The organism is Bacillus sp. FSL R5-0416, assembly GCF_037975425.1.
In the GTDB taxonomy this organism is placed as follows: Bacteria; Bacillota; Bacilli; order Bacillales; family Bacillaceae; genus Bacillus; species Bacillus subtilis.
In genome coordinates, this window is sequence record NZ_CP150252.1 from 177,501 (window position 1) to 292,843 (window position 115,343).

General features: G+C 43.7%; 114 protein-coding genes, 5 tRNA genes, 2 pseudogenes and 1 other annotated feature (2 of these 122 cut by a window edge). Of the genes and pseudogenes, 77 read left to right on the top strand and 44 right to left on the bottom strand.

The annotated features are described in order from the left end of the window. Positions 1–426 carry the end of a SulP family inorganic anion transporter gene (locus tag NYE20_RS01020; RefSeq protein WP_161621304.1) on the top strand. It extends 1,011 nt beyond the left edge of the window, so only the last 426 of its 1,437 coding nucleotides appear in the window; its start codon lies off the left edge, out of view; the stop codon is at positions 424–426. 145 nt (positions 427–571) lie between these two features. Then, a complete protein-coding gene (locus NYE20_RS01025) occupies positions 572–1,492 on the top strand; it encodes a bile acid:sodium symporter family protein (protein ID WP_080286173.1) in 921 nt (306 codons plus the stop codon). A 9-nt stretch (positions 1,493–1,501) separates the two neighbouring features. Here NYE20_RS01025 and NYE20_RS01030 read toward each other — a convergent pair. Further along, a pseudogene (locus NYE20_RS01030) lies at positions 1,502–1,951 on the bottom strand (alpha/beta hydrolase-fold protein); the annotation flags it as partial. Between the two features lie 157 nt (positions 1,952–2,108). On the opposite strand from NYE20_RS01030, the gene NYE20_RS01035 reads away from it, so the two are divergent. Continuing rightward, entirely contained in the window at positions 2,109–2,927 is an 819-nt protein-coding gene (locus NYE20_RS01035) for an AAC(3) family N-acetyltransferase (RefSeq protein ID WP_021481946.1), read from the top strand. A 201-nt stretch (positions 2,928–3,128) separates the two neighbouring features. Here NYE20_RS01035 and NYE20_RS01040 read toward each other — a convergent pair whose 3' ends face one another. From NYE20_RS01040 to NYE20_RS01120, 17 genes are all read right to left on the bottom strand, one after another. Beyond that, on the bottom strand, positions 3,129–4,643 hold the full coding sequence (locus NYE20_RS01040; protein WP_021481945.1) for a peptide ABC transporter substrate-binding protein: 1,515 nt from the start codon (positions 4,641–4,643) through the stop codon (positions 3,129–3,131). Further along, positions 4,644–5,669, bottom strand: coding sequence for a ThiF family adenylyltransferase (locus NYE20_RS01045; protein ID WP_021481944.1), 1,026 nt, complete (start codon positions 5,667–5,669; stop codon positions 4,644–4,646). Between the two features lie 307 nt (positions 5,670–5,976). Continuing rightward, the gene (locus NYE20_RS01050; protein ID WP_161621305.1) at positions 5,977–7,371 is read right to left on the bottom strand and encodes a hypothetical protein; all 1,395 of its coding nucleotides are present in this window, start codon (positions 7,369–7,371) and stop codon (positions 5,977–5,979) included. A 35-nt stretch (positions 7,372–7,406) separates the two neighbouring features. Beyond that, positions 7,407–8,621: an MFS transporter gene (locus NYE20_RS01055; protein ID WP_070548392.1), complete on the bottom strand. Its 1,215-nt coding sequence runs from the start codon at positions 8,619–8,621 to the stop codon at positions 7,407–7,409. 109 nt (positions 8,622–8,730) lie between these two features. Further along, on the bottom strand, positions 8,731–9,540 hold the full coding sequence (locus NYE20_RS01060; protein WP_021481941.1) for a cupin-like domain-containing protein: 810 nt from the start codon (positions 9,538–9,540) through the stop codon (positions 8,731–8,733). A gap of 251 nt (positions 9,541–9,791) precedes the next feature. Continuing rightward, positions 9,792–10,802 carry an iron ABC transporter permease FeuC gene (gene feuC / locus NYE20_RS01065; protein ID WP_085187791.1) on the bottom strand — a complete coding sequence of 337 codons (1,011 nt, stop codon included), beginning with the start codon at positions 10,800–10,802 and terminating at the stop codon, positions 9,792–9,794. Continuing rightward, positions 10,795–11,799, bottom strand: coding sequence for an iron ABC transporter permease (locus tag NYE20_RS01070; RefSeq protein ID WP_021481939.1), 1,005 nt, complete (start codon positions 11,797–11,799; stop codon positions 10,795–10,797). Before NYE20_RS01070 ends, feuC begins: the two co-directional genes overlap by 8 nt. An 18-nt stretch (positions 11,800–11,817) precedes the next feature. Continuing rightward, entirely contained in the window at positions 11,818–12,771 is a 954-nt protein-coding gene (gene feuA, locus NYE20_RS01075; protein WP_101501794.1) for an iron ABC transporter substrate-binding protein FeuA, read from the bottom strand. Positions 12,772–12,861: 90 nt separating this feature from the next. Further along, positions 12,862–14,451, bottom strand: a complete 1,590-nt coding sequence (btr, locus tag NYE20_RS01080; RefSeq protein ID WP_101501795.1) for a bacillibactin transport transcriptional regulator Btr — start codon at positions 14,449–14,451, stop codon at positions 12,862–12,864. Between the two features lie 190 nt (positions 14,452–14,641). Next, on the bottom strand, positions 14,642–15,886 hold the full coding sequence (locus NYE20_RS01085) for an exo-beta-N-acetylmuramidase NamZ domain-containing protein (protein WP_069963950.1): 1,245 nt from the start codon (positions 15,884–15,886) through the stop codon (positions 14,642–14,644). A gap of 13 nt (positions 15,887–15,899) precedes the next feature. Beyond that, on the bottom strand, positions 15,900–17,828 hold the full coding sequence (nagZ, locus tag NYE20_RS01090; RefSeq protein WP_161621306.1) for a beta-N-acetylhexosaminidase: 1,929 nt from the start codon (positions 17,826–17,828) through the stop codon (positions 15,900–15,902). A gap of 27 nt (positions 17,829–17,855) precedes the next feature. Beyond that, entirely contained in the window at positions 17,856–19,181 is a 1,326-nt protein-coding gene (gene amiE / locus NYE20_RS01095) for an N-acetylmuramoyl-L-alanine amidase (protein ID WP_153257192.1), read from the bottom strand. A gap of 56 nt (positions 19,182–19,237) precedes the next feature. Beyond that, entirely contained in the window at positions 19,238–20,605 is a 1,368-nt protein-coding gene (locus tag NYE20_RS01100) for a PTS transporter subunit EIIC (RefSeq protein WP_161621307.1), read from the bottom strand. Between the two features lie 25 nt (positions 20,606–20,630). Next, positions 20,631–21,482, bottom strand: a complete 852-nt coding sequence (locus NYE20_RS01105; RefSeq protein WP_015252968.1) for a MurR/RpiR family transcriptional regulator — start codon at positions 21,480–21,482, stop codon at positions 20,631–20,633. Positions 21,483–21,498: 16 nt separating this feature from the next. Further along, positions 21,499–22,413: an N-acetylmuramic acid 6-phosphate etherase gene (murQ, locus tag NYE20_RS01110; RefSeq protein ID WP_021481934.1), complete on the bottom strand. Its 915-nt coding sequence runs from the start codon at positions 22,411–22,413 to the stop codon at positions 21,499–21,501. Positions 22,414–22,522: 109 nt separating this feature from the next. Beyond that, on the bottom strand, positions 22,523–23,005 hold the full coding sequence (locus NYE20_RS01115; RefSeq protein WP_339184222.1) for a GNAT family protein: 483 nt from the start codon (positions 23,003–23,005) through the stop codon (positions 22,523–22,525). 12 nt (positions 23,006–23,017) lie between these two features. Continuing rightward, the gene (locus NYE20_RS01120; RefSeq protein ID WP_003234960.1) at positions 23,018–23,473 is read right to left on the bottom strand and encodes a DUF523 domain-containing protein; all 456 of its coding nucleotides are present in this window, start codon (positions 23,471–23,473) and stop codon (positions 23,018–23,020) included. Between the two features lie 179 nt (positions 23,474–23,652). Between NYE20_RS01120 and NYE20_RS01125 the strand changes: the two genes are divergently transcribed. From NYE20_RS01125 to NYE20_RS01180, 12 genes are all read left to right on the top strand, one after another. After that, a tRNA-Glu gene (locus tag NYE20_RS01125) sits at positions 23,653–23,727 on the top strand. A gap of 3 nt (positions 23,728–23,730) precedes the next feature. Further along, a tRNA-Val gene (locus NYE20_RS01130) sits at positions 23,731–23,806 on the top strand. A 4-nt stretch (positions 23,807–23,810) separates the two neighbouring features. Further along, positions 23,811–23,883: transfer RNA gene (locus NYE20_RS01135), tRNA-Thr, on the top strand. Positions 23,884–23,905: 22 nt separating this feature from the next. Further along, positions 23,906–23,990 (top strand) — tRNA-Tyr (locus NYE20_RS01140). Positions 23,991–23,994: 4 nt separating this feature from the next. After that, positions 23,995–24,066, top strand: a tRNA-Gln gene (locus NYE20_RS01145). A 230-nt stretch (positions 24,067–24,296) separates the two neighbouring features. Further along, positions 24,297–24,860, top strand: coding sequence for an RNA polymerase sigma factor SigW (sigW, locus tag NYE20_RS01150; RefSeq protein ID WP_003223646.1), 564 nt, complete (start codon positions 24,297–24,299; stop codon positions 24,858–24,860). Between the two features lie 13 nt (positions 24,861–24,873). Then, positions 24,874–25,500 (top strand): anti-sigma-W factor RsiW, encoded by a 627-nt coding sequence (rsiW, locus tag NYE20_RS01155; RefSeq protein WP_029317269.1) that lies wholly within the window; start codon positions 24,874–24,876, stop codon positions 25,498–25,500. Between the two features lie 160 nt (positions 25,501–25,660). After that, a complete protein-coding gene (gene cdaA / locus NYE20_RS01160; RefSeq protein WP_003223651.1) occupies positions 25,661–26,482 on the top strand; it encodes a diadenylate cyclase CdaA in 822 nt (273 codons plus the stop codon). Further along, positions 26,475–27,929: a CdaA regulatory protein CdaR gene (gene cdaR, locus NYE20_RS01165; protein WP_032724771.1), complete on the top strand. Its 1,455-nt coding sequence runs from the start codon at positions 26,475–26,477 to the stop codon at positions 27,927–27,929. The genes cdaA and cdaR overlap by 8 nt, the downstream gene beginning before the upstream one ends. An 18-nt stretch (positions 27,930–27,947) precedes the next feature. Beyond that, positions 27,948–29,294 carry a phosphoglucosamine mutase gene (glmM, locus tag NYE20_RS01170; RefSeq protein WP_015382618.1) on the top strand — a complete coding sequence of 449 codons (1,347 nt, stop codon included), beginning with the start codon at positions 27,948–27,950 and terminating at the stop codon, positions 29,292–29,294. A gap of 433 nt (positions 29,295–29,727) precedes the next feature. Next, on the top strand, positions 29,728–31,530 hold the full coding sequence (gene glmS, locus NYE20_RS01175) for a glutamine--fructose-6-phosphate transaminase (isomerizing) (RefSeq protein WP_015252962.1): 1,803 nt from the start codon (positions 29,728–29,730) through the stop codon (positions 31,528–31,530). Positions 31,531–31,576: 46 nt separating this feature from the next. Further along, positions 31,577–31,717, top strand: coding sequence for a hypothetical protein (locus NYE20_RS01180; RefSeq protein ID WP_120027725.1), 141 nt, complete (start codon positions 31,577–31,579; stop codon positions 31,715–31,717). Positions 31,718–31,982: 265 nt separating this feature from the next. On the opposite strand, the gene alkA is transcribed toward NYE20_RS01180, so the two are convergent. Then, positions 31,983–32,894, bottom strand: coding sequence for a DNA-3-methyladenine glycosidase II (gene alkA, locus NYE20_RS01185; RefSeq protein ID WP_339184230.1), 912 nt, complete (start codon positions 32,892–32,894; stop codon positions 31,983–31,985). Between the two features lie 272 nt (positions 32,895–33,166). Between alkA and adaA the strand changes: the two genes are divergently transcribed. From adaA to NYE20_RS01240, 11 genes are all read left to right on the top strand, one after another. After that, positions 33,167–33,802, top strand: a complete 636-nt coding sequence (gene adaA, locus NYE20_RS01190) for a bifunctional transcriptional activator/DNA repair enzyme AdaA (protein WP_339184233.1) — start codon at positions 33,167–33,169, stop codon at positions 33,800–33,802. Beyond that, entirely contained in the window at positions 33,789–34,328 is a 540-nt protein-coding gene (adaB, locus tag NYE20_RS01195) for a methylated-DNA--[protein]-cysteine S-methyltransferase (protein WP_339184236.1), read from the top strand. Before adaA ends, adaB begins: the two co-directional genes overlap by 14 nt. A gap of 518 nt (positions 34,329–34,846) precedes the next feature. After that, the gene (locus tag NYE20_RS01200; protein ID WP_161621309.1) at positions 34,847–36,364 is read left to right on the top strand and encodes an NADH dehydrogenase subunit 5; all 1,518 of its coding nucleotides are present in this window, start codon (positions 34,847–34,849) and stop codon (positions 36,362–36,364) included. A gap of 14 nt (positions 36,365–36,378) precedes the next feature. Further along, a complete protein-coding gene (locus NYE20_RS01205; protein ID WP_095315127.1) occupies positions 36,379–38,994 on the top strand; it encodes a YbcC family protein in 2,616 nt (871 codons plus the stop codon). Positions 38,995–39,070: 76 nt separating this feature from the next. Continuing rightward, positions 39,071–39,598 (top strand): carbonic anhydrase, encoded by a 528-nt coding sequence (locus tag NYE20_RS01210; protein WP_339184241.1) that lies wholly within the window; start codon positions 39,071–39,073, stop codon positions 39,596–39,598. Positions 39,599–39,661: 63 nt separating this feature from the next. After that, positions 39,662–39,952 (top strand): DUF6407 family protein, encoded by a 291-nt coding sequence (locus tag NYE20_RS01215; RefSeq protein ID WP_014475635.1) that lies wholly within the window; start codon positions 39,662–39,664, stop codon positions 39,950–39,952. Positions 39,953–40,009: 57 nt separating this feature from the next. Then, positions 40,010–40,384, top strand: coding sequence for a DUF2294 domain-containing protein (locus NYE20_RS01220; protein ID WP_003246482.1), 375 nt, complete (start codon positions 40,010–40,012; stop codon positions 40,382–40,384). Positions 40,385–40,821: 437 nt separating this feature from the next. Then, positions 40,822–41,124 (top strand): metalloregulator ArsR/SmtB family transcription factor, encoded by a 303-nt coding sequence (locus NYE20_RS01225; protein ID WP_085187820.1) that lies wholly within the window; start codon positions 40,822–40,824, stop codon positions 41,122–41,124. A gap of 126 nt (positions 41,125–41,250) precedes the next feature. Beyond that, a complete protein-coding gene (locus tag NYE20_RS01230) occupies positions 41,251–42,423 on the top strand; it encodes an MFS transporter (protein WP_161621311.1) in 1,173 nt (390 codons plus the stop codon). A 208-nt stretch (positions 42,424–42,631) separates the two neighbouring features. Further along, entirely contained in the window at positions 42,632–42,973 is a 342-nt protein-coding gene (locus tag NYE20_RS01235; protein ID WP_038827944.1) for a hypothetical protein, read from the top strand. Positions 42,974–43,112: 139 nt separating this feature from the next. Further along, positions 43,113–43,376: a hypothetical protein gene (locus NYE20_RS01240; protein WP_032724788.1), complete on the top strand. Its 264-nt coding sequence runs from the start codon at positions 43,113–43,115 to the stop codon at positions 43,374–43,376. On the opposite strand, the gene NYE20_RS01245 is transcribed toward NYE20_RS01240, so the two are convergent. Next, complete coding sequence (locus NYE20_RS01245; protein ID WP_032724790.1) at positions 43,361–44,131, bottom strand: protein kinase; 771 nt, start codon at positions 44,129–44,131, stop codon at positions 43,361–43,363. The genes NYE20_RS01240 and NYE20_RS01245 overlap by 16 nt on opposite strands. A gap of 85 nt (positions 44,132–44,216) precedes the next feature. Further along, positions 44,217–45,074, bottom strand: coding sequence for a hypothetical protein (locus NYE20_RS01250; RefSeq protein WP_049140318.1), 858 nt, complete (start codon positions 45,072–45,074; stop codon positions 44,217–44,219). Positions 45,075–45,205: 131 nt separating this feature from the next. Between NYE20_RS01250 and NYE20_RS01255 the strand changes: the two genes are divergently transcribed. The 4 genes from NYE20_RS01255 (at position 45,206) to NYE20_RS01270 (ending at position 48,655) form a co-directional block, all read left to right on the top strand. Then, positions 45,206–46,390, top strand: coding sequence for a DUF4885 domain-containing protein (locus NYE20_RS01255; RefSeq protein ID WP_161621312.1), 1,185 nt, complete (start codon positions 45,206–45,208; stop codon positions 46,388–46,390). Positions 46,391–46,698: 308 nt separating this feature from the next. Further along, on the top strand, positions 46,699–48,087 hold the full coding sequence (locus NYE20_RS01260; protein WP_015252942.1) for an amino acid permease: 1,389 nt from the start codon (positions 46,699–46,701) through the stop codon (positions 48,085–48,087). Positions 48,088–48,198: 111 nt separating this feature from the next. Further along, positions 48,199–48,447, top strand: coding sequence for a sigma-G-dependent sporulation-specific acid-soluble spore protein CsgA (gene csgA / locus NYE20_RS01265; protein WP_003234887.1), 249 nt, complete (start codon positions 48,199–48,201; stop codon positions 48,445–48,447). A 16-nt stretch (positions 48,448–48,463) separates the two neighbouring features. Beyond that, positions 48,464–48,655, top strand: coding sequence for a DUF5370 family protein (locus NYE20_RS01270; RefSeq protein ID WP_003234886.1), 192 nt, complete (start codon positions 48,464–48,466; stop codon positions 48,653–48,655). Positions 48,656–48,681: 26 nt separating this feature from the next. Here the strand turns inward: NYE20_RS01270 and blaOXA are convergent, their stop codons facing one another. Further along, on the bottom strand, positions 48,682–49,485 hold the full coding sequence (gene blaOXA / locus NYE20_RS01275; protein WP_038827933.1) for a class D beta-lactamase: 804 nt from the start codon (positions 49,483–49,485) through the stop codon (positions 48,682–48,684). A gap of 172 nt (positions 49,486–49,657) precedes the next feature. Between blaOXA and cypC the strand changes: the two genes are divergently transcribed. Continuing rightward, a complete protein-coding gene (cypC, locus tag NYE20_RS01280) occupies positions 49,658–50,911 on the top strand; it encodes a fatty-acid peroxygenase (RefSeq protein WP_064672069.1) in 1,254 nt (417 codons plus the stop codon). 40 nt (positions 50,912–50,951) lie between these two features. On the opposite strand, the gene NYE20_RS01285 is transcribed toward cypC, so the two are convergent. Continuing rightward, complete coding sequence (locus NYE20_RS01285) at positions 50,952–51,212, bottom strand: hypothetical protein (RefSeq protein WP_003234883.1); 261 nt, start codon at positions 51,210–51,212, stop codon at positions 50,952–50,954. Between the two features lie 267 nt (positions 51,213–51,479). Here NYE20_RS01285 and NYE20_RS01290 point away from each other — a divergent pair, with 267 nt between their 5' ends. Continuing rightward, a complete protein-coding gene (locus tag NYE20_RS01290; protein ID WP_003246447.1) occupies positions 51,480–53,099 on the top strand; it encodes an APC family permease in 1,620 nt (539 codons plus the stop codon). Positions 53,100–53,144: 45 nt separating this feature from the next. Here NYE20_RS01290 and NYE20_RS01295 read toward each other — a convergent pair whose 3' ends face one another. Both NYE20_RS01295 and glpT read right to left on the bottom strand, forming a co-directional pair. After that, entirely contained in the window at positions 53,145–54,026 is an 882-nt protein-coding gene (locus NYE20_RS01295) for a glycerophosphodiester phosphodiesterase (RefSeq protein ID WP_072173706.1), read from the bottom strand. A gap of 98 nt (positions 54,027–54,124) precedes the next feature. Next, positions 54,125–55,459: a glycerol-3-phosphate transporter gene (gene glpT / locus NYE20_RS01300; RefSeq protein WP_003246460.1), complete on the bottom strand. Its 1,335-nt coding sequence runs from the start codon at positions 55,457–55,459 to the stop codon at positions 54,125–54,127. A gap of 296 nt (positions 55,460–55,755) precedes the next feature. Between glpT and NYE20_RS01305 the strand changes: the two genes are divergently transcribed. The 3 genes from NYE20_RS01305 (at position 55,756) to NYE20_RS01315 (ending at position 58,260) form a co-directional block, all read left to right on the top strand. Next, entirely contained in the window at positions 55,756–56,004 is a 249-nt protein-coding gene (locus NYE20_RS01305) for a YbeF family protein (RefSeq protein WP_015715167.1), read from the top strand. Between the two features lie 91 nt (positions 56,005–56,095). Next, the gene (locus NYE20_RS01310; RefSeq protein ID WP_070548436.1) at positions 56,096–57,013 is read left to right on the top strand and encodes a helix-turn-helix domain-containing GNAT family N-acetyltransferase; all 918 of its coding nucleotides are present in this window, start codon (positions 56,096–56,098) and stop codon (positions 57,011–57,013) included. Beyond that, positions 57,010–58,260, top strand: a complete 1,251-nt coding sequence (locus tag NYE20_RS01315) for an MFS transporter (protein WP_161621782.1) — start codon at positions 57,010–57,012, stop codon at positions 58,258–58,260. Before NYE20_RS01310 ends, NYE20_RS01315 begins: the two co-directional genes overlap by 4 nt. 259 nt (positions 58,261–58,519) lie before the next feature. On the opposite strand, the gene NYE20_RS01320 is transcribed toward NYE20_RS01315, so the two are convergent. Next, positions 58,520–59,440, bottom strand: a complete 921-nt coding sequence (locus NYE20_RS01320) for a DMT family transporter (protein WP_159376623.1) — start codon at positions 59,438–59,440, stop codon at positions 58,520–58,522. Further along, entirely contained in the window at positions 59,437–60,264 is an 828-nt protein-coding gene (locus NYE20_RS01325) for an AraC family transcriptional regulator (protein WP_161621313.1), read from the bottom strand. The genes NYE20_RS01320 and NYE20_RS01325 overlap by 4 nt, the downstream gene beginning before the upstream one ends. Before the next feature lie 215 nt (positions 60,265–60,479). Between NYE20_RS01325 and purT the strand changes: the two genes are divergently transcribed. From purT to NYE20_RS01375, 10 genes and pseudogenes are all read left to right on the top strand, one after another. Further along, positions 60,480–61,649 carry a phosphoribosylglycinamide formyltransferase 2 gene (gene purT / locus NYE20_RS01330; RefSeq protein WP_257475332.1) on the top strand — a complete coding sequence of 390 codons (1,170 nt, stop codon included), beginning with the start codon at positions 60,480–60,482 and terminating at the stop codon, positions 61,647–61,649. A gap of 143 nt (positions 61,650–61,792) precedes the next feature. Next, positions 61,793–62,734 (top strand): extracellular metalloprotease Mpr, encoded by a 942-nt coding sequence (gene mpr / locus NYE20_RS01335; protein ID WP_085186666.1) that lies wholly within the window; start codon positions 61,793–61,795, stop codon positions 62,732–62,734. Further along, the gene (locus NYE20_RS01340) at positions 62,697–63,095 is read left to right on the top strand and encodes a YbfJ family protein (protein ID WP_085186668.1); all 399 of its coding nucleotides are present in this window, start codon (positions 62,697–62,699) and stop codon (positions 63,093–63,095) included. Before mpr ends, NYE20_RS01340 begins: the two co-directional genes overlap by 38 nt. Positions 63,096–63,265: 170 nt before the next feature. Further along, positions 63,266–64,156 carry an enantioselective carboxylesterase CesB gene (gene cesB, locus NYE20_RS01345; protein ID WP_339184266.1) on the top strand — a complete coding sequence of 297 codons (891 nt, stop codon included), beginning with the start codon at positions 63,266–63,268 and terminating at the stop codon, positions 64,154–64,156. Positions 64,157–64,350: 194 nt separating this feature from the next. Further along, the gene (gene pssA / locus NYE20_RS01350; RefSeq protein WP_038827915.1) at positions 64,351–64,884 is read left to right on the top strand and encodes a CDP-diacylglycerol--serine O-phosphatidyltransferase; all 534 of its coding nucleotides are present in this window, start codon (positions 64,351–64,353) and stop codon (positions 64,882–64,884) included. Beyond that, positions 64,875–65,363, top strand: a complete 489-nt coding sequence (locus NYE20_RS01355; RefSeq protein ID WP_003234861.1) for a DedA family protein — start codon at positions 64,875–64,877, stop codon at positions 65,361–65,363. Before pssA ends, NYE20_RS01355 begins: the two co-directional genes overlap by 10 nt. Beyond that, positions 65,356–66,147, top strand: a complete 792-nt coding sequence (locus NYE20_RS01360) for a phosphatidylserine decarboxylase (protein ID WP_003234858.1) — start codon at positions 65,356–65,358, stop codon at positions 66,145–66,147. The genes NYE20_RS01355 and NYE20_RS01360 overlap by 8 nt, the downstream gene beginning before the upstream one ends. 54 nt (positions 66,148–66,201) lie before the next feature. Next, complete coding sequence (locus NYE20_RS01365) at positions 66,202–66,480, top strand: hypothetical protein (RefSeq protein WP_021481898.1); 279 nt, start codon at positions 66,202–66,204, stop codon at positions 66,478–66,480. Positions 66,481–66,566: 86 nt separating this feature from the next. After that, positions 66,567–66,659: pseudogene (locus NYE20_RS01370) on the top strand (hypothetical protein); the annotation flags it as partial. A 248-nt stretch (positions 66,660–66,907) separates the two neighbouring features. Continuing rightward, a complete protein-coding gene (locus tag NYE20_RS01375; protein WP_032724818.1) occupies positions 66,908–67,876 on the top strand; it encodes a rhodanese-related sulfurtransferase in 969 nt (322 codons plus the stop codon). Between the two features lie 35 nt (positions 67,877–67,911). On the opposite strand, the gene gltP is transcribed toward NYE20_RS01375, so the two are convergent. From gltP to nagB, 3 genes are all read right to left on the bottom strand, one after another. Further along, positions 67,912–69,156, bottom strand: a complete 1,245-nt coding sequence (gene gltP / locus NYE20_RS01380; RefSeq protein ID WP_014478694.1) for a glutamate-aspartate/proton symporter GltP — start codon at positions 69,154–69,156, stop codon at positions 67,912–67,914. Positions 69,157–69,300: 144 nt separating this feature from the next. Then, positions 69,301–71,196 (bottom strand): glucose-specific PTS transporter subunit IIBC, encoded by a 1,896-nt coding sequence (gene ptsG / locus NYE20_RS01385; protein ID WP_161621315.1) that lies wholly within the window; start codon positions 71,194–71,196, stop codon positions 69,301–69,303. Positions 71,197–71,216: 20 nt separating this feature from the next. Next, on the bottom strand, positions 71,217–71,966 hold the full coding sequence (gene nagB / locus NYE20_RS01390) for a glucosamine-6-phosphate deaminase (RefSeq protein ID WP_046380750.1): 750 nt from the start codon (positions 71,964–71,966) through the stop codon (positions 71,217–71,219). 218 nt (positions 71,967–72,184) lie between these two features. On the opposite strand from nagB, the gene gamR reads away from it, so the two are divergent. The 3 genes from gamR to NYE20_RS01405 all read left to right on the top strand — a co-directional run bounded on the left by gamR (position 72,185) and on the right by NYE20_RS01405 (position 74,481). Then, positions 72,185–72,892 carry a transcriptional regulator GamR gene (gene gamR / locus NYE20_RS01395; RefSeq protein ID WP_072173716.1) on the top strand — a complete coding sequence of 236 codons (708 nt, stop codon included), beginning with the start codon at positions 72,185–72,187 and terminating at the stop codon, positions 72,890–72,892. Between the two features lie 33 nt (positions 72,893–72,925). After that, complete coding sequence (locus NYE20_RS01400) at positions 72,926–73,201, top strand: DUF1648 domain-containing protein (protein WP_032724827.1); 276 nt, start codon at positions 72,926–72,928, stop codon at positions 73,199–73,201. 209 nt (positions 73,202–73,410) lie between these two features. Next, a complete protein-coding gene (locus NYE20_RS01405) occupies positions 73,411–74,481 on the top strand; it encodes a branched-chain amino acid aminotransferase (protein WP_161621316.1) in 1,071 nt (356 codons plus the stop codon). Between the two features lie 36 nt (positions 74,482–74,517). Here the strand turns inward: NYE20_RS01405 and mmuP are convergent, their stop codons facing one another. The 4 genes from mmuP to NYE20_RS01425 form a co-directional block, all read right to left on the bottom strand. Next, the gene (gene mmuP / locus NYE20_RS01410; RefSeq protein WP_161621317.1) at positions 74,518–75,930 is read right to left on the bottom strand and encodes an S-methylmethionine permease; all 1,413 of its coding nucleotides are present in this window, start codon (positions 75,928–75,930) and stop codon (positions 74,518–74,520) included. A gap of 119 nt (positions 75,931–76,049) precedes the next feature. Further along, on the bottom strand, positions 76,050–76,997 hold the full coding sequence (mmuM, locus tag NYE20_RS01415) for a homocysteine S-methyltransferase (RefSeq protein ID WP_095252703.1): 948 nt from the start codon (positions 76,995–76,997) through the stop codon (positions 76,050–76,052). A 128-nt stretch (positions 76,998–77,125) separates the two neighbouring features. After that, positions 77,126–78,562: an alanine/glycine:cation symporter family protein gene (locus NYE20_RS01420; protein ID WP_161621318.1), complete on the bottom strand. Its 1,437-nt coding sequence runs from the start codon at positions 78,560–78,562 to the stop codon at positions 77,126–77,128. 22 nt (positions 78,563–78,584) lie between these two features. Beyond that, positions 78,585–79,568 (bottom strand): glutaminase, encoded by a 984-nt coding sequence (locus tag NYE20_RS01425; RefSeq protein ID WP_021481886.1) that lies wholly within the window; start codon positions 79,566–79,568, stop codon positions 78,585–78,587. A 301-nt stretch (positions 79,569–79,869) separates the two neighbouring features. Here NYE20_RS01425 and glnK point away from each other — a divergent pair, with 301 nt between their 5' ends. The 15 genes from glnK to NYE20_RS01500 all read left to right on the top strand — a co-directional run bounded on the left by glnK (position 79,870) and on the right by NYE20_RS01500 (position 96,110). Beyond that, on the top strand, positions 79,870–81,102 hold the full coding sequence (glnK, locus tag NYE20_RS01430; RefSeq protein WP_124073485.1) for a two-component system sensor histidine kinase GlnK: 1,233 nt from the start codon (positions 79,870–79,872) through the stop codon (positions 81,100–81,102). 10 nt (positions 81,103–81,112) lie between these two features. Next, positions 81,113–82,057 (top strand): glutamine utilization two-component system response regulator GlnL, encoded by a 945-nt coding sequence (gene glnL / locus NYE20_RS01435; RefSeq protein ID WP_003234824.1) that lies wholly within the window; start codon positions 81,113–81,115, stop codon positions 82,055–82,057. Between the two features lie 227 nt (positions 82,058–82,284). Then, a complete protein-coding gene (gene kdgD / locus NYE20_RS01440; RefSeq protein WP_003246372.1) occupies positions 82,285–83,211 on the top strand; it encodes a 5-dehydro-4-deoxyglucarate dehydratase in 927 nt (308 codons plus the stop codon). Between the two features lie 29 nt (positions 83,212–83,240). Continuing rightward, positions 83,241–84,707, top strand: a complete 1,467-nt coding sequence (gene gucD, locus NYE20_RS01445) for an alpha-ketoglutaric semialdehyde dehydrogenase GucD (RefSeq protein WP_072173721.1) — start codon at positions 83,241–83,243, stop codon at positions 84,705–84,707. Positions 84,708–84,791: 84 nt separating this feature from the next. After that, positions 84,792–86,159, top strand: coding sequence for a glucarate transporter GudP (gene gudP, locus NYE20_RS01450; RefSeq protein ID WP_003234818.1), 1,368 nt, complete (start codon positions 84,792–84,794; stop codon positions 86,157–86,159). A 36-nt stretch (positions 86,160–86,195) separates the two neighbouring features. Continuing rightward, positions 86,196–87,563, top strand: coding sequence for a glucarate dehydratase (gene gudD / locus NYE20_RS01455; RefSeq protein ID WP_161621319.1), 1,368 nt, complete (start codon positions 86,196–86,198; stop codon positions 87,561–87,563). Positions 87,564–87,632: 69 nt separating this feature from the next. Further along, on the top strand, positions 87,633–88,334 hold the full coding sequence (locus NYE20_RS01460) for a FadR/GntR family transcriptional regulator (protein ID WP_003234813.1): 702 nt from the start codon (positions 87,633–87,635) through the stop codon (positions 88,332–88,334). A gap of 90 nt (positions 88,335–88,424) precedes the next feature. Beyond that, positions 88,425–89,957, top strand: a complete 1,533-nt coding sequence (gene garD, locus NYE20_RS01465; protein ID WP_021481880.1) for a galactarate dehydratase — start codon at positions 88,425–88,427, stop codon at positions 89,955–89,957. Between the two features lie 276 nt (positions 89,958–90,233). Further along, positions 90,234–91,154 (top strand): macrolide 2'-phosphotransferase MphK, encoded by a 921-nt coding sequence (gene mphK / locus NYE20_RS01470; protein ID WP_129092908.1) that lies wholly within the window; start codon positions 90,234–90,236, stop codon positions 91,152–91,154. 56 nt (positions 91,155–91,210) lie between these two features. Then, positions 91,211–91,458 (top strand) — a binding site (T-box leader). Between the two features lie 97 nt (positions 91,459–91,555). Further along, positions 91,556–91,717: an anti-TRAP regulator gene (gene rtpA / locus NYE20_RS01475; protein WP_003234807.1), complete on the top strand. Its 162-nt coding sequence runs from the start codon at positions 91,556–91,558 to the stop codon at positions 91,715–91,717. Positions 91,718–91,737: 20 nt separating this feature from the next. Continuing rightward, positions 91,738–92,676 (top strand): DMT family transporter, encoded by a 939-nt coding sequence (locus tag NYE20_RS01480; RefSeq protein ID WP_131227080.1) that lies wholly within the window; start codon positions 91,738–91,740, stop codon positions 92,674–92,676. Between the two features lie 96 nt (positions 92,677–92,772). Beyond that, entirely contained in the window at positions 92,773–93,453 is a 681-nt protein-coding gene (ycbL, locus tag NYE20_RS01485) for a two-component system response regulator YcbL (protein WP_009966453.1), read from the top strand. Position 93,454: 1 nt separating this feature from the next. Then, entirely contained in the window at positions 93,455–94,390 is a 936-nt protein-coding gene (ycbM, locus tag NYE20_RS01490) for a two-component system sensor histidine kinase YcbM (RefSeq protein ID WP_339184296.1), read from the top strand. A 91-nt stretch (positions 94,391–94,481) separates the two neighbouring features. Continuing rightward, entirely contained in the window at positions 94,482–95,405 is a 924-nt protein-coding gene (locus NYE20_RS01495; RefSeq protein ID WP_038827618.1) for an ABC transporter ATP-binding protein, read from the top strand. 18 nt (positions 95,406–95,423) lie between these two features. Next, a complete protein-coding gene (locus NYE20_RS01500) occupies positions 95,424–96,110 on the top strand; it encodes an ABC transporter permease (RefSeq protein ID WP_080121049.1) in 687 nt (228 codons plus the stop codon). Here the strand turns inward: NYE20_RS01500 and NYE20_RS01505 are convergent. Next, positions 96,071–96,205, bottom strand: coding sequence for a hypothetical protein (locus tag NYE20_RS01505; RefSeq protein ID WP_119122840.1), 135 nt, complete (start codon positions 96,203–96,205; stop codon positions 96,071–96,073). The genes NYE20_RS01500 and NYE20_RS01505 overlap by 40 nt on opposite strands. Beyond that, positions 96,165–96,551 carry a YndM family protein gene (locus tag NYE20_RS01510; protein ID WP_003246313.1) on the bottom strand — a complete coding sequence of 129 codons (387 nt, stop codon included), beginning with the start codon at positions 96,549–96,551 and terminating at the stop codon, positions 96,165–96,167. The genes NYE20_RS01505 and NYE20_RS01510 overlap by 41 nt, the downstream gene beginning before the upstream one ends. A gap of 313 nt (positions 96,552–96,864) precedes the next feature. On the opposite strand from NYE20_RS01510, the gene cwlJ reads away from it, so the two are divergent. From cwlJ to tatC, 6 genes are all read left to right on the top strand, one after another. Then, complete coding sequence (gene cwlJ / locus NYE20_RS01515; RefSeq protein WP_015715185.1) at positions 96,865–97,293, top strand: cell wall hydrolase CwlJ; 429 nt, start codon at positions 96,865–96,867, stop codon at positions 97,291–97,293. Positions 97,294–97,398: 105 nt separating this feature from the next. After that, the gene (locus NYE20_RS01520) at positions 97,399–98,130 is read left to right on the top strand and encodes a VWA domain-containing protein (RefSeq protein ID WP_031315684.1); all 732 of its coding nucleotides are present in this window, start codon (positions 97,399–97,401) and stop codon (positions 98,128–98,130) included. 79 nt (positions 98,131–98,209) lie between these two features. Then, entirely contained in the window at positions 98,210–98,386 is a 177-nt protein-coding gene (locus NYE20_RS01525) for a hypothetical protein (protein WP_065423452.1), read from the top strand. 18 nt (positions 98,387–98,404) lie between these two features. Then, on the top strand, positions 98,405–100,156 hold the full coding sequence (gene phoD, locus NYE20_RS01530) for an alkaline phosphatase PhoD (RefSeq protein ID WP_161621322.1): 1,752 nt from the start codon (positions 98,405–98,407) through the stop codon (positions 100,154–100,156). A 13-nt stretch (positions 100,157–100,169) separates the two neighbouring features. Continuing rightward, the gene (tatAD, locus tag NYE20_RS01535) at positions 100,170–100,382 is read left to right on the top strand and encodes a sec-independent protein translocase protein TatAD (protein ID WP_003223835.1); all 213 of its coding nucleotides are present in this window, start codon (positions 100,170–100,172) and stop codon (positions 100,380–100,382) included. A 60-nt stretch (positions 100,383–100,442) separates the two neighbouring features. After that, on the top strand, positions 100,443–101,171 hold the full coding sequence (gene tatC / locus NYE20_RS01540; protein WP_014475692.1) for a twin-arginine translocase subunit TatC: 729 nt from the start codon (positions 100,443–100,445) through the stop codon (positions 101,169–101,171). Here the strand turns inward: tatC and pcp are convergent. Next, the gene (gene pcp, locus NYE20_RS01545) at positions 101,168–101,815 is read right to left on the bottom strand and encodes a pyroglutamyl-peptidase I (protein WP_070548470.1); all 648 of its coding nucleotides are present in this window, start codon (positions 101,813–101,815) and stop codon (positions 101,168–101,170) included. The genes tatC and pcp overlap by 4 nt on opposite strands. 78 nt (positions 101,816–101,893) lie before the next feature. Between pcp and NYE20_RS01550 the strand changes: the two genes are divergently transcribed. Continuing rightward, positions 101,894–103,006, top strand: a complete 1,113-nt coding sequence (locus tag NYE20_RS01550) for an aminotransferase class V-fold PLP-dependent enzyme (protein WP_161621323.1) — start codon at positions 101,894–101,896, stop codon at positions 103,004–103,006. 41 nt (positions 103,007–103,047) lie between these two features. Here the strand turns inward: NYE20_RS01550 and lmr(B) are convergent, their stop codons facing one another. Further along, positions 103,048–104,487, bottom strand: a complete 1,440-nt coding sequence (gene lmr(B), locus NYE20_RS01555; protein ID WP_010886396.1) for a lincomycin efflux MFS transporter Lmr(B) — start codon at positions 104,485–104,487, stop codon at positions 103,048–103,050. 38 nt (positions 104,488–104,525) lie between these two features. Further along, entirely contained in the window at positions 104,526–105,092 is a 567-nt protein-coding gene (gene lmrA, locus NYE20_RS01560) for a transcriptional regulator LmrA (RefSeq protein WP_003246449.1), read from the bottom strand. 216 nt (positions 105,093–105,308) lie between these two features. Here lmrA and ansZ point away from each other — a divergent pair, with 216 nt between their 5' ends. Continuing rightward, positions 105,309–106,436, top strand: a complete 1,128-nt coding sequence (gene ansZ, locus NYE20_RS01565; protein ID WP_029726973.1) for an asparaginase AnsZ — start codon at positions 105,309–105,311, stop codon at positions 106,434–106,436. 162 nt (positions 106,437–106,598) lie between these two features. Continuing rightward, a complete protein-coding gene (gene lipA, locus NYE20_RS01570; protein ID WP_015715191.1) occupies positions 106,599–107,237 on the top strand; it encodes a lipase LipA in 639 nt (212 codons plus the stop codon). Between the two features lie 37 nt (positions 107,238–107,274). Here the strand turns inward: lipA and NYE20_RS01575 are convergent, their stop codons facing one another. Then, positions 107,275–107,658: an RDD family protein gene (locus NYE20_RS01575; protein ID WP_161621324.1), complete on the bottom strand. Its 384-nt coding sequence runs from the start codon at positions 107,656–107,658 to the stop codon at positions 107,275–107,277. A gap of 234 nt (positions 107,659–107,892) precedes the next feature. Here NYE20_RS01575 and NYE20_RS01580 point away from each other — a divergent pair, with 234 nt between their 5' ends. After that, the gene (locus NYE20_RS01580; protein WP_021481869.1) at positions 107,893–108,969 is read left to right on the top strand and encodes a helix-turn-helix domain-containing protein; all 1,077 of its coding nucleotides are present in this window, start codon (positions 107,893–107,895) and stop codon (positions 108,967–108,969) included. Positions 108,970–109,008: 39 nt separating this feature from the next. On the opposite strand, the gene natK is transcribed toward NYE20_RS01580, so the two are convergent. Together natK and natR are read right to left on the bottom strand one after the other, a co-directional pair. Further along, a complete protein-coding gene (natK, locus tag NYE20_RS01585; protein ID WP_161621325.1) occupies positions 109,009–109,965 on the bottom strand; it encodes a two-component system sensor histidine kinase NatK in 957 nt (318 codons plus the stop codon). A 12-nt stretch (positions 109,966–109,977) separates the two neighbouring features. Further along, complete coding sequence (gene natR, locus NYE20_RS01590; protein ID WP_003234759.1) at positions 109,978–110,679, bottom strand: two-component system response regulator NatR; 702 nt, start codon at positions 110,677–110,679, stop codon at positions 109,978–109,980. A gap of 143 nt (positions 110,680–110,822) precedes the next feature. Between natR and natA the strand changes: the two genes are divergently transcribed. From natA to NYE20_RS01605, 3 genes are all read left to right on the top strand, one after another. After that, a complete protein-coding gene (gene natA / locus NYE20_RS01595; RefSeq protein WP_015252894.1) occupies positions 110,823–111,563 on the top strand; it encodes a sodium ABC transporter ATP-binding protein NatA in 741 nt (246 codons plus the stop codon). Then, positions 111,564–112,724: a sodium ABC transporter permease NatB gene (natB, locus tag NYE20_RS01600; protein ID WP_072173729.1), complete on the top strand. Its 1,161-nt coding sequence runs from the start codon at positions 111,564–111,566 to the stop codon at positions 112,722–112,724. It begins immediately after the preceding gene. A gap of 135 nt (positions 112,725–112,859) precedes the next feature. Further along, positions 112,860–113,792, top strand: a complete 933-nt coding sequence (locus tag NYE20_RS01605) for an aldo/keto reductase (protein WP_086343413.1) — start codon at positions 112,860–112,862, stop codon at positions 113,790–113,792. 39 nt (positions 113,793–113,831) lie between these two features. On the opposite strand, the gene NYE20_RS01610 is transcribed toward NYE20_RS01605, so the two are convergent. After that, positions 113,832–114,896, bottom strand: coding sequence for a DUF4352 domain-containing protein (locus tag NYE20_RS01610; protein WP_003234750.1), 1,065 nt, complete (start codon positions 114,894–114,896; stop codon positions 113,832–113,834). After that, entirely contained in the window at positions 114,897–115,049 is a 153-nt protein-coding gene (locus NYE20_RS01615) for a hypothetical protein (protein ID WP_021481864.1), read from the bottom strand. A gap of 173 nt (positions 115,050–115,222) precedes the next feature. On the opposite strand from NYE20_RS01615, the gene NYE20_RS01620 reads away from it, so the two are divergent. Beyond that, positions 115,223–115,343 carry the 5' portion of a YcdB/YcdC domain-containing protein gene (locus NYE20_RS01620; RefSeq protein ID WP_064672040.1) on the top strand. 1,301 nt of this gene lie beyond the right edge of the window, so the window shows 121 of its 1,422 coding nt (coding positions 1–121); it begins with the start codon at positions 115,223–115,225; the stop codon falls past the right edge of the window.

Here is a 115,343-nt window from a genome sequence, read left to right on the forward strand (position 1 = left end):
TCCTTAAAAGGTCTCAAAAAAGCGCCGCTCACGGACTCGATTGTCATGGTTGTGACTGTGGTTACGGTTGTTGTGACGGATGACTTATCTAAGGGTGTATTTGTCGGTGTTCTTTTAAGTGCCGTGTTCTTTGTAGCAAAAATCTCGAAGCTGAAAATCGTTTCTCATGCAGAGGATCAAAAGCTTAGAACGTATCAAGTGAAGGGGCAAATCTTTTTTGCGTCAGTGACGGATCTTGCAAATGCGTTTATTTATCAAGAGGATATTGAGCGGGTCGTGATTGACTTAACTGAAGCTCACGTATGGGACGATTCTGGAGCGGCCGCACTTGATAAGATTGTTGCGAAGTTTAAGGAACTAGGCATTGAAGCTGAGTTAAAAGGTTTGAATAAAGCGAGTAAATCTCTAATGAAACAGATGGCATAAAATAGAGAAGCCCAGATGAATGAGATCTGGGCTTTTTTATATAACATACACTTAAGCAGCATTGATATAATAGAGAGAAGAGAAATTTTAAATAGGGGACTTGCATATGATGCTTCAGAAGCTGAACCGTGTATTGGGGAGAGTGATGCCGCTGTTGACGCCGACTAGTGTGGTGCTGGGCGTGCTGCTGTCTCAGTTTTTAAATGGGTATGAATGGGCTGTGCCTTGGATCTTTGCTTTTATTACGTTTGCAGGCAGTTTAAGCGCTAACTTTCAATCTTTGAGACATGCATTGTCTCACCCTCTCCCTATGATTCTTGCACTATTCGTTCTTCATATTTTCATGCCGCTTTTTGCTTGGGGCAGCGGCCATCTTATATTTAAAGGTGATCCTTTGACGATTACCGGTTTAACATTGGCTGTTGTGATTCCTACGGGGATTACAAGCTTGATTTGGGCAGCGATGTACAAAGGGAATGTCGGTTTGACACTTTCGATTATTTTAATTGATACTGTGCTGTCACCGCTAATCGTACCGCTGAGTCTTTCATTGCTGGCCGGCGCTCAGGTTCATATGGATGTGTGGGGAATGATGAAAGGTCTGATTGTAATGGTCGTGATTCCTTCTTTTCTGGGCATGCTGTTTAATCAGATGTCATCTCCAGAAAGAACTGCGTCTTTAAGCAGTGCGCTGTCGCCTTTTTCAAAGCTTTGCTTGATGGCAGTGATTGCGATTAACAGTTCAGCGATTGCTCCTTATTTCAAATCCATTGATTTGAGATTTGCAGGAATAGCTGTAACGGTATTCTTTATCGCGTTAACAGGTTATGCCGCTGCTTGGCTGATCGGAAAAATGATGAAAAGGCGGCAAGAGGAAATAGTCTCTCTTATATTTACGGGAGGCATGAGGAATATTAGTGCCGGCGCAGTTCTTGCCGTTACGTTCTTCCCGTCTCAGGTTGCCGTTCCTGTTGTGATTGGCATGCTGTTTCAGCAGATATTGGCTGCTTTGTTTGGCTATATGCTGAATCGTTTTGAATTAAAACCAATGTTGCAGAAAGCATAAAAAAACCGCTCATAGGGTTGAGCGGTTTTTTCCGTATAGCCATTCGAGCGCGTTGATGAACTGTTTGCAGAAATACTTGCGGTGGTGCACCGCTCCTTTTTCAATTGAAAGATACAACCGGTCTTCAGTGAAGCCTTTTTCTTTTAGACTTTGATGAACTTGCTTTGTTTTTTTCAGCATATGTCGCTGAATGGATTGTTTTTCACGGCCTTCTTCATTCCCGACAGACATGAAAACACGTACAGTGCCTGGCTTTAAAGAAGATATATGAATGGTTTCCGCTGCGTTCTCGTACCAGTATGAACCTGATATAGAGCCGATTTTCCCGAACAGTGACGGATATTTTAATAAGGCGAACATTGAGATGAGTCCGCCTAATGAGGCACCGATCATTCCTCTTGACTGCGGTTCCCTGGTGACGTTCCAGTTTTCTTCGATTAGCGGAATGAACTGGTTCGTTTGTCAAACGCATTCTTTGATGGAACTTGCTTTCTATTATTTGCGTGATCGTATCCCTTAATAATAGTTCAATGTTTAACTTGGAAAAATATATTATTTATTATAAAATAAAGCTATTTAAACTAGAATAGTTTCTTGATAGGGGATGGAAAGGAAAATGAAAAAATTAATTGAAAATACAGAGAATCCAAGAACTACTCAATCTATAAAAAAGGATTTGGAAGGTTTAGGATTGAATAAAGGAATGACCGTGCTAGTACATTCGTCGTTATCATCTATTGGATGGGTAAACGGTGGAGCAATTGCTGTTATACAAGCATTAATGGACATTGTTACTGAAGAGGGGAACATTGTAATGCCTTCTCAATCTGTAGATTTATCTGATCCGTCAGAATGGCACTACCCTTCGGTACCAGAGAAGTGGTGGGATACAATAAGAGAAAGTATGCCAGCTTATAATGCTCAGTATACGCCTACTACTGGAATGGGAAAAATAGTAGAGGTATTCCGTTCTTACCCAGAGGTTAAAAGAAGTTGTCATCCAAATTACTCCTTTATTGCTTGGGGAAAAGATAAAAATAAAATTCTTAATAAACAGTCCTTAAATTTTGGACTCGGTGAACAATCCCCTTTAGGGAATTTATATATGGACAATTCATATGTATTACTTTTAGGCACCGACTTTGATAGCAATACGTGTTTTCATCTTGCAGAATATAGGATTCCTTTTCAAAAGGTTGTAATTAAAGGTGCGCCTGTGCTAATAAATGGTAAAACGGTCTGGAAGAAATATAAAGATCTTGAATTTAGAGAAGATCTTTTTGAAGAAATTGGGAAGTCATTTGAGATAGAAAGTGATATGAAATCTGGTAAAGTTGGTTCTGCTAATTGTAGACTTTTTTCACTTAAGGAAGCAGTTGATTTTGCTGAAAAATGGTTTATTGAATATGATTGTAAAATGAATAGTAGGGGTTAGTACAATAAAAGTCTGTTTTTCGCTATTCTGAAGTATAGTATTTTGTTTACCTTTTTATTAGAAGATATGTAGCCATTTAAAAAAAGAAATGTTATAAAAAAGGATAGGATTTTTATTAATCCTATCCTTTAATTATACTAGGTTTAGAAACATATTTTATTTTGTTTATGTATAAACTTCAATCATGATATAAAGTAATTTTTAGAGTTTAGGCTTTTCTTCTGTTCCCCATGAAAGATTTTGAATAGAAATGCTTCCATCTTTGAATATTTTATACCCTTTTAAAAAAGGATTTTTAAGAAAAATACTTTGTCCGTTAAAAAGAGGAATTGATGGTAATTTTTCTAAAAGGTAATCGTTGGCTTTTTTGTAATATGTGCAGTGATTTTCTTTTTCATCTCCCAAAGCTTTTTGTAGAATGTCTATAAATTCGTCTTCATCTTCCTCTGACAGTTCGGATAAGAAATATTGAAAATAATTAAATGGATCATTATACAGAGGGCTAAGCAGTGCCAAACATAAATCATACTCTCTTTGTTCATGTCTAATTACAAAATCCTCAAACGAACAACCTTCGAGAGTTAACGTAATACCAAGATGTTTTTCCATTTCTGACTTAATTGAGTGGCATATTTCACCGTTAGGAAAAAAATCGGCGTATAGTATGGAGAGGGCTTGGTTTTCTCTCTCTTCTTGCTTCCATAGTTTAACTGCTTTTTCAGGGTGATAACAGTAATTGGATTGATCATCGAATAATTTTTCTGAGACACCTATACTTGCAAAATGATCCCAAGGTATTATTCCTCCATGTAAAGTTTGAGCGATTTGTGACTTATTAACTATATAATAGAGGGCTTGTCTAGCCTGTTTCTTTTTAAAAAGATCGTTTCGATTTCCAAATTGTAAAAAAAACAGTATTCCGGAGGGAAACATATAAAAATCATCTCTTTGTTTGAACCTTTTTATTTCTTCAAATGGAAAGTATGTATTACAAGTAACATCAATATTACCTTTCTCATAGTTTTGAAGTGAATAATCCAATTCACGATTAATTACAAATAAAACATCTTTAACATGATTTGATGAACTATTTGGGTAGAAAGGATTTCTCTCTAATCTTACAAATTGACCTGACTTATACTCTTTTAGCACGTATGCTCCATTTGTAATGTTTAATCTTTCATCTGTCCATGAAACCTGCTCTGTCCTATAGGGAAATGGGCTAGTATTGGGGCTTCCCAAAATAGATGGAAGAAAGGGCAGACATTCTGTCAAAGATATTTTTAATTTCCTAGGACCTAGAGCTTCAACACCCAATTCTGTAACAGGCAAAACCCCATTTAAAATTTCTTCTCCATTCTTAATAAAACTAAGGATTTGCCCAATTGGACTATTGATTTTTGGGTGAAATAAACGTTGGAACGCGAATACAAAGTCTTGTGCTACTACTGATATCCCATCAGACCAAAATCTATCTTTTCGTAAATTGAAAATATAGGTAAGCCCATCAGAAGAAACTTCAAAATTCTCGGCTGCTCCACACACCCATTGTTCGGTTTCTATGTCTCGAATAAATAAAGGTTCAAACATGGCTTGAGAAATTATTTGACCTATATAATCATCACATTTAGCTGGATCTAAAGATATCGGATCTGTATCTATTTCAAAGACTGCTACGTCTTTACCCTTTAGAATGTAATCTCTATAGTTCGACATCTATTCTCCTCCACAATTACACAATTTTGGTTCATCAATTGTAAAACGATTTAGTTTGAGAGTTGTAAAGTCTATTTGACATCTTGTTAGATAACTATGTATTTGATTTATTTGAGCAAGAAAATGAATTACATCCATTGCTAAGAATGCTGAAACAATTGTGTTAGTAGGAGCAAAAGATGCCTGTATGATGGAATTACTTCTCTCTCTAATTATTTTTTCTATTTCTTTCATCTCTTTTTCTTCTTCAGCTATAAAACAGTTTAGACAGCATGTCTTTCCTGGCACAAACAACGGTCCCCAAAATCCTTGGTGTCTACCGACCCCAGACCCCACCCAAGGTATTTTTCTTTCAAAGCAATATTCATCTACAATTTTATCCAAATGTTTGGGATAGTCGGCTGCATTAATAAAAATATCGATTGAATGAGAAGCTAGAAAATCAAGAGACTTTATGGAATCAATCGTAGTTTGATAGGAAGTGACCTTTACAGAAGGATTTACTTTACGCATGAAATTTTCGGCTGCTTTTACTTTTGGTTTTCCGAAGTCCTCTTGTGTGTACAAAAACTGGCGATTCAGATTGTGAATGTTTACTACATCATTATCTATAAGGATAAAGTTTTCGATTCCTGCACCTATTAAGTGTTGAATCAAGACACTACCTACGCCGCCAACTCCTAAGATAACAACTTTGGCGCTTTTCAGGTTAGACTGAAGTTGATTAGAATCAATAGAAAAATCATCAAGATAATATAGTTGTTTCTCAACAATGGTATCTAAATACTCATTTTCCCAATTTTCGCGAAGTAATTCTTCCTCTTTTAAAAATTCTAATAATTTTTGTGTATCCTCTAATGGCATTATTCGGTTCAACTCTTCTTCCATACACCCTTTTTCTAATAATTTTAAGGCCTTTTCAGTATGTTGAGGTGAACCTTCTAATTCAGTAATCTCGTCATCAATGAGAAATATTCTTCCATTATGTAATGAAACAATTTGTATACGATCTGCTAATTTATACATATATTTTTCCTCCATAGTTTAAAATAGGTATGATAATAAAATAAAATAAACCGTCTAACCCATGGAAGGATTGACGGTCTGTTAATGCTCCATTAGAAAATTAAAACTAGCAGCGTTTTACCAGGCCACGAGCTGTAGATCCACGTAATTTTTTTAATTTCATATTTCTCACCTCCCTTAATGTATTACTATTAACTAGCAACGTTTTACTAAGCCACGAGCTGTAGATCTACGTAACTTTTTTAATTTCATATTTCTCACCTCCTTAAAAATTTAATCCAATTATGAGTAATCACCTTTTATTTTTTTACTGCTTGTGTTGAACAACAAATCCTTGCATTTTGAAAAGACTTGTTTCCTGCAATAATACTGTTACAGGGATTTCATCTGAAACATCAAGGAACATCTCTTTTAACTCATCCATCTCTTTTGGTAATAAAGGTATCATTTTTGAAATACTCCGAAAATAAATATAATTGTTCACCATCATTTCTACATAGACATTTAAAGCTAAATAACGTAATGCTTCTTTTTGTTTTCCTGATAAATTTTGCACAAAATTTTCACAGTATATATCATCACGTAAAAGATGGACGTCGCTTAACCCCATAAATGAAAGGTTATTCCAAAGTTTCTGACGTAGTGGTGAGAGCTTATTATCCGGGAGTTCAGTACGACTATAACCACCTGAAAGATAAATAGGCATGTATAATCCTAATGCAGATCGAGTTTCTATGTATGGCACATCTAAAAACTTCGGTCTCATTAAGAGTTTAGATAAACCAATAGTTCGAAACGATGGATGAATAATTAGTCTTACAAGACATCTAATACGATCATTTATATCTTTAAAGTAATCTATTTCTTCCCAATCTTTAGGATAAGGTGACTTCATAACAGAAACACCTATACATTTTTCCTTAAGTCTTATAGTGAATATTTCAGTTTCAAATTCATTGTCAACGAACAGATCTTCATCTCCAAAATAGTGAAATCGCTTTAATTCCTCATAATCTTTAATTGTTCCACTTTCAACTTGGACCCCACTTATATCTGGAACGAAAGGCTTTTCTATTGGTCTGTTTGTGATACGATGGGTTCCGTTTAAATCCAAATCAATTAAAATATCAGGTGCTAATGCTTCTATCAAGTCATTATGAGCAGAAGCTACAATTAAATGAATCTCTTGTTTCCGACAAATTTTCTGAAAACTATACGCGACGACTTTCGCTGTAATTCGGTCTAGATTTGACAAAAACTCGTCTACAATAATTATCGAAGGATTTCTGCTTAATGCCATAGCTAATAAAAAACGAGTTTTTTGTCCTTCAGACAAAGCAGAATAAGGAGTGAGATATAGATAGGCTTCTCCTAACCCTACCCAACCTAAAATTTTCATGGATTCCTGTAATTCTAGATCTAATAAGTCAATAATCGGAATATCTTGTTTAGCTGGTGGAGTTGGGATAACAGCATCAGGAAAGTCTTTTTTTATGAGGTTAACCAGTGTGCTTTTGCCTGACCCGCTAAATCCAGTAATATAGGTTACGTCATGCATTAAAAAAGTAATGTTTTTAAAAATTAATCTATTGTTCAGTTGGGTATCTGTCACACCAAATATTTCTTGAACCCTTTGGTGATTATCACTTTTAGATTTCAAATGAGAAATTGATAAACTAAATGAGTAATTTTTTGATAACATAGAAGGAGCCACCTTATTCAAAGTTTGATTATTTATTATTTCTCTTGAACTTTTAACAGTTTGTGTTTTTCTACGCTATCTTTTCTATTTTTATAAAAAGATAAGATACTTAATGCAACTAACACCATGGAAATTACCCCCGTAAAACTAAGTAAATAAGCTGTTCCAAATTTATCTGATAAATATCCGAAAATTGGAATTGATATGAACATTACAAGAGAACTTATAAAGCTTATAATAGATAATAGAGTGGCACGCTGTTTAGAAGGAATATCTTGATTAATTACGCTATAAGAGATCGTAGTAAACAAGTTATAAAAAGCGCTAATTATAAAAAATGATAATATTAACCAATTGAAATTAATATATATGAGTAAAAATGAAATACCACAAAGATATACACATACCATCATTACTCCCCTACTGGAAAATTTCTTTTCTAGAATGTAAGCACGGTCTGCTAGTATAGCTGCTAAAAAAGATTCCAGCCCAAAAAAGATAGAAATTAAATAAACCTTTATTCCTAATTGATTAAATAGTTCTTGGGCAAACATGTAAAAAATAGAGCCTATACCCGTAAATAATGCTATCCCAAATATAAGTGTACGAGAGGTATTATTAGTTTTTAAAAAATTAAATGTATCTTTAAAAATGAGTGTAAATGATTCTCTTTGGCTTCCTTTCTTATATTTAGTCTCTTTTAGAAAGAAGCATCCAAAAAATGCAACCATCTGAAATATAAATGAGACAGCAAAGACTAAAGACCAAGAAATTTCTTTTAAAAATCCACCAATCATCATTGCTAGAGAAAGTGCAACCGTAATAATAGCCATATAACGACCTAGGAATCTGCTGAAGTTATTTTCTCCAGTCTGTTCTTTTACAGAATCAACCAGAAGCGATTCTTCTGAACCGGATATAAATGTCATACCAAGTCCTAACAGACAGAATGATAGTGCAAGAGACTCGAAGCTATCTGCTATCATAATTATTAATAGGTACGACATAATCATAAATCGACCAATTAAAAGAGAAACCTTCCTTCCATAACGGTCTGCTAACATTCCACCAGGAATCTCAAAGAGAAACATAGTTCCATTTACAAATGCTTGCAACAATCCAATTTGGAATAGGGAAAATCCTTTTTCAATAAGAAAAAGCATCCAAATTCCCCTTTCAAAAAACCCGTTTCCAAAGCAAGAAGTTAAATATATAAAACTAACATTTTTATTTGTTGAAAATAATGGCATTTGATTTCCCCTTGTTAAAACTAACACTTTTATGAATGCACTAGGAAGACAGTCTGAAGAAGATCTCATTAAAAACCCTAATACTTAATTTCCTTTTAATTCTTTTTCTTTATACTTTCTGAACTTTTTCGGGTGTCTTACTTATTTCCAATTGGTACTCAACAATATTAGAAACTAAAGGCCATAAGCAGTTTTTATAATTAGTTTCGTTAATAAAGTTTTCTGTAACAGCTATGGTTAACTCTTCGTTATGAACTTGGTGCCACCAACCGCTTGGAATGTACATTATATCTCCTTCAGATTGTTCACCATAAAAAGTTTGAGAGTGAGTATATAAAGGAAACTTCTTGAAGTCAGGATTAAAAGCGTCCACTGCACCGTTATATATGTTCTCAGATTCATTTTGATTAAGTAATATCCATTTCTTTTTCCCGCTGATTACAGCATTCCAAGAGGCAGTATGTCCATAGTCAATATGTAAACCTGAACCAGTATTTTTTTGGTTAATATAAATCCAACGGAGAGCCGGAAGTAGTGATATAGGTGCATCTTCTAACCAACTTTGAAAATAATTAGGAACTTGATAATGCTCCCGAAGTTCAGGGCAATCCCTTGAAAACTCCCAGTCCGCTAAATTAAAGATACCATCTTCTTGTTCTTCCTTAAGTATGTAATCGATATATTCTCCTAGAGTAGTTTCATACAATTCATACCGTTTACCAGATTCGAAGATTGGAACAATAATATGTCCATATTTCTCACGGAAAAAGTCAAGTGTCCAAAGCTTTTTAGCTTCCCAGTTGTTAATAGCATTTGAAATAATGACAGGTTTACCTGGTAACCCATATTCTTTCATAAATTCATCGTATGTCAGGTCAACTCTTCTATCGATCGGATGGTGAGACAATTTTTTTTCCATAAGTAGATAAACTCCTTTGTCTATTTTTTAAATTTTCTATATCATCGGTTTAATATACTGTATGTAACATTCTTATTGCTAGTATAAACCAATAATTATTTACCTGATTTTTCTGAATGTTATTATATTGGTAATTATTATATTGTAAAGAATTTACTAAGTCAATCTATTTGTAAAAAAAAACCACACTTCAATATATTGAAATGTGGGCTTGAATTTGTCGTCTGCTTTGTGTTCTGAAAGAGATCCTTTCAAGCGTTCTCCCCCTTTTTTTGCTTGAAAAGCAGATATAAGAAATAAGGAACTCCGAGGATCGCCAAAATGATGCCTGCAGGCACTTCTGCGGGCTGAAAAAACAGTTTTCCGGCAAAGTCTGCGCTTATCACAAGAAGCATCCCGATTAAACCGCTCAGTGGCAGGATATAGCGATGTTCGACGCCAGCCAGTCTCCGTGAGATATGGGGAGCAATTAAGCCGACAAACGCCATGCTTCCCGCTACGGAGACACAGGCGCTGATGATTGCTACACAGGCTACGAGCAGGATGGTTTTTTCTTTATTTGATGAAATGCCGAGGCTTCTGACTGTGTCTTCATCAAAACGAATGGTGTCGAGCAGGCGGGATTTGCCGATAAGAATCGGTATAAACAGCAGCATCCATGGGAGTACGGCTGTGATATACGTCCAGTTAGCAGACCAGATGCTTCCGTTTTTCCACACCATGGCCATTTGATAGTCTTGCGGGTCCATTTTTAAAGATAAAAACAAAGACAGGGCGCTGAATCCTGAATTGATTGCAATCCCTACCAGAATAATTCTTCCTGAATCTAAATTGCCTCTGTGCCATGCAAATATGTAAATCAGGATCGCCGCGATGAGCCCGCCTATCAATCCAAAGAGCGGCATTCCCATCGCTGCAGCTATGGATGTCACTTCCTTCTGGCCTTGGAATAAGAGCATAAACGCTACAATGCCGGCTCCTGCCCCTGCGTTGATTCCGAGAATTCCAGGATCAGCAAGCCCGTTTCTCGTGATGGCCTGGATAACAGCGCCTGCAATGCCAAGACCGAGTCCAATAATAGCAGCCATGACAACCCGCGGCAGTCTTAAATCGAACAGCAAAATTTCATATTGCGGATTCGGGTCGATTTGAAAAAGAGTGGAGAGCAGCTCAGCAGGACAAACAGAAAATGATCCGCTCGTTAAGCTGAAATAACTGACAACTAGAATCAAAGCGATGAACAATGCATATTTTTTAGCCATTTTGCTCCCCTCCTTTTCGTTTAATTAAATAAAGGAAGAAAGGTACGCCGATAATGGATGTTACGACCTCAATCGGTGTTTCAAACGGATAGTTGATAAATCTGCTTGCGAGATCACACAGGGTTAAAAAGATTCCGCCCAAAATACAGGAGCACGGAATCAGCCTGCTGTAATCAGAGCCGACGAGAAATCTCGTGATATGCGGAACAACCAACCCGACAAACGCAATTTTTCCGGCCAGCGCTACGGCACTGCCGGTTAGAATGATGACGGAAAGCATCGCCATGATTTTAATGGTTTTTTTCTTTTGCCCCAGGCTTTTAGAAATGTCGTCCCCTAATGATACAGCGGTTACCTTTTTGCTGAGAGAAATGGCCATTATAATGCCAATCAGGAAAAACGGAGCGGCAAGCTTCAGGAAATCCGGATTCATTTGATGAAGTCTGGCACTGTACCAGAAACTGAGATCCTGAGAAATTTGAAAATAAATCGACATGGCCGCTGATAAGCTGCTGAGCAGCATGCTTGTGACTGTGCCGATGATGGCGAGCTGCACGGGGGTAAATCCGTTTGGCATCATGGCGGCAAGGCCGAATACTAACACCGCTCCTAACGCTGAGCCGATAAAAGAGTATATCATCATTTCAATCGAAGATGATTGCGGGAGCAGAACCATGCAAAGCGTAATGATAAACGCTGAACCATCTGAAACACCCATAATGGATGGCGAAGCTAAATAATTGCGCGTGATGCCCTGCATAAGCGCTCCAGAAACAGCAAGGGCTGCCCCTATGAGCAGAGCGCCGGCAGCCCTTGGAATCCGGGAGTGCCATATAATTTGATGGTCTGTGTTTCCCGGATCGAAATGAATAAGAGATGTAAAAACAATATCTGTGCTAAGATGCTTTGCCCCATAAAGGATTGAAAGCAAAAGCGACAGCGCTATAGCAAATGGAGAAGTAATCAATATGATACGTGTCCACTGTTTTGAATACATACATAAACCTACTCTGAATTAGTTTTGTGTCAATTTTTCAGCAGCCGCTTTCAGGAAACGGACTTTGCTCCAAGCTGTGCCGCCTTGTGCGAGAGGGTCCACTGAGTTGACATACACATGGTCTTCTTTGACTGCTTTAAGGCTTTTCCAGATTGGATTTTTCTCTAAATCTTTTAAGGCATCAGGTTTGTCTGCATTTTCATCATCAGAAAATTGGACGAAAATATGGTCCGGGTTCATTTCACTTAATTTTTCTAATGAAATCAGCTCTTGCGCTTTTGCAGCTTTTACTTCGTTCGGCGCCTTAAGGCCTAAATCACCGTATAGTGTGGAGTTGAAATACACCTGTTCAGGGTAAATGTAAATGTTGCCTTGTCTGATTCTGATGACAAGCGCTTTTGAATCTTTCGCTTTATCGTTGATTTTTGTTTTTGTTTCTTTTAGATCCTGTTCATAGTCTGCAATAATTTTCTTTGCTTTTTTCTCTTTTCCAGTCAGCTGGGCAAGCAGCATCATGTTTTCCTTCCAGTTTGAAGAGATATGAGAAACTGGGATCGTTGTGCCTGCTGTGCTGATTTTTTGCAGCGTTTTTTCCGGAAACTTTGTTGAAGCAAGGATAACATCTGGCTTCATTTCAAGAATCTTTTCAATATTTGGCTCCATCTTTTCTCCGGTTGGTTCGGCTTTATCAGTAATGTCTTTGAACATATCAGGGAATTTGCCGGAGAATGAAATTGCGCCTTGCGGATGAACGTCAAGCAATTTCGCGTCTTCCATTGATTCAACGCTTCCCGTAATGGCGATTTTGTCTGTCGGTACAGTTACTTCATATGTTTTATCAAGGTATTCAATTTTCTCTTTCTCAGATGCTGTGCCGCTTGCCTTGCTGGCAGTTGATTCATTTTTGCTGCCGCAAGCTGCCGCCGTCAGCGCGAGAAGCAAGATTAATAAGGTAAGAGATATCTTTTTCATCTATAGAGCCTCCTGTCCAATTGATAACTATTATCAATTGGAATTATAGAGAATGAACAGATATAACACCATGGACAAATTCCTGATTTATCATGGATAATCTCCGGAAAATAAAGAAACAGTTTGCTGAACGATGCGTTCGTGCCCGCAAGCTGAGTATTCATTCCACGGATCAAGGGATAGAAGATAAACACGGTTATTCCGTACCGCGCTTAGGTTTTGCCATGCTTCTGTCTGCTGTAATTGCTGGTAGTAAGCTATGGTCTCCGGCTCTTTAAAAAGAAAAAGCATCATACAGTCAGCTTGGTAATTTGCGATATTTTCTAACGAAATCGCTTGTTCTGAAGGTGTGTCAGCCGTTGTTGCCGAGCTGAATCCTAAATCCCCAAAGAAAACTTCGCGGACGCTTCGGTTATGTGCCAGATAGAAGTTTTGCTTATGCAGCCTCAAAAAGAGAAAACGCAGCCCTTGAACGTGCTGAAGCGTTTTTTTGGCGGCTGTTGTCTGCTGGTCATAATCCGTTAGCCACTTTTCTGCTTCGGACTCCTCCTTTAAAAATGAGGCAGTTTGCAGAAAGTGGGTTCTCCAGCTTTCTTCTGAAGGAAGGTACATGACTTCTGCGATGCGATTCAGGCGATCTTTTTCTTCTGGAGAAATAGAATCCATGCTGACAATCACATCTGGTTCTGCCTGTGATAACGTGTACAGGTTTTCTTCCCACTTTTCATTAAACCGGTATGCACTGAGCTGGACGGGTATATCTGTCGAATAATGCTGATAGTAGTAAGACGTCCATTTCGGATGCAGAGCGGCCGCAAAAGGTATGTGGTGAAGAGGGATGAGATGGCCCATTGTGCCCCTTCCGTATGCGGCGATTTTCTTTCGGCGTTTTTTCATATAGCTTGTAGGTGAACAGCCTGTATGTTTTTTAAAGATTCTGCTGAAATAAAATTCATCTTGATAACCGGTTTGGTGTGCAATTTCTTTCAATTTGCAGTTTGATTTTGCCATGAGCCGTTTTGCCTTTGTGATTCGTGTTTTCGTAATAAATTCTGTTACGCTCTGTCCTGTCCATTTTTTAAAGCTTTCACTGTAGTGTTTGGCACTGATTCCTGCCATTTGCGACAGCTGGGCAAGCGTGATTTTTGTATCGGCATGGGTTTCGATATAGTGTTTTGTTTTTTCGATTGCTGAATGTGTATCCGTTTGATCAGATAAACTGGCAGTAAAAAGGTCATAAATCAGGCTTTGTACTTCAATTACACATTTTAGCTGAGAAAGCTGAGACGATTCATTCCATAGTGCGGCAAGCTCTTGAAGCCGGACGGCAAGATTTTCGATATGTGAAACATTCATAAGCTTCAGTTTGGCTAATTCCGATTCTGTGCACGGTGTGAAAATATCTTGCCCGGTTTCCTTGATATAGCTTTGAAGCCTGATCATACAGGCATCTATATGTCCATCGGCTGCCGGCGTAAAGCCAAAGGTCTCGTTAGGCGGACAAACATAAAGTGTCTTTTTTTGCAGAGGATTGGTGTTTGTTCCGATCGAAATATAGCCATTTCCTTTTAAATGAAAAATCAGCACGAATGAATCGGCTAATTGCTGTTCTGAGAAGAGATCACTTGTCTTTTTTAGATAATTAATTTGTATCGGTTGATAAATCACTGCTTTTTGCACGAGTAGACCACCTTTTCAGAAACTTTCAACTGATAATCATTTTCAATAAAAATTGTACCAAATAAATGAAAGTTTTCCTATATAAAGCGGGTGGGTTTTTAGAATGAAAAAAACCCTTACACATGTGTAAAAGTAAGGGTCTTTCGTTCGGTAAGAATATGTTACACGTGTAACATACGATGCTTACGTTCTAATAAATGAGATATTTTTTTCTTGTTTTGCTGAATTGTTGGAGTGTTTTTTCATAGCTGTTTATGATGTCCTCAACCGAAGTTCCATTTTCAATTTTTGTCCTGATCCAGCCGTTGCCTGCCAGTTTATCGAATGAACCTGTTGACAGGAACTCAAAATCCTCAGGATAGAGATCGTGTATGGTTTTAATGACTGAAAGACCCGTTTTAACGGCTTCAAACTTATCTCTGTCTGTCACATAGAGCTGCACACCGTGGCAAAGCGTTCCTTGATGTTTAGAAAACGTCGGTGTGAAGGATGCTGCCCTAAATGTTACGCCCGGCAAATGGAGGCTGTTTAATGTTTCTTCAAGTTCTGTGCTTTTGATAAATGGAGCTCCGATCAATTCGAATGGTTTTGTTGTCCCTCGCCCTTCGGATATATTTGTTCCTTCAATCAGCCCGGTTGCAGGATAAACAAATGTGCTTTCCACCGTCGGCATGTTAGGCGAAGGGAGGACGAAAGGCAATCGGGTATCGTCAAAATCCATTTTTCGTTTCCAGTGTTTCATTTTTACCACTGTAAGATCGGCATCAATATCAAATTCTTTGTTGAACAGTAAAGCCAATTCGCCTATCGTCATCCCATGCTTCAATGGAATGGGATACAATCCGACAAATGAGGCGTATTCAGGTTCTAAGATTGGCCCTTCAATATGATTCCCGCCTTGAGGATTCGGACGGTCCAGCACCATAAATGGAATGCCGTTTTCTTTAGCGGCTTCCATTGCGTATGCCATTGTATAAATGTACGTGTAGAAACGGGTCCCGACATCCTGAATGTCAAACATTAGAATATCGACATTTTTCAGCATTTCTGGAGTCGGTTTTTTCGTTTTTCCGTAGAGGCTGTATACGGGAACCCCGGTTTTTTCGTCAATGTAAGAGCCTACTTCGTCTCCAGCCTGGGCGTCACCGCGGACGCCGTGTTCAGGGCCGAATAAAGCTGTCAGTTTGATATCTGGGTTCTCGTAAAGAATATCGACACTGCTTTTCAGAGATGCGTTTACTCCGGTTGGATTGGTGATCAGTCCGATGCGTTTTCCCTTGAGCTGTTTTTTATAGTCTGGCAAGAGCGTGTCTATCCCAGTCTGGACTTTAGGTTTTTTAGCCGTTTGATTCTTTGAATCGGGTGAAGCAGAGGCAGCGGTTATCGTTCCGAACATCATGAGCCCTGTCAGAAAAGCGAATATTGTTTTTCTCATGTGTCCCTCCTTATTAAAGCGGTTTTCCCGTTTTGATATTTAATCCGTAGCCATATGGATAAAGGGTGTCCCCCGGGTTCGTGACTGATGGGATGTCAACTGGAAGTGTGCCTTTAGGTTTTGCCTGGCCGAAAATCGCCATCACTCCGGCCGGAATATTAGGTTGAAGATAACGGCCATTTGCGTATCCTTTAAAGCCATAGACTGCAATCAGTGCCTTTGCTTCTTCGAAATTGGCTGCATCATAGGGGTTGCGCAGGCTCATTAAGACAAATGGTTTGTTGTGCTGCAGTGCGGCTTTCATGACAGCTCTCGGAAACACGGTGGCCCATTTGCTTGAATCTGATATTGTGTCGTCGATGACACCGTCGTTGACGACAGGGTCATTTTTGACGACATAGGAGCCGGTTATGATATAATCAGCCTTTTTTACTTGTTTTGCATGCTCGGCATTAAATACTTGGTTGGCAAAATTCATTTTGTCGACAGATACGGGTTTGATTTTCTTTCGCTTGATGAGATCGTGAATGGTTTGTTCGATTGAAGCAGTTTGTTCTTCGTAAGGTGCCACAATTAAGATGTGGCTGCCTTTTTTAGGCTTGAACGGCAAAGTGTGCTGTTCATTTTTTAATACAGTTACTGCTTTTTCAGCTATTTTTTTCTCTGCTTTCAGGTGCTGCTTGCTTCCTACGATTTTTTGGGCTTTGGCTATTTTTTCTTTTGTACTGTCGCTGTTTCGCGCTGGATACATGCCGCGTTTTATTTTCAGGGAAATGATTCTTTCAACTGATTTGTTGATTTGTTGTTCAGGAATATCCCCGTTTTTTATGGTTTCTTTTAAAGCTTGAATGACACGTGCGAATTTCTGTTCTTCTTTCATTGAAGTGACTGAGGCTGGCATTAATGCAATATCGACACCAGCTTTAACAGCCATGACCACAGCCTCTTCCTGTCCGAAATGATCTGCAATTGCCTTCATATTGAGCGCATCAGTAACGATCACACCATTAAAGCCCATTTCCTCACGAAGAAGACCTGTCATCACTTTTTTTGAAAGTGTAGCTGGAACCAGAATATCCGACCCATCGAGTTTGCTTTTGTAAGTGGTGTCATCAAAGGCGGGAAACTGAACATGGGCTGTCATCACCATATCAGCACCAGCATCAATTGCTTTTTGAAAAGGATAAAGCTCGACTTCGCGAAGCCGTTCTTGGTTATGGGAAACTAGCGGCAGTCCATAATGGCTGTCAACGTCCGTGTCTCCATGTCCCGGGAAATGTTTGAGGGCAGACGCGATATCCTGCCGCTGCAACCCTTTCATCGTGTATAAACCGAGGCGTGATGTCAGTTCTCGGTTGGAGCTGAATGACCGTACGCCGATTACAGGATTATTAGGATTATTGTTAATGTCCACGACAGGGCTGAAATCTGTATTGATGCCTAAGGCAGAGAGCTCTTTCCCGATGATGCTGCCGGTCTGATACGCATTGATTCTGCTTCTGGCTGCGCCCAGTGCCATATTCCCTGGGAAATTAGTGCCCTCCCCTAACCTCGTTACAATGCCGCCTTCCTGATCAATACTCAGCATGAGCGGGATTTTTGGACTTGCCTTTTGGTAATCGTCTGTCAGTTGGACAGTTTGTTTTGTTGTTTTTACATTTTCTGCAAAAAGGATGATGCCTCCGAATTGATATTTCTTGACGAGGCTGGCGACTTCATCATTCATTTCTGTAAGGGCTTGCGGAGAGGACTCGCCTTCCTTTTGCCAATTTCTAAAATCAGGCATCAGCATCTGGCCGAGTTTTTCATCTAACGACATACGATTGACAATCTGATTGGCATCGATTGCACGTTTGGATGCAGAGGCTTCTGTCTGTCTGGCCCCGAAAAAGCATGAAAGAAAGAGAACGGCTGAAAGGATAAGCGGAAAGACAGGTCTCATAGAAACTTCCTCCTATCGTTTAATCATTCACTCCATCGCTTCATAAATCGCGGTTATGACACTTCCATAACTGCCTGTTGCAAATTGATCACCCTCAAAGACGTTTGGATTTTCTTCCGGATCAATAACTGGCGTATGCTTTTTATTTGTTAACAATGCGATGCCTAAATTGTATGCTGGATCAATAATTGTAACTGTCCCCGTCCAGCCGGTATGCCCGTAAGCATTATCGCTGGCATGAGGGCCAAACATCCATTCCATGCTTTTACTTCCGTTCCGCCTCCAGCCAAGAGCGAATGTCGGATCTGTTGCTGAAGATGTTGTAAACAGGTCGGCTGTTTTCTGATCAAATAAAGAAATGTTTCGGTATGAACCTTTGTTTAACATGACTTGCAGCAGTATGGCCATATCATCTGCATTTGAGAACAATCCGGCATGCCCAGACACGCCATCCATTGAGTAAAACGCTTTTTCGTCATGCACTTCTCCTTGCAGCGAGTTTGTACGGATGTTAGGGAATTGAATAACGCCGTCACGTGTATTGCCCATGCGTTCAGTAGCTGCGAACTGTTTCGGTTTAAAGCCCTTTTCCAGCGGATTGTACAAGGTATGCTTCAGCCTGAGCGGTTTGTAGAGCTCTTGCTCCGTGTAGACATCAAGCGGTTGACCGGTGAGTTTTTCGACAATACATCCGAGTAGCATATATCCAATGTCACTGTATAAGTGCTTTGTCCCAGTTTGGTAATCGAGCGGAATTTTCGTCAAATATTCAATCGTTTTGTCCCGTTCCTGGGAATAGTACTTGCCGGCTTTTTCCGGCGTGTAAAAGTAAAAGCTTGATGGGAGCCCTGATTGGTGCTGGAGGACATCGATGACACGTATCTTGTCTTTTCCTTTTATGAGGTCACCCGGCTGATCTTTGAAACCCGGCAAATATGCAGAAACTTTTTCATAGACGTCAAGTTTTCCTTGGCTGACTAAGCGCTGCAATGCAAAATTTGTTGCGTACATTTTTGTATTTGAGGCTAAGTCAAACATCGTGCGGGTTTTCATTTTGGCCGGACGGCGCAGCAGGTCTGATCCTTCGTACTTTTTACTGTAGCCGTATGCTGCTTTTTTTATGATGCGTCCATCCTTCACCACCACAAGAACGGCGCCTGGAAATCCTGCTGCAATATCCCGTTCTATCATCTGATCTACCTTCCTTAGCTTCTTCGTCGAGAATTGTGCAGTTTCTGCATTTATGGTTTTCGGCTCAATCAAGTTGTCTGCTGTTTGTGCGAAGGTTTCATTTGGCGCAAATATCGATAGGGTTAAAATGGCACTGAATATGAACAGTGTCTTTGTTTTCACAGGCTAGCCCCTTTCTGTGCTTCTATCCCGTTTACTATCCCTAATACAGAAACAATTTAATCGAACTGAGAAGCCATTTCATCTTTATATCCGAATGCATAGGTCAATAAAAAGCCGGCCGCGTAGGAAATAAAGAGCCCAACGATATACAGGATGATTTGCGAAGGCAGGACTAGAAAAGAAAGCGGCAGTCCAGAGACACCAATCGCAATGGTGGCTACTTGAAAATAAGCTTGAAAGGCGCCGCCGATTCCAGCTCCTAAACATGCTGTTAAAAACGGACGGCCAAGCGGCAGCGTGACTCCGAAAATAAGCGGTTCACCAATGCCGAGCAGTCCCGATGGAAGCCCGCCGGCGATTGCTTTCCTCAGTGTTGTTTTTTTCGTCTTCACGAAAACGGCAAAGGCCGCGCCTACCTGTCCTGCACCTCCCATAGCCAAAATAGGGAGCAGAGGATCATTGCCAATTGAATTGATCAGTTCCATGTGCACAGGCGTCAAGCCTTGATGCAGTCCGGTTACGACGAGAGGAAGGAAGGTTGCGCCCAGAATAAAGCCTGCAGCGATGCCGCCGATGTCCAGGATGGACAGAAGGCCGGATGTAATAGCATCAGAAATGAATCCGCCTAAAGGCATAAATACGACATACGTTACGATTCCGGTGATTAACAGTGAAACGGTGGGTGTGACAATGATATCGAGTGATTGAGGAATAAAACGGCGAATAAATTGTTCGGTGTAAGCAATGAATATGGCTCCGAAAAGGACGCCGATCAGACCTCCCCTGCCCGGGAGAAGCTCTTCTCCAAATAAACTGATTTTTGCGATCTCCGGATTGATAATCAAGATCCCGGCCAAAGCCCCAAGTGCGGGTGTCCCGCCAAATTCTTTCGAAGCGTTAATACCGACGAGAATGCCGAGATAAGTGAACAGCCCTGATCCGATGACTGTCAGGATAATCGCAATTTGTGAGTCTGCAGAGAGCCAGCCTGCTTGAATAATTGCTTTGGTAATCCCAGTAATTAAACCGGAAGCGACTAGAGCGGGAATAAGAGGGATAAAAATGCTGGCAATTTTACGTAAGAAAAGTTTAAAAGGAGTGGCGTTTTTTCGATTGATATCGGCTTTCTTTTTGGCCGCAGCTTCTTTGACATCGGCACCTTCTTCTGCTGACACGAGCTTTGAGAAAGCAGCTGTAACATGATTGACAACTCCTGTGCCGAGGATAATTTGTAAGGTTTCAGCTTCAACGACCCCCAATACGCCGTCAAGCTTTCTTAAACCCTGAGCATCTGCTTTGCTTTCATCGTAAGGCGTAATGCGCAGGCGTGTCATGCAATGCGTATATGAAGAAATATTGGATTTTCCTCCGCATAGCTCAAGGATTTTCTGTGCGAGATGATGGTAGTTATTTTCTTTGCTCATTAAAACCCCTCCCCTTCAAGATGCCTTATTTTATTCTCATAGATTGTATGGCTGCTCTCGTTTTATCTATATAACCGGTTGTCGTTTCATACTGCTCAGCCGCCATGCCTAAAAACAAAACATCAATTATAAAAAGCTGGGCGAGGCGGGAGGAAGTGGCTGCACTTCGAATCAAGGCTTCATTGGAATGGGCTGTATACAAAGGGACATCAGCCAGTGCGGAGACGGATGTCTGACTGAATTGTGTGAGGCTGATCGTTGTGATGCCTTTTTCCTTGGCCATGGCAAACAGTTCAATGATTTCCTGTGTCTCTCCTGAAAACGAAATGGCGAATACGATGTCGTCTTTATCTGCATTTGCGATTAAAGATGCCACAAGATGAGTGTCTGTAAACGCGGTTGCTTGTTTATGAATGCGAAGCCACTTTTGCTGGGCGTCCTTGGCGACAATGCCGGAAGCCCCGAGGCCGATAAAATGCACGGTATGAGCTTTGAGAAGCAGAGAAACCGCTCGTTCAAGCTCTTTGTAGTCCATCAGGTCTGAAGTATCCTGAATGGCTTGAATGGCATTGCCGGCCGTTTTTTCGGAAATGGAGGGCAGCGGCTCGTGGGGAACAATATCCCGGTAGCCCTGAAACGTAGGCTTTGCCAGATCGCCCGCTACTCTCATTTTTAAATCTTGAAATCCTTTTAAACCGAGTGATTTGCAGAGCCTGATGACGGCAGCGTCACTTGAATTGGCTAAGGCGCTGATTTCGTTGACCGTGCTTTCGATTGCTTTGTGGGGATGGGCTAGGATATAATCTGCAAGTTTGCGCTCGGATGGAGGGAGCTTATGCTTCATTGATTGGATGATCGCTAAACCGCCTGTGGCCATTCTAGTTCTCTCCTTATCATGGATGGTAATGTTCGATTGCTTTGTCAATGAAACCGTTTGCTTCATCGAGTAATGTCTTTGCTTGTTTCTGATCTGTGCTTGTTTTGAGCATGACGATTGCTGTTTTGACGTGATGATCGGCTTGTTCCAGAGTGTATCTGGCTGTGTCGTATGAAGCGTTTGTAAGGCTTTGGATAATGCTGATGGCGCGTTCTTTTAGTTTTTTGTTGCTGACGTTGACGTCTACCATCAAGTTTTCGTAAACCTTGCCGATTTTGACCATTACAGCGGTAGATATCATGTTTAGAATCATTTTATGAGCGGTTGCGGCTTTCATACGTGTTGATCCTGTAATGGCCTCAGGTCCGACGACAACCTCAATGCTGTGATCCGCATCCTTGCTGATGGCGGAATTTTCATTGCAAGTAAGGGCGATGGTGTGTGCTCCGACTTTGCGGGCGTATCTTAGGGCGCCTGCGGCGTAGGGTGTGCGGCCGCTTGCTGCGATGGCAATGACGGTGTCATTTGAAGTGAGCTGTATGTTTCTTAAATCTTCAGCTCCTGCTTCTTCACTGTCTTCAATGCCCTCTGCTGCCTGTAAAAAGGCTTTGGGGCCTCCAGCCATGATTCCGATGACCTGATCTGGGCTTACGCTGTAGGTGGGAGGACATTCAACAGCATCCATGACGCCGAGTCTGCCGCTTGTGCCGGCGCCTGTATATATGAGCCGGCCTCCATTTTGAAACGATTCATAAGCGCAGTCTACAGCTGTTTTGATGTCGGGGAGAACCTCTTGAACGGCTGCAGCGACTTTCATATCTTCGTTGTTGATCATTTTGAGGATGCCGAGAGTGTTTGCTTTGTGGATTTCAACTGTTTGGCTATTGCGTGATTCTGTTGTAAGACGGTGAAGGTTTAATGGTTCTGACATGAGGATGCCCCCTGTTTTAAAATAATATATCTCAATATTCAGTATATTCATTTCTGTTATGATATTTCAACTATGTTTTTAAGTTTTTGAAATTTTATTTCACTCAAGACTATAAGAAATGATGAAGGATCAACTGTTCTCCAAGCGGCCCGATTCTTCGCCGTCCTTTATCAAGGAACCCGCTTTTCATATAAAGGTGTTTTGCGCGTATGTTCAGATGATTGACGGCCAAGATGATTTCGTCGCACCATGGAAAATATCCGCTCACAAAAGCGGGAAGCAAAAGCATGGCTTTTTTCGCATAGCCTTTTCCGTGATGCACAGCGTTTAAAGACAGGGAGCTGAGCAGTAAAGCAAATGGATTGTTAGAATAAGAAGCAAGCGTTTCTTTTGATGCATGTAAAATGAAAAAACCGACTGGAAGGTCGTCTTTTAAGGTGACAACCGGGTATCGGTCCTGTATGCCCAGAGCCTGAGACAGCACCTCTTTCGGGAGGGAGGTAAAGCGTTTGTCATCGTTGGTGAGCGTGAATGATTGGAGCTCGGGCAAGTGTTCAGGCTTATAGAAGGATAAAGAAATGTCTTGAGTCATGGGGTGGCCTCCTTACAATATGTCGTTAAGCTCGTTTTCCGAAATGACGCGGTAGCCCGCTTGTTTTAACAGTGCGGCGGTTACTCCGCTGCCGGTGATTTTTTTGCCAGAGAATGTGCCGTTATAGATAAAACCGCTTCCGCAAGATGGACTGTTTTCTTTTAATATGACGGCAGAAGCGTTGATTTCTTTTGCGTAAGCCAATGTTTTCGCGGCGCCTTCCATATATAGTTCTGTGACGTCTTCTCCTGAAGCTGTCACGATTTTCGCTGTTCCATTGAGGACATCCTCACCGGTGCCTCCTATGATTTCTGCGGGTTCGCGTGGGGTAGAGAAGCCGCCGAGAAGTTCAGGGCAAGCCATAACTGCTTTCTTTTCATCGACGAGTTTTCTGATTTTCTCCGACGCTGCGTGAGAGCCGTTATATCTGCATTCAATGCCTCCAAGGCAAGAACTGACTAGAATCATATTGGGTTCTCCTCTCTTGCTTTGCTTGTCTCTATCATAAAATAAATGGCTTTAGTTGGGAGGCTTTTTCAGTTAAAAAAGGAGTTAAAAAGTTTGAAAATAAAAAATTTAATTTTCCTCTTTACAAACAGGGGGTGACCTGTATATAATAACTTTTGTCAGCTCGACGAGAACACAACGGCCCGTTGGTCAAGCGGTTAAGACACCGCCCTTTCACGGCGGTAACACGGGTTCGAATCCCGTACGGGTCACCATTTGGAGGATTAGCTCAGCTGGGAGAGCATCTGCCTTACAAGCAGAGGGTCGGCGGTTCGAGCCCGTCATCCTCCACCATCTTGCCGGTGTAGCTCAATTGGTAGAGCAACTGACTTGTAATCAGTAGGTTGGGGGTTCAAGTCCTCTTGCCGGCACTGTTTTTTCAAAATTTTATGTGGAGGGGTAGCGAAGTGGCTAAACGCGGCGGACTGTAAATCCGCTCCCTCAGGGTTCGGCAGTTCGAATCTGCCCCCCTCCACCATTATTGGGCTATAGCCAAGCGGTAAGGCAACGGACTTTGACTCCGTCATGCGTTGGTTCGAATCCAGCTAGCCCAGTCACAGACACCTTTGATCAAAAGGTGTCTTTTTTCTTTTCGGAAAAATCATTCCAACTTCTAACTGTTCAGTCTGTATAATAATTTTAAAAATATGTTAAGGTAGTTTATTCACGAATTACCATCTACACCCTGCCAAAAATTTGATAAACTTATTTTATAAAAAAATTGAAACCTTTTGAAACGAAGCTCGTATACATACAGACCGGTGAAGGCAGAGGTTAGATAAATATGGAAATGATGATTAAAAAAAGAATTAAACAAGTCAAAAAAGGCGACCAGGATGCATTTGCGGACATCGTAGATATTTACAAAGATAAAATTTATCAGCTTTGCTACCGTATGCTTGGCAATGTGCATGAGGCGGAGGATATTGCACAGGAAGCTTTCATCAGAGCGTACGTTAATATCGACAGTTTTGATATTAACCGGAAATTTTCAACTTGGCTTTATCGAATCGCGACCAATTTGACCATTGACCGCATTCGCAAAAAGAAGCCGGATTATTACCTCGATGCAGAGGTGGCTGGTACGGAAGGCTTGACCATGTATTCTCAAATCGCCGCAGATGGTGTTTTGCCTGAAGATGCAGTTGTGTCGCTGGAGCTCTCAAACACGATACAGCAGAAAATTTTAAAGCTTCCTGACAAATACAGAACAGTCATCGTATTAAAGTATATTGACGAACTCTCATTAATTGAAATCGGGGAGATTCTAAACATTCCTGTGGGGACTGTGAAAACGCGGATTCACAGAGGCAGAGAGGCTCTTAGAAAACAATTAAGGGATCTTTAAGTGGGGTGATGAAATGAGCTGTCCTGAACAAATTGTGCAGCTTATGCATATGCATCTTGATGGAGATATCCTTCCAAAAGATGAACACGTATTAAATGAACATCTGGAGACATGCGAGAAATGCAGAAAGCATTTTTACGAGATGGAGAAATCCATAGCGCTCGTACGGAGCACATCGCATGTCGAAGCCCCCGCGGATTTTACCGCTAATGTCATGGCAAAATTGCCTAAGGAGAAGAAAAGAGCTTCTGTAAAAAGATGGTTCAGATCCCATCCCGTTATCGCAGCTGCTGCGGTATTCATCATTTTGATGGGCGGGGGTTTTTTTAACAGCTGGCATAATGACCACAATTTCAGCGTGTCCAAGCAGCCGAATCTTGTGGTTCATAACCATACTGTGACCGTGCCAGAAGGTGAGACGGTCAAAGGTGATGTCACTGTCAAAAACGGCAAGCTGATTATTAAAGGCAAAATAGACGGGGATGTAACCGTCGTAAACGGCGAAAAGTATATGGCCTCTGCTGGACAAGTCACCGGTCAGATTGAAGAAATCAATCAATTATTCGACTGGACATGGTACAAGATGAAGTCTGCGGGGAAAAGTGTACTCGATGCATTCAGTCCGAACGGAGAAGAGTAAAGCGCGTTAGCCGCTTTGCTCTTTTTTTGCGGGCTGAGAGGGCTGGCACATTTCACTTGCTAAATCGAAATGTGGTATAATGGGCTCGCTATGTAAAGTACATATGCGTAACACGTAAAACACAAAATACGAAATGACTGAAATCTTGGAGGACGAGGAAATGGCTTTTGAGGATATCCCTTTTTTGCAGTACCTCGGCAATGCCGTTGATATTCTCCTTGTTTGGTATGTGATATATAAATTGATTATGGTGATACGCGGCACGAAAGCGGTTCAGCTGTTAAAAGGAATTGTAGTCATCGTGCTTGTTCGTATGGCCAGCCAATATTTGGGCCTCAGCACACTTCAATGGCTGATGGACCAAGCGATAACATGGGGATTTTTAGCAATTATTATTATTTTTCAGCCTGAGCTGAGAAGAGCGCTTGAACAGCTAGGCCGCGGCCGCTTTTTTTCGAGGAGCGGCACGCCTGTTGAAGAAGCGCAGCAGAAAACGATTGAGGCCATTACTAAAGCGATCAATTATATGGCGAAACGCCGTATAGGCGCCCTGCTGACCATTGAGCGGGATACTGGAATGGGGGATTATATTGAGACTGGCATACCACTGAATGCCAAAGTCAGCTCTGAGCTGCTGATCAATATTTTTATCCCAAACACCCCGCTTCATGACGGTGCGGTGATTATGAAAAATAATGAAATTGCCGCGGCCGCCTGTTATCTGCCGCTTTCTGAGAGCCCGTTTATTTCAAAAGAACTGGGCACGCGGCACAGAGCAGCTGTCGGTATCAGTGAAGTAACAGACAGTTTGACGATTATTGTGTCTGAAGAGACCGGCGGCGTCAGTGTGGCAAAGAACGGCGACCTTCACAGAGAGCTTACAGAAGAAGCGCTGAAAGAAATGCTTGAAGCCGAGTTTAAGAAAAACACCAGAGACACTTCTTCTAACCGCTGGTATTGGAGGGGCAAGAAAAATGGATAAATTCTTAAACAACCGCTGGGCTGTGAAAATCATTGCTCTGCTTTTCGCGCTCTTGCTTTATGTGGCGGTTAACAGCAACCAAGCACCGACTCCGAAAAAACCGGGTGAATCTTTCTTTCCGACATCAACAACTGATGAAGCAACTCTGACTGATATTCCGGTTAAAGCGTATTATGATGATGAAAATTACGTCGTGACGGGTGTTCCGCAAACGGTTAATGTCACGATAAAAGGCTCGACAAGCGCCGTGAAAAAGGCTCGGCAGACCAAAAACTTTGAAATATATGCTGATATGGAACATTTGAAAACCGGCACACATAAGGTTGAGCTTAAGGCCAAAAACGTGTCGGATGGGCTGACAATCTCAATTAATCCGTCTGTTACGACAGTGACCATTCAGGAACGGACGACCAAAAGTTTTCCTGTAGAAGTGGAGTACTACAACAAAAGCAAGATGAAAAAAGGCTATTCTCCGGAGCAGCCGATTGTCAGTCCGAAAAATGTGCAGATTACCGGATCGAAAAATGTCATCGATAATATTTCTCTTGTAAAAGCTTCAGTGAATTTGGAAAACGCAGATGAAACGATTGAAAAGGAAGCGAAAGTGACTGTCTATGATAAAGACGGAAACGCGCTTCCTGTCGACGTGGAGCCCTCGGTCATCAAGATTACCGTTCCGGTGACAAGCCCGAGTAAAAAAGTGCCCTTTAAAATTGAACGGACAGGAAGCCTTCCTGACGGTGTCAGCATAGCCAATATTGAATCCAGCCCCAGTGAGGTAACGGTTTACGGCTCACAGGATGTGTTGGATTCTCTTGAATTTATTGACGGCGTCAGCTTAGATTTAAGTAAAATTAACAAGGATTCCGATATCGAGGCAGATATTCCGCTTCCTGACGGTGTCAAAAAAATCTCACCGTCAAAGGTGACTTTGCATATAGAAGTCGATAGTGAAGCGGATCAGAAGTTCGAGAATGTCCCTATCAAGACTGTAGGGCTGAGCAGCTCACAAAACATTGAATTTCTTGATCCTGAATCACAAGCGATAGATGTAACGGCTAAAGGCTCTCCCACGAATATAAATAAACTGAAAAAATCAGATATTGAATTGTATGTGAATGTTTCAGATTTAGAGGACGGGGAGCATAGCGTGAAGCTTGAAGTGAACGGGCCACAGAATGTAACTTGGTCCTTGGGGCGGAAAACCGCCAAAATCAAGCTGACGTCTAAGAAAAGCAATACATCAACGAATGATAACAGCAGCAATACATCAGGGAACCAGGATGACACAGATAAACAAACAAATGATCAAAAGAACAATCAGCAAGAAGATACAAAGAACACTGATAAAAACAACAACGATCAAAACCAAGACGAAAATAAAGATCAAAACCAAGATCAGGATGAGGATGAATCCACTGCTAATTCACAATCCTCATCGGAATAAAAAAGGAGCGATTATAAAATGGGCAAGTATTTTGGAACAGACGGTGTAAGAGGTGTCGCCAATAGTGAGCTTACACCTGAGCTGGCCTTTAAAGTCGGACGTTTCGGCGGTTATGTGCTGACAAAAGACAAACAACGTCCAAAAGTGCTGATAGGCCGCGATACACGCATCTCCGGCCATATGCTGGAGGGAGCCCTTGTCGCCGGACTTTTATCCATTGGCGCAGAAGTCATGCGCCTGGGTGTCATTTCTACACCAGGTGTATCTTATTTGACAAAAGCGATGGATGCAGAGGCGGGCGTCATGATTTCCGCTTCTCATAACCCAGTGCAGGATAACGGCATCAAATTCTTTGGGGGAGATGGATTTAAGCTTTCTGATGAACAGGAGGCTGAAATTGAGCGCCTGATGGACGAACCTGAGGATAAGCTGCCAAGACCTGTCGGAGCAGACCTTGGACTTGTAAACGATTATTTTGAAGGCGGACAAAAATATCTGCAATTCTTAAAACAGACAGCTGATGAAGATTTCACAGGGATTCATGTGGCATTGGACTGTGCCCATGGCGCAACGTCATCCTTGGCGACACACCTGTTTGCTGATTTAGATGCAGATGTTTCTACAATGGGGACTTCCCCGAACGGATTAAACATTAATGACGGCGTCGGTTCGACTCATCCCGAAGCGCTCAGCGCGTTTGTCAAAGAGAAAAACGCGGATCTCGGTCTTGCGTTCGACGGTGACGGCGACCGCCTGATTGCTGTCGATGAAAAAGGAAATATTGTAGACGGCGACCAAATCATGTACATATGCTCAAAACATCTGAAATCAGAGGGCCGTTTAAAGGATGATACAGTGGTTTCAACCGTGATGAGCAACCTCGGCTTCTATAAGGCGCTCGAAAAAGAAGGCATCAAAAGCGTACAGACAGCTGTCGGCGACCGCTACGTAGTAGAAGCAATGAAAAAAGACGGCTACAACGTCGGCGGAGAACAGTCAGGGCATCTTATTTTCCTTGATTACAACACGACAGGGGACGGATTATTGTCTGCTATTATGCTGATGAACACTTTGAAAGCAACAGGCAAGCCGCTGTCAGAGCTTGCAGCTGAAATGCAGAAGTTCCCGCAGCTGTTAGTCAATGTGAGAGTGACTGATAAATATAAAGTTGAAGAAAATGAAAAAGTAAAAGCAATTATTTCTGAAGTTGAAAAAGAAATGAACGGCGACGGCCGGATTTTGGTGCGCCCTTCAGGAACTGAACCGCTCGTCCGTGTCATGGCTGAAGCGAAGACGAAAGAGCTGTGCGATGAGTATGTCAATCGCATTGTTGAAGTCGTCCGGTCAGAAATGGGATTAGAGTAACGAAGTCTATTATCAGAGAGTGAACAAGACAAGCGAGGTTTACATAAGATAATTGTGAGACATACGGCAAAGTTGTTTAAAAAACAATTGACCGTTTATGCCACATGTTGTAAAATCAAGCTTGTCTTGTTCTTATTTTCTCAATAGGAAAAGAAGACGGGATTATTGCTTTACCTATAATTATAGCGCCCGAACTAAGCGCCCGGAAAAAGGCTTAGTTGACGAGGATGGAGGTTATCGAATTTTCGGCGGATGCCTCCCGGCTGAGTGTGCAGATCACAGCCGTAAGGATTTCTTCAAACCAAGGGGGTGACTCCTTGAACAAAGAGAAATCACATGATCTTCCAAAAAACATGTAGGAGGGGACGATTGAAAGTCCCCTTGAAATTTGACTTTCTTCGTCTCCTTTTACAATCTTAGGAGGAAGAAAAATATGTGTGGAATCGTAGGTTATATCGGTCAGCTTGATGCGAAGGAAATTTTATTAAAAGGGTTAGAAAAGCTTGAGTATCGCGGTTATGACTCTGCTGGTATTGCTGTTGCCAACGAACAGGGAATCCATGTGTTCAAAGAAAAAGGACGCATTGCAGATCTTCGTGAAGTTGTGGATGCCAATGTAGAAGCGAAAGCCGGAATTGGGCATACTCGCTGGGCGACACACGGCGAACCAAGCTATCTGAACGCTCACCCGCATCAAAGCGCACTGGGCCGCTTTACACTTGTTCATAACGGCGTGATCGAGAACTATGTTCAGCTGAAGCAAGAGTATTTGCAAGATGTAGAGCTCAAAAGTGACACCGATACAGAAGTAGTCGTTCAAGTAATCGAGCAATTCGTCAATGGAGGACTTGAGACAGAAGAAGCGTTCCGCAAAACACTTACACTGTTAAAAGGCTCTTATGCAATTGCTTTATTCGATAACGACAACAGAGAAACGATTTTTGTAGCGAAAAACAAAAGCCCTCTATTAGTAGGTCTTGGAGATACATTCAACGTCGTAGCATCTGATGCGATGGCGATGCTTCAAGTAACCAACGAATATGTTGAGCTGATGGATAAAGAAATGGTTATCGTCACTGATGACCAAGTTGTCATCAAAAACCTTGATGGTGACGTGATTACACGTGCGTCTTATATTGCTGAGCTTGATGCCAGTGATATCGAAAAAGGCACGTACCCTCACTACATGTTGAAAGAAACGGATGAGCAGCCTGTTGTTATGCGCAAAATCATCCAAACGTATCAAGATGAAAACGGCAAGCTGTCTGTGCCTGGCGATATCGCTGCCGCTGTAGCGGAAGCGGACCGCATCTATATCATTGGCTGCGGAACAAGCTACCATGCAGGACTTGTCGGTAAACAATATATTGAAATGTGGGCAAACGTGCCGGTTGAAGTGCATGTAGCGAGTGAATTCTCCTACAACATGCCGCTTCTGTCTAAGAAACCGCTCTTCATTTTCCTTTCTCAAAGCGGAGAAACAGCAGACAGCCGCGCGGTTCTCGTTCAAGTCAAAGCGCTCGGACACAAAGCCCTGACAATCACAAACGTACCTGGATCAACGCTTTCTCGTGAAGCTGACTATACATTGCTGCTTCATGCAGGCCCTGAGATCGCTGTTGCGTCAACAAAAGCATACACTGCACAAATTGCAGTTCTTGCGGTTCTTGCTTCTGTGGCTGCTGACAAAAACGGCATCGATATCGGATTTGACCTCGTCAAAGAACTCGGTATCGCTGCAAACGCAATGGAAGCTCTATGCGACCAGAAAGACGAAATGGAAATGATCGCCCGTGAATACCTGACTGTATCCAGAAATGCTTTCTTCATCGGACGCGGCCTTGACTACTTCGTATGTGTCGAAGGCGCACTGAAGCTGAAAGAGATTTCTTACATCCAGGCAGAAGGTTTTGCCGGCGGTGAGCTTAAGCACGGAACGATTGCCTTGATCGAACAAGGAACACCAGTATTCGCACTGGCAACTCAAGAGCACGTAAACCTAAGCATCCGCGGAAACGTCAAAGAAGTTGCCGCTCGCGGAGCAAACACATGCATCATCTCACTAAAAGGCCTAGACGATGCGGATGACAGATTCGTACTGCCGGAAGTAAATCCAGCGCTTGCTCCGTTGGTATCTGTTGTTCCATTGCAGCTGATCGCTTACTATGCTGCACTGCATCGCGGCTGTGATGTTGATAAACCGCGTAACCTTGCGAAGAGTGTTACTGTGGAGTAATAAATGTTTAACCCCTTTGGATAAGATTATCTAAAGGGGTGTTTTTATGTCCAAAAGAGAAAGAACGTCTACAGTGGAAAAATGGATTAAAGAAGTTGATGGTACAGGACCCGACTATCGATCGGCCATAGCTATAGATTTAAGATGTTTCCACATAAGGTCGGTCAATCAGGTTAAAAGGCATTAAGACTTTTGCCTAACTGAGTTTTCTGATGTTAATACAGATATAAGAGAGCAGTTCCTCATTAAGATACGCTTTTGATAGCAGTTGGAATTTAGCATGCTAGAAATCCGAAAACCGGAGAGCCTATTGGAATGATAACGTTTTTTTTTATTGTCAATTAATAAAGGCAAAGAATTCTAGAAGTCGCACTTACAATGTACTTGTAGGCCTTAGGTTTTAAAGCTCATTCTTTTTTTATTGAGTACATTCCGGTTTAAGTTGAAATGATTCAGTAAAGGACACGCCATAAATAAAAGGTAGCGTATGACTCCCATGTTTTCCATGAAAACGATATTTCTAAGATTTCATCTTTCGTAGGCTTTCGATTCATATTACGTAATATTTTTATCGAACGAATTAGACCCACATCATCGATCGGAAAAGCTGTCGGGAACCTAAGGCAGCGCATTAGAACATAATTGGCTGTCCAAGGACCGATTCCTCGTATTTTAATTAAGTTTTTTTCAGCATCTTTAAAGTTCATTTTCATTAATTTTTCCCTCGATAATTCTCCACTTGCCATTAATCTGGCTATTCCAATGATATATTCACTTTTTTTTACCGTCATTTTAATATCTGCCAGGTCGGTAGGGGTTAACCGTGCAATTCGTTCGTACGGTGGGAACACCCAATACTTTTTACCATTCCATTCAATAGAATCGCCAAATGCTTCTACAAATTGCTTCTTTAAGGAGTACGCGAAGGCTAAGTTAATTTGTTGCCCTAAAACTCCCCAACATAAAGCTTCAAATAAATCGGGAATGCCGATAACTCGCAACCCATAAAATTTTCGGGCAGGCATTTTAAGTAATGGATCTGCTTTTGCCATTTCATAAAATGGTGTTAAATCGTTATCAAGATCAAACCATTCATGAATATATTTTACAATCTCTTCCCGTTTCCACTGCTCAACAGGTCTAGAATCGTTTAGGAATTGAACAACCATTTGTTTATTATTGATTACGCTTACCTGCACTAAGGACCGAATTTCCCCATTGGCTATAACTTTTGTAATGATATTGTTCTCTATTTCATACATGCATTCATTTTTTTCTCTGGTTAGATAGCCTAGGTTCGCATTCATGTCGAAAATTTCAGGTAATGTAATGACAATAACATCATTGACTTCATGCCATGTCACTTTTTCATTCTCCTTATCTTAAATAATTATAAGAAAACTCACGCTGGTTGAAATTAGTTTATCACATAATCATCTTTACTCATTTTGTTATCTTGCTATTACATTCTAACCACCTTATTTTTTTCTATTTATGAGGTTATAGTGTAGTTATCAAGAATGCTAAACGGGAGTAGATAAAAATGGCCCAAGATATAAAAAACGCGTGTCGAAAATTTAAATTGGGATTCAATTCAAAATGAATTAGATGAGCATTGTAAGGAGAGGTGAGATAAATGCCGGATAGTATCAATAACGGACATAAAGAGAGCCATGATCATAGAATTTCGAATGATGTAGAAATGATAACAGATGAAAAGTGGCAAGCAATTATAAATAATGATGCAGCGTACAATAATCAATTTTTCTACGCTGTTAAATCGACAGGGATATTCTGTAAACCATCCTGTAAATCTCGCGTTCCGAAAAAAGAACATGTATGTATTTTTCCAAACGCAGAACAAGCTCTCCGCGCAAATTTTCGCCCTTGTAAACGTTGTAAGCCCACTAATGAAAAAATGCCTGATAGCGAGTGGGTTGATTTAATTACTGAATACATTGATAAAAATTTCACAGAAAAATTAACGCTAGAATCGTTAGCAGATATTTGTCATGGGAGTCCGTATCATATGCATCGAACATTTAAAAAGATTAAAGGCATTACGCTGGTTGAGTATATACAACAAGTTAGAGTACACGCGGCTAAAAAGTATTTGATTCAGACAAATAAATCGATTGGAGATATCGCTATATGTGTGGGTATAGCTAACGCGCCTTATTTTATTACTTTATTTAAAAAGAAAACTGGACAGACACCAGCACAATTTCGTCAAATGAGTAAAATGGAGGAAACGTACAATGGAAACAAATAAACCAACCCTTTATTGGTCTTTACTAATGTTCAAGGATTGGAATTTTTATATTGCTTCAACTTTAAAGGGGCTTGTGTTTGTAGGTTCACAGAATAAACCAATCGAGGAATTGTTCGAATGGGCTAAGAAACGCTTTCCAGGAAGTCTTCTTGTTGAAGATGATGATAAGCTTGAACCCTATGCCGTTGAAATCACTCAATATCTAGAAGGAAAGCGGAAAAACTTTACTGTTCCAGTTGAGTCCGCCGGTACGCAATTTCAGCTAGCAGTCTGGAATGCACTTTGTGAAATTCCTTATGGACAGACGAAATCCTATTCCGACATTGCAAATGAAATAAATAAACCAGCAGCTGTTCGTGCTGTAGGTGCGGCTATTGGGGCTAATCCGGTATTAATTACTGTACCATGCCATCGTGTAATAGGAAAGAATGGCTCATTAACCGGCTATCGGGGCGGATTCGAAATGAAGACACTGCTCCTTGATCTGGAAAAGCAAGCTTCATCTGAAATGGATGTTCCTCATTGAAAGTGAATCATCTATAATGGGTTGGATTATTTTAAAGGAAAGTAAAGACCAGTTTACTGATAAACTTGACAACTTTTAAAATTTATCATATCTTATACGTAACTTAATAATCGATGCCGATGTTTATTTTTCCTTTTAAAATATGTAGGCCTTTAGCATTCTTTTCATATTTCATTTTAAATATTGATAGGATGAAAAAGCATCCTAACTAAAAAGGAAGAGAAACATAAGTCGATTTATTTGATAATCAGGACTATATTAAAGGAAATTAAACATAGCATAAAGTAAAGACCAATAATAAGGTAGCTCTTCAAAAAACTTCGCTGAAGTTAGTTGAAGTGAAGCCGACAATTTTCAGGATTCAATGATCTAACATAATCATTGAAATTTTGAAGTTGTCGGCTTTTTTGTTGGAAAAAAATAGAGATAAATAAAAATTGAAATAAATAATAGACAAATATGATCTGTTTGAAAGGTCTTTTGAACAATAATGAGTTTTAAAAAAGGGAGAATTTAGAATGTTAGTTTCGCTGAGTTTATCTTCATTATTAACATTATTTTTTATTATGCTTATGGCTTCTGGGATAAGTGGACTATTGTTTTTACATCCGCGAGTACCCTTGAGTTTTGTTCGCATTCATATTGGGATCTTGGCTTTACCACTTTTGGTTTCCTTACTGATTCTTGCCAATAGTGGCGTGAGTGGAAATGTTGGCCCTTGGCACTTAGATTCCTTAGCTTGTTTAATGACTTTCTTTGTTCTTGCAATTGGATTCATCATTCAGCGTTTTTCTGTACGTTACTTAATGGGGGATCGATCTTATCGAAAATATTTTACGCTTTTTACTTTCACAACAGGAGCTGCTTCAATGACATGGTTAAGTGGTGATCTCCGCTTGATGGTTCTATTTTGGGGTGCGACTCTTGTTGGATTAACCTTACTTATTAGGTTAAACAGTGCTTGGCAAGTGGCTAGTGAAGCAGCCAAAATTTCTGGACGGTTATTTTTGTTAAGTTGGTTTTCTTTGTTTTTTGCGATGATGTGGCTTTTTCATGCCACAGGTCAATGGCAGTTATCATTGGTTGTAACAAATGAAAGTATAGCTGGGCTGGGAGAATGGGAGAGAACAGGGATTCAGCTATTGATTGTATTGGCGGTGATCATTCCTGCAGGTCAATGGCCATTCCAAAGATGGTTGGTTGAGTCTATTGTTGCTCCAACCCCTGTTTCTGCAATTATGCATGCAGGTTTAGTAAATGCTGGAGGAATAATACTAACTCGATTTTCACCTCTATTTCATGGTGGTATCGCTTCGATTATCTTACTTCTGCTTGCTAGCATTTCTGTATTGATTGGAACTGGAATTAGTTTAGTCCAGGTTGATTATAAACGACAATTAGTAGGTTCCACGATTGGACAAATGGGGTTTATGCTCATTCAGTGTGCATTAGGCGCCTATATAGCAGCCATTATTCATCTTATTTTACATGGTTTATTCAAAGCTACGTTGTTTCTACAAGCTGGTTCAGCAGTAGGGCGTCATGAAGTATCGGCTCGCACTAATGAAAGAACATCCTATTTATGGGTCATGGCTGGTCGGATTTTATCCTTAGTTATAGGTGTTGCTTTTTGGCTCACTGCTCCTGGAGACGGGTATCACTTAATCAGTGCGCTGATCTTAGGGTGGTCATTGTCCGTTTCTTGGACTCAGCTTGTCGCTTTTGGAGAGGGCCGAATTGGCCGAATTGCCGGCTTAACTGTTTTAGGAGGAGCAGCCCTCGTATATTTTATCATTCATAACCTTTTCTATAAGTGGCTGCATACAACCATTTTTCAAACTGTTCAACCTCCAATGTCAGCTGTCATGATTGTCGTATGTCTCTTACTCTTTGGCAGTGCTTTAGGTACGTGGGTTGCTCGTTATCGTTCTTCCGTTTTTTTCGCGGTGCTCTATCTTTGGTTAGTTCGATTAGGTGAAGCAAAACCAAAGTCAGTAGAGAGTCACCCAGACTACCTTAAACAATATATTTCATAAGGAGCTAATCTGAGATGGGCATTACATCCGTATTAACGAAAGATAATGTAAAAAAGATAGATACAGATATTGATGTTCAAGAAAGGGATCTTAACGTTTTCATTACATCTGCCAGCCGAGTGATTGCGCCACTTTGGCCTATTTCTACATTTGCTGCACGTAATCCGTGGATGGGACTTGAAAACCAACCTTTTGATCAGGTTGCAAGTTGGTTGAAAAACACTCGTGATGTTGATATATACCCTAGTGCGTCTATGATCCGTTCAGCAAAGAATAAAGGTGAGATTGATGAAGATTTTGTGGAAATGGGGCTGCAGCGTTGGCTTGATTCACATTCTTATCACATCCCACGGGACGTGGCAGAGCGATTTTGTCATGCTGCATTAAAGTTAGATCCCCTGCCTTCCGACCTTTTATCATCACATGAGCTGGAGAAATTAGTAGGTGAATGTAGTGGATTGGATCATATCGAGAATGTGTTTATGCAACCACTAAGTTCGTATATAGAGAATCAAGATGGTGAAAGGCTAGTCAATATACTAGATCATCATGTCATTAAGTGGAGTAAATTATATCTTGATGACTCTCAAGCAGGCTGGACAATGCCTAATCGTGAGGAAGGTTTCTATCGTGCTTGGCAGCATCTTATTCAATATGATCCAGCACTTAGCAAAAAGCAGCGAGAAAGGGTAAAGGGTTGGCCGAAAGAGGCACATTTGGCTTTACAGAAAGCTTTATTCGCACTAGAAATCCCAGAGTCAGAAATCCAGACTTATCTTGAAGGTCATTTACTTTCATTACCTGGATGGGCAGGGATGATGCTTTGGCGCTCCCAACAATCGAGCCACGAACATGCACTCCTAACAGAATATTTAGCGGTTCGAATATCCATGGAGTGGGCTCTTATAAAGCCATACTTACCTTTGACTAATGAACGATCTAAGAAAACAATTTCAATTGCTCCCCTTATAGCAGCTTGGATTCATTGGGGTGGGCTTACATTAGAAGAATGGTCACAGATGACGGCCATTGAACAAAACGAATATTTATCATTTGCCTACAGCTTTGATGAGAAACTTCGCAAGAAACTTTGGTTAGAAGCTTGGGAACAAACGTACACTGATCGATTAAGCCAGAAGATTATCTCGAAACAACGTGAAACCGGCCGTAAAAAATCTGCATTAGCTCAATTAGCATTCTGCATCGATGTACGATCAGAACCTTTTCGTCGTCAACTAGAAAAAGAAGGCCCGTTTGAAACGATTGGTATTGCTGGTTTCTTCGGGGTGCCGATTGCAACTTGTGAACTTGGCAGTAAACACAGTCATGCTTCCTTGCCGATCATACAAAAACCGCAAAATAAAATAAAAGAGTTCGCAGATGAGGATGTATTCAAAAAATACAATCAACGGAAGCAAGCAATTCATTCTTTAAGCCATACCTTTAAAACGATGAAGCAGAATGCGCTTTCGAGCTTACTACTGCCTGAGCTAAGCGGACCTTGGCTTACTCTGCAAATGGCAGCCCGTAGCTTTGTGCCAAGAAAGGCGGGTCGTTTCATTCGTAATCTCCGTGAGGCTTGGTTGCGCAAACCTGATACAAAACTCTCGCTTCATCATGATGCTACAGAGGCAGAAATACCTGTGGGTTTTACTGATGAAGAAAAAGTGAACTATGCTCGCCAAGCATTAAAAATGATGGGGTTAACAGAGAACATCGCACCATTGGTCGTGATTTGCGGGCATGGCAGTCAAAGTACTAATAATCCTTATTCTGCAGCCCTTGATTGTGGTGCCTGCGGTGGAGCGGCCGGTGGATTCAATGCAAGAGTTTTAGCTGCTTTATGTAATCTATCAGAGGTACGAGAAGTTCTTTTAACTGAAGGAATTAAAATCCCTGAGGATACGGTTTTTGCGGCAGCTGAACATAATACAACGGTGGATGAATTACATTGGCTTTATGTACCAGAGCTTTCCGAAGCTGCACAAGAAGCATTTGAACAAATTGAAGCCGTTATGCCGAAAGTGAGACATCATGTAAACGCAGAACGTCTAGCCCAATTACCGAATTTCCAATCGAAGCTAAAAAATCCGAAGGCTGAGGCAAACCGATTTGCGGAAGATTGGAGTGAGATACGTCCGGAATGGGGACTGGCTCGTAATGCCGCCTTTATTATCGGTAAACGTGAACTAACTCAGGATTGTGATTTGGAAGGCAGAGCCTTTCTCCATAATTATGATTGGAAGCAGGATGAAAGCGGTGAACTCCTAGCAAATATTATTGCAGGACCTGGAACTGTAGCCCAATGGATTAATTTACAATATTACGCATCAACGGTAGCACCTCATTATTATGGCAGCGGAAATAAAGCAACTCAAACCGTTACTGCAGGTCTCGGCGTTATGCAGGGGAATGCAAGCGACTTGTTAGCCGGACTGCCTTGGCAATCCGTCATGGAATCAGATCACGAGGCCTATCATTCTCCTCTTCGTTTATTGATACTCATCCAAGCACCTAGAGAATATGTAGAACGGTTATTAAATCATGACTCAGCATTTCTGCAAAAAGTTCAAAATGGATGGGTCCGACTGGCTAATATTGATCCAGAAGGATGTTGGGAAAGCTGGTAATGATGAATCTAAACATTTATCAAATGGATTTGTTATTCAAAATAAAAATAATAAACATAAGGAAGAGGTGTGCTGTATGAATGTAAACCAAAATAAAAAAGTATTATTTTTGACGGATATTGAAAACGGTTTGGAGCCTATTTTACAAGAAGCGACTAACACTTCTGCAGAGAATATGTTGACTATGCAAAGCTATGGTGCCAGTATTTCACATCCTTATGGAGAAATCATGAGGTCTGTTATTTTTGCGATTTACCAGGAAGATGTTGAGGAGATTTTTGTAGTAGGAACAAAAGATAAGAAGACTTCCGCAGGTAATGGACTAACTCAACTTGAAACAATGAAAGATAAAATACAAACATTGGATTATCTCTTTCAAAATTGCAAGCCTGAACTTTTTGGTGGTACGGTCGATGAATGGCTAAATGAAAATAGCAGTGACACCATTGAAAAAAGTGTTGATATGATTCGACATCATCCCCTAGTGCCGTCATATGTTAAAGTTAGAGGTTTATTCGTTCATCATAAGGATGGAAAACCCTCAATTGTGGAGGATCCAGCTATTAAAACAGGTCAAGCCTTACCTGATCATTGCTTGTCATGATGAAATGCAGGTTCAACTTCTAAACGCACCCATATAGGGAGAAAGCAGTTCTAAGGAGATTGTATGAGCGCTAATTTAACTGATTTTGTCACGAAAACAATCGAGGAAATGAACTCGTTTGATCGTGAAAATATGGAATGTATGAAAAAACTAATTAGAAAAGCAATTGATTTTTATCATCTAAAGTCTTATGAAGAAGTTGAGGAAACCCATTCAGGAAATGTTCGATTTTTGCATGTCCACTCTATGATGGAAGAAAATATGTTATCCAAAATGATAGTGGTCACAAGAAACGGTAAAACTGATTTGGATATTGAAGGTGTATATGAAGGATATGTTGTAAGAGAATATTAATGAGATGAAATCACAAATAGAATATGCCAATTTTTTTGCTCAGGAGATGTATTAGATATGAAAAAGTCGAAGGGTTCTATTGAATCAGAGATCAGTAAGTCCATTACTCAATGGGAGAAGGATTATCTTGGGCGGGGGTCTGTATCTGTTAAGACTGATATACTGCGGGACATGATCATCGTCAATTTAAAAGGGATTTTAACACCAGCTGAATATGTAGTTTGTGGATCAAAAGAGGGTATGTTATCTATCAAACAAACTCGTTCGGAGTTAGTCGAATCAGGTATAGAAGGCCTTAAGGATATTATCTTAAAAATAACCGGAGAAAAAGTGAAAAGTTTTCATACTGATTTAAGCTCCCGGACAGGTGAACGAGTGATGGTGTTTAAATTATGTAATGATCTAGAGAAAAATTTGGAAAAGATCTTATAATCTAAAGAAAATAAATGTTTTGACGGTATGGAATTTGTTGTGAATTGAACATAATGAACTGCCGATTCTTTTGTTTTACAATTATGGCATCATTGATAACTTTTATTCATATCCTAAGCGGACATAAAGAGATGTCAATTCATAGTATACTGTCTTGTTATTCCTGTCGAAAGATCTAACATCCGCTGTTGTTATGAGCGGATGTTTTTTTACATCTATTTTAAATACATGAATTTGATGCTGGTGATTAGTCACTTGAACAATATTTGAAAAAATCCTTGTCACCTGCCGGGTTCCCCCAAGTGTTTAGTGACACGATTATGAGACCAATTTCGTAAAGCTTGATGATAAATTTAAGCGGTGAACAAAATTGATATGCTGTCTTCAGTTTCAAAAAACGGATTGACATATCGAAATATAACGATATAATAATCGATATGGAACCAATTGAAGTATTCAAAGCCTTATCAAATGAATCAAGGCTGCAAATTTTGCAATGGCTGAAGGAACCGGATCGTCATTTTGCACCCCATGAAGGGATTGATATGAACACAATCGGGGTATGTGTCAGTCAAATAACAGACAAATTGAAAATGACGCAATCGACGGCTTCCCAATATCTTACCATCCTTTTAAGGACCGGCCTAATTAAGGCGGAACGAATCGGAAAGTACACGTATTACAAAAGAGATGAAGAAGCCATTGGGAAACTTGCTGACTTTCTTAAAACAGAGATATAAAAATAAACATCTTTTGATGTTTATTTTTACACCATACATATCGACATATTACGATGTGTTTATTTTTTATAATAACATATCGATAATTCGTGATATGTTTATTAATAATTAAGGAGTGAATGTTTTATGTCTAACACTTGGAAAATTTATATTTTAGCCATTGTCAGCTTTTTAGTTGGAACCTCAGAGTACATCATTTCCGGAATTTTGGATCAAATTGCTCATACTCTCGGGATCACTTTAGCTGCCGCGGGCCAGCTTATTACCATTTTCTCACTTGTATATGCTCTTTCTACACCCGTACTTATGGCGTTGACAGCAAGTGTGGATAGACGCAAATTGATGATGTATGCCCTAGGTTTGTTTGTGTTCGGTAATGTCCTGGCTTTTGTACTGCCTGGTTATGGATGGTTTATTGCAGCGCGGATCATTATGGCGATGGGAGCAGGTGTGGTGGTTGTCACCGCATTAACGATTGCCGCTAAGATTGCATCGGAAGGGAAGCAGGGCAGTGCCATCGCTACGGTCGTGATGGGATTTACCGCTTCTTTAATCATAGGTGTTCCGCTTGGAAGAATGATAGCAGTAGCATTAGGCTGGAAGTCTGTATTTGGTGCCATTGCTTTGTTGGGATTGATCGCGATGGTCGTTATTTTCTTTACTCTTCCGCATACTGAAGGGGATAAGCCTGTGCCTTTGCTTCAACAGCTTGCTCTTTTCAAAAAACGGAAAGTGGCTATGGGATTGTCAATCACTTTCTTCTGGCTCGGGGGATATTCTGTTGCTTACACTTATTTGTCACCGTATCTCTTGAACATCTCAGGTATAAATGGCAAGCTGCTCAGCGGTGTTTTGCTTATATTTGGAATTTCCAGTTTGGTTGGATCGAAGTTTGGGGGATATAGCACCGATAAATGGGGAGTGTCCTTTACACTCGTTGGCGGGATGACGTTGCATATCGTCACACTGATTCTTCTGTCACTTGTTACTCATTCCTATATCGGAGTGTTGGTGATTCTCATATTATGGTCGTTTGCCGCATGGTCCACCGGTCCGACACAGCAATTTCACCTGGCTACCATAGAACCGGAAATGTCAGGAGTTTTGCTTAGCATGAATCAGTCAATGATGCAATTCGCCATGGCGGTCGGCGCAGGTATAGGAGGGGTTTTTGTGGAAAACGTATCATTGGCCTCGATTACCTGGGTTGGTGCGTTAGGGGTTATGATTGCCATTATTGCATCATTGCTGATTTTCAATTCGCAACCGAAACAAGCGCTAAAGGATATCAATCAATAATTTCGAAAGATCTAACATCCGCTCGTTATACAAGCGGGTGTTTTTTTAAAAAGCTCAAGTAGAAGGCACACTGAAGCTGAAAGGGATTTTTGCCGACGGAGAGCTGAAGCACAGCAAGTTATAATATACTAGGAAGGGAAATAACGGTATGGCGGAAGGGTTCTAGCGCTTCTCGCCTGTAAGATCATTACTTTGAGGATGTGTCATCGTGAATCAAAAGACGTACATTGAAATGAGCAGGACATCGCAGTACATCAACAAAATGAGAGAGTATTCAGTGCTAATTGATGGGGCTGAGATGGGAACTATTAAAGATGGAGGAAGGCTGCGAATTGATTTACTGCCTGGTGAGCATGTTATTCAAGTGAAGATTGCTTGGTGTACAAGCCCAACTTTGAGGTTTACTTTAGCGGAAGGAGAAGTGTTGAAGTTTAGATGCGGAAGTCCGCTTCGAGGTTGGAAGTTGCTTTTGGCACTTTTTTCTGTTTTGGCCCGTCCTGAAAATTATCTGTTTATCGAGCAGGAAGAAGAGAAAAAGGCTTTGTGGTGACTTTGTGTGAAAGAATACCGCTGAATTACGTTTTGTATTTAAGTGGAAGCTTCTCTCCTTGGAAGGCTGAGATAAGAGATTCTCGTCTATTCTTTTTCTTTCTCCTATAAAATTTATATAATAGGGAGAAAGAAATGGGGTGAACATCATATGTTTAAAAAAATCATCAAAACGATTAAGTACCTCTCAAGCAGTTCTAGTGACCGATATCGCAGACATCGGCATTACAGCAGCAGCCGGCGCAGACATTATCGCAGCTACAGCAGCAGCTCGGGCAAAAGAAGACACTACGACCGTTATGGCGGCAGTCATCGTTACAAACGCCGGAGCTACAGCAGCAGTTAATCCAAAAAAAGTTCTTGTTCCGCTTTTGGGACAAGGGTTTTTTTATGTGACCGATTGAATGGCCCGGTTTAGATCCTCGCGAATGGAAGCGGTGTGCTGATACTCTTCCTCAATGCCCAATAATCTTTTCAGCAGCAGGGTTACTTCCTTTGTCAGTGTTAATTCCTCCAGCCAAGTGCCGTTTTTCTTCTTTTTTCCTTTATATTGAGAGTACAGCAGAAATAACAGCGTTTCTCCGAGATCGAAGAAGTCATCCTGTTTTCGTACCTTTATTTCCTCCATTTCTTCAAAAGTCAATTGTTTGGCAAGGCCGAAATCGATGAGGCAGAGCCTGCCGTCATTGATGATGATATTAGGCGTTCTGATGTCGCTGTGGAAGATAAGGCGATCATGCAGGTATTCTATAATCTCAAGCAGCTGCGAAATCAGTTGTAACGCCATAAGCTCTGTGAACGGCTGTTTTCGAAAAAATAATAATTCTTCTATATTCTCTCCCTCGATGAACTGCATGACATAATAAGCCTGTCCGTCTATGATGAACTCATCTATGAAGCCCGGAATTTGCGGGTGGTGAATGCTTTTGAGCAGTTTTATTTCCTGTTGGAATCGGACTTTCTCTTTTTCCTTTTTCGCTTTTGTCGGCCGAAGCTGTTTTAAAACATAAGGTGTTTGAGTTAGGATATCGGTGCACAAATAAATCAAACCGTAGCCTCCCATACCGAGGCACTCTTCGATTTTGTATTGATGATTTAAGATAACGCCGTTCTTTAGAGGGCGGTCAAAAAGCAGTTTTTTTAGAAGTTTTAATGCCATGTCTGCACTTCCCTTGGTTGTACTGACTATAGTTTACCTTCTAGCCGGAGAATAAAAAAGAGCCGGATAACCGGCTCGGTATAAGTTAAAACTGCTTTGTTACGTCGTATTCATAATCTATTTTTGCTTTAACATTGCTCATCGTCGATCTGGCTGTCGCTAATGTATTATATTTAAAACTCCATACCTTTGCCACACTGAGTTGATCTGACAAAGAGATATCATAAGACCCTGAAGTCGAGCTGTTTACAAGAGCACGGCGCCATTCGTTGTTTTCGCTCGTCATGATCAGGTGGCGTGTATTTCCCTGGCTTGGTGTTTGAGTGGCGGTTGTCTGAACTCTGGTTACAATGGCATCACGCGGTATCCCAGATTGGTTTGTTAAATCAACCTTGATCACGCTGGAGTCAGAACCTGAGAGGCTAAGGCTTGTATTTCCTTTATTTTCAGCAACGCCGCTGAATTGGAATGTTCCACTGCCTGATTTGATTCGGTCTTCAATTGAAAGTGTAAAATACATGTTTCCGGTATAGGTGCCTCGTGACACTTTCACATAAAAGGTATCTGTCGTGTTTTGGGCGTCTGCATTTGCATAAATAAAAGAAGAAAACGTATTAGGGTTAATGACTTCTGTCCCTTGAGAAACAGGTATTCTATTCTTATCATAAATTTCAATTTTCATCCCTGTATACGCGCTCTGGTATGTACTCCTCACGTATACTTTTTCTCCCTTATTAGCCGTAAAAGTGAAATAGGCTTCATCTTGTCCAGCTTCCAGTATTGTTGTATCGATATTTTTATATTTCCAATAACCGATCGGCATTGCGGTATCAAATGAATTGTTTCCTGTGATAGCAGTGACTCCGGCAGCTGATGCCGAATACGTAAAGGTGAATAAGACAGACAGCATAACAGCGAATGGAATAAGCCATTTTTTCACCATGCAAACAACCTCCTTTTATTTCCATCATACATAATAACGATTTGGGTGTAAATAAATGTTTTTTGAGGTTAATATATACATTATCTTTGCCGATAAAAAAGAATAAGAGAGAATACTCGGGAGGGAATTCAATGCGTCTGAATCGGCAATTTATACGCACTCAGCTGATGGCACAGAACATATTGAGCAAGAATGCGCCTGCCAAACGGGAGAATGCGACTGAAAATCCAGCGGCAGTTCTGGAAAAGGCATACAGCAGGCTTAAATCACAATCTTCAACTGGGGGAATCAATCAGTTCAATTATTCTAAAACCAGCGTGTCGGGAAACAGCGGGACGTTCAGCAAAGTGTATCAATCAGCGAATGATCGAACAGTGACAGACACAGGGGAAGAAACAGTGATTCAATCCCAAAACCCCTATGAATCTGAGAGTGATATCAGAACCAAAATACTAGATGAAAAATACTGCAGGATGAATGCGATTAACAAAACAAAGTCTGATCCCTTAGGCTATATTAAGGATAAGTACCAAAATTCAAAGTCTCCTTATTTCAGAAGTGATCTGTCAGCTGCAGAAAGACAGGCCGCTTACGATAATGAAACAGAATGGTTATTCAAAGGGAAGGCGCAAAACTATAACCTTCAGGATGCTGCGTTTCGGAATGTCACATTTCATGGGGAAGTGGAAGCTGAGAATGAAAAGGTGTATAAGCGGGGACAGGTTAACCAGCAGCTGCAAGTGCTGTTGAATCGAAACCATATTCATATTCCAGAGGGGACAGAGCTGACGTTTACAATCACACCGATTGACTATCAGGTGCGGGTGAGCGGGACAGACGATCAGGATCTGATCAAGCAAATTGAGCAAGTGCTGCAATCTGGAGACAACAGCAAAGAGCTATTTTTGCACATCATGAAAAGCCAAAGCAGTGATTCAGCACAATTTTCCGAAGAGGCCTATCAAAAGTATCAGGCTGCTCGTGAGATGTACGAAGTCACAGGCTACCATTTGAAGGATTTAGAAGTGATTGACGGGCGGTATGTCACGCCTGATGGACGTGACTTATTAGACGTCTATAAAGAAGAACTTGAAAAAGATCCAGTGCAGAAACAAACGGCTTCTTATGCTATATCTTACTATCGTTCAGAGCTCAGTAAAATCGAGGAAGCCGGGTATAATGCCATTCCGGATTTCATCCTATCAATTGATTACAGCAATGGATCTCTGAGAGATGTGGGACAAAGCAAGAGCTATGGGACCGGAGATACCGGGTGGCTTGAAGCATTAAAGCGTCAAACGGGTGTGAATTATTAGGTAAGCTGTTCATGTAGAACAGCTTATTTTTTATGAGAATCTAAGGGGTGTATTAATTTAAATATTCAAATAATTTTATTATTTTTATATAAAAGATTTTAAAAGAAGTGAACGATTCAAAACTCTGAACAAAGGTGTTTACCTGAAAAAAACAATTGTATTTTCCAGAGAAATTTATTATGATGAAATAAGTAATTTAGGAGATTATATAACAATTTTAAGTTTGAATTTTCTGATTGTTATCGCTGATTCATGTGAAGGCAAGCAGGTCTGCTGTTTTCTCATTTATGTTAGGAGGAGGAAGAGGAGTGGCAAATAAAGAATTAAAGAGGGGCCTGGGCGCGCGCCATATTCAGATGATCGCCTTGGGCGGTACAATCGGTGTTGGCTTGTTTATGGGTTCTGCCAGCACGATTTCATGGACTGGCCCATCTGTCCTTCTGGCTTATGCAATATGCGGAATTTTTATCTTTTTTATTATGCGTGCGATGGGTGAAATGCTGTATGTCGAGCCGAGCACAGGTTCTTTTGCGACGTTCGGCCATCAATATATTCATCCGATGGCAGGTTATATAACAGCATGGAGCAACTGGTTCCAGTGGATTATCGTCGGCATGTCAGAAATTATCGCTGTCGGTTCTTATATGAAGTATTGGTTCCCGGATTTGCCTGCTTGGATACCTGGTATCGTGGCAATGGTGATTCTTGGTGCGGCGAATTTAATTTCTGTTAAGTCGTTTGGGGAATTTGAGTTTTGGTTTGCGATGATTAAAATCGTGACGATTATCTTGATGATTATTGCGGGAATCGGAATTATTTTCTTCGGTTTTGGCAATGGCGGAGATGCGATCGGTTTGTCGAACCTGTGGTCTCACGGGGGCTTCTTTGCAGGAGGTTTCTCAGGTTTCTTCTTTGCACTGTCTCTTGTCATTGCGGCCTATCAAGGAGTTGAGCTGATCGGGATTACAGCGGGTGAAGCAAAGGATCCGCAAAACACGCTAAGAAATGCGATTCAAAGTATTATCTGGCGTATTTTGATTTTCTACATTGGCGCTATTTTTGTGATCGTGACGGTGTATCCTTGGGATGAGCTCAACTCACTCGGAAGTCCGTTTGTGTCTACGTTCTCGAAAATCGGGATTACGGCAGCAGCCGGCATTATTAACTTTGTCGTGATTACTGCGGCAATGTCCGGCTGTAACAGCGGTATTTTCAGCGCGGGCCGCATGCTGTATACACTGGGTGTCAATGGACAAGCACCGAAATTCTTTAAGAAGATTTCACGCAATGGTGTGCCGCTGTATGGCACAATTGCGGTGTTGATCGGTTTGGCTGTCGGTGTTGTACTGAACTATATCGCGCCGCCGAAGATCTTTGTCTATGTATACAGCGCAAGCGTGCTCCCAGGGATGATTCCTTGGTTTATCATTTTGATCAGCCATATCGGATTCAGAAAAGCGAAGGGTGCTGCATTAGATAAACATCCATTCAAAATGCCGTTTGCTCCTTTTACTAACTATTTGACGATTGCTTTCTTGCTGATGGTTCTGGTTGGCATGTGGTTTAACGATGATACTCGTATCTCTCTGATTGTAGGCGTAATTTTCTTAGCGCTTGTGGTCATTAGTTATTATGTGTTTGGGATTGGCAAACGCACGCAGGCCAATTTGACAAAAAGCGAACAAGCAGCTGAATAACGATAAAAAAGGGACATTCACGGATGTCTCTTTTTTTATTTTTCGCGTATGGATTTTCTCTATTTTAGCAAGCTATAGGGTAAAGATAGCAGAAGGAAAGGTGTTCATGAAATGGATGTTACACTCGGTTATTTGCGCGAATCACTTTCGAATCATCTAGAAAATGAAGTCTGCCAGCGTATTTGCAAGAAGATGCTGGCGAAGCGTTATGCAAATGAAGAGGAATTTGTAAAAGACTTAGATGATAATGAAATGTCTTTTTTGAACCATGTATTAGAAAAAGAAATTAAGTATGCCCAGAATGAACAGGATCAAAAACGGGCCAAGGAATTAAACGAGGTGTATGAATTACTGCTTTGAGAAAGGCGGGTAAGAAATGGGAGCAATTGAACGAAGCGGATATACATTTCAGCCGGAGTTTAGCGTTGTCCGTCAAAACGGAGCCATCCATGTGTACCATCAAGGAGAGTTTGTGGAAGAAATCGAATTTGAATTTAACGGGGAATATCCCGATCATGATTTGATTGAAGAGCTTGTGAATCATTATTGTTTTGAGCATGAGATTTAGAGCCCTGCCGTGCAGGGCTCTTTTATTTAGGATGTAATCAGGCCATACTTTTTCAGGATATCCACGGTGATGTTTTTGGCTTTTGTGCCGGAATCATCGACATTGGTGACAAAGACATAAGAGCCATGCTCTGTTTTGATGAATCCGACAAACCATCCTAATCCCATATCAGTCAGGCGGGTTCCGGTTTTCCCGTAGAGCGTGTAATGATCGCCTTCCTCTTGAATCATCATGCGCTTGACGATTTTCATCACCGGTTTGTCAAATGGAAGCTCCTCTTTAAATAGTTTCTCCAAAAAGGTTTCTTGTTCCAGCGGAGATATTGTGAGCGAGCTTTGCAGCCAAAACTGGTCAATTCCCCCGCTGATATCCTTGTTGCCGTAAGATAGTGTATGAAGCCATGTTTTCATTCTTTCCTCGCCGATATCTCTCGCTAATGCCTGATAATACCAAATTGCGGATTCACGCATGGCCGAGCCAAGCGTATGGTCGCGGTTCCATGATTCGAATTCACGCTTGACCCCGTCCCATCGTTTAACATCGTATTCATCTCTTACAGCTTTGACCTGCAAACCGATTAAAGCGTTCACGACTTTAAAGGTGGATTGCGGAGTTTGTCTTTGATTTGCCCGTTTTCTGTTATAGACAAATGTCTGCTCCTTTTGTAAATCGTGAAGAATGAAGGTTCCATCCGTATCCTTGAATTCATCATCGACATTCATTCTGCTGACATTCAAGTATTTTTCATGAGCAGATGACGCTGCGTGGACGGAGAAGCCGCCGATCCCTGCAATACTCAGCACAAGCACAACATATATCCATTTTTTCATTTTGTTCTCCCCTTTGTTTTGATTAACTACCTTTTCTCTCTTTCATTTGTTCTTCCTTTAAAAAATAATCAAAAAGCGCTTAAATTTGGTTTTGTAAACAAATACTGTTACTGGGTTTATATTCGGAAGATAACGTGAAAATAGAGGGTAAAAAGGAAGGCAGGGTAAGCGGATGAATGAGCAGATTCCACATGACAAAAGTCTCGATAACAGCCTGACGCTGCTGAAGGAAGGGTATTTATTTATTAAAAACAGAACAGAGCGCTACAATTCAGATCTGTTTCAGGCCCGTTTGTTGGGAAAAAACTTTATTTGCATGACTGGCGCTGAGGCGGCGAAGGTGTTTTATGATACGGATCGATTCCAGCGGCAGAACGCTTTGCCTAAGCGGGTGCAGAAATCGCTGTTTGGTGTTAATGCGATTCAGGGAATGGATGGCAGCGCGCATATCCATCGGAAGATGCTTTTTCTGTCATTGATGACACCGCCGCATCAAAAACGTTTGGCTGAGTTGATGACAGAGGAGTGGAAAGCAGCAGTCACAAGATGGGAGAAGGCAGATGAGGTTGTGTTATTTGAGGAAGCAAAAGAAATCCTGTGCCGGGTAGCGTGCTATTGGGCAGGTGTTCCGTTGAAGGAAACGGAAGTCAAAGAGAGAGCGGATGACTTCATTGACATGGTCGACGCGTTCGGTGCTGTGGGACCGCGGCATTGGAAAGGAAGAAGAGCAAGGCCGCGTGCGGAAGAGTGGATTGAAGTCATGATTGAAGATGCTCGTGCCGGCTTGCTGAAAACGACTCCCGGAACAGCGCTGCATGAAATGGCTTTTCACACACAAGAAGATGGAAGCCAGCTGGATTCCCGCATGGCAGCCATTGAGCTGATTAATGTATTGCGGCCTATTGTCGCCATTTCTTACTTTCTGGTGTTTTCAGCTTTGGCGCTTCATGAGCATCCGAAGTATAAGGAATGGCTGCGGTCTGGAAACAGCCGGGAAAGAGAAATGTTTGTGCAGGAGGTCCGCAGATATTATCCGTTCGGCCCGTTTTTAGGGGCGCTTGTCAAAAAAGATTTTGTATGGAGTAACTGTGAGTTTAAGAAGGGCACATCGGTGCTGCTTGATGTATATGGAACGAATCACGACCCTCGTCTATGGGATCATCCCGATGAATTCCGGCCGGAACGATTTGCGGAGCGGGAAGAAAATCCGTTTGATATGATTCCTCAAGGCGGGGGGCACGCCGAGAAAGGCCACCGCTGTCCAGGGGAAGGCATTACAATTGAAGTCATGAAAGCGAGCCTGGATTTCCTCGTCCATCAGATTGAATACGATGTTCCGGAACAATCACTGCATTACAGTCTCGCCAGAATGCCGTCATTGCCTGAAAGCGGCTTCGTAATGAGCGGAATCAGACGAAAAAGTTAAATCAAAAAGCTCTCTTCCTTTATCGAAGAGAGCTTTTTGATTACTTCTTTTTTTCATCGTAGTATTGGACGGGATACATGGAGCCTTCTGATACCATTTTGTTATCCTCGATATCTTGCGGGTCCGGGTGGCCGGCTTTATCAACTGGGAACGTTTCCATATCGGGCTGTTTTGTTATTTTCATCTTCATGCTGTGAATGAATTCTCTTGCCTTTTGGCGATTTGACGGGTCTTTTAATAGATAAGAAGTGATGCCGACAGTTGAAACAGCGAGACCTGAAAGTAACAGCTTTTGTTTCATGGTGATACTCCTTTCTATTTTAAGAATAGTGTTTCCTGTATCATTCCCGTTTTGGAAATAGCTAAACCTATTGTGTTTTTATCGTTGGGATTAACAGTAAATTCCATTTAAGAAGAAACTAGTGACTTCATTCCTGTATTGGAAGGTAATATACATTGACTTATTATAGTTTCAGTCAAAATTCGATAAATATTGACAAAGTAAAGTAATCAGAATAATAATATAATTAGCAAGAGAATGTCATCATACATGAAAGGTGTTTACGATATGAATCAATTGCATCGAAGAATGGGAACGTTTTCCCTCATGATGGTCGGGCTAGGGTCGATGATCGGTTCAGGCTGGCTGTTCGGGGCTTGGCGTGCGGCTCAAATAGCAGGACCAGCTGCTATTATTTCATGGGTTATTGGAATGGTCGTCATTTTATTTATTGCTCTTTCTTATAGTGAACTAGGTTCTATGTTCCCTGAAGCGGGGGGAATGGTCAAATACACGCAATATTCACACGGTTCGTTTATCGGTTTTATTGCGGGCTGGGCCAACTGGATTGCGATTGTGTCCGTCATTCCGGTTGAAGCGGTGGCCTCCGTTCAATATATGAGTTCTTGGCCTTGGGAATGGGCGAAATGGACAAGCGGTTTGGTGAAGAATGGAACGCTGACTGGGGAAGGACTAGCGTTTGCCTCTGTATTGCTTCTCATTTATTTTCTGCTGAACTACTGGACAGTCAATCTATTTTCGAAAGCGAATTCATTAATTACGATTTTTAAAATTATTATTCCGGGTCTTACGATTGGAGCTTTGCTGTTTGTCGGATTCCACGGAGAAAACTTTACTGGCGGTCAAAGCATTGCGCCGAATGGCTGGGCAAGTGTGCTGACGGCGGTTGCCACTTCAGGTATCGTTTTTGCGTTTAATGGTTTCCAAAGCCCGATTAATATGGCGGGTGAAGCAAAAAACCCGGGGAAATCAATCCCGATTGCGGTTGTTGGCTCTCTTTTCGTTGCGACAGTGATTTATGTCCTGCTGCAGATCGCCTTCATTGGAGCTGTGAATCCTTCTGATATTGCTCACGGCTGGAGCCATCTGAATTTTAATTCTCCTTTTGCTGATCTGGCGATTGCGCTGAATATTAACTGGCTAGTTATTGTGTTATATGCGGATGCATTTGTATCACCGTCTGGAACAGGGATTACGTATACGGCGACAACGTCCCGAATGATTTACGGAATGGAAAAAAACAAATACATGCCGAGTATATTCGGGAAGCTTCATCCGATTTACGGCGTTCCGCGACAAGCAATGTTCTTTAACTTGATTGTGTCGTTCATCTTTTTGTTCCTGTTCAGAGGGTGGGGCGTATTAGCGGAAATTATTTCCGTTGCTACGTTAATTTCTTATATCACCGGCCCGATCACAGTCATGACATTGAGACGGACGGGGAAAGACCTGTACAGGCCTCTTCGTTTAAAAGGTTTAAACGTGATTGCGCCGCTTGGATTTATCTTTGCGTCACTGGTGCTGTATTGGGCGCGCTGGCCGTTAACAGGACAGGTTCTGTTTATTATCCTGATCGGTCTTCCGATTTATTTCTATTATCAGGCGAAGGCGAAATGGAAAGGGTTTGGCCGAAACTTCAAAGCCGGCGTCTGGATGGTGTTTTATCTGCTGGCCATGATGGTCATTTCTTATTTGGGCAGTGATAAATTCGGCGGCCTGAATGTCATTCATTATGGCTGGGATATGGTTCTGATTGCGATGGTATCACTTGTATTCTATGTGTGGGCGCTGAAGAGCGGCTACCAGACAGAATACTTAAAGGATGCGAAAGAGATAAATTCTCAGCTGCTTAATGGACAGTCAGAAGCTGCTGCCGGAAAAGAATAAAATATGAAGAAAACCTTGCGATAGTTGTCGCAAGGTTTTTTGCTTTTAATAACCCTTTTTTACTTTGTGGAAAAGATCAGGATAGTTGGTGAACACTCCTGTTACGCCCCAATCAAGCAGGCGATGCATATCAGCTTCATTATTGACTGTGTAAGGGTGAAGCAGGAGGCCGTGGCTGCGGATCATACGGACGTTTTCTTGATTTAAAGCTTTATAATCCGGGCCCGCACCGACAGCGTATGTTTTGATTTCTTCCAGGGCAGCATCTGTCATTGACGCCATTTGTTTGGCTTCCAGCAATTGAACGGTCGGCAGTTTTGGCTGTAATTGATGGACTTTTACCAGACTTTCTTTGCTGAACGATTGAATGATCACCTGGCCTGGCTTAGAATGCTTACCCAGTAATTTATGTTTCTGCAAAGAAGCGATCAGTTTTTCTTCCATACCTGGGTAGGTGTCAGGCGATTTTGTTTCAATGTAGTAGTTCGCGTGCTTTCCGAAACGGTCTAATACCTCTTCTAATGTAGGAACTTTAAGGCCGACGTACTGCGGCTTTGCTTTTTCCGGATAGGCTTCATTAAACCAAGAACCGGCGTCAAGCTTCTTAATGTCTGCGAGCGTATGGTCTTTCACCCAGCCCGTTCCGTTTGTGGTACGGTCCAGTTTTTCATCGTGCATGACAATCAATTTCCCGTCTTTTGTCATTTGCAGATCTAATTCAATATAATCTGCTTTCATTTTCTGAGCGGTTTCGTAAGACAGAATCGTGTGCTCAGGCACATATCCAGAAGCCCCTCTGTGCGCGACGGTCAGGATACGGTCAGGTGACAGCAGGTTTCCTTTTGACGCTGCCGACACTGGCATTACCATAAATGAGAGTAATCCCAGCGACAGAACAAACAAGGCCAGTATTCTATTTTTTCTCATGATTTCTCCTCCTTATAGATAAGCACTACCTGTCTTTCATATTAAAAAACGGATGTAAACGGCGTGTTGGAAAACTATTAATCTTTTATGTGTCTTTCTTAAACATGCTCTGCCCGTTTTCCTGTATTCCACGTCAAAGCCAAGAAGACGATGGCAAGAATGCAGGAAGAGATCAGCATGATAAAGCCGCCGTTCCAATTAAAGCGGTCAACGACAAAGCCCATAATGGCGTTTGCGAAAGCGGATCCGCCGATGTATCCGAAAAATCCGGTCAAACCGGCTGCAGTTCCGGCTGCTTTTTTCGGTGCTAGATCAATCGCTTGCAGGCCGATCAGCATAACAGGTCCGTAGATTAAGAAGCCAATGCTGATCAGGGCGATATTGTCCACGAGCGGATTGCCGGCCGGATTCAGCCAGTACACCAATACGGCAATGAAAACACCCGCCATAAACAAAACGCCTGCAGGTGCCCGGCGGCTTTTGAAGAATCGGTCACTGATCCAGCCGCACAAGATTGTTCCCGGTATGCCTGCGTATTCGTAAAGAAAATACGACCAGCGCGAGTCTTCAGGAGAAAAGCCTTTGGCTTCTGTTAAGTAAGTAGGCGCCCAGTCAACCACGCCGTATCGCACGAAATAAACAAATACATTGGCAAAAGCGATGTACCAAAGAAATTTGTTGTTCAGCACATATTGAAAAAGAATTTCTTTTGTTGTTAATTCTTTTTCCTGATTTTTAAAAGCGTGTTTTGGATAGTCATTCCGATACTCTTCAATTGGCGGGAGTCCGCAGGATTGAGGCGTATCACGAACCAATAAAACAATTAAAAATGAAATGATAATGGCGATGATGGCAGGGAAGAAAAACACGCTTTTCCAAGTGACGAACATCGCGATCCCAAGAGTGACAAGCGGAGCAAGAATACCGCCGCCTATGTTATGGGCGACATTCCAGATCGACATTTTTGTGCCGCGTTCACTTATGGAGAACCAATGGGCCATCGTCCTGCCGCATGGCGGCCAGCCCATTCCTTGAAACCATCCGTTGATAAACATAAAAATAAACATGATGGTGACGCTCGAAGTCACCCAAGGCATTGAAACGAATAGAATATTAACGATTGCTGATAAAAATAGGCCTGTCGCCAGAAAATATCTCGGATTACAGCGGTCAGACACCATTCCCATGATGAATTTGCTGAAGCCGTACGCAATGGACACAGCGGCCAGCACCAAACCCAGTTCTGTTTTCGAAAATCCCTGTTCCTGCAGATAAGGAATGGCAAAGGCAAAGTTTTTCCGCAGCAGGTAGTAGCCTGCGTAGCCAATGAAAATACCAATGAATACTTGCAGTCTGAGCCGTTTGTATGCCGCATCCATCTTTGAATCATCCAGTCTCTCAATATGAGGAGCCGGTTTAAATATATTAAGCATTAATAATTATCCCCCTTTGCTGTTTGTGCTGGATGTGTGGCGTACCTCCTTTCCCGAAAAACAAAAAGAGCCAGAAAACACCCCTTGTCAAAAGGGGTTGGATTCCTGGCTCTCCTCATCTCCATCCAAGCTATTAACTTATCATGATAGCGCTTTCTTAAATTATCATAGTCCGGAGCGAATGTAAACGGGTAATTTTCAAATTGGGCCTTAGGGAAGTAAATATTATCCTTTTACTAAATGAAATTATATTTTTTTACTAGTAACATAAAAATCTGGAGGGAGGCTGTTTAAAGGTGGATGAATTAGATATCGCATTCTTTATTTTACCGTTAGGAATTATGCTGCTATCGATTGTCGGGACCTGTATTTGTAAAAACCCGTATCTGATGCCAATGCTTAGTTTGGTGATTTCTCTTGTGCTCACCTTTACCATTTTTAATGAATCATTTTTGGGATGGGCTGTTGTCTATAGCTTGGTTTCTCTGGCTTTATCCTATATCACATTGATTGTGGTAAGGAAAAGGAAGGAATCAGGAAATTAAAAAGACCTCACTTTCTAACATATCGTTGATTAAAGCAACTATATATGATTATAATTGCCTTAGTCAACAATATTAGAAAGTGGGGATTGATTTGAAAACAAGAGAATCATCTGTCGGGTTAAAATTCAGAAAGTTCAATCGATTTTATACAAACGTCCTTGGTTTCCTTAATGAGCACATTTACGACAGCCCGTTTTCCTTAACAGAAACACGGATTTTATTTGAGATTTATAATACGCCTAATTGTACGGCAAAAGCTCTTCAGGATAAACTGGGGCTTGACCGGGGATATGTCAGCAGGATTGTGAAGCAGTTTGAAAAAGAAGATTTGATCTATAAACAGAGGAGCAAAGATGACGCTCGCCACCATTATATTTTTGTCACAGAAACAGGAAAAACGATTTATAAAAAGCTGGAGGAGAAAGCCAACGAACAAGTAGAACTGATGCTGAAGGAAATCAACCAAAAGGAGCAGCACAGGCTTGCCGAGGCGATGGCAGAGATTGAAGCGATCCTTTCACAGTCGCTTTCTGCCAGAACATCAGAGATATCGATTAGAGATTATTTTCTTTCGGAGGATCTTCAACTCCTTATTGAGAAACAAAGACAATTTTACGCGGAGGCTCACGGTTGGGATGACACGTTTTTAGCTTATCTTCAGGAGACATTTGACGCTGACATCGAAAAAATATGGATTGCGGAAAGCGGCGGGAAATTTGCTGGCTCTGTCGGGTTGGTCAAGCATGATGAAAAGACAGTCCAGCTCAGATGGTTTCTGGTTGATGCGGATTTTCGGGGCAGGGGGCTCGGCACGCAATTGCTGGAGCATCTGGTTGCATACTGCCAAGACATGAAGTTTGACCGCATTTTCCTTTGGACGGTGAGCACGATGGCTGAGGCTCGTCCGCTCTATAAAAAATTTGGATTCAGGATAAGTGAAGTAAAACAAGAAGCGCCATTATGGGGACAGCAGCTGACAGAAGAACGGTGGGATTTGGAACTGTCATGAAAAGACTGCATTATGCGTGGATCATCGTCTCCGTCACCTTTTTGATCTTATTGGCAGTTCAGGGGGTGCGGCTGTCATTTGGTGCGTTTGTGGAGCCGTGGGAACGGCAGTTTTCAATGGATAGAAGCACCATCTCGCTGATTTCGACGGTGAGTTTTATTGTTTATGGCATATCACAGCCTGTGATCGGTCGGCTTGTGGACAAATGGGGTGCTCGGGCTGTTTTGGCATGGAGTGCGTTACTGACAGGAGTCAGCATTTTCTTAACATACCTAGTGACTTCGCCTTGGCAGCTGTTTCTGCTTTATGGGCTGGGTGTCTCGCTTGGAGTGGGCGGAGCATCGAATGTGGCGGCAAGTGTATTGGTCGTCAATTGGTTCAGCCAAAAGCGGGGACTAGCCTTTGGGATCATGGAAGCAGGCTTTGGCGCAGGGCAAATGCTTCTCGTTCCCGGCTCACTCATGTTGATCCATTGGTTTAGCTGGAAGCTGACGGTTGTGGTGTTGGGACTGCTGTTAATCTTGATTGTCTTTCCGGCTGCGCTGCTGATGCTGCGGAACAATCCTTCAGAAAAGAATACAGAGCCGATAGGCGGACTGGCTGCATCAGAAAAAGAAACAGCACCCAAAACAACAGCTCTTTCAGTGGCCGGGATGTTTCGTATGAGGCAATTCTGGTTCTTGATTTTTCCGTTTTTGATCTGTGGATTTACGACCGTGGGGCTGATGGATACCCATTTGATTCCGTTTTCTCATGATCATGGCTTTTCAACAACAGTCACGAGTGCTGCTGTCAGTCTGCTGGCAGGCTTTAATATTGCTGGCATCTTGCTGTCCGGAATTGTAGCGGACCGGTGGAGCAGCCGGAAAATCCTGTGCTTTTTATATGCGGTGCGGGCGCTGTCGATCGTGATTCTTATTTACAGCCACGAGCCCTACTTGCTTTTAGCCTTTGCGATTCTGTTTGGATTAGTGGACTTTGCAACGGTAGCACCGACTCAAATGCTCGCCACCCAGTACTTTCAAAACTACTCGATCGGCCTCATGATTGGCTGGCTGTCACTCGCCCATCAGATCGGATCGGCACTAGGTGCGTATGTGCCCGGCGTCATCTACACGGTAACGGGTGAGTATACACTGGCTTTTTATTTGTCGATTGGAATGCTCGTGCTTGCGAGCGTAATGAATGTGATGCTGAGGGAGCCAGCTGCGGTCACGCGTGACAGTGCGGCTGTGGTAGACAAGTGATGAGGACAAAGGGAAAGCATCTCTGATTTCGAGATTATTCAGAGATGCTTTTTTTGTATTTTTGTTCTAATACGAAGTCGATCATACCGACTATGCGGGCGTTTTCGGATTTTTGTTTGAAGCGTTCTGAACGATTATATTAGCGTAAAACCTCAAACATCTATTGGGAAGTTGAGATTATTTAACATATTTTCACAATAGTTGATTTGTAACGCAGCGTGAGATGTCTGTCGTCTACCCATAAACTGTAATTTAGACATTAAGCATCCATTTTACATTCGTTCTCCAACAGCTTCGCTTTCGGTTTCATCTCCGAGATGTAGAGGCCTAAAAGCGTAAGGGCGCCTCCTAGAAGAGCGATCCATGTCATGTTTTCATGCAGGATCAGGACGGAAGCGGCGATTGTGATAACCGGGACCATGTATATATACGCACTGGATTTGACGGCTCCGAGCACGCCGACTGAGTAATTCCAAGTGGCGAAGCACAGGGCCGAAGCGCCAATCCCTAAGAAAAGCATGTTGAGTATATTTGAAGCAGATGAAAATCGGCTTAGGTCAAAATGGAAGTCGAACAAAAATAAAGCAGGAACCATAAATAATAGGCCATACAAAAATACTCTCTGTGTCAGCTCGATGATGTGGTATTCGTAGGCGCTTAATTTTTTCATGAATATCGAGTATCCGCCAAACACGAGAGCAGCCCCGGCTGCCATGATGTCTCCGAGCGGATTTAGACGAAGTACCACATTGCCGTTAAACGTAATCAATAAAAGCCCGATCAGTGCCGAGACAAATCCAATCAAAAAAGTCAGACGCAGTTTTTCGCCTTCGAGCAGAAAATGGGCCAAAACCGCAGTGATCATCGGTATAATGGACACGATCATGCCGACATTGGATGCGTATGTATAGGTGAGAGCTATATTTTCTAATAGAAAGTATAAGGTTACGCCAAATAAACCAGCCCCGGCAAACAACAGCTCCTGCCGCCAATTTCTGAACGGAATCATGTTGGGACGGACGAGGATAAGAGCGATAAAGCCCATCAAAAACCGATAAAATAATATTTCCATTGGAGAGAAGTCAGCCAGCAGAACTTTTGTCGAAATAAAGGTCGTCCCCCAAATCAGAATGGTCACAATGGCTGCGATATGCCCCGAAGTTTTTCTTTGTATGTTCATCTGTGAAGCTCCTTTTCAAAAATCTTCATGTATTGCTTCGGCGTCAGCCCCACCTGCCGTTTAAAAAACTTCGTCATATGACTCTGATCGCTGAATCCTGTCTGAAATGCCGCATCAATCGGCCTTACCCCTTGTTCAAGAAGTTTTTTCGCTTGATTAATCCGGATTGTTTCCATGTAGCTATTAGGGGTAATGCCTTTTTGTTTTGTAAATGAACGCAATAAATGATACTTGCTCCAGCCTGTTAATTCACTCAAATCATTGAGTGTGACATTTTCGGCATAATGCTCTTCTAAAAATTCACAAACCATTTTGACTTCGTCTGATGGTTCTGGAACGCTGCTAAGGAACGTGACATCTGAATAATGGCGGATCAGCTCTTCTAATAGATGAAGAAACAGCTCCTCCTTACGCAAAGCTTGTTTTTCCTCGGATATCAAAATATGCAATTCCTGCAGGCTGGCTGTCAGCTCATGGCGGAATAACACATGCTGGGAGAAATAAGGGAGATGCCCGGAGCCAGTAATCTCTTTCACCGCCTTCTCCATGATATCCGGCATGACATTGATACACCGATAATCAAGCGTCCGGCCGTCAATCTGTTCACAGCTATGCGTGTCACGAGGGTTAAAGAGGAGAAGATCACCTGGATTGATGATATATTCTTGATCCTGACAGGCCAGATACCGTTGCCCTTTTTCAATAAATCCAATCACATAATAATCGTGAAAGTGGTTCGGGAACTTTTGCATAATTCCCTTGAAACGGTAGGCTTCTATATGAAGGTTTGGGTCAAGCTGCAATGTGCGGGTTTCGTTTTGCATGGGATGCCTCCTGTCGGTGTGGTGGTCTTGGATTAAGTGTAGCATGATTTTGGGGGATTTCTTGTATGATGTTGCTGTTTAGGAATAGAGATAGCAGACCGTTATTGGTCTGCTTTCGTTTAAGAATTTAAAAGATTTTAACCCTCAATAATAATTTTATCTTTTTTAATAAAAATTTATTTTTCAAATATTTCAGTTATAATGGTTTGGAACAGATAGGAGGGGCAAAGATGTATCAATCAAAGAAGGTTTTATTGTTAGGTTCAGGTGAATTAGGTAAAGAGGTAGTGATTGAAGCCCAGCGTCTTGGGGTACAGACGGTGGCAGTTGACAGTTACGAGCATGCTCCGGCGATGCAGGTCGCGCATAACAGTTATGTCGTTGATATGCTGGACCCAGAGCAGATCAGAACCATTATTGAGAAAGAAAAGCCGGATTTGATTGTGCCTGAGGTTGAGGCGATCGCGACGGATGAATTGCTGAAGCTTGAAGAGGAAGGATTTCACGTCATCCCGAATGCCCGTGCGGCCAAGCTGACGATGGATCGGGAAGGCATCAGACGGCTTGCGGCGGAAACGCTTGGACTTGCGACGGCTGGCTATGAATTTGCGAATACATATGATGAATTTATACAAGCGGCAGCACAGATCGGTTTTCCTTGTGTCGTTAAACCATTGATGAGTTCTTCTGGAAAAGGCCAAAGCATCTGCCGCTCTGAAGCGGATTTAGAGAGCTGCTGGGAGACGGCGATGGAAGGCGGACGGGTGAAAAACGGCCGCGTGATCGTTGAGGAGTTTATCCCATTCGAATCAGAAATCACACTCTTAACCGTACGTGCGGTTAACGGTACGGCATTTTGCGAGCCGATCGGTCATGTGCAAAAGGACGGGGATTATATCGAATCATGGCAGCCGCATGATATGACAGAGCAGCAAATAGAAGAAGCGAAGCATATTGCGAAAACGATCACGGATGAGCTTGGCGGATACGGCCTGTTTGGTGTTGAGCTGTTCCTTGCGAAAGATAGGGTATATTTCAGTGAGGTATCTCCCCGTCCGCATGATACGGGTCTTGTCACGCTGGTGACGCAAAATTTGTCAGAATTTGCGCTGCATGTCCGGGCGATTCTCGGCTTTCCGATTACAGAAATCACACAGCTTTCTCCTGGCGCCAGCAGGCCCCTCAAAGCGCCGGAAGAATTAGCGGATTACACTGTTGAAGGATTGGAAAACGCACTGGCAGTCCCAAAGACTCAAATGCGCGTCTTTGGAAAGCCGATAACGAAAGCCGGACGTCGTATGGCAGTTGCGCTTTCTGCTGCTGATACAGTTGAAACGGCAAGAGAGAATGCAAAGAAAGCGTTGGACCAGCTAACGATAAAATAGAGTTTGAGCAGGCCTTGTCATGGTACAAGGCCTGTTTTTTTCTTTCTCCGTAAAAGTTTTATCATAAGAATCAGAAACCCGATTATAATGTAAAAGTCTTCCATCAATACGGGTGGTTGACACTAAAGGAGGGAGATGACAAAATGAAATTAGTTCCAAGATTCAGAAAACAATGGTTCGCTTACTTAACGGTTTTGTGTTTGGCTTTGGCAGCAGCGGTATCTTTTGGCGTACCGGCAAAAGCGGCAGAGAACCCGCAAACTTCTGTATCGAATACTGGTAAAGAAGCTGATGCTACGAAAAACCAAACGTCAAAAGCAGAACAGGTTTCCGCCCCTTATGAGGGAACCGGAAAAACAAGTAAACCGTTATACGGCGGCCAAACGGAACTGGAGAAAAATATTAAAACCTTACAGCCTTCGAGCATTATCGGAACTGATGAACGCACCAGAATCTCCAGCACGACATCTTTTCCATATAGAGCAACTGTTCAACTGTCAATCAAGTATCCCAACACTTCAAGCACTTATGGATGTACCGGATTTTTAGTCAATCCAAATACAGTCGTCACAGCTGGACATTGTGTGTACAGCCAGGATCATGGATGGGCTTCGACGATAACCGCCGCGCCGGGCCGCAATGGTTCGTCATACCCGTACGGTACTTATTCAGGCACGATGTTTTACTCCGTCAAAGGATGGACGGAAAGCAAAGACACCAATTATGATTACGGAGCTATTAAATTAAACGGTTCTCCTGGAAACACGGTTGGCTGGTACGGCTACCGGACTACAAACAGCAGCAGTCCCGTGGGCCTTTCCTCGTCAGTGACAGGATTCCCGTGTGACAAAACCTTTGGCACGATGTGGTCTGATACAAAGCCGATTCGCTCCGCTGAAACGTATAAGCTGACCTATACAACCGATACGTACGGCTGCCAAAGCGGCTCGCCTGTTTATCGAAACTACAGTGATACAGGGCAGACAGCTATTGCCATTCACACGAACGGAGGATCGTCATATAACTTGGGAACAAGGGTGACGAACGATGTATTCAACAATATTCAATATTGGGCAAATCAATAAATACAGCAAACTAGCCATATTCATGTCTATTTTGTTTTTATGCGGGTGCAGTTCGCAGACGCATTCTTCTCCAAAAGAAACGACTATTCCTGTCACTCTTCATGTGGAGGATGCTAAGGGGCTGCCGGTCGAAGGGGTTCAAGTGACGATTGTCAAAGCGCCTGCCTCAGACGAGGAGCCGAGTACAGAGATTGGCGAGATACTCGGTAAAACAGACAAAAACGGAGATATCAAATGGGATACCGGCAGAAAAGGAGATTACTCAGTCGCGTTGACGAAGGGTGAAACATCAGTAACCCATCACATCTCGTTAACAGAGGAAAAAAAAGATCATGCCATTCCATTAGTCTTCAAAGAATAGCAGTTTCCTTGATTTTAAGGGAACTGCCTTTTTTATTTATTGCAGGAAACCAAACTATATACTGGAAATTTATTATGTGAGATAATAAGAAATAGGTATTTTTTCTTACGAGACAAAAGGGGCGTTATCCTTTATTTTATATTAATCAAACCCGGAGGAAAAAGAAGAAGATGATACAAGATTCAATGCAGTTTGCCGCGGTTGAAAGTGGTCTGCGTTTTTACCAGGCATATGATCAAAGCCTTTCTTTGTGGCCGATTGAGTCGGAAGCATTCTATGTTTCTACTCGTTTTGGAAAAACACATATCATTGCAAGTGGGCCAAAGGACGCACCTTCGCTCATTTTGCTTCACGGGGGCCTTTTCAGCTCTGCAATGTGGTATCCGAATATCGCGGCGTTGAGCCGTCAATTTCGTACATATGCGGTCGATATAATAGGAGACAAAAATAAAAGTATACCATCAGCAGCCATGGAAACGAGAGCTGATTTTGCAGAATGGATGAAAGATGTCTTTGATTCTCTTGGACTTGAGACGGCACACCTGGCCGGTCTTTCGCTTGGCGGGTCCCATATCGTGAATTTCTTACTCTGCGCGCCTGAAAGAGTAGAGCGGGCGGTTGTTATGAGTCCCGCTGAAGCGTTTATTTCATTTCATCCGGATGTCTATAAATACGCTGCAGAGCTTACAGGGGCAAAAGGAGCTGAATCATATATCAAGTGGATCACAGGCGACAGTTATGATCTGCATCCTTTACTGCAAAGACAAATTGTGGCGGGCGTGGAATGGCAGGATGAACAAAGGAGCCTGAAGCCGACAGAAAACGGCTTTCCGTACGTGTTCACAGACCAGGAATTGAAATCGATACAAGTCCCGGTACTGCTGATGTTCGGTGAGCACGAGGTCATGTACCATCAGCAAATGGCCTTTGAGCGGGCTTCGGTATTGGTGCCGGGAATTCAGGCTGAAATCGTAAAGAACGCCGGACATCTGTTATCTCTGGAGCAGCCAGAGTACGTCAATCAACGCGTCTTGTCCTTTTTATGCGGGGGGATAAACTAGTAAGGAACATGAAAAGATTGGCATTCATTTTTCAAAAGGTAACAAATGTTGTATAATAATAGAATTTGAATGCTGCTTTTTTTGGGAGCATTCTATGTTATCATGCTTATTGGAGAAAAATTTTCCTGTAACGCTATTCGATCACTATCGTCAAATAATATAGATGGTTTTACAATTGGAGGTTTGGTTACACTGTGAATTACATCCCCTGTATGATTACGATAGGAAACTTCATTTGCGGATTGCTGGCGATTCATTCCTTGCTATATCACAACATTCATTCAGCAGTGCTTTTTATTTTTACAGGCATGTTCCTTGATTTCTTTGACGGGATGGCTGCTCGTAAGCTGAATGCCGTTTCTGATATGGGGAGAGAACTGGATTCGTTTGCCGATCTGGTTACGTTTGGGGTGGCTCCTGCTATGCTTGCTTACAGTGTCGCGTTGTATACCCTGCCATTTATCGGGATCTTATGCGCATTGACGTACAGCATTTGCGGAATGCTTCGCCTCTCTAAATTTAACATTGAACAAAGCAAGCTCCCGACGTTTATCGGTATGCCGATTCCGTTTGCGGGCATGTGTCTCGTTATTTTAAGCTTTACCTATAACCCGATCCTTCTGGCAATCGGCACTTGCGGACTTTCATATTTGATGGTGAGTAAAATAAAATTCCCTCATTTTAAAAAACATGCGGCAGAAAACCTGGAGTCTGGGAGATGGAATTAGTTCAGCAGCTCATAGCGGATTACGGTTATCTCGCTATTTTTTTGATGCTGGTATTAGGAATTGTAGGATTGCCGATTCCAGATGAAGTGATGATGACCGTTGTTGGCTATTTCACGCATACCGATGTATTGAATTATGAGCTTTCGATATTGATTAGTTTTGTCGGGGCTTTGTTAGGTATGCTGATCAGCTACATGATTGGCAGAAAAGCCGGACGCCCGTTTATCGACAAGTACGGCAAGTGGGTCGGCTTAAAAGAAAAAAGAATGATGAAAGTGGAAAAATGGATGAAGAAATACGGTCCATATTCTCTTATTTTAGGTTATTTTATTCCCGGCGTCAGACATGTGACGTGCTACTTTTCGGGGATCGGCAAAATGGATCTGAAAACGTATGTTGCGTTTGCGGCAATCGGCGCCTTTTTATGGTGCTTTGTTTTTATTACAATCGGAAGGGTTATAGGGATTATTCATGTTTAATACGGCTGTAAAGATTCTGTATCGATCATTGATAGAGCTGACGAATCATCGTCTGTCATCCTATCTGATTAAAGGATTTTGCGAGTCAAAAATCAGCAAACCGGTCATTCCGCTTTTCTCAAAACATTTTCGGCTGAATTGGGATGATGTGGATGGTACGGCTGCTGATTACGGATCGCTGTCCGAATTGTTCATTCGACAAATAAATCTGGAGCGGCGCCCTGTGTCAAAAGAGGCGCATGCGGTGGTCAGCCCTGTTGACGGTGTGGTTCAGACGGTAGGAATCATCAACCCGAATCAAACCTTTACGGTGAAGGGAAAAGATTACTCATTCGCTGAACTCACCGGCTGTAAAAGCGCAGACCATCAATACAACGGCGGATACTTCGTCGTGCTGTATCTAAGCCCGAGGCATTATCACCGTTTCCATTCTCCGATCAGCTGCAGGTATCAAAAGCTGGCCGAGCTCGGAAATCGCTCATACCCGGTAAATCAACTAGGCTTAAAATACGGGAAAGATGTGCTGTCGAAAAATTATCGGTTTGTGTACGAGCTGAATAGCGGCAGCCGAAATGTCCTGATGATTCCTGTCGGCGCGATGAATATTAATTCTATCGTGCAGACGAGCACCCGTGCTGAATTGGAGATCGGCGAAGAGCTGGGATACTTTTCATTCGGGTCAACCGTCATTTTGATTTTTGAAAAAGACGCGTTCCAGCCGTCCGCCCATTTAGCAGAAGGCCAAGAAGTTCAAGTCGGAGAACTGATAGGTTATGAAGAGTAAAAAGAGGAGCTTGCATAAACGCAGCGCCTCTTTTTTTGAAGAAAGGTGAGACTTATGGAGAAACAAATCATCAGCTGGATTACAGATTATCAGAACACCGGAGATGAAGCCGTCCTGCGGCAAGTGCGAGAAGTGTGCTGGCCGATCGTTGAAGCGGTTTTGCAAGAGAAGGCAATAGATGATGAACAAGCGAACAATTTGCGCGAAAAAGGAATCGAGCGGTTTCCATTCATCATCAGCAAATACCAAGCGGATGTGCAGCTTCCGGTTGAGACATTTTTACGAAATACGTATCGGTTTTACTTTCATCAGGTGATGAGAGAATCCAGCTAAAGCTTCTTTCAACAGAGAAGCTTTTTTTGTTGGCAGGAAAAGGAAACTTTTTCTATATCTATCTCGTAATGACTAGAGAACCTAATTGGGGATTCACAGAAGAGCAGATGATCCTGAAGGAACAATATGACGGTGTCATTTGGCTGGAGCATATCACGCCGTCAGTCATTATCAAGTGAGCGGTGTCCCCTGTGCTATTACAGGTGGAGTGCACCTTTTGTTTGATAGTTTTCAGATAACTACATTGATTAGTAAATGAATGGAAAATACTTTTCTACTGTGAGAAACCCTTGTGCTGCTTAGGTTTGTAAGAGCTTGGATATTTTTATCAGTCTGGGCGGATCTGTTCATCTTTGCGGCATTTTCCTGTATGATATAGTAAGAGTGTGCATAGCAACTAACTATAATTGAACAGGGTGTTTAAAACATGGAAAAACAATACAGAGTATTACTTTACTATAAATATGTTCCGATTGAAGATCCAGAGGCGTTTAGAGAGCAGCATCTGGCTTTTTGTAAGGAGCTTGGTTTGTTAGGCCGTATCCTTGTTTCTTCTGAAGGAATTAACGGTACGGTATCAGGTACGGTTGAACAGACTGAAAAATATATGGAAACAATGAAAGCTGATCCTCGTTTTGCGGACATGGTATTTAAAATTGATGAAGCAGAAGGCCATGCCTTCAAAAAAATCTTCGTCCGCCATAAAAAAGAGCTTGTAACGCTTCGTCTTGAAGATGATGTCGATCCGAACGAAACAACAGGCCAGCATTTGAAGCCTGCAGAATTTTATGAGAAGATGCAGGATCCAAACACAATTGTCATCGACGCGCGTAACGATTACGAGTATGACCTTGGCCATTTCAGAGGTGCGGTCCGCCCTGACATCGAAGCCTTCCGCGAATTACCTGAATGGATCGAAGAACACAAGGATATGCTTGAAGGCAAAAAGATTTTAACGTACTGTACAGGCGGCGTGCGCTGTGAAAAGTTCTCAGGATGGCTGGTGAAGCAAGGCTTTGAAGATGTAGCACAGCTTGACGGCGGAATCGTGACATACGGAAAAGATCCTGAAGTGCAAGGCAAGCTTTGGGACGGCCAGTGCTACGTATTTGATGAAAGAATCAGCGTGCCTGTCAACCGTGTCGAGCATGTGATTGTCGGCAAGGACTACTTTACAGGAGAACCGTGTGAGCGTTATGTGAACTGTGCAAATCCATCTTGCAATAAAAAAATGATATGCACACCGGAAAATGAGTATAAATATATGCGCAGCTGCAGCCACGAATGCCGCACGAACCCAAGAAACCTGTATGTGAAAGAGCATAATATGACAGAAGAAGAAGTAAACGCAAGACTGGCAGCGATTGAAACAGGAGATCACGCTGCTGCTGAATAATAAAAAGAACACCTCGGATTGAGGTGTTCTTTTTTCTATATGCTTTCAGTTTGGCTGTTTGCGGAAACCCATTCTTTTTGGCGGAAGGCCTTTTCCCATTTTGATACCACGATACAGGCGATCGCATGTCCCGGTACGTTCACGCCTGTTCTCGCCATGTCCATGACGCGGTCAACACCCGCGATAATGGCAACGCCTTCAGCCGGCAGTCCTACAGCATTGGCAGTCGCCAGAAGAACTACAAGCGATCCTGAGGGTACAGCTGCAATGCCTTTACTGGTCATCACAAGCACAAGCATCATGAGCAGCTGCTGGGACAATGTCATGTCTACTTGAAAGGCCTGTGCGAGAAAGATACAAGAAACCGATAAATATAAGCTGGAGCCGTCACAGTTCAATGACAAGCCGGAGGGAACGACAAATGATACCACTCGTTTGGGACAGCCGTATTTCTCCATTCTATCCATCAGCTGAGGGAGAATGGTTTCAGTGCTGGTGGTGGAAAATGCAATTAAAAACAGATCCCATATCATTTTCAATACTTCGAAATACTTAATCTGAAAGATGAGACCGACAAGCGGAAAGAGGACAAAGAGGATCAGGAACAGGCCAAGGAATACGGTGCCAACCAGCTTAAACATAGGGAGGAGGAGTTCAATGCCATATTGGCCTACAGAAGCAGCCATCAGGGCTAACACGCCGATAGGAGCAGTGACCATGACGATTTGCGTGAGCTTGAACATAATCTGAGCTGTAGATTCAAAAAACTTCATTACTGGTTCAGAAGCTTTGCCGATACCAGCTGCGGCGACACCAAATAAAATGGCGAAGAAAATAACGGCAAGCAAATCATTTCTGGCCATGACATCAATAATGTTTGTAGGGATAATATCCAGGACCATTTGCTTGAAATCAACAACTTTGTCTGTGTAGCCGGAAAGTTCATGAATATCTTTTTTTGCCAAATGGGAGAGGTCAAGCCCGACACCTGGTTTTAAGACATTCGCTAATAAAAGTCCAAGCCCTAATACCAACGTTGTAATCACTTCGAACCAAATGATCGTCTTGATGCCGAGACTGCCCATTTTTTTCATGCTTCCGCTTCCTGCGGCTCCAATGACAATGGTAGAAAATACAATCGGCACAACAATCATTTTAATCAGGCGGATAAATCCATCTCCGACAGGCCTCAGTGCCATCCCGAAATCAGGAAAAAAGTGGCCGATCACCGCGCCGACAGCCAAAGCGATTAAAATTTGAAACGCGATTAATTTTTTCAAATGAATCCCCCTTTAGAACGATAGAATGTAGGCATATTCATATCATTCGTGATTCAAATGCAAACACCTTTTTTCAAGTTATTTTATTTTGACAGCGCTTTCATTATGTTGGCGAAAAAGTCCCCCACCGCAGGGGGGACTTTTTTACTTCATTTGAATGTGCTTTAGATCTTCTTCAGAGGTATTTGTGAAAATAACCGGTGTTATGGCTGAAGCGGCATGCTGCTTGATGTAATTGAGATCAAAGGTGAGAAGCAGTTCGCCTTGTTTGACGGCTTGTCCGCTTGTGACATGTGCTTCAAAGCCTTCCCCATTCAGTTTGACGGTATCAACGCCGACATGAATCAGGATTTCAGTGCCGCCGGCGCTCATAAAGCCGATGGCGTGTTTTGTCGGAAAAATCGAGACGATCTCGCCGTCCGCAGGTGCAACGACTTTTCCTTCTGATGGTATAATCGCAAATCCCTCGCCCATCATTTTTTCTGAAAAGACTTGATCAGGCACATCCCCTAAAGAGACTGTTTCTCCTTTAATCGGATAGATAAAGGTCTCGCCGGAAGCGGGCTTCTGCGGTTTGTCAGTTACCGTGTCCAGCGCGGCGGCGGTGGCAGGGACGCCTCCGGCCATGATTGTTTTGATGTCGTCTTTTAAGGCATCGGACTTGGTTCCGAATATTGCCTGGAAGTTGTTGTTGACCTCCAGTACACCTACTGCACCAAGCCGTTTTAATTCATCCTTGCTGACTTGGCTTGGCTGATGAACGGTCACACGAAGCCTTGTGATACATGCATCCAGGTTAGCGATATTTTGCTGTCCGCCCAAGGCCTGCAGCACGTGAAAGGCAAGCTGGTCTTTTGCAACTGGAGCTTTCTCCTCATTCTGACCGTCTTCATCTGTCTCACGGCCGGGCGTTTTCAAATTCCATTTCAGAATCGCAAATCGGAACAAATAATAATAAATGAAAGCAAACACGATCCCGACAGGAATGACAACCCAGCCGTTTGTAGACAGTCCGTAGTTCAAGACGTAGTCAATTCCGCCGCCTGAGAACGTATAGCCGTGGCGGACATGGAATAAATCACAAACGACAAAGATGACGCCGGCAAGAATAGAGTTAATCAAATAGAGCACGGGCGCAACGAACAAGAAAGAAAACTCAACCGGCTCTGTAATTCCGGTCAGCATAGATGTGAGTGCCGCAGAAATCATCACGCCGGAGATCATTTTTTTCTTTTCCGGACGCGCGGTATGGATAATGGCAAGAGCAACGGCCGGCAGACAGAAAATCATGTAAGGGAAATCCCCCATCATAAAGCGCCCGGCTGTCGGGTCTCCCGCGAAAAACCTTGTCAGGTCGCCGGTTACGGTGTTGCCTGTTGATGGGTCTGTGTATTCTCCCATCATAAAATAGAAAGGCGTATAAAAAATATGATGCAGGCCAAAAGGAATCAGCAAACGATAGATCGTTGCATAAAAGAACAGGCCGACTGTTGAATCGGCAATTAAACTGCTGGCTGCGTTAATTCCGTTTTGGATCAGCGGCCAAACGAATGAGAAAATGACACCGATCACCAATGAACTGACGGAAGTAATAATCGGGACAAAGCGTTTTCCAGAGAAAAATCCAAGGACCGGATGCAGCTCGATTGATGAAAATCGCTTATATAAATAGGCGGCGAGAAGCCCGATAATGATTCCTCCGAAAACCCCCATATCAATCAGGTGCTCGCCTCCTTCATACGGAGGCTGAAGGCCGAGTAATTTTCCCATATTGTCGAGGGTGACGGTTAAAATTAAGTATCCGATGACAGCTGCAAGTCCGGCTACACCTTCTCCGCCGGCTAATCCGATCGCGACCCCCACGGCGAAAATCAGCGGGAGATTATCGAATACAACGCCGCCCGCATCCTTTATAATAGGGATGTTCAGTAAGTCCTTGTCTCCGAAACGGAGCAAAAGACCGGCTGCCGGCAGGACGGCAACCGGAGTCATCAACGCGCGGCCAAGCTGCTGCAGAATTTGAAATGCCTTTTTAAACATGACAGTCTCCTTTTATTGTTTTATGAGCATGGAGCACTCTTTAATTTTTGAGCTGCTTTATAATCGGCGATAACGGTTACATGATTGTGTTTTTGAAGAATGGAGGCTGGTACTTCTGTCGTGACAGGACCTTCAGCCATCTTTTGAATAGCGTCTGCTTTTTCCTCGCCGCTTGCTAAAAGCACAATATGTTTGCTGAATTCCATGATGGTTTTAATGCCCATTGAAATCGCGAGTCTCGGCACCAGCACCGGATCACCGCCGAAGAATCTGGCATTTGCCTGTATCGTGCTTTCCGAGAGCTTCACAACACGTGTCCGGTCTTCAAAATCAGATCCCGGTTCATTAAAACCGATATGGCCATTGGCGCCGATGCCGAGAATTTGGACATCAATGCCTCCCGCCTGGCGGATGAGATCCTCGTATACTTTGCATGCCGCCTCAAGCTGCGGGTTGTCTCCTTGCGGGATATGAATATGATCAGGCTGCATATTGATATGCTGAAAAAGATGCTCATGCATAAAATGGTTATAACTTTGCGGATGAGATGGAGAGAGACCAGCGTATTCATCCAAATTAAATGTAGTAACCTTTGAAAAATCAATTTCGCCTGCCTGATAGTCTGAAATCAACTGCTTATACAAGCCGACCGGTGTGCTTCCTGTTGCCAGGCCGAGAACGGCATCTTTCTTAGCTTGTATTTGTTCTTTAATAATGGCAGCGCTTAACTTACAGAGTTCTTCGTAGTGCTCGGCGATCAGAATCTTCATGTGACACCCCCTCAAAGAGATAGACAAGCACCATATTTGTTATTACCAATTTATAATACTTGTCATTACGAATTTAGCACCACCATTATTAAACTGTCAATATTAATTTCTGAAAATTTGTTATAAAAGAAGGATACAAATCTTTCATATTGGGATGGCAAATGGTATTATGGTCTCAATGAAAAAGAACGGAATGCATACAGAATGGGGAGAATGAAATGACAGCTTTATATTCTGTTATCAAGTTTAAAATCATTGAGTTAATTAAATCGGGCAAATATCAGGCGAATGATCAGCTGCCGACGGAGAGTGAGTTTTGCGAACAATATGATGTCAGCAGAACAACTGTGAGACTGGCTCTGCAGCAGCTAGAGCTTGAGGGATATATTAAAAGAATTCAAGGAAAAGGGACATTTGTATCGGCGGCAAAAATACAAACGCCGATTCCGCATAAGATTACGAGCTTTGCAGAACAAATGAGAGGCCTTCGTTCTGAATCAAAAGTGCTTGAGCTTGTTGTGATTCCTGCCGATCACTCCATTGCCGAGCTTTTGAAAATGAAAGAGAATGAACCTGTCAACAAGCTTGTCAGAGTCAGATACGCCGAGGGGGAACCTTTGCAGTATCATACCTCATATATTCCCTGGAAGGCGGCACCGGGGCTGGCGCAGGAGGAATGCACCGGCTCGCTGTTTGAATTGTTAAGGACAAAATACAATATTGAAATCAGCAGGGGCACGGAATCGATCGAACCGATTTTAACGGATGAAACGATCAGCGGCCACTTATTAACCAATGTCGGAGCGCCTGCGTTTTTATCAGAATCCCTTACCTATGATAAAAATGAAGAAGTGGTGGAATATGCGCAAATTATTACCCGGGGAGACCGAACGAAATTCATCGTAGAACAGTCATATCATTCATAAAGCAATGTGTTTTAAGAAGGGAATGGTGGTTCTATGTTTTTATTTACGAATGGAAAAGTGCTGTGGGGAGCAGTGATTGCTGCATTCATCTTTTCAATTGTATTTTACCCTTTTCTGCCGACGCAGATGCCGATTCATTATGATGTTGCGAACAGCCCTGATCTGACGGTTAACAAGCTGGCGGGGACTGTGATGCTGCCTGTTTTGATGGTGGTGTTTGCATGGGCGCGGAAGATCAATTGGCAATTTGTATTCGCAGTGTATATTTTGCTGATTTGCCACATTGTCGTCCTTTGTTTAGCGGTCTAAATCAAACAGCCAGAATAAAACTGGCTGTTTTTCTTTAATTTCAGCTTCATCTGACAATGAATGTGGTGTATAATAGCTGATGATCCTAAAGAATATTCTGAAATTTATAGGTGTGAAGCGGCGTATGATTAAAGGAAAGGCTGTATACTTTTTGCAGCTTTAAAAAGACTGAATATTTAAACAATTATGTGAAAGGTGTGCTGATTAGATTGAATAAGCTTATCGAACGAGAAAAAACTGTATATTATAAGGAAAAGCCCGACCCGTCTTCCTTGGGGTTTGGACAATATTTTACAGATTATATGTTTGTGATGGACTACGAAGAGGGGATTGGATGGCATCATCCGAGAATTGCGCCGTACGCACCGCTTACGCTCGATCCGTCTTCATCTGTTTTTCATTACGGCCAGGCTGTTTTTGAAGGGTTAAAAGCATACAGAACAGAGGATGGCAGGGTGCTCCTGTTCCGTCCGGATCAAAATATCAAACGGCTGAACAGATCGTGTGAGCGCATGAGCATGCCCCCTTTAGACGAAGAGCTAGTGCTTGAGGCATTGACACAATTAGTTGAGCTGGAGAAAGATTGGGTTCCAAAGAAAAAAGGAACGTCACTGTATATTCGTCCTTTTGTCATTGCCACAGAACCGAGTCTCGGTGTGAAGGCATCCAGGAGCTATACATTTATGATCGTGCTTTCGCCTGTCGGCTCCTATTATGGCGACGATCAGCTGAAGCCGGTTAGAATCTATGTCGAAGATGAGTATGTGCGGGCGGTCAGCGGCGGAGTCGGATTTGCAAAAACGGCTGGAAACTATGCCGCCAGTCTTCAGGCACAGCGGAAAGCGAATGAGCTGGGCTATGACCAGGTACTGTGGCTGGACGCCATTGAAAAGAAATATGTGGAAGAAGTAGGGAGCATGAACATCTTTTTCGTCATAAACGGGGAAGCTGTCACACCTGCTTTAAGCGGAAGCATTTTAAGCGGGGTTACACGTGCGTCTGCGATTGAACTGATTCGAAGCTGGGGCATTCCGGTTCGTGAAGAGAGAATATCGATTGATGAGGTGTATGCGGCCTCTGCACGCGGAGAATTGACAGAGGTCTTCGGCACAGGCACGGCAGCCGTCGTTACGCCTGTCGGTGAACTCAATATTCATGGAAAAACGGTGATTGTAGGCGACGGGCAAATCGGGGACCTCTCGAAAAAGCTGTATGAAACGATAACAGATATTCAGCTTGGCAAGGTGAAGGGCCCGTTTAACTGGACAGTGGAAGTGTGAAAACTGAAAAAGAACCTGCCCGGAGGCAGGTTCTTTTTATTTTGAATGAGTCATATCAGCAGCCGGCTGGCTTTTGCGGTTTTTTACATAATATATTGCATAGCAAATGGCCATAAATGGAACGCCGCAATAGAGTGCGATTCTTTGATTCGGATCAAAGGCAATGCCAACAACGGAAGCCAGGCATAACAGGAACGCGGCAATCGGCACGAACGGATACAAAGGGATTCTGTATTTCAAATCAGTAACCTTGTTTCCCGCTTCGATATAACGTTTTCTGAACATGAATTGAGAAGCAGCGATTCCCATCCACACGACAACGACGGCAAAACCGGAAATCGACACGAGCACAACGTATACAGTGTCTGGCGCAAATACGCTGGACAGCAACGACAGAATGCCGCCGATCATGCTGAACACCAGCGCGTTAAAAGGGGTTCCTTTTGACGTCAGCTTTGCAAATGTCGGATGAAGCGTTTTTTCTTTTGATAAAGACCACAGCATCCGGGAAGAAGCGTAGAGTCCGGAATTAGCCGCTGACAGGATCGCTGTCAGGATAACAAAGTTCATGATATCGGCTGCGTATGGTACACCGACTCTGTCAAAGACAGCGACAAACGGGCTTTTGATGACACCTGCATCTTGAATCGGAATCAGCCCTGACAGCACAAAAATTGTTCCGACAAAGAAGAGTGAGAGACGCCAGACCGTTGTTTTAATCGCTTTTGGTATTGTCTTGTCAGGATCAACGCTTTCACCGGCTGCGATTCCGATTAGTTCCGTTCCCGAAAAGGCAAAATTAACGGACAGCATCGTCATCAAAATCGGGACAAATCCATTTGGAAAAAGCCCGCCTTCCGCCATGAAGTTGGACAGCATCGGAGCGGCTTCTCCGCCTTTGATCGGAATGATGCCAAACATGGCAGAGCCGCCTAAAAGAATAAATAATACAATGGCTAATACTTTGATGCTGGAAAACCAAAATTCTGATTCAGCGAAAAACTTGACCGAAAATGCGTTAAGCAAGAAGATGAACAGCGCAAAGACGGCACTCCACATCCAAACCGATGTATGGGGGAACCAGCGCTGCATTAACAGGCCGGCTGCTGTGAATTCTGATCCCAATGCCACGGTCCATGTCAGCCAGTACAGCCAAGCGACCGTAAATCCGGTGCCCGGCCCTATGTATTTGGCTGCATAGGTGTGAAAGGCGCCGGTCACAGGCATGGCGACTGACAGCTCACCGAGGCATAGCATGACCAGATAGACGATGCCGGCCCCGACTAAGTAGGCGAGTATCGTTCCGGCCGGGCCTGCTTGCTGAATGGTATAACCTGAGCTTAAAAACAGCCCGGTTCCGATGACACCTCCCAAGGAAAGCATAAAGAGGTGCCGGCTTTTCATAATTCTCTGAAAGGTTGTCTCATTCTTGTTGTGGGCAGAGTTCATCTTTTTCCAACTTTCTATCAGCGATTTATTTCCTCCTAATAAAAAATCTCATGTCAGAAAGTGACACGAGACTCCGGCGAACCGGCTTTAGGTTAGAATATACAAACTATTCCGATAAGTCAAGTTGTTTTTAAAGAGCGGGCCCAAGCCGCAATTTCTTGAATATTTTCGGGTTTTGTCCGACAGCAGCCCCCAATTAGCCTCGCTCCTTTTTCATGCCAGGTGCGGGCGCTCGCCCCGTAAGATTCTGCGCATGCTGCGCCGTTCCACGTTTTTGTTTCCGGATCATATTGCTCACCTGAATTCGGGTAGACAATGATCGGTTTTGACGTGTTCTTTTTTAACTCCTCTATCAAGGAAGGGATATGCTGAAGCGGCGTGCAGTTGATGCCGAGTGCTGCAATTTGGCGGTGTCCATCAAGCCACGATGCGCAGTCAGCGGCAGGTGTTCCGTCACTGATATGCAGGCCGTCTTTAGCACTGAAGCTGATCCACGCATACGTTTCAGGAAATTCCTTCAACAGCTGAACAATCGCTTTGGCTTCAGTCAGACACGGAATCGTTTCGCATGCCAAAACATCAGCTCCGGCTTCAATCAGCGTCTTCATCCGGGGACGATGAAATTCAATCAGTTCATCTTCTGGTATTGCGTAGTTGCCGCGATATTCAGACCCGTCTGCAAGATAAGCGCCATAAGGGCCTACGGAAGCCGCAATGATCGGTTTTGGCCGATTCAAACGGTTCTCTTCAAGCGACCAAAATTCATCGCGTGCTTCAGCTGCTATGCTGACGGACAACTCGATGAGCCGGCGTGCTTCCGCTTCGCTCAGCCCGCGTGCGGCAAAGCCTTCAAATGTAGACTGATAGCTGGCAGTGATTGTACAATCGGCGCCTGCCGCGAAATAATCAGTATGAACTTGTTTAATCAGATTTGGCTCTTCCATCAGGATTTTTGCCGACCACAGACTGTCATTCAAATTACAGCCCTTGCGTTCAAGCTCGGTCGCCATGGCGCCGTCTAGCACAATAAGCGGGTATGTATCTAATATGTGTTGGATAGGATTCATAGAATGTACCGATGCCTTCTTTCAGATTTTTTTGAAAAAGATATGAAAATCGTAATGGAGGCTTACGTGTTTGTCAATAAACGCAAAAAGAGAAAGGTGTTCAGCCCATATGTCTGAACACCCTTTTCTTATGATATTTGTTTGTTGTGCGTGTCAGTCTTTGTGTCTGAAACCGGCCAGCACTCAATGCCATTATGGTTTTTGAGCACATCTTTATAAAAGACCGGATCCTTGCCTGCTTTTTTCTGGCGTGTATAGTCTTTCAGCGCTGTAAAAACGACCTTTGATAGTAAGAAAATCGCGATTAAATTCACGACGACCATCAAACCCATGAACAAATCAGCAAGATCCCAGACGAGCTGGACTTTGGCAACACAGCCAAACACGATCATTGCCAGCACGCTGATACGGTAGACAAAAATCAGTTTTTTGCTTTTGTTCAAAAAGCCGATATTGGTTTCGCCATAATAATAGTTTCCGATTAAAGCACAGAATCCGAATAACAAAATCAGAATGGCGAGAAAGCCTGATGCCCATGATCCGACATGGGAGCTGAGGGAGGCTTGTGTCAAGGCGATTCCGCTCAGACCCGGAGTATGATAGGCATCCGAAAATAGGATGATAAAGGCGGTGCTTGTACAAATGACCAGTGTATCTGTCAGTACACCAAAAGCTTGGATCAGCCCCTGTTTGACGGGATGGCTTGTTGTGGCGGTGGCAGCGGCATTCGGTGCGCTTCCCATTCCCGCTTCGTTTGAAAAGATTCCCCGTCTTACGCCTTGCATGAGTGCCGCGCCCAAAGCCCCGCCGGCGGCCTGATCAAAACCAAACGCATTTTTCACGATTAGCGCAAGCACACCTGGCAGCTGCGTAATGTTGGTGAAAATAACGAAAAATGCAACTCCGATATACAGGACAGCCAATACGACGACAATGGATTCAGCCAGCTTTGCAATGCGCTTGACTCCGCCAAAAATAATCGTGCCGAATACAGCAATTAAAATGAGTCCCAATGTCAGGCGGTTTGTGCCAAACGCGTTTTCAAAGGCAAGGCTGACTGTATTGGATTGAACCGAGTTGAAGACGATACCGAACGATAAGGTGATTAACACAGCGAACAGCGCGCCCATCCACCTTTTGTTCAGCCCTTTTTCCATGTAATACGCCGGCCCGCCGCGGAAGCCGTTTACATCTTTTACTTTATAAATCTGAGCCAGTGTGCTTTCCACAAAGCTGGATGCTGATCCGATAATAGCGATAATCCACATCCAGAAGATTGCACCGGGCCCGCCGAGTGCAATGGCGATGGCAATACCCGTAATATTTCCCGTTCCGACACGGGCCGCCATGCTGATGCAAAAGGCTTGAAACGGAGAAATGCTGTTTTTTGACCGGGAAGCAGCACCTTCTCTTAATACCCTGACCATTTCTTTCAGCATGCGAACCTGTAAAAACTTAAGCCTGAACGTAAAATAGATTCCCAGAGAAAGGAGCAAAACAATTAATAGCTTTGACCACAAAAGATCATTTGCAATACCGACGATATGTTCCAGGATTTGCTGCATACAATCACCTCTTTTTTCATGTTTAAAAAATGCTGAGCTCCCACTCCTGCGCCATATGCTTCAGCAGCATACCGCCAGTGAGGCTGTTGCCGTATTCATCAATGGCAGGCCCGTAAATGCCGATGCCGCATCCGGATTGAAAAGGCTGTTCTCTTCTGGCACTTGGAGGAACCAGCGCCATGATGCCACCGGAGACGCCGCTTTTGGCCGGCACGCCGACAAACGCCGCATATTTGCCTGAAGCGTTGTACATGCCGCACGTCAGCATTAATGCCTTGGCCAATTTTGCCACATCTTTTGGAATCACCTGCTCGCGTCGAATCGGATGATACCCGTCATGAGCAAGGATCAGGCCGATCAACGCAATGTCTTCTGTGGTGCTCTCCATAGCGCATTGCTTCAAGTACACCTCAAGTGTTTCTTCTACGTCAGCTTCTAAAAAGTTTGTTTCTTTTAAATAGTAGGCCAGCGCTCTGTTGCGGTGGGCGGTTTCCCATTCAGAACGGAATACTTCTTCATGAATTCTTGGCCGTTTTCCTATCAAAGTTTCCATCACCGAGTAAAGAAACTCGAGCTTTTCGTATGCCGATTCTCCGGGAAGGATCGAAGCGATGGTGAGGGCACCCGCGTTGATCATGGGATTGAAGGGCTTTCCCGGCTTGTTGATTTCGAGCCGAATGATTGAATTAAAGGCGTCACCTGTCGGCTCGACATCTACGCGGTCAAGCACATAGGGAATGCCGCGGCTCATGCAGGCGGCAATAAAGCTAATCACTTTTGAAATGCTTTGCAGGGTAAAAGAGACGTTCCAGTCGCCGGCGTGTATCATCGTTCCATCAGGCTCCAATACACAGATGCCGAGCTGTGAATCATTGACTTTTCCTAAAGCGGGGATATAGTTTGCGCTTTGTCCATTGGCGGCAAAAGGGCGATAGTATTCAACCCAATCATGAAGCTGTAACGCCGTGTTTATGTCTTTCTGGTGCTCTTTTATCAATTCTTTCATCGAATTCCTCCTCACTGATTTTTTTCTTAAAGGACTGAGGTGTATCAAAACGAAGGCTAAAGGGGCGTTAAACGCTTTCATAATAGCGGAAGGTATAATTACTGTATAATGGAGACTACAGAATCATACAAAATACGACAAAAACATTTTGAAAATAAGCAGTAAGATTTATAAAAACCTCATGTTCTGGGTCAAAAGCAATTTGCAGGTTTTCTCCCGATTCCCCAAAATAAAAAGCGAGGATGTGATCAACATAAAACTGGAACGGTTTATTGAAAAAGACGGATATATACTGGCCCTCATGCTGATTACGGTGCCGCTGGCCGGTGAACTGAAATTTTATCCCCTCAATGAAGAATTCCGGGTCAGCTTTGGGGCACCGGTTTTTTTCTTCTTTTTATCATTGTTGCGGCATGTGCCCGCTGTGCTGCCGGGTTTTCTGACTGGAGCGGCTGTTTTCATCTTTCGCGTCTTTCTGGAATTATGGGGCGGAGGACACAATGGGCTGACTCCGATTCTGTATGATCAAGCGTCTGGCTTTTTCTTTTATATGACTTACGCCTGTCTGTTTTCCATATTAAAGGCCAATCGTTTCCGTGAACGGCCGATTATGCTCGGTTTCATTGGGTTTATGATTGAAGTTGTGTCAGATTGTGTCGAGCTAACTGTGCAATTTCTCATTTTTCATACGGTTGTCACGCCTGAGAAAATCACTGACATTGCGGTGATTGCGATTTCTCACACATTTATTGTGATGAGCTTTTATAGTGTGCTGAAGCTGTATGAAACACAATCGAGAGAAAAACAGACAAGGCAGCAGCACGAGCACATGCTGATGATCGTTTCCAATTTATATGAAGAAACGGTGCACCTAAAAAAGACATTGAAAACGACAGAGAAAGTGACAAACGATTCGTATCAGCTCTATCGGGAAATGAAGGGCAAGGATGTTCAGCTGAGCGGCAGAATCCTGAGACTGGCCGGAGAGATTCATGAAGTGAAAAAGGACAACCAGCGGATATTCGCAGGGCTTTCAAAACTGATTTCGAATGAGAGTTTGAGAGATTATATGAAGGCTTCTGATTTGCTGCAGCTCGTGATTCGAATGAATGAAAAGTACGCTGAAGCACTAGGGAAGCAGATTGATTTTTACTGCTCGATCGAGGGAGAGCATGACGAATATCACGTATTTATCGTGCTTTCGATCATTAATAATCTAACAGCAAATGCGGTAGAGGCTATGGATGAAGAGGGAATGGTCAGCCTGAGGCTCCGTAAGCCAAATGAGAGTATGGTAGAATTCCAGGTGGAAGACAATGGCCCCGGGATTTCCGAGAAAATCGGAGACATTGTGTTTGACCCGGGCTTTACTTCAAAATATGACGAATTTGGCACGCCTTCTACGGGTATCGGACTTTCCTACGTAAAGGAAATCGTGACTGAGCTAGAAGGGGATATCACGTTTGATAATCAGCAGCGGGGAGTGGTGTTTGACATCAGGCTGCCTGTCCGGCATTTGATTCAGAAAGGGTGAACCGAAAGCTATGCGTTTTTTTATTGCAGATGATGACCGTGCGGTGCGGTCAATTTTAAGGCAGATCATTGAGGACGAAGATCTCGGGGAAGCTGCTGGTGAAGCTGACGACGGAAGCCAAGTGGAAGGGCATATGCTGCAATTTAAGCAGATTGATATTTTATTAATCGATCTGTTAATGCCCGGAAGAGACGGCATTGAGACGATTCGTCAGATCCAGAATACGTACTCCGGCAAAATCGTAATGATCTCTCAAGTGGAGGCGAAGGAAATGGTCGGGGAAGCGTACTCGCTCGGCATCGAATATTTTATCCATAAGCCGATTAACCGCATTGAAATTGTCACGGTTCTCCAAAAGGTGAAGGAGCGGATCGAGCTTGAACACTCGATTGGAGCCATTCAGCATTCTCTAAGCCGGCTTGTCAATCGGACTGAACGGAAAGCGCGTCCCCAGCAGAAGAGTGACAGCGGTTTAAAAGAGGCAGGAACATTCCTGTTGTCCGAGCTGGGCATGATGGGAGAAGGCGGCGCACATGATCTCATGGCGGTCCTGCAGTATTTAGCAGAACACGAGCAATCCGAGCCGCACGAAAAACAAAGCCCTTCGCTAAAACAAATATTCACCCAAGTAGCGGTACGGAAGCTGGGGACAGGGGCCTCACAGACGGAAGTCAATCGCGAAATGAAAGCCTCGGAGCAGCGTATCCGCAGAGCGATTATTCATTCGCTGCACCATTTTGCTTCACTGGGCACAACTGATTTTTCGAATCCAAAATTTGAAACCTATGCATCGAAATTCTTTGATTTTCCGGTTGTCAGCCAGAAAATGAAAGAACTCCAATCCAAGGATGCAAAACCCCTTGCACCTGCTAGAATAAATATGAAAAAATTCATCCACGTGTTTTTTTTGGAAGCAAAGCTTTTGCATGAGACGATGAAACAAAGAAGGATATAAACTAAACAGCCGGCTGACCAGGCTGTTTTTTTGCTGCGCAGAATCCCGGCCGGACAGTGATTTTCCGCTTTTTTATAAAATATCAGAAAATAAAGATATTGACTTATTGTTTATTTGTCTTACAATTAAACAAAAGGATATATGGGGAAGGAGCGGATGTGAAAGAAAAATTAATAAAAGCGCTTACAGATAGAGGCTGTATACACAAATAACAGGAGGTTATGTTGATGAGCCGTATCAGAAAAGCACCCGCTGGAATTTTAGGTTTTCCGGTTGCTCCTTTTAACACACAAGGAAAACTGGAGGAAGAAGCTCTTTTTCAAAACATTGAGTTTTTGCTGAATGAGGGCTTGGAAGCGATATTTATCGCTTGCGGGTCTGGTGAATTCCAATCTCTCAGCCAGAAGGAATATGAGCAAATGGTGGAAGTCGCAGTCTCGGCAGCCGGAGGAAAGGTGCCGGTCTACACGGGGGTGGGCGGCAACCTCAGCACAGCGCTTGATTGGGCGCAGCTGTCGGAGAAAAAAGGCGCCGACGGCTACTTGATTCTGCCTCCGTATTTGGTGCATGGCGAACAGGAGGGGCTGTACCAGTATGCGAAAACGATTATTGAAAGCACTGACTTGAACGCGATTCTTTATCAGCGCGATAACGCAGTTCTCTCTGTTGAACAGATCAAACGTCTGACCGAATGTGAACAGCTTGTCGGTGTCAAAGACGGGGTAGGAAATATGGATTTGAATATCAACCTCGTCTATACGATCGGCGACCGCTTGGGATGGCTCAACGGAATGCCGATGGCTGAAGTGACGATGCCGGCTTATCTGCCGATCGGGTTCCACTCTTACTCTTCAGCGATTTCAAATTATATCCCGCATATTTCGCGAATGTTCTATGATGCATTGAAAAACGGAAATGACGAGCTTGTGAAGGAACTCTATCGGCATGTGATTCTGCCGATCAACGACATTCGCAAACAACGAAAAGGCTACGCCGTATCCTTGATTAAAGCCGGTATGGAAATCATGGGTTTGAATGTAAGGAATACAGCCAGACCGCCTGTCGGCCCGGTTGAAAAAGATCATTATCAGCAATTGGAAGCAATTTTGAAGCAGGCGGCTGACCGTTTTCCGAAAAAAGCCGCGACGGTTTGACCAGAAAAAACACGAAAGGGGCAATGGGCATGTCTGTGATCACGGAACAAAACACGTACCTCAACTTTATTAAAGGAGAGTGGGTTAAGTCTCAATCAGGCGATATGGTCAAGGTCGAAAACCCTGCCGATGTGAATGATATTGTCGGATATGTACAGAATTCAACGGCTGAAGATGTGGAACGTGCCGTCGCCGCCGCCAATGAAGCCAAAACGGCTTGGAGAAAGCTGACGGGTGCCGAGCGCGGCCAATACTTATACAAAACAGCGGATATCATGGAGCAGCACTTGGAGGAAATCGCCGCCTGTGCAACGCGTGAAATGGGTAAAACATTGCCGGAAGCGAAGGGAGAAACAGCCCGGGGGATTGCCATTCTGCGCTATTATGCCGGAGAGGGCATGCGAAAAACGGGTGACGTCATTCCGTCTACTGACAAAGACGCGCTCATGTTTACCACCCGTGTTCCGCTCGGTGTGGTCGGCGTGATTTCTCCGTGGAACTTCCCAGTGGCGATTCCGATTTGGAAAATGGCGCCGGCATTGGTATACGGCAATACCGTTGTCATCAAACCGGCGACAGAAACAGCTGTGACATGCGCAAAGATCATTGCCTGCTTTGAGGAAGCGGGGCTCCCGGCAGGGGTCATCAATTTGGTGACAGGCCCGGGTTCTGTTGTCGGGCAGGGGCTTGCTGAGCATGACGGTGTAAACGCCGTTACGTTTACCGGTTCAAATCAAGTCGGAAAAATCATCGGGCAAGCCGCTTTAGCGAGGGGAGCTAAGTACCAGCTTGAGATGGGCGGCAAAAACCCTGTTATCGTAGCTGATGACGCTGACCTTGAAGCTGCGGCTGAAGCTGTCATAACGGGGGCCTTCCGTTCAACCGGCCAGAAATGCACCGCGACAAGCCGTGTCATTGTACAAAGCGGAATTTATGAGCGCTTTAAAGAAAAACTGCTCCAGCGCACAAAAGATATTACAATCGGAGACAGCTTAAAAGAGGATGTCTGGATGGGACCGATAGCCAGCAAGAATCAGTTAGATAACTGCCTGTCATACATTGAGAAAGGCAAACAGGAGGGGGCTTCCCTTTTAATAGGAGGAGAAAAGCTGGAGAACGGAAAGTATCAAAACGGCTATTATGTTCAGCCTGCCATCTTTGACAATGTGACATCTGAGATGACAATTGCCCAGGAGGAAATTTTCGGTCCGGTGATCGCCTTGATCAAGGTGGACTCGATGGAGGGGGCGCTGAACATTGCCAATGATGTGAAGTTCGGTTTAAGTGCATCCATCTTCACGGAAAACATCGGCCGAATGCTTTCTTTCATTGATGAAATCGATGCCGGGCTGGTTCGGATCAATGCAGAAAGCGCAGGTGTTGAGCTGCAGGCGCCTTTTGGCGGCATGAAGCAGTCGAGCTCCCACTCCCGAGAACAGGGGGAGGCAGCGAAGGACTTTTTCACAGCGATCAAAACCGTTTTTGTGAAGCCGTAATGGTGCTGGAAAGAGACGTGCGTCTCTTTCCCGGCTTTATCACAGCCAGCATATGATTCTCTACTTTGAAAAGGAGAAGATACTATGAAAAAAGACTTTGCGAGTGTTACACCGGCGGGCAAAAAAACGTCCGTGCGCTGGTTTATCGTGTTTATGCTGTTTCTTGTGACCTCTATTAACTACGCGGATCGAGCGACGCTTTCCATCACCGGAGATTCCGTCCAGCATGATTTGGGATTGGACTCGGTCGCCATGGGATATGTCTTTTCTGCCTTTGGCTGGGCCTATGTCATCGGACAGCTTCCGGGCGGCTGGCTGCTGGACCGTTTTGGTTCAAAGACTATCATTGCGTTAAGCATCTTTTTTTGGTCGTTTTTTACGCTGCTGCAAGGGGCGATTGGCTTTTTCTCCGCCGGCACAGCGATTATCCTGCTGTTTGCACTGCGTTTTCTGGTTGGTTTATCAGAAGCGCCTTCATTTCCCGGAAACGGCAGAGTTGTTGCCTCATGGTTTCCAAGCTCCGAGCGCGGGACAGCTTCAGCCTTTTTTAATTCAGCACAATACTTCGCAATCGTCATTTTTTCTCCTTTAATGGGCTGGCTTACCCACTCTTTCGGCTGGCATTCCGTTTTCGTTGTCATGGGTATTGCAGGCATTCTTCTGGCTGTCATCTGGCTAAAAACGGTGTATGAACCGAAAAAACATCCGAAGGTTAATGAAGCTGAGCTTGCGTACATCGAACAGGGCGGCGGGCTGATTTCCATGGATGACAGTAAAAGCAAACAAGAAACAGAATCGAAATGGCCGTATATCAAACAGCTGTTAACGAACCGCATGCTGATTGGTGTGTACATCGCGCAATACTGTATTACGACTCTCACCTATTTCTTTCTCACATGGTTTCCGGTATATTTGGTTCAGGCCCGCGGCATGTCTATTCTTGAAGCTGGGTTTGTCGCTTCCCTGCCGGCGCTGTGCGGATTTGCCGGCGGCGTCCTTGGGGGCATTGTGTCAGACATCTTGCTCAAAAAAGGCCGTTCACTGACCTTTGCAAGAAAAGTGCCAATCATTGCCGGCATGCTGCTGTCTTGCAGTATGATTGTCTGCAACTATACAGATTCAGCGTGGCTTGTCGTTGTTATTATGTCGCTCGCGTTTTTCGGAAAAGGCTTCGGCGCATTGGGCTGGGCTGTCGTGTCGGACACGTCTCCGAAAGAATGTGCAGGATTAAGCGGCGGTTTGTTCAACACTTTCGGCAATATTGCCTCGATTACAACACCGATTATTATCGGATACATTGTTAATGCCACTGGATCTTTTAATGGCGCGCTTGTGTTTGTCGGCGCTAACGCGATTGCGGCGATCCTCAGCTATTTGCTGCTGGTCGGGCCGATCAAACGGGTCGTGTTAAAGAAACAAGAGCAAGACCCCGATCAATCGTTGCCTGTCTAATATTTATGAAAGCGCTTTATAAAGGGAGGAAAATGCATGAGTTCACCGATACAAGAGCAGGTTCAAAAAGAGAAAAGATCGAATATTCCCTCAATTACTGAGATGAAGGTGATTCCTGTTGCGGGACATGACAGCATGCTGCTGAATCTAAGCGGAGCACACAGCCCGTTTTTTACCCGGAATATCGTAATCTTAACGGACAGCAGCGGAAATCAGGGAGTCGGCGAGGTGCCTGGCGGAGAGCATATTCGCCGCACACTGGAGCTGTCAGAGCCGCTTGTTGTCGGAAAATCTATCGGTGCGTACCAAGCGATATTGCAAACGGTCAGAAAGCAGTTTGGCGATCAGGACAGGGGAGGGCGAGGAAATCAGACGTTTGATTTGCGCACCACTGTGCACGCCGTCACCGCACTGGAAGCGGCTTTGTTAGATTTGCTTGGAAAGTTTCTTCAGGAACCGGTCGCGGCTTTGCTGGGCGAAGGGAAGCAGCGTGATGAAGTAAAAATGCTCGGTTACCTCTTTTATATCGGCGACCGAAAGCGGACGACCTTGCCGTATCAAAGCGATGAGCAGTCAGATTGTGCGTGGTTCCGTCTGCGCCATGAGGAAGCGCTGACGCCGGAGGCCATTGTGCGTCTTGCCGAATCCGCACAGGAGCGCTATGGCTTTCAGGATTTCAAATTGAAAGGCGGGGTGCTGCGGGGAGAAGAGGAAATCGAAGCTGTTACCGCATTATCGAAACGTTTTCCAGAGGCAAGGATCACTCTTGATCCGAACGGGGCATGGTCATTAGAGGAAGCTATTGCATTATGCAAAGGAAAGCAAGATGTGCTCGCGTATGCGGAAGATCCGTGCGGGGATGAGAATGGCTACTCCGCTCGTGAAGTAATGGCTGAATTCCGCCGCGCGACAGGGCTTCCGACTGCGACAAATATGATTGCGACTGACTGGCGGGAAATGGGTCACGCGATTCAGCTCCATGCGGTCGATATACCGCTGGCTGATCCGCATTTTTGGACGATGCAAGGGTCGGTGCGGGTTGCGCAAATGTGCCATGATTGGGGTTTGACATGGGGCTCGCACTCCAACAACCACTTTGATATTTCCCTTGCGATGTTTACCCATGTGGCAGCAGCGGCTCCGGGTCGGATCACGGCGATTGATACCCATTGGATCTGGCAGGACGGGCAGCAATTAACGAAACAGCCTTTTGAGATTTCTTCTGGCTGTGTCAAGGTGCCGGATAAGCCTGGACTAGGCGTCGATATTGATATGGAACAAGTGGAAAAAGCGCATGAGATCTACCTGAAAATGAATTTAGGCGCACGGAATGACGCGATCCCAATGCAGTTCCTGATCCGCAACTGGGAATTTGACCGGAAGCGCCCGTGTCTTGTGCGATAAGTTTGTTTGTAAATATTGTCATATCCGCTATTTTGTCTTACAATTGAACAACTGAAGGGAGAGTTGTTCGTGTACGAAGGTTTAGAGGATTTGAAAGTCGATACAGTCAATCGGAAAACATTAGCCAAGCAGGTCATCGAACGGATTGTCCATTTATTATCGAGCGGACAGTTGAGGGCCGGAGACAAATTGCCGACAGAAATGGAACTGATGGACATTTTGCATGTCAGCAGGCCTGTGCTTCGGGAGGCACTCAGTTCACTTGAAACGCTGGGCGTCATTACGAGAAAAACACGAGGGGGCACATATTTCAACGATAAAATCGGCATGCAGCCGTTTTCCGTCATGCTTGCCTTGGCCACTGATAATCTTCCGGCTATCATTGAAGCGCGGATGGCGCTAGAACTCGGACTCGTGACAATTGCCGCGGAAAAAATCAATGAGGAAGAGCTTCAGCGTTTGCAGAAGACGATCGACGATATTGCCAACAGCACTGACAATCTTTATGGTGAAGCGGATAAAGAGTTCCATCGAATTATTGCGTTAAGCGCCAATAACCCCGTCGTTGAAGGGATGATTCAGTCCCTGCTGATCACCCATGCGAAAATTGACAGCCAAATTCCGTACAGGGAGAGAGATGTAACGGTCGAATATCACAAAAAAATCTACGACGCCCTTGCCAAAAGAGATCCGTACAAAGCACATTACCACATGTATGAGCATCTGAAATTTGTCCGTGACAAAATTCTAAAAGGAATGGATGAAAAATAATGGTGAGCAACCGCAGTTGAAACGTAAGAGCTGCGGTTTTTTTAAACCAATTTAGAAAACGCTTACTAAAATATGAGGAGTGATTTTCATATGGCGATGAACCTCAGGAAGAACCAAGCCCCCCTTTACATCAAAGTGCATGAAATAGATAACACCGCGATTATTGTAAATGATGGAGGACTGCCAAAGGGCACTGTTTTCTCATGCGGGCTCGTACTTGAAGAGGATGTTCCTCAAGGCCATAAGGTGGCCCTCACCGATCTCAATCAAGGGGACGAGATCGTGCGTTACGGAGAGGTGATCGGATTTGCTGATGAGACGATCAAACGCGGGAGCTGGATACGGGAAGCCCTCGTGAGAATGCCCGCTCCTCCGGCGTTAGACGATCTTCCTCTCGCAAACAGGGTGCCGCAGCCGCGGCCGTCTCTTGAAGGCTATACGTTTGAAGGATATCGAAATGCGGATGGCAGTGCGGGGACAAAAAATATTCTCGGCATCACGACAAGTGTTCAATGTGTTGTTGGCGTTTTGGATTATGCAGTCAAACGAATAAAAGAAGAGCTGCTGCCGAAATACCCAAATGTCGATGACGTTGTGCCGCTGCATCATCAATACGGATGCGGAGTGGCAATTAATGCGCCCGACGCTGTCATTCCGATCCGCACAATTCAAAATCTCGCGAAGCATCCGAACTTCGGCGGAGAAGTAATGGTAATCGGATTGGGATGTGAAAAGCTCCTCCCGGAAAGAATTGCCTCCGAAAATGATAATGACATTCTATCGCTCCAGGATCATCGAGGTTTTGCGGCGATGATCCAATCCATTTTGGAAATGGCGGAGGAACGGTTAATCAGGCTGAACAGCAGAACCCGGGTGTCATGCCCTGTTTCGGATCTGGTTATCGGCCTGCAATGCGGCGGCAGTGATGCGTTTTCCGGCGTGACGGCGAACCCTGCCGTGGGGTATGCGGCTGATTTATTGGTTCGCGCAGGTGCAACGGTTTTGTTTTCTGAAGTGACAGAGGTGCGGGATGCCATTCATTTATTAACGCCGCGGGCTGTCAGTGAAGAGGTCGGACAATCACTGATCAAAGAGATGAAGTGGTATGACAGCTATCTTCGGCGGGGAGACGCAGACCGTAGCGCAAACCCGTCACCAGGCAATAAAAAAGGCGGATTATCCAATGTGGTGGAAAAAGCGTTAGGCTCGGTAGCGAAATCAGGCACAAGCCCCATCTCCGGCGTGCTCGGCCCTGGTGAAAGAGCAGAGCAAAAAGGCCTGCTGTTCGCGGCGACACCGGCAAGCGATTTTGTGTGCGGCACCCTGCAGCTGGCTGCGGGCATGAATTTGCAGGTGTTTACGACAGGGAGAGGAACACCATATGGCCTGGCTGCTGCGCCGGTGCTGAAAGTATCGACTCGGCATTCCTTATCAGAGCATTGGGCTGATTTAATCGATATCAATGCCGGCCGAATCGCGACAGGAGAGGCCAGTATCGAAGACGTAGGCTGGGAAATCTTCAGGACGATTTTGGATGTGGCAAGCGGCCGCAAACAAACGTGGGCAGACCGTTGGGGTCTCCATAATGATTTGTGCTTGTTTAATCCTGCTCCAGTGACTTGATTCATGTTTTTATAGCGGGGAGATGGAATATGCTGTAAAATGAAAATCAGCGTATAGGAAACGGAGGGGTTACAGCATGGCATTCATGAGATTCCGAGTGACACGAATTCAATAGTGAACAACTCTCGGCTGAAAGCGGGAGAATCGGGATGAATCCGCCTATGTATGAGCCCTTACATGATTATCAAAAAAGAGGGTGGCGTGCCTGCCCTTTTTTGTGCCTTCAAGCATCCCTTCTCTCTACTGCAGGCCGGAGCATGAGAAAGGGGAAATGGGATGACAAACCTTAACGAAAAACAGCTTATCACTGAGATTGTCGGGCTTGCACGCAGCCAAGGTTTGACGGTTCATTCTGAGAACGCGCAATTGAATGAAACCGGAATGGACTTTCAAGTTGTATTTGCCAAGGACGACACAGGTATGCCATGGGTGCTGCGAAAACCGCGGCGAAGTGATGTTGTGGAAAGAGCATCTGCAGAAGGCATAACGCTTGCCTTTCTCCGCGCGAATCTGACTGCTGATGTGCCGGATTGGAGAATTCATACACCGGAATTGATCGCTTACCCAATGTTAAAAGGAACGCCGGCTGCTGGAATTGACTTGGAACAAAAGCAATATGTATGGAATATGGATCATCAGCCGCCGTCAGACGACTTTGTCCGCACACTTGCCGACATACTGGCTGAATTACATGGCACGGATCAAATATCTGCTGGGCAATCCGGAATAGAAGTGATAAGGCCAGAAGATTTCAGGCAAATGACAGCAGACTCTATGGTTGATGTGAAGAATAAGCTTGGCGTATCTACGACGCTTTGGGAAAGATGGCAAAAGTGGATAAATGATGATGCATACTGGCCGGGTTTCTCTTCTTTGATACACGGCGATCTCCACCCGCCGCATATCCTTATCGATCAAAATGGACGTGTCACAGGACTTCTGGATTGGACAGAAGCGAAGGTTGCTGACCCAGCCAAGGATTTTGTTCTTTATCAAACCATTTTCGGAGAAAAAGAAACTGCCCGTTTGCTTGAATACTATGATCAAGCAGGCGGCCGGAAATGGGCAAAAATGCAGGAACACATTTCAGAGATGCAGGCGGCGTATCCGGTGGAAATCGCCAAGCTAGCTCTGCAAACACAGCAGGAGGGACACATCAATATGGCGCTGGAAGCACTTGGTGTAACATCGGATTAAGAATTGACTTCGTTTCATGAACCGAGTATTATAAACTCTACAAATAATAGAACGGATCAACAATCGTGAGGAAGAGCAAGTACGTGTCAGAATGGAGGTTCAGAGAGTCGGTGGCAGGTGTGAACCGATCCTCCCCTGATGCCGAATGGGCTTCTGAATTGCTTTGCTGAACGGATAGTAGGCGATGCCGGGTTTCTCTCCCCGTTACCAAGAGAGGAGTATCGAAACATAGATTTTCTGTACTTAGAGTGAACGGCTGTATAGCTGTTAATAAAGGTGGTACCGCGAGACCCTCGTCCTTTGCATAGGACGGGGGTTTTTTGTGTTTCTTAAAGGAGGTGACGGCCAATGGACGATGGCTGGTGGTGGCATAGCAGATGAGTTAGAAAGGAGGATATCAAATGGTCATTGCAACTGATGATCTTGAGGTCGCATGTCCTAAATGTGAAAGAGCGGGAGAAATCGAAGGAACACCTTGCCCGGCCTGCAGCGGAAAAGGTGTTATTCTGACTGCTCAAGGATATACGCTTCTGGATTTTATCCAAAAGCATTTGAATAAGTAAAGGAGAAAAGCTGAGCTGAGATGAGAGCAGAAGAGCAGAGTAAGATTCGTGAGGCCGCAGCAGGAACGATTTTTTTGCTGATCGGAACAGTTTGTTTTGCGTCTAAATCGATTTGGATAAAATGGGCATACCAAATGGGTGCTGAGCCAGATGCCGTGCTGCTATACAGGCAGCTGCTGGCTGTTCCGCTGTTTTGGCTGATTTTTTTAATATACCGACCTCCAATGCCAGACGGTAAGAAAAAAGGAGACCTATGGAAGGCTTGTGGCGCGGGAGTGTTTTGTTTTTTTCTGTCTCCCTTGCTTGATTTTATCGGGCTGAACCATGTATCCGCAATGGTTGAACGTATATTGCTGATGAGCTATCCGTTGTTTGTGTTTGGATTCGCCGCGTGTCGTGACCGGAAAATGTCTTCAATTCAGGACCTTTTCGCAGTTCTGGCGGTCATGTTTGGGCTTTTCTTGGCGCTGGGCGGCTGGAATGCTGAGCTTTTTCAGGCGAATATGATTGGAGCTGTATTCATTTTGTTATCTTCGGCAGTCTATGCTGGTTATCTTGTCCTTTCCGGGCATCTCGTCCATCAAATCGGGGGGATCCGTCTCAATGCATACGGGATGACAGCTGCTGGAGCTGCCATGATGCTTTACACAGGGATAAAATCGGCGGCTGGCATGAATACGCCAATGGCAGCATATCCGCTTTCTATGTATGGTTTGTTCGCGGTAATGGCAGTCGTAACCACTGTGATTCCATTTGTGCTAATGCTTGAGGGCATAAAACGAATCGGGGCACAGCGAGCCGCCGCCATTTCAATGGCAGGGCCTTTCCTGACGATTTTCTATGGAGCTTTATTTCTCGGTGAACGGCTTCGGCTTATTCAAGTCATTGGATCCACTGCTGTATTCTTTGTCATTACGGGCATGGAATACAGGAAGCTGAAAACAGGAAAAAAAGAATAATTTATATAAAACACACACGTTTTTCAATTACAATAAGTGTAATTACGTGTGTGTTTTTTGATTTTGTAAAGGTTAGGTGAGAAGATGCAGCGCATATTGCTTGTAGAAGACGACCACTCAATCAGTGAAATGGTGGATCATTATTTAACAAAAGAAGGCTTTGGAATTGTGCATGCTTTCGACGGAGAAGAGGGTATCCGGCTGTTTCAGCAGGGTTCATACGATTTGGTCCTCCTTGATATCATGCTCCCGAAGCTGAACGGAATGGATTTTCTGAAAATCATCCGGGAAAAAAGCAATATACCGGTCTTAATGATTTCGGCAAAAGACGGAGATGTAGACAAGGCATTGGGACTGGGTTTTGGGGCGGATGATTATATCGCCAAACCGTTTTCGATGATTGAGCTGACAGCCAGAGTAAAAGCCGCGATACGGCGGGCGACGCAATATTCGGCAGAGGAGCCGGCTGTGAATAAGGTGATCCGGATTCACCAGCTTGCGATAGATATAGACAATGTTTCCGTTTTGAAAAACGGAGAGCCGCTTCAGCTGACGTCAACAGAATGGCAGCTGCTGTGCTTATTTGCATCAAATCCTAAAAAAGTGTTTACGAAAGAACAAATCTACCGTTCCGTTTGGAATGAAGAGTACTTTGATGATCAGAACATCATTAACGTACATATGCGGCGGCTCAGAGAAAAGATTGAGGATGACCCCTCCTCCCCTCAATATATTAAAACGCTATGGGGCATCGGTTATAAATTAGGAGAGTTTTAGAATGACAGTGCTATGGGTGGCCGCTGTCATCGCTCTGGCGTGTCTGAATGTGATTCAATTCATAATGAAAAAGAAGCGGGACGGGAATCTGGCTTACACGGCTGACCAGCTTAGCTACATGCTCAGCTGGGATTCGGCAGGACAAATTTTGCTTCCTACAGACGATCATTCGCTCAAAGGCTTGCTTGTTAACATCAATCTTATCGTTGAGAATCGTCAGCAGATCAGCGCCCAATTTGCCAAAACAGAGCAATCCATGAAGCGGATGCTGACCAATATGTCGCACGACCTGAAAACGCCGTTAACGGTCATTCTCGGTTATATCGAAGCCATTCAAAGTGACCCGAACATGCCGGACGAAGAGCGGGAAAGATTGCTGGGGAAGCTCCGCCAGAAAACGAATGAACTCATTCAGATGATCAACTCCTTTTTTGATTTAGCGAAATTAGAATCTGAAGATAAAGAGATCCCGATTACCAAAGTACATATGAACGACATATGCAAACGAAATATCCTGCACTATTATGACGCTGTTCAGTCAAAAGGCTTTCAAGCAGCCATCGATATCCCCGATACGCCGGTGTATGCGCAGGCGAATGAAGAGGCTCTGGACAGAATCCTGCAAAACCTATTGTCCAATGCGATTCAATATGGCGCGGCCGGCAAGTTAATCGGGCTGACGCTGTCTTATGATGAGAGGAACATCGCCATCACCGTATGGGATCGCGGAAAAGGGATTAGTGAAACCGATCAGCAGCGGGTGTTTGAGAGGCTGTACACACTTGAAGAATCCAGAAATAAAGCATTTCAAGGAAGCGGACTGGGTTTAACCATCACAAAACGGCTTACAGAAAAAATGGGAGGCATCATATCCGTCCAAAGCAAGCCGTACGAACGGACTGCATTTACGATCACATTGAAACGCATGACATATTAATCGTAAGAATTTCTTAAGGTTTGAGAAATAAAAATGACAGGGCTCGCCGCTACAATAGAAAACAGGAAAAGAGAGGGAAGGAGAAACAAAGTTGACTTATATCGTACAAACAAACGGGCTGACCAAAACGTATCAGGGCATAGAGGTCGTATCCAATGTCAGCATGCATATTAAAAAAGGTGAAATCTATGGCTTTCTCGGCCCGAACGGCGCGGGGAAAACAACCATCATGAAAATGCTGACGAGCCTTGTCAAACCGACAAGCGGTGAAATCATCATCCTTGGGAACAAGTTCACCCACACGTCATATGAGGTGCTGGGGAACATCGGCAGCATGATTGAATATCCGATTTTTTATGAAAACCTGACAGCTGAAGAAAATTTAGATCTGCATTGTGAATATATGGGATACCACAATAAAAAAGCCATACAAGAAGTGCTGGATATGGTGAATTTAAAACAAATCGACAAAAAACCCGTCAAAACCTTTTCCCTCGGGATGAAGCAGCGCCTTGGAATTGCGCGTGCCATCCTCACGAAGCCGGACCTGCTTATTCTGGATGAGCCGGTGAATGGTCTTGACCCTCTCGGCATTAAAAAGATCAGGCAATTGTTTCAAGTGCTGAGCAAAGAGTACGGGATGACGCTGCTGATCTCAAGCCACTTGCTGAGTGAAATCGAACAAATTGCGGACACGATCGGCGTCATTCGGGACGGCAGGCTGCTTGAAGAGGTATCAATGGAGGATGTCAGGGGCCAGAACACTGAATACATCGAGCTTGTTACATCGAATCAGACAAGGGCCTGCTTTGTGCTGGAGAAAGAGCTGCAATTAACCAACTTTAAAATATTAAATGAGAAAACGATTCGAATTTACGAGGCTGAAGCCTCTCAGGCTGCCATATCCAAAGCATTGATTTTAAATGATGTAGACATTGAATCAATGAACAAAAAGTATACGTCGCTGGAGGATTATTTTATCAAATTGATCAACGGCAATAGCATCAGTGCGTAAAGGAGGAGAGACACGTTGATGAATTTGATCAGAATCGAATTAAGAAAAATGAAAATGGGCTGGTATATCAGAGGTGCCCTTATTGCCAACGTGATCATTATGGGTTTTATGTGGCTGATCAGTTATTCCGAAAAAGCCGATGGCGGGGTTTCGTTCCAAAGTACGGATGAAGCATTCCTCATCATCGGTACCTTCGTCAGAGCGGTATTTATCGTATTTGGCGCTGTGCTGATCGTAAAATTGGTGATTTCGGAATATAAAAACAAAACCATTCTTGTGATGTTCACGTACCCGATCAGCCGTAAAAAGCTGCTCACCGCTAAGCTCATGATCGCGGGCGGACTGACGTTTATCACGATTTTACTTTCAAATATACTCATAGCCGCCGGTTTCTTTTGGCTGAACTCGATCTACCATTTCATACCGGGAGAGCTTACTTCCGAGATCATTTCTCAACAGGCGGTCAAAATGGCGGTTTTCGCTTTTGGCGCCGCTGGAACCAGTTTAGTTCCCATCTTTTTTGGGATGCGTAGACACTCGGTTCCGGCGACCATCATTTCATCTGTAGTAATTGTGATGCTCATCAGCTCAACAAGTCCGGGCTTCTCGATTTCATCTGTTGTGTATATCCCGTTATCGTTAGCGGCATTCGGATTGTTCTTTTCCTACATGGCGATCAGGAATGCGGACAAGCAGGATGCGTAAACAAAGGCGCCCAATATGTATAAAAGGCCGATGCTGTCAGCACCGGCCTTTCCATTATGAGTCTGTTCTTGTTTCAAGATAATGCTTCTTGCCAATCTCTTTGCTCATCATATAGAAATGGAAGCAATATTCACCGATTGCCATGACGATCGCGCCGAATAAAGCCGCCAATGCAACTTCACCGCCAGTCATCCCCATAGAAAGCGGCATGCCCATCAGCCAGATCACGAGAAAGGCCAAACCAAAATCAGCCAAAGTTGCAATCATATTATTCCATTTCGGCAATACATAAAGATCGCCCAGTAAATAAGAAATAACCCCTAACACAATCGTCATTAGCAGCGTATCACCAAACGTGAACCCAAAGCCCAGACCAAGCACCAGATACAACACAATAATCGTCATAATACCTTTAATAGCGAGCGCTTTCACATGTGTCATTACAATTCCTCCTTTTGTCATTTGATTTGTTATGTATAATTCCTCAAATGTAAAAAGTTAAACCTTATTTTTTTTCGGAGGCGGGTGCAAATCTGCTGGGGAGGGGTCAATGATGTGAATCCAGGAATTGAGGCTGCGGCGCTTCGACAGCGGAAATGTGAAGCTTGTACTGCACCGGACGCTGCTTTGATGCCCAACAGCCCATTATGTTTGCTGTTTTTAGATGAATAAATTTAAAAACTTCTCCTGTCCCTCCGTCATCACTTCTGAAGTAATGAAATATGATGAAAAGAGATCAAGGGGAGGTGACGTGATGGCGGTCGTGAGAGCAACGAGTGCGGATGTCGATTTGATGGCAAGGCTGCTCAGAGCGGAAGCGGAAGGTGAAGGCAAGCAGGGGATGCTGCTTGTCGGCAACGTTGGAATTAATCGGCTGCGGGCGAATTGCTCAGATTTTAAAGGCCTCCGCACCATCAGGCAGATGATTTATCAGCCACACGCGTTTGAGGCTGTGACTCATGGATATTTTTATCAAAGAGCGCGGGATAGCGAGCGTGCCCTTGCACGCCGGTCGATTAATGGTGAAAGGCGCTGGCCTGCAAAATTTAGTTTATGGTATTTCAGGCCGGAGGGGGACTGTCCAGCCCAGTGGTATAACCAGCCGTTTGTGGCCAGATTTAAGTCACACTGCTTTTATCAGCCGACGGCGGAGACGTGTGAAAATGTATATAACACATTTTAGAGACAGGACACCGTTCAAGTTGAACGGTGTTTTTCTTTGAAAAGATGCAATGGAAAATATTCCTGTGAGATAATCGAAGAAAAAAGAGCTGACGGAGATGACAGAATGGCAACAATTGACCTGCAAAAGAAAAGTGTAAAGATCGTACTGGAGAAAAAGCAGTTAACGAAGGTGACGGCTCGTGTCGGACTGGTTCTTGATATTACGGGATCGATGAGACCGCTCTACAAAAACGGGACGGTTCAAAATGTGGTGGAGCGGATTTTGGCAGTGGCTGATCAGTTTGATGATAACGGTTTGCTGGATGTATGGGTGTATGATAATGAATTTTCCCGATTAAAGCCAGTTTCAGAAAAGGATTTTTCGGGCTATGTCGATCGTGAAATTTTAAATAATGACCGCTTGCATAAATTCGGCAGAAATGATGAGCCGCCAGTCATGAAGGACGTGCTGCGCAAATATGTTGCGGAGGAACCGAGCTCGTATCCTGCTTTCATTGTTTTTATCAATGACGGGGGCTGTAAAAAGTCAATCAAACCGATAATTGAAGCTTCTTCTGATAAACCGGTGTTCTGGCAGTTTGTCGGCATCGGAAACGGAAACTTTGATTTTCTCAATAAACTGGATACGTTAGAAGGGCGTGTCATTGATAACACGAACTTCCTGCATATCGAAGAGATTGACCGCATTTCTGATGATGAGCTTTATGATGCTCTGCTTGCTGAATTTCCATTTTGGCTGAAAGAAGCGAAGGAAAAAGGGATTGTAAGAGAACAAGAGCCTCCTGCTGAAAAGCCGAAAAAGAAGGGCTTTTTCAGCAGATTGTTTTCGAAATAACTGATAAGGCACTGAGCCATTCTGCGAAATGGCTCGGTGTTTTTGTTTTTTTAAGATCATGTGAAGAAAAATAGTCCGAATGGGCGGCTTGCAAACGACAGGATATGCAGAAAACGCGTCATTCAGCCAGCTTTCGGCATGTTTCAGCAGCAGGCTTGTGAGGGAAGACCTGTTTTTAATGTTCAGCGCTTACAATCGGTTCACACTTCTTCACAGTCGTTTAACAATGATTTCCTATAATGGAGACGATCAATGAGGAGAGAGGGGATCTTGAATGGCATACGACAGTCGTTTTGATGAATGGGTACAGAAACTGAAAGAGGAAAGCTTTCAAAACAATACGTTTGACCGCCGCAAATTTATTCAAGGAGCGGGGAAGATTGCAGGACTTTCTCTTGGATTAACGATTGCCCAGTCGGTTGGGGCCTTTGAAGTAAATGCTGCGCCTAAATTCTCAAGCTATCCGTTTACATTAGGGGTAGCGTCAGGTGATCCGCTTTCTGACAGTGTCGTGCTTTGGACGCGCCTGGCACCAGATCCGCTGAACGGCGGAGGAATGCCGAAGCAAGCGGTGCCTGTCAAATGGGAGGTCGCAAAGGATGAGCATTTCCGCAAAATCGTAAGAAAAGGCACTGAAATGGCTAAACCGAGTCTTGCCCATTCCGTTCATGTGGAAGCGGACGGGCTTGAGCCAAACAAAGTGTACTATTACCGTTTCAAAACCGGCCATGAACTAAGCCCTGTCGGAAAAACAAAAACACTGCCTGCCCCTGGCGCCAATGTGCCGCAAATGACCTTTGCATTTGCTTCCTGTCAGCAATATGAGCACGGATATTATACGGCCTACAAGCATATGGCAAAGGAAAAGCTTGATCTTGTCTTCCATCTCGGTGATTACATATATGAATACGGCCCAAATGAATATGTATCAAAAACAGGCAATGTCCGCACGCACAACAGCGCGGAAATCATTACGCTGCAAGACTATCGGAACCGTCACGCTCAATACCGTTCTGACGCCAATCTTAAAGCTGCACATGCGGCATTCCCTTGGGTTGTAACTTGGGATGACCATGAAGTTGAAAACAACTATGCCAATAAAATACCTGAAAAAGGACAGTCGGTTGAAGCATTCGTGCTCCGCCGCGCGGCAGCATACCAGGCATACTATGAACATATGCCGCTCCGCATTTCCTCTTTGCCGAATGGCCCAGATATGCAGCTGTACCGGCACTTTACGTACGGAAACCTGGCGTCCTTCAATGTGCTTGATACCCGCCAGTACAGGGACGACCAAGCCAATAACGACGGCAATAAGCCGCCTTCTGATGAATCGCGCAATCCGAATCGGACCCTGCTTGGAAAAGAACAGGAGCAGTGGCTCTTCAACAATTTGGGCAGTTCGACAGCCCACTGGAATGTGCTGGCGCAGCAGATTTTCTTTGCCAAGTGGAATTTCGGGACAAGCGCAAGCCCGATCTACAGCATGGATTCGTGGGACGGCTACCCGGCTCAGCGCGAACGGGTTATCGATTTCATTAAAAGCAAAAATCTGAATAATATTGTCGTACTGACAGGTGATGTACACGCAAGCTGGGCATCGAATTTGCATGTCGATTTCGAGAAGACAAGTTCAAAAATATTCGGAGCCGAATTTGTCGGAACCTCGATCACTTCCGGAGGAAACGGAGCCGATAAGCGAGCGGATACGGACCAAATTTTAAAAGAAAATCCGCACATCAAGTTCTTTAACGACTATCGCGGATATGTCCGCTGTACAGTGACGCCTCACCAGTGGAAAGCCGATTATCGGGTGATGCCGTTTGTGACCGAGCCGGGCGCAGCCATTTCCACGAGGGCTTCATTCGTTTACCAGAAAGACCAAACTGGGTTGAGAAAGGTATCATCCACAACAATCCAAGGCGGGGTGAAGCAATCCGATGAGGTCGAAGAGGATCGTTTCTTTGCGCACAACAAAGCCCACGAAAAACAAATGATTAAGAAGCGGGCAAAAATCACGAATTAAGGAGTGAAAAAACATGTTTTCAAACATTGGTATACCGGGCTTGATTCTGATCTTTGTCATCGCCCTCATTATTTTTGGCCCTTCCAAGCTGCCGGAAATCGGGCGTGCTGCCGGACGGACACTGCTGGAATTTAAAAGCGCCACAAAATCACTTGTGTCTGGTGATGAAAAAGAAGAGAAATCAGCTGAGCTGACAGCGGTAAAGCAGGACAAAAACGCGGGCTGAATGCTGATGAGGCAGACACCGGGTCTGCCTCTTTTTTTATGAAAGGGAGGGCTTTTTTGAATGGATAAAAAAGAAACCCATCTGATCGGGCATTTAGAAGAGCTTCGCCGCCGGATTATCGTCACCCTTGCGGCATTTTTTCTATTTCTCATCACGGCTTTTTTGTTCGTACAGGACATTTATGACTGGCTGATCAGGGATTTGGATGGAAAGCTGGCTGTGCTTGGGCCGAGTGAAATCCTCTGGGTGTATATGATGCTTTCCGGCATTTGTGCCATTGCGGCTTCTATCCCTGTTGCCGCGTACCAGCTGTGGCGTTTCGTTGCACCGGCGCTGACGAAAACGGAGCGCAAGGTGACGCTCATGTACATACCAGGTTTATTTGCGTTGTTTTTGGCGGGCATCTCCTTCGGATACTTTGTCTTGTTTCCGATCGTGCTCAGCTTTTTGACTCATTTATCCTCCGGCCACTTTGAAACGATGTTTACGGCTGACCGCTACTTTAGGTTTATGGTGAATTTGAGCCTGCCGTTCGGCTTCTTGTTTGAGATGCCCTTGGTGGTGATGTTTTTAACAAGGCTGGGCATCTTAAATCCTTACAGATTGGCCAAAGCGAGAAAGCTGTCCTATTTTCTGCTGATTGTCGTGTCCATATTGATTACACCGCCTGATTTTATTTCTGATTTTCTCGTGATGATCCCGCTTCTTGTCCTGTTTGAAGTGAGTGTCACCCTATCGGCGTTTGTCTATAAAAAGAGGCTGAGGGAAGAAACAGCGGCGGCCGCTTAGTGCAGTGTACCGCCCGGTGACTTCACATCCTCATCATATTGTGCGGCCGTAACAGCGGCGATTCTCAATGCCCGGACAATCGTGTCCAGGCTGAGGCTCGGCGCTGTTTTGTCGATTGTTTGCTGCGGAATGTAAGGAATATGAATAAAACCGCCGCGAATGTGCGGGGATGTCCGGCTAATGTGATCCATTAACCCGTAGAACAAATAGTTGCATACAAAGGTCCCCGCTGTGTAGGAAACCGCAGCTGGAATGCCGTGTTCCTTCATCTTAGCAGTCATTCGTTTCACGGGAAGCCCTGTCCAGTAAGCGGCGGGCCCATCTGGAGAAATCTCTTCATCAATCGGCTGATGTCCTTCGTTATCGGGGATTCGCGCATCTGCAAGGTTGATCGCCACCCGTTCCGGTGTAATCTGCATCCGTCCTCCTGCTTGGCCGACACAAATTACGATATCCGGCTGATGTGTTTGAATGGCTTGGCGCAGAGTGCCCAGAGCGGATCTAAAGACGGTTGGAATTTGTTCCGCTGTAATTATGGCTTCTTCCGTCTCGAAGCCATTAAGCCGTTTCGCCGCTTCCCATGATGGATTGACGGTTTCTTTGTCAAAAGGGTCAAAGCCAGTGATCAGCACTTTTTTTCTCATTCTCCCATCTCCTTTTTCTTTTATTCTATTGTTTATTTATGGGTTTTTCATCAAAATAATGTAAAGGAGTGAATCATAATGGAGCATTTGCCGCAGCAGTATCGTCATTTATTCCCAACCTTGCAGACGCATACGATGCTTGCCAGCTGTTCTCAGAGCGCATTGGCAGAGCCTGTATCAAGGGCGATCCAGGATTATCATGATAGCCTGCTGTATATGGGGACGAACTGGAAAGAAGCGATCGAAAAAACAGAGTTTGCGAGAAACGAGTTTGCAAAGCTAATCGGGGCTGAACCGGATGAAGTGGCGGTTGTACCGTCAGTTTCTGATGCGCTGGTTTCTGTAGCATCGTCCTTAACTGCATTTGGAAAGAAGCACGTTGTATATACAGATATGGATTTTCCGGCGGTGCCTCATGTTTGGCAGGCACACTCCGATTATACCGTATCCGTCATTCCATCAATAGACGGCGTGCTGCCGCTTGAACAATATGAAACGCATATTTCGGATGAAACAGTACTGACGTGTGTTCCTCACGTTCATTATCGCGACGGCTATGTTCAGGATATAAAAGCGATTGCCGAGATTTCTCAGAGAAAGGGCTCTTTATTGTTTGTAGATGCTTATCAATCAGCCGGGCATATTCCCATTGATGTGAAGGAATGGGGCGTAGATATGCTGGCAGCAGGCACCCGGAAGTATTTGCTCGGCATACCAGGTGTGGCGTTTCTTTATGTGAGAAAGGAGCTGGCTGACGCACTGAAGCCGAAAGCATCAGCTTGGTTCGGAAGAGAGAGCGGATTTGATGGGGCTTATGCAAAAGACGCGCGCCGTTTTCAAACGGGCACCCCAGCTTTTATCAGCGTATACGCAGCTGCAGCGACTTTATCGCTGCTGAATCATATTGGGGTTTCTCATATCAGGGATCATGTGAAAACGATCTGTGCCGATGCAGTTCAATATGCCGCTGAAAAAGGCCTGCAGCTGGCGGCGGCACAAGGTGGGGATCAGCCGGGCATGGTTGCGATCCGGGATGAGCGGGCATCGGAAACGGCGGCGTTGCTGAAGAAGAAAAAAGTGATTTGCGCGCCGCGGGAAAATGTTATCCGTCTCGCTCCCCATTTTTATAATACGAAGGAGGAAATGCGGCACGCGATTGATGAAATCGCGGCGAAAACGATCCACAAGTAAACATAAAAAATCCCCTGAACATTAGTCAGGGGATTTTCATATTAATGATCTACCTTCACGCGCTTCATAAAGAAAGCGCCAATTAAACCGATAATGGCAACAATCATTGCAAACACAAATGCGTGCTGTACACCCGCTGTCAAAGCTTGCGGGATGACTGCCGGATCGGCAGGGTTTTTAACTGTACTCATATAATCATGCTGGCCTGCAGCCATAATGCTGACCGCAACCGCTGTTCCGATAGCGCCGGCCATTTGCTGCAGCGTGTTCATAATGGCGGTGCCGTCTGGATAAAATTCACGCGGCAGTTGGTTTAAACCGTTTGTCTGTGCAGGCATCATGATCATAGAAATCCCGATCATCAAGCAGGTGTGCAGGATGATAATCAGCACAGCTGTTGAAGTGGTCGTTACATTTGAGAAGAACCATAGTACAACTGTGACAATCACAAATCCCGGAATGACAAGCCATTTCGGCCCGTATTTATCGAACAAGCGGCCTGTAACAGGGGACATAAATCCATTTAAAATACCGCCCGGCAAGAGAACAAGACCAGATGCAAATGCAGTCAGGACTAAGCCGCCTTGCAGATACATCGGCAGAAGCAGCATAGATGACAGAATGACCATCATACAAATGAACACCATGATCACACCCAAAATAAACATCGGGTATTTGAACGCACGGAGGTTCATCATCGGCTGCTTCATTGTCAGCTGGCGGATTGAAAATAGGATAAGGCCGACAACGCCGACAATCAGTGACACGATAACAGTCGGGCTGGACCATCCCCCGGAGCCTTCACCCGCGTTGCTGAATCCGAACACAATGCCGCCGAAGCCAATCGTCGACAGGATGATAGACAATACATCGATTTTCGGCTTTGTCGTTTCAGATACATTCTGCATATATGCGATACCGAACACAAGCGCCAGCACAAGGAATGGAAGAGAGATCCAGAAAATCCAGTGCCAGTTGAGGTGCTCCAGAACCAATCCTGAGAAAGTTGGGCCGATGGCGGGCGCGAACATAATGACAAGACCGATCGTTCCCATTGCGGCGCCCCGTTTATGAGGCGGGAAAATCACCAAGATTGTGTTAAACATTAGGGGCAGTAAAAGACCGGTTCCAAGTGCCTGAACGATCCTTGCCGCTAATAAAAACGAGAAGCTCGGCGCAAGCGCCGCAATGAATGTACCTAAAATTGAAAAGATAAGTGACACGGTAAAAAGCTGTCTTGTTGTGAACCACTGTAACAGCAGTCCTGAAACAGGAACAAGGATACCGAGTACAAGCAGGTAGCCCGTCGTTAACCATTGGACGGTTGCCGCTGTAATGTTCAATTCCTTCATAAGGTCGGTTAACGCAATATTCAGTGCTGTTTCACTGAACATGCCGATAAAACCGGCCAACAGCAAGGAAATCATAATCGGCATCACTTTGTATTGCTGAGATGCTTTAGCTGTTGTTTCCAAAATCATTTCCCCTCTCTATCAACTGCATGTAGTATGTCGTTTTTTTATCTCTTCAGCAGGTCAGGAATGCAGCTGGAGATATGAAGGAGCGGCGTACTGTTTTTTGCCGTCAAAGATAAAAGAATGCCGCCTTCAATCATCGCGTTAACCACAGTGCTGGCTTCTTTTGCACGGCTCTCGCTGCAGCCAGTCTGCCGCAGTTTTTCCTCATATACAGAGGCCCATTCTTTGTAGGCTTCATGACAGGCTTCGCGCAACGGTTCGCTTTTCAATGACGTCTCAGCCGCTAGCAAGCCCACAGGCAAGCCTTCAATGTCTTCCGTACATGAAAACTGGCAGGAGAGCTCCTTCAAAAAGGCTTGAATGCCTTCCGCTGGATCGGTGCAGGCTTCCATGCAGTCCGCGATTTTCTGACGGATATACTCCTTCATCTCATTTACGGCTTCGATCGCAAGCTGTTCTTTACCCCCGGGAAAGTGGTAGTAAAGAGAGCCTTTAGGCGCGCCGCTTTCCTTTATAATCTGGTTCAGCCCCGTGCCGTAATACCCTTGCAGCTGAAAAAGCCGGGTAGCTGCCGAAAGGATTTTCTCACGGGAATCTCCATAACTCATAACATTCCCACCTTACTGAATTGCAATCAAAAATATAGTGACTGGTCTATTATCTTGATTCAATCATCAATTGTCAAGAAAAATTCATTGTATGAAAAGACAAAAAAAGAAGGATATGACAACAAAAAATACTGAGAGAAAAGCTGACTGATCTTTTGACTGAATAGATAAAATGTTCAATGATTAATCATCATATGGATGTAAGGAGAGAAATAGATGAAAAAACAACGAATGCTCGTACTTTTTACCGCACTATTGTTTGTTTTTACCGGATGTTCACATTCTCCTGAAACAAAAGAATCCCCGAAAGAAAAAACGCAGACACAAAAAGTCTCTTCGGCTTCTGCCTCTGAAAAAAAGGATCTGCCGAATATTAGAATTTTAGCGACAGGAGGCACGATAGCTGGTGCCGATCAATCGAAAACCTCAACGACTGAATATAAAGCAGGTGTTGTCGGCGTTGAATCACTGATCGAGGCAGTTCCAGAAATGAAGGACATTGCAAACGTCAGCGGCGAGCAGATTGTTAACGTCGGCAGCACAAATATTGATAATAAAATATTGCTGAAGCTGGCGAAACGCATCAACCACTTGCTCGCTTCAGATGATGTAGACGGAATCGTCGTGACTCATGGAACAGATACATTGGAGGAAACCGCTTATTTTTTGAATCTTACCGTGAAAAGTGATAAACCGGTTGTTATTGTCGGTTCGATGAGACCTTCCACAGCCATCAGCGCTGATGGGCCTTCTAACCTGTACAATGCAGTGAAAGTGGCAGGTGCCCCTGAGGCAAAAGGGAAAGGGACGCTTGTTGTTCTTAACGACCGGATTGCCTCAGCCCGATATGTCACCAAAACAAACACAACCACAACAGATACATTTAAATCAGAAGAAATGGGCTTCGTCGGAACAATTGCAGATGATATCTATTTTAATAATGAGATTACCCGTAAGCATACGAAGGACACGGATTTCTCGGTTTCTAATCTTGATGAGCTGCCGCAGGTTGACATTATCTATGGATACCAAAATGACGGAAGCTACCTGTTTGACGCTGCTGTAAAAGCCGGAGCAAAGGGGATTGTATTTGCCGGTTCTGGGAACGGGTCTTTATCTGATGCAGCCGAAAAAGGGGCGGACAGCGCAGTCAAAAAAGGCGTTACAGTGGTGCGCTCTACCCGCACGGGAAATGGTGTCGTCACACCAAACCAAGACTATGCGGAAAAGGACTTGCTGGCATCGAACTCTTTAAACCCCCAAAAAGCACGGATGTTGCTGATGCTTGCGCTTACCAAAACAAATGATCCTCAAAAAATCCAAGCTTATTTCAATGAGTATTGAAGAAAAGAAGGCGAATAAGCCTTCTTTTTTTTGGCTTTTTAGGACCAATAATGACCTCTGAATCTTCAAATTTCTTTAAAAATAAGCCAAAATTACCCTTTACTTAATTAATTTGGTAACGTAATATAATTGGAGAATTTGTTACAAAAAAAGGAGGATATTATGAAATTTGTAAAAAGAAGGATCATTGCACTTGTAACAATTTTGATGCTGTCTGTTACATCGCTGTTTGCGTTGCAGCCGTCAGCAAAAGCCGCTGAACACAATCCAGTCGTTATGGTTCACGGCATTGGAGGGGCATCATTCAATTTTGCGGGAATTAAGAGCTATCTCGTATCTCAGGGCTGGTCGCGGGACAAGCTGTATGCAGTTGATTTTTGGGACAAGACAGGCACAAATTATAACAATGGCCCGGTATTATCACGATTTGTGCAAAAGGTTTTAGATGAAACGGGTGCGAAAAAAGTGGATATTGTCGCTCACAGCATGGGGGGCGCGAACACACTTTACTACATAAAAAATCTGGACGGCGGAAATAAAGTTGAAAACGTCGTGACGCTTGGCGGCGCCAACCGTTTGACGACAGGCAAGGCGCTTCCGGGAACAGATCCAAATCAAAAGATTTTATACACATCCATTTACAGCAGTGCCGATATGATTGTCATGAATTATTTATCAAGATTAGATGGTGCGAGAAACGTTCAAATCCATGGCGTTGGACACATCGGCCTTCTGTACAGCAGCCAAGTCAACAGCCTGATTAAAGAAGGGCTGAACGGCGGGGGCCAGAATACAAACTAATGAGATAAATAACCTTGAAGAGTCCTATTCTTCAAGGTTATTCTGCTTTTAGCACAATGGTTTTCGCCGCCATATCATGAACGGTTTGTTTTTTCTTCGTAAATGCGGCTGTCAAATAGATCAGGCGGGAGAATACATGCACCCACGCTATCAGGTAACGGATAATGGCTTGCGGGAAGGATATTTTTTTATATGTTTCGTCCCTCACGATTTGCAGCCCGATGATTTTTTTGCCCAGTGTGCCCTTCCAATTTGTCAGCGGCATCAGCAAAGGATACACAATCAGCATCAATATGGCGACAATAATGACACCGGCGGACCCATCGCCAAACGTAAATCCGGCTGCCAAAATCACTGCTGCGGCAATGATTACATCAAGTACAAGCGCGCAGGCGCGCAGCACGAAACCAGCTAGTTCCAATAGAAACACTCCTTAAAATGTTAAATAAATACCTAATGATTGTAAAAAAGAAGGGCCTAAAGTGGGAATAGGTGATAAGTCTTAAATCACAAAAGTTGGTGAAAATGTCATAGGTAAATTGGCATAATCAGCCAGCTTATCACATTACCAAATTCTTTTTTAGCCCGAAACCAAGCCCTCAGAAGTTATTTTTGTTAAAATAGAAAAGTTACAACAGAATTCGGAGGGTTTATTGTGGGAAAAGTGAAACGAAATGCCCCTTGCCCATGCGGCAGCGGCAAGAAATATAAAAAATGCTGCGGAAGTAAAGTTGTCGACTTCCCGGCGGAACTAGCGGCAAAAGAAGCGAAACAAATTCAGGAAGACTTAGTGGAGTATGCCTTCACAGTACATAGAGAAAGCATTTCAGGCTTTATCAACCAGCATGGTTTTCTTTCTGCTATGGACAGACAGACGAAAGACATCAGCGTATTTAACTTAGGAATCTGGGGAATCTTCTTCCACCCGCTTGCTGGTGAGAAGACAATCTTCGAAGAGTACCTTCAGAAAAAAGGCGATTCGATCACTCGTCCGAAAACGCGTGAGATCGTAGAATCATGGCAGAGCATGACGCCTGCTTTATTGCTGCTGAAGGACCTGAAGGAAGGCATCATTCACTTTGAAGATGTCATTACGGCAAAACAATTCGAAGTGGAAATGGACGCCAGCAATCAAGACCTTCCTCCAGTGGGAAGCCTGATTCTTGGATACCCAATCCACGAAGCGGAAAAAGCAGAATTCTTCATGCAGTTCACGATCTTCCCGGTGAAGAGAACAGAAGCGCTGATCAGCAAGGTGAAGAAATATGCGGATGCCGCTGTGAAGGAAGGCAAAACGCCGGAGGACTTCATGAAGCAGGAATTCAACAACGTTCTGTTCGCGTTGTTAGCTGAGAAAGATGAAGAGCCACAAGCAGAGAAAGCGGAAGTAAGCACTGTTGAGTGGGCAAACGATTTGGAGAAAGAAACCGCTGCGGCTATTGAAGAAGGCATGAGCGGGGAAGAGTATCCGACTGAATTGATCCCAGCTGTTATTGACATCTGGAAAACATTCTGCGAGAAAAAATCACCTGTCATCAGAAAGCCGGAAGCTTTTGCTGCGGCAGTTGAATATTATGTAAACGCGATTTCTCTTAACGGCGCGTCCGTTTCTCAAGCTAAACTGGCGAAAAAATACGGCGTCAGCGCATCAACGATTTCCAGCCGTTACAAAGAAATTGAAAGCACGCTGCAGGATGAAGCAGATCGTTTTGCCCAAGCGTTATCCTCATAATGAAAAAAACCTTGAAAAGCCAGGCTTTTCAAGGTTTTTTTATTTCTGGAACGGAATTTTGATTTCTAACCGGAAGACGGGGTGGCGGTAGGTAAAATCCAGCCTGCCAAAAGCGCCCTTCACCAGTTTTTGAATGATATATGTGCCCATGCCTTCATGAGCGCCGTTTTTCGTTGAGCGGCCAAACGATTGATAGATTGTATCGAGCACTTTTGGGTCCATCCCGGGAGTGCTGTTTTCACAAGTCAGTACATAAAGTCCGCTGCGCAGTGAAGTCTCGAGTTTAATCTCTGCTTTTTCTCGGGCCTCCGCCGCGCTGTCGAGCGCATTTTCTAATATGTTGCCGACCAAGCTGACCTGATCAGCAGGCGAAAATGGAAGGGAAGAAAGCGGTGTATGCATATGCAGCGAAACACTCACATTCGAGGCGCGGGCTTTTTCTAAAAAATCATAAAGCACCCCTGCAACGTACGCGTTCTCTCCCTTCAAAAATCGGTCATATTGACTGTATTGATCCGCCCAGTTTTGAATATATGCTTGTGTATCTGCCTTGGGCTGAGCTGATTTGATTGCAGTGATATGTTTCATTGTGTCATGATTCCGGCTTCTCACATCAATCAGCATTTGATTGGCGTGCTGTTCAGCTTGAGTCAGCTTATCAATTTGATCAGAAAGCCTTGCCTGCAAAGCAGACTGTCCGATACGGAGCCCTTCACACCCTGCAAATATTACGATTACACATAATGCCTGCATGATGTCTGTGCCGATCAGCACCACTCCCGCCGACATCACTTGAATCACGGCAATCCATGCACAAAGCCCTGAGGAACAGTGTTTCCACACCCGCTTCGTATTCCAAATGTACAATCCTGCAGCAGCTGCGCCTAAAACAGCGGTGAGCCAAGAGGCGGCTGTGCTGTGCCAAAGGGCAGCAGCCCCCTGATAACATATGAAACTAAATAAAATCAGATAAAGACATTGAAAAAGGGTAATCACGTACTAAACTCCTCAAAAATAGTAGTTTTGAAAATAATCAAGCTGCTGCTTAGTGATCATCGCTTTTTTAGACGTTCCCTCAAAGGAAACTGTGAATGAATGCTTGGTATAAGCGGAAAAATGCTTTATGTAATGAATGTTGATAATAAAGGAACGATGCGAACGAAGAAAATCCTTTTCGGGCAGGTCGCCTTTAATATCATTTAATGTTTGATACGTTTGCACCTCTTCGGCGGTTGTCACAATCGTCGTCGAACGTCCCGTCCGTTCTGCGAAAATAATATCCTTCTTTTGCAGGACGTGCATTTCAGACTTTTGCTTTATCAATATACGCCCATTCAAACTCGTTTCCGTTTTCTTTTTCAAGTACCGGTCGAAGGAAGCGGCCAGACGGTCGGCATAGTACGGCTTCATAATATAATCATGGACGTTCAGGTCAAAGGCGTGAACCGCATAACCGCCGTGGCCGGTAACAAAAATCACATCCACATCAAGTGAATGGGATTTGATCAAATCAGCAAGCTCGTAGCCAGACATATGGGGCATCTCGATATCGGCAAGCAGCAGATCAATGTCTCCGTTCTTTACCCGCCTGTAGGCTTCCTTCGCTGAATCGGTGGAAAAGACAATTTCGACGTCCTGCATTCTGGACACGATCGCTTCCAGCTTCTCTAAATCTACTCGATAATCATCTACAAGTCCGACTTTTACCATTATCATTCCCCTAGTTACATAGAATCATCTTTATTCTATCCCATTTCACGACATAAAAAGAACTCTTCGCGACAACTTTATCCAACTAATCCAGCTTTTCGTATATAGTCATTACTAGAAATAAAGATAAGGGAGATTGTGACATGATTACACTGACCGATTGCAGCCGCAGGTTTCAGGATAAGAAAAAAGTAGTCAAAGCGGTGCGAGATGTAAGCTTAACAATTGAAAAAGGAGAAGTCGTCGGCATTCTCGGAGAAAACGGTGCCGGCAAAACCACGATGCTGAGAATGATTGCTTCCTTGCTTGAACCATCACAGGGTGTAATCACAGTAGACGGCTTTGACACGGTCAAGCAGCCGGCTGAGGTCAAAAAAAGAATCGGTGTCTTATTCGGAGGAGAAACCGGGCTTTACGACAGGATGACCGCTAAAGAAAATCTCCAATACTTCGGCAGGCTGTATGGGCTGAACCGCCACGAGATCAAAGCAAGAATAGAAGATTTATCGAAACGGTTCGGCATGCGCGATTATATGAACCGGAGAGTGGGCGGGTTTTCGAAAGGCATGAGGCAGAAAGTCGCCATTGCCAGAGCGCTGATTCACGATCCGGACATCATTTTATTTGATGAGCCGACAACTGGGCTTGATATTACGTCAAGCAACATCTTCCGCGAATTTATACAGCAGCTGAAAAGAGAACAAAAAACGATTCTTTTCTCCAGCCACATTATGGAGGAAGTGCAGGCGCTCTGTGACAGTGTCATCATGATTCACAGCGGAGAGGTGATTTACCGAGGGGCGCTTGAATCACTATACGAGAGCGAGCGCAGTGAGGATTTGAATTACATCTTTATGTCTAAGCTTGTCAGGGGGATTTCTTAAATGCTGAGCCATATTTATAAAAAAGAAATGATCGACGCTTTGCGCGACAGAAAAACGATTTTACTCACAATCTTAGTGCCGATGATTATGATGCTTGGACTTGTCTTCTTTTATGAAAGCATGCTGTCCGACAAAGGGGAGCAGTACACGCTGGCTGTCGGCCATTCGCTTCCGCCCGCACTGGAAAGCAAGCTTAATGAGATTGACGAAATCAGCGTAAAAACATTTGCAAAGCCTGAAGAGGCAGTTGATGAAGGAAAAGCAGATGCCTATCTGAACGTCCCGAAAGAGTTCGACTCATATGTCAACAGCATGACACCTTTTAAGATTGATGTTTACGGTAATTCAATCGATCAAGGGTCGTCAAATGCCATGCAGCTTGTGCAGTCTGCCTTAGATCAGTACAAAAATGAAATTGTGCAGCAACGTTTAACAAATAAGCATATTGATCAATCGGTGATCCAGCCGTTTACGATTCAGCAAAAGGAAGCGGATGAGGAGAAAGGGACTTCCGCTATTATGCTTTCCGCCATTCTGCCCATGCTAATTCTGACTTCCATTGTTTCCGGCGCAATGCCGATCGCTCTTGATATCATGGCCGGTGAAAAGGACCGGAAGTCAATCGAGGCGCTGCTATTAACGCCAGTCAGCAGAAACAAAGTGCTGGTCGGCAAGTGGCTTGCGGTTTCCACTTTTGCCGTGGCTTCAGGTGTATTGGCTTTGGTGTTTTTGATTTTGTCCACCGTGTTATTTACCGAAAATTTAAAAACGGCCTTCCAGCTGGGAGATCATATGTGGAGTGTAATCGGCGCTTCAGCCTTAATCATTGTGCTCTCTGCATTGCTGATATCTGCGATGGAACTTTTCATCAGCATCATGTCCAGCTCGGTAAAAGAAGCGCAAAGCTATATGTCTCTCGTCGTCTTTCTGCCTGTGTTCCCGATGTTTTTCATCTTCAGCAAGGCACCGAACCAATTTGACTTATCATACTTTCTCATCCCGTTTCTGAACCTGCATGCGTTATTTAAACAGCTTTTATTCGGGATGGTTGACCCGGCTGCCATTTTGTCTACGTCAGGAACCATCGCCGTGCTCATCGCCATCTTCTTTTTACTAGCCAGAGCCTGCTTCCTGAAAGACAAATGGGTTCTTCCAAAATAAACTTGCAAAAGGAGAAATACACTTTCTCCTTTTTGTATATCCTGAAAAAAGAAGGAAAATAGAAAAAGGATATCTAATACAAAAAGTGACCCTGCACTATTTTTCATCAAAATTGGTTTCAAAGGAGAAGGAACAATGGATCAAACACGTACACTCGGCAAAACGAAGCTGGAGGTGAAGCGGATCGGATTCGGCGCGAATGCGGTCGGCGGGCATAATCTATTTCCAAATCTAAATGATGAAACAGGGAAGGATTTAGTGCGCACGGCATTGGATGGCGGCGTCAACTTTATCGATACCGCCTTTATATATGGATTGGGGCGGTCTGAAGAATTAATCGGCGAAGTCGTACAGGAACGCGGCGTGCGGAATGAGCTCATCATCGCCACCAAAGGAGCTCATAAAGAAGTGAACGGCAGCATTGAATTAGACAATAGCCGGGAGTTTCTTCGCAGCGAGGTGGAGAAGAGCCTGAAGCGGCTGAAAACAGATTACATTGATTTGTATTATGTTCACTTTCCGGATGGAAAAACACCTCTCGCTGAAGTGGCGGGCACTTTGAAAGAGCTGAAGGATGAGGGGAAAATCAAAGCGATCGGCGCTTCGAACCTCGATTATCAGCAATTGCAGGATTTTAATGCTGACGGCTATTTGGAGGTCTTCCAGGCCGAATATTCTCTCATACAGCGTGATGCCGAGAAAGAGCTTCTTCCATACTGTGAAAAACAAGGCATCTCCTTTATTCCTTACTTTCCGCTTGCGTCCGGACTGCTGACAGGAAAATTCACGCAAGACACAGTCTTTGATGATTTCAGAAAGGATAAACCTCAATTTCAGGGTGAAACGTTTATCCACAATCTCAAAAAAGTAGATAAGCTGAAAGCAGTAGCGGAGGAAAAACAAGCGGACACGGCACATGTCGCCTTGGCGTGGCTGTTAACGAGACCGGCGATTGATGCCATTATTCCAGGAGCTAAACGACCTGAGCAATTACAGGATAACCTGAAAACCTTGAACATTGAACTCACCGAAGATGAAGTGAATTTCATCAGCGACATTTTCAAATAAAAAAGGAAATAGCCTCCGAGGCTATTTCCTTTTGGTGTTTTATTCTTTGATGAATGCTTCGACTAATTCTGCTGCTCTGTAATCATCCATATCAAGCTGCCATTGGTCGATGTCATTTTTCTTCATTTTTACTTCAACTGTTTTTTCAGATGAAGCAGGTCCAAGCTTTTTAAATTCCTCAGGGTAGACTTGAAGCGCGTATTTCACTGCCTCTTCATAGCTGGCACTAGAGTTTTTACTGTAGTAGTCTTTCACTTTGTCTTCGATACGGTCTGAAAGAGAAGATGCATCTACAGGTTTAACTGTGGCTTCAACAATTGCTTCGTCTTTAGAGATTGAAGTCGTTTTTGCCTGAATGGAAGAGTTTTTGCTTAATCCCTCTTTAATGCCGTTCACGATATTATCAAGCGCTTTGCTGTCCGCATATGTGCTGGAAAGGCCGGAAGCTGAGAGATAACCGTCTTTGGCTGATTCATTGAAATCATTTACAATTTCATTTTTGTTAGCGCCGGTGATTTTTTCGAAATCGGCGTTATCTTTGCCGAAAAGAAGGACATCAACATAAGCTGATAACGCTTTTGCAGAATCTTGGAGCTTATCTGCCGTCGCCAGAATTTTTTTGTCTTTTCCGTCAATTTTAAAAGTAACTGATTTTGGCTTTTTATCACCGTAAGATTCCGGCGTATAGTTGAGCTCGTATTGCTTGCCTTTATCTACAACGAAGAAAAGATTTCCTTCAACGGATTTGTCAGCGTTAATCGTGCTGCCTTGAAGCTTTTCGCTATAGTCTTCAGGGTCTGTGTCAGACATTTTGGTATCACCTTGATACAATGTGAAATCCATACTGTCTACATTCAGCGGGTCTTTTCCTGTGTTTTTCACCGCGACATTGACTTTTAACACAAGCTGGTCATCTGAAGTGGACTTATCATATTTAGACGGAAGCGTATAAGAGACATCCTTGATTTTGACTTGAGCTATATCTGAGCTTTTTTCTGTTTCTGATTCTTTCTTCTCCGCGCTTGTTTTGCTGCCGGAACAAGCAGCTGTAAACATCATCAGCAGAAGAATTAGGAAAACAGCGTACGTTTTTTTCTGAAACATTCATTTTTCCTCCTCAAATGGTTTAGGAAAGGGAGTCTTTTGTCTTTGAGAAATGGATCTTTTTGAATGGATTAGCATCATATAACCAAAAAAATCAGTTCTTTTCTCACGGTTTTCACCGGATTTTCTGGAAACTCCGCCCTCCTTTGTCATGAATGGACCTATAAAAAGTTACAACGGAATTAATTTTAAGATTATTAGCTTTTATATTGAATAGGTTCATCATCCTATTTTTGGTGAAAAATGTTCTGGTAAAACTGGTAAACTCAGAAAACTGTGTATTTTAGACTATTACTTTTTGATTAGTTGGAGGGAACTTAAGAAGGATGAAAGGGGCTGCCTTTGTGAAGAAAGAGGAACTGAAACAAAAAGCACTGGAAATCGGCCGGGTGCCGACACACTTAAAACTGGAAATTGAAGATTATGGCGGTGATGACAAAAGAGCCT

Bases quoted from the DNA above. Each gene is read 5' to 3' on its own strand.
- mmuP (WP_161621317.1), bottom strand. From the start codon at position 75,930: ATGAACTCTGCCCACAACAAGAATGAGACAACCTTTCAGAGAATTATG.
- cypC (WP_064672069.1), top strand. From the start codon at position 49,658: ATGAATGAGCAGATTCCACATGACAAAAGTCTCGATAACAGCCTGACG.
- gucD (WP_072173721.1), top strand. From the start codon at position 83,241: ATGTCTGTGATCACGGAACAAAACACGTACCTCAACTTTATTAAAGGA.
- NYE20_RS01290 (WP_003246447.1), top strand. From the start codon at position 51,480: ATGAATCAATTGCATCGAAGAATGGGAACGTTTTCCCTCATGATGGTC.
- NYE20_RS01285 (WP_003234883.1), bottom strand. From the start codon at position 51,212: ATGAAACAAAAGCTGTTACTTTCAGGTCTCGCTGTTTCAACTGTCGGC.
- blaOXA (WP_038827933.1), bottom strand. From the start codon at position 49,485: ATGAAAAAATGGATATATGTTGTGCTTGTGCTGAGTATTGCAGGGATC.
- ansZ (WP_029726973.1), top strand. From the start codon at position 105,309: ATGAAAAAACAACGAATGCTCGTACTTTTTACCGCACTATTGTTTGTT.
- tatC (WP_014475692.1), top strand. From the start codon at position 100,443: ATGGATAAAAAAGAAACCCATCTGATCGGGCATTTAGAAGAGCTTCGC.
- csgA (WP_003234887.1), top strand. From the start codon at position 48,199: ATGGATGTTACACTCGGTTATTTGCGCGAATCACTTTCGAATCATCTA.
- NYE20_RS01205 (WP_095315127.1), top strand. From the start codon at position 36,379: ATGGGCATTACATCCGTATTAACGAAAGATAATGTAAAAAAGATAGAT.
- lmrA (WP_003246449.1), bottom strand. From the start codon at position 105,092: ATGAGTTATGGAGATTCCCGTGAGAAAATCCTTTCGGCAGCTACCCGG.
- NYE20_RS01215 (WP_014475635.1), top strand. From the start codon at position 39,662: ATGAGCGCTAATTTAACTGATTTTGTCACGAAAACAATCGAGGAAATG.
- NYE20_RS01520 (WP_031315684.1), top strand. From the start codon at position 97,399: ATGGCAACAATTGACCTGCAAAAGAAAAGTGTAAAGATCGTACTGGAG.
- pcp (WP_070548470.1), bottom strand. From the start codon at position 101,815: ATGAGAAAAAAAGTGCTGATCACTGGCTTTGACCCTTTTGACAAAGAA.
- mmuM (WP_095252703.1), bottom strand. From the start codon at position 76,997: ATGAATCCTATCCAACACATATTAGATACATACCCGCTTATTGTGCTA.
- NYE20_RS01295 (WP_072173706.1), bottom strand. From the start codon at position 54,026: ATGAGAAAAAATAGAATACTGGCCTTGTTTGTTCTGTCGCTGGGATTA.
- NYE20_RS01245 (WP_032724790.1), bottom strand. From the start codon at position 44,131: ATGGCATTAAAACTTCTAAAAAAACTGCTTTTTGACCGCCCTCTAAAG.
- NYE20_RS01040 (WP_021481945.1), bottom strand. From the start codon at position 4,643: ATGTCGAACTATAGAGATTACATTCTAAAGGGTAAAGACGTAGCAGTC.
- natB (WP_072173729.1), top strand. From the start codon at position 111,564: ATGCTGAGCCATATTTATAAAAAAGAAATGATCGACGCTTTGCGCGAC.
- nagB (WP_046380750.1), bottom strand. From the start codon at position 71,966: ATGAAGATTCTGATCGCCGAGCACTACGAAGAACTCTGTAAGTTAAGC.
- NYE20_RS01120 (WP_003234960.1), bottom strand. From the start codon at position 23,473: ATGATTCTAGTCAGTTCTTGCCTTGGAGGCATTGAATGCAGATATAAC.
- NYE20_RS01550 (WP_161621323.1), top strand. From the start codon at position 101,894: ATGGAGCATTTGCCGCAGCAGTATCGTCATTTATTCCCAACCTTGCAG.
- NYE20_RS01180 (WP_120027725.1), top strand. From the start codon at position 31,577: ATGTCCAAAAGAGAAAGAACGTCTACAGTGGAAAAATGGATTAAAGAA.
- NYE20_RS01210 (WP_339184241.1), top strand. From the start codon at position 39,071: ATGAATGTAAACCAAAATAAAAAAGTATTATTTTTGACGGATATTGAA.
- NYE20_RS01610 (WP_003234750.1), bottom strand. From the start codon at position 114,896: ATGTTTCAGAAAAAAACGTACGCTGTTTTCCTAATTCTTCTGCTGATG.
- adaA (WP_339184233.1), top strand. From the start codon at position 33,167: ATGCCGGATAGTATCAATAACGGACATAAAGAGAGCCATGATCATAGA.
- NYE20_RS01500 (WP_080121049.1), top strand. From the start codon at position 95,424: ATGAATTTGATCAGAATCGAATTAAGAAAAATGAAAATGGGCTGGTAT.
- rsiW (WP_029317269.1), top strand. From the start codon at position 24,874: ATGAGCTGTCCTGAACAAATTGTGCAGCTTATGCATATGCATCTTGAT.
- tatAD (WP_003223835.1), top strand. From the start codon at position 100,170: ATGTTTTCAAACATTGGTATACCGGGCTTGATTCTGATCTTTGTCATC.
- NYE20_RS01100 (WP_161621307.1), bottom strand. From the start codon at position 20,605: ATGAGCAAAGAAAATAACTACCATCATCTCGCACAGAAAATCCTTGAG.
- NYE20_RS01615 (WP_021481864.1), bottom strand. From the start codon at position 115,049: ATGACAAAGGAGGGCGGAGTTTCCAGAAAATCCGGTGAAAACCGTGAG.
- NYE20_RS01115 (WP_339184222.1), bottom strand. From the start codon at position 23,005: ATGACTCAAGACATTTCTTTATCCTTCTATAAGCCTGAACACTTGCCC.
- NYE20_RS01055 (WP_070548392.1), bottom strand. From the start codon at position 8,621: ATGCCATTATTTTCAACAAATAAAAATGTTAGTTTTATATATTTAACT.
- NYE20_RS01355 (WP_003234861.1), top strand. From the start codon at position 64,875: ATGGAATTAGTTCAGCAGCTCATAGCGGATTACGGTTATCTCGCTATT.
- NYE20_RS01045 (WP_021481944.1), bottom strand. From the start codon at position 5,669: ATGTATAAATTAGCAGATCGTATACAAATTGTTTCATTACATAATGGA.
- glnL (WP_003234824.1), top strand. From the start codon at position 81,113: ATGCGTTTTTTTATTGCAGATGATGACCGTGCGGTGCGGTCAATTTTA.
- cwlJ (WP_015715185.1), top strand. From the start codon at position 96,865: ATGGCGGTCGTGAGAGCAACGAGTGCGGATGTCGATTTGATGGCAAGG.
- NYE20_RS01510 (WP_003246313.1), bottom strand. From the start codon at position 96,551: ATGACACATGTGAAAGCGCTCGCTATTAAAGGTATTATGACGATTATT.
- NYE20_RS01400 (WP_032724827.1), top strand. From the start codon at position 72,926: ATGTTTTTATTTACGAATGGAAAAGTGCTGTGGGGAGCAGTGATTGCT.
- mpr (WP_085186666.1), top strand. From the start codon at position 61,793: ATGAAATTAGTTCCAAGATTCAGAAAACAATGGTTCGCTTACTTAACG.
- murQ (WP_021481934.1), bottom strand. From the start codon at position 22,413: ATGTCAGAACCATTAAACCTTCACCGTCTTACAACAGAATCACGCAAT.
- NYE20_RS01060 (WP_021481941.1), bottom strand. From the start codon at position 9,540: ATGGAAAAAAAATTGTCTCACCATCCGATCGATAGAAGAGTTGACCTG.
- NYE20_RS01270 (WP_003234886.1), top strand. From the start codon at position 48,464: ATGGGAGCAATTGAACGAAGCGGATATACATTTCAGCCGGAGTTTAGC.
- natA (WP_015252894.1), top strand. From the start codon at position 110,823: ATGATTACACTGACCGATTGCAGCCGCAGGTTTCAGGATAAGAAAAAA.
- NYE20_RS01070 (WP_021481939.1), bottom strand. From the start codon at position 11,799: ATGTATTCAAAACAGTGGACACGTATCATATTGATTACTTCTCCATTT.
- NYE20_RS01035 (WP_021481946.1), top strand. From the start codon at position 2,109: ATGAAAAAATTAATTGAAAATACAGAGAATCCAAGAACTACTCAATCT.
- NYE20_RS01255 (WP_161621312.1), top strand. From the start codon at position 45,206: ATGCGTCTGAATCGGCAATTTATACGCACTCAGCTGATGGCACAGAAC.
- adaB (WP_339184236.1), top strand. From the start codon at position 33,789: ATGGAAACAAATAAACCAACCCTTTATTGGTCTTTACTAATGTTCAAG.
- NYE20_RS01605 (WP_086343413.1), top strand. From the start codon at position 112,860: ATGGATCAAACACGTACACTCGGCAAAACGAAGCTGGAGGTGAAGCGG.
- gudD (WP_161621319.1), top strand. From the start codon at position 86,196: ATGAGTTCACCGATACAAGAGCAGGTTCAAAAAGAGAAAAGATCGAAT.
- cdaR (WP_032724771.1), top strand. From the start codon at position 26,475: ATGGATAAATTCTTAAACAACCGCTGGGCTGTGAAAATCATTGCTCTG.
- glpT (WP_003246460.1), bottom strand. From the start codon at position 55,459: ATGCTTAATATATTTAAACCGGCTCCTCATATTGAGAGACTGGATGAT.
- NYE20_RS01050 (WP_161621305.1), bottom strand. From the start codon at position 7,371: ATGTTATCAAAAAATTACTCATTTAGTTTATCAATTTCTCATTTGAAA.
- gamR (WP_072173716.1), top strand. From the start codon at position 72,185: ATGACAGCTTTATATTCTGTTATCAAGTTTAAAATCATTGAGTTAATT.
- feuC (WP_085187791.1), bottom strand. From the start codon at position 10,802: ATGGCTAAAAAATATGCATTGTTCATCGCTTTGATTCTAGTTGTCAGT.
- cdaA (WP_003223651.1), top strand. From the start codon at position 25,661: ATGGCTTTTGAGGATATCCCTTTTTTGCAGTACCTCGGCAATGCCGTT.
- NYE20_RS01315 (WP_161621782.1), top strand. From the start codon at position 57,010: ATGAAAAGACTGCATTATGCGTGGATCATCGTCTCCGTCACCTTTTTG.
- gudP (WP_003234818.1), top strand. From the start codon at position 84,792: ATGAAAAAAGACTTTGCGAGTGTTACACCGGCGGGCAAAAAAACGTCC.
- glmM (WP_015382618.1), top strand. From the start codon at position 27,948: ATGGGCAAGTATTTTGGAACAGACGGTGTAAGAGGTGTCGCCAATAGT.
- ptsG (WP_161621315.1), bottom strand. From the start codon at position 71,196: ATGTTTAAAAAGGCATTTCAAATTCTGCAGCAGCTTGGCCGCGCGTTG.
- ycbM (WP_339184296.1), top strand. From the start codon at position 93,455: ATGACAGTGCTATGGGTGGCCGCTGTCATCGCTCTGGCGTGTCTGAAT.
- NYE20_RS01420 (WP_161621318.1), bottom strand. From the start codon at position 78,562: ATGCAGCAAATCCTGGAACATATCGTCGGTATTGCAAATGATCTTTTG.
- NYE20_RS01105 (WP_015252968.1), bottom strand. From the start codon at position 21,482: ATGGCCACAGGCGGTTTAGCGATCATCCAATCAATGAAGCATAAGCTC.
- NYE20_RS01365 (WP_021481898.1), top strand. From the start codon at position 66,202: ATGGAGAAACAAATCATCAGCTGGATTACAGATTATCAGAACACCGGA.
- kdgD (WP_003246372.1), top strand. From the start codon at position 82,285: ATGAGCCGTATCAGAAAAGCACCCGCTGGAATTTTAGGTTTTCCGGTT.
- NYE20_RS01085 (WP_069963950.1), bottom strand. From the start codon at position 15,886: ATGAGAAAAACAATATTCGCTTTTCTGACAGGGCTCATGATGTTCGGA.
- NYE20_RS01325 (WP_161621313.1), bottom strand. From the start codon at position 60,264: ATGCAAAACGAAACCCGCACATTGCAGCTTGACCCAAACCTTCATATA.
- feuA (WP_101501794.1), bottom strand. From the start codon at position 12,771: ATGAAAAAGATATCTCTTACCTTATTAATCTTGCTTCTCGCGCTGACG.
- NYE20_RS01220 (WP_003246482.1), top strand. From the start codon at position 40,010: ATGAAAAAGTCGAAGGGTTCTATTGAATCAGAGATCAGTAAGTCCATT.
- NYE20_RS01480 (WP_131227080.1), top strand. From the start codon at position 91,738: ATGAGAGCAGAAGAGCAGAGTAAGATTCGTGAGGCCGCAGCAGGAACG.
- NYE20_RS01340 (WP_085186668.1), top strand. From the start codon at position 62,697: ATGTATTCAACAATATTCAATATTGGGCAAATCAATAAATACAGCAAA.
- NYE20_RS01375 (WP_032724818.1), top strand. From the start codon at position 66,908: ATGGAAAAACAATACAGAGTATTACTTTACTATAAATATGTTCCGATT.
- natR (WP_003234759.1), bottom strand. From the start codon at position 110,679: ATGGTAAAAGTCGGACTTGTAGATGATTATCGAGTAGATTTAGAGAAG.
- garD (WP_021481880.1), top strand. From the start codon at position 88,425: ATGGCGATGAACCTCAGGAAGAACCAAGCCCCCCTTTACATCAAAGTG.
- NYE20_RS01360 (WP_003234858.1), top strand. From the start codon at position 65,356: ATGTTTAATACGGCTGTAAAGATTCTGTATCGATCATTGATAGAGCTG.
- nagZ (WP_161621306.1), bottom strand. From the start codon at position 17,828: ATGAGACCTGTCTTTCCGCTTATCCTTTCAGCCGTTCTCTTTCTTTCA.
- phoD (WP_161621322.1), top strand. From the start codon at position 98,405: ATGGCATACGACAGTCGTTTTGATGAATGGGTACAGAAACTGAAAGAG.
- mphK (WP_129092908.1), top strand. From the start codon at position 90,234: ATGACAAACCTTAACGAAAAACAGCTTATCACTGAGATTGTCGGGCTT.
- glmS (WP_015252962.1), top strand. From the start codon at position 29,728: ATGTGTGGAATCGTAGGTTATATCGGTCAGCTTGATGCGAAGGAAATT.
- sigW (WP_003223646.1), top strand. From the start codon at position 24,297: ATGGAAATGATGATTAAAAAAAGAATTAAACAAGTCAAAAAAGGCGAC.
- NYE20_RS01425 (WP_021481886.1), bottom strand. From the start codon at position 79,568: ATGAAAGAATTGATAAAAGAGCACCAGAAAGACATAAACACGGCGTTA.
- NYE20_RS01320 (WP_159376623.1), bottom strand. From the start codon at position 59,440: ATGAACATACAAAGAAAAACTTCGGGGCATATCGCAGCCATTGTGACC.
- rtpA (WP_003234807.1), top strand. From the start codon at position 91,556: ATGGTCATTGCAACTGATGATCTTGAGGTCGCATGTCCTAAATGTGAA.
- NYE20_RS01230 (WP_161621311.1), top strand. From the start codon at position 41,251: ATGTCTAACACTTGGAAAATTTATATTTTAGCCATTGTCAGCTTTTTA.
- lipA (WP_015715191.1), top strand. From the start codon at position 106,599: ATGAAATTTGTAAAAAGAAGGATCATTGCACTTGTAACAATTTTGATG.
- NYE20_RS01225 (WP_085187820.1), top strand. From the start codon at position 40,822: ATGGAACCAATTGAAGTATTCAAAGCCTTATCAAATGAATCAAGGCTG.
- NYE20_RS01525 (WP_065423452.1), top strand. From the start codon at position 98,210: ATGGGCGGCTTGCAAACGACAGGATATGCAGAAAACGCGTCATTCAGC.
- cesB (WP_339184266.1), top strand. From the start codon at position 63,266: ATGATACAAGATTCAATGCAGTTTGCCGCGGTTGAAAGTGGTCTGCGT.
- NYE20_RS01025 (WP_080286173.1), top strand. From the start codon at position 572: ATGCCGCTGTTGACGCCGACTAGTGTGGTGCTGGGCGTGCTGCTGTCT.
- glnK (WP_124073485.1), top strand. From the start codon at position 79,870: ATGCTGATTACGGTGCCGCTGGCCGGTGAACTGAAATTTTATCCCCTC.
- NYE20_RS01200 (WP_161621309.1), top strand. From the start codon at position 34,847: ATGTTAGTTTCGCTGAGTTTATCTTCATTATTAACATTATTTTTTATT.
- NYE20_RS01250 (WP_049140318.1), bottom strand. From the start codon at position 45,074: ATGGTGAAAAAATGGCTTATTCCATTCGCTGTTATGCTGTCTGTCTTA.